We start from the raw sequence: 114,540 nt of genomic DNA, 5'->3' as shown, positions 1-114,540 counted from the left end.
CAGTGACCAAGCAACGATCGATGCGGCCATCATGAAGCAGGACAAACTGATGTGGGAGGCCGGCATCCAAGCCGTCGGCGACATCTGCAATAAGGCCGATACGGCGGCGACGAAAAGAGCGAGCCCGATTCGGTATTACAGCTTCGTAGAGATGTTTGATTTTTTGCAGCCAGCGGCGGCGGAAAGCAATTTTGAGACATACCTGAAGGCCTACGAGGAGCAAGCGGGGAGTAATGAGGAAAGAGTAAAGGGTAAGGATCGCAAGGCCGCCGTGCCGCACGCGCCTTACACCGTTAGCGACCCGCTTTATGCGTTGATTAACTCCGTTAATACCGGGCAGGAAACCGTCAGTATTCACAACCAAGAGACGCCAGCGGAAGACGAACTTTTTCAGACCGGCGGCGGAGCCTTCGTTGATTTTTTTAAGGGTTTTGGCGCTAGTCTGGATAATTTTGAAGCTCCCGGCATTACTTCTATCCGCCACGCGATGAAGCATATGGACCCTACTAAACGCACCATTTTCGTACACAATACCCTCACCAGTGACGACGACATCCACGCCGCGCACGCCTGGGGCCAAAGCGGTGTCTACTGGGCCACTTGCCCGAACGCAAACCTCTACATCGAGAACCGACTACCCAACTACGCGCGCTTCCTAAATACCGACGCCAAAGTCACGATTGGTACCGATAGCCTGACGTCCAACTGGCAGCTGTCCGTGCTGGAGGAGTTGAGGACGATCAGCAAGTACCAGAGCTACGTTTCTTTTGCGACGCTGCTCCGGTGGGCGACCATTAACGGGGCCGAGGCGCTGCAATTTGCGGACTTGGGTAGCTTGGAGGTGGGGAAAACGCCGGGATTATTGGAATTGAAAAATTTACGGGGGACTGATCCGGACACTTACGGGATTGGTGAGTTTACCGAAGTTGAACGGATTTCCTAGTAACCAATAGGTTGAGGGCCTCTGGCCCGAACGTGACGGCGGTAGCGCTACCGCATGGCCGTTCGGGCTAGAAGCCCTCAACCTAAAATGAAAGACTCTTCGATAATCTAACCTCCCTCTTTTCTACTCAACTTACTCCAGAGGCAGCCAGAAGCAAAGCTACCGCATGGCCGTTCGGGCTAGAAGCCCTCAACCTAAAAGAGACCCTTTGGTGGGTTATCCACCTTCTTTTCCTACTCCGCTTCCTCCGTTGACAACCAGACGTAAAGCTACCGCACGAACGTTCGGGCCGGAGGCCCTCGGCCTAAAAAAGACCCGTCCCGCAAACGCGAAACGGGTCGATACACCTTTAAAACTAAGTTCTTCGGTTAGGAATTTTTCACCACCTCGGCGTCGGTGACCGGGCCGTGTGACTTACCGTTCTTTTTGGCCGGAGCCACGGGTACTGGAGCGGTTTTCTCCCCCAAATTGTTCACTAATCCAGTGGGTAACTGCATCCCGCTCTGGTTGAGGAAATCATTGAGTTGCGGCACCATACCGTAGAGTCCCTGCACGAAGTTGCCGACGCCCTGACCATTACCGTTGTCGTAAACGACAACCTTGTCGATCTCGATGTCCTTGATGGCGTTCGTCTGAATCTGGGTCAGTGCTTCGAGCTTGTCGAGCATCAGGTAGTTGATGGCGGCTTGCGAGTCTCCACCGGCGGCGTCCACCAGGCGGCGGAAACCTTCGGCTTGCTTGCTGAGCACTTCTTCGACACCTTTAGCATCCGCCTGGTAACGAGCGAGGGCGGCATCGGCTTCACCGCGGGCGATTTCGCGGCGACTTTCGGCCTGCGCCTGGGCGGCGATGATGGCTTTTTGCTTATCGATGTCGGCCATGACGACTTGCTCGGCTTCCATGCGGGCTTTCTCGGTGCCGGCGCGGGCGAGTTCGGCGGCGGTTTGGGCTTTGTAGGACTCCTCTTCGGCTCTGGCTTTAGCTACTTTGCGGGCGGCTTCGGCCTGGCGATTGGCTTCGGCGAGGGCGACGTCGCGCCCGGCGTTGGAAGCGGCGATCTTGATGGCCGCTTCGTTCTTTCCTTCCTGGGCTTCGGCCTGGAACTTTGATTCTCCGATCTCGGCGCGAGAGTTAGCGTCGGCGACCTTGATCCGCTGGGCCTGCTGGGCTTCGGCCTCACCGACCATGGCACGGGAGTTGGCGTCGGCAATCTTGATGCGTTGTTCCTGCTGGGCTTCGGCTTCCCCGATCTCCGCCTGGGCGGTGAGGGCGGCTACTTTCGTGCGTTGCTCCTGGATTGCTTCGGCGCGGCCAATGCTACCGGTTCGCTTCTCCTGGGCGACTTTTACTTCGGCTTCGTTGATGGCGCGGGCGGCGGCTTCCTGACCGAGGGCGGCGATGTAGCCGGATTCGTCCTGGATGTCGGTTACGTTTACGTTAATCAGGCGCAGACCGATTTTGTGGAGTTCTTCACCGACGTTCTCGTAAACGCTGCTGACAAACTTGTCGCGATCGGTGTTCAGTTCTTCGATGTCCATAGTGGCGATCACGAGGCGCATCTGGCCCATGATGATTTCCTGGCTGAGGCGGGCGATCTCGTCGCGGTTCAGGGAAAGGAGCCGATTGGCCGCGGCGAGCATCAGTTTCTCGTCCTCGCCGATACCGATAGTGAACTGCGAGGGGACGTTAACGCGGATGTTTTGCTTCGAAAGGGCGTCCTTCAGGTTAACGTCGATGGAAAGCGGGGTGAGATCGAGGTATTTGTAGTCCTGAATCACGGGCCAGACGAAAGCAGCACCACCGGCGTAACACTGCGCGGACGTTCCACCGCTCGTTTTACCGTACACGACAAGGATCTTATCGGAAGGGCAGCGCTTGTACCGGCTGACGAGAAAGAACAGGAACATGAGGATGAGGACGACTACGCCTCCGATGAGTTCTAACATAATGGAAAGGGTTGAGTGTTAAAGATAAAGGTTCGTGTGATTTAGTGTTGTAACGTTTGATTATTGTCGTGATGATCGCTAAGCGAGTTGCCGGACAACGATACTACCGTCCGCAGCCAAGTTGACTACTTCGACCGGCGTGCCCGTTGGCAGTTCGAGACCATCTTCGGCGGTGGCTTTGAATTCGCGGTTGCGCCCCTTGACGCGGACGTTGACAAGCCCTTGTCCTTCGCCGGGTATTTTCAGGTAGACTTTGCCCTGCTGGAAGAGGGCGTCGTCCGCTTTGAAATTTACGTTCGATTCCTGCCGGAGCATCAGTTTCAGTAACTGGCTCATTACCCACACCCCCACGGCACCCGCGGCCGCGCCCACCGTGAAAGCAAGCGCTGGATTATCGTAAGAGACGAGCATCAGTTTCACCACCCAGGCCCCCATGGATACAAAGGTGAGCACGGATTTAAAGATGCCCAGACCGTCGGCGTCCGCATCTACATCCACGTCGAGATCTAATCCGCCGAGCAGGGAAAGCAACAGGAGCAAAAACAGAATTCCGCCGGAGACGAGAGAAATAGTGGTGAGTAGTTCGATCATGGTGTATGAAATTAACAACTCTATAACGGATTTGCCGGGTAGTAGAGTTGACCTAAGATAAGGCTGTTGGTCGAACTTTGGGGGACGTTGGTCTAGGAGAGGGAGGTAGGCGGTAGGCTGGTAGGCTGGTAGGCTAGTAGGCTAGTAGGCGGTAGGCTGGTAGCTACGGCTACTTGTATGGAGATTTTGCCGCGATCCTTTTTCTTTGCTCTTTATTCTTTATTCCTCCTCCCCACTTTCATCCAACTGATCGGCCTTCGGCGCGCGCGTTAGGTCTCGCCGTACCGCAATCGCCGCATTTAGCTCGAACCCTATTATGAGGATGAGCGCGTTGAGCTGCAGCCAGAGCATGATGATGATGATCGTGGCGATGGAGCCGTAGAACTTGGCGTAGGTGTCGTAACGATTGAAGCCATCGACGTAGAAAGAGAAGGCAACCGACGTGGCTAGAGAAAGCACCGTGGCCAGCGTCACGCCCGGGCTGAAGTAGCTAAAGCGCTTGATCGTCGACGCGCCGAACCGATACAGAGAGCCGATGGTGGCGTAGTAAAGCAACAGCATAACCAGCCAGCGCAGGACGTTGACCATAAAGGCGGTCACCGCCCCGATGCCGACCACATCGGTCATCCACTCGATGATGGAGTTGCCGAGGATAACGAAGACCGTGCTGGCCACGATGAACAGGCCAATCAGAAAGGTCAGGCCCGTAGCGACGATGCGTTTGCGGATGACGTTGCGCTGCTTAAACACCCGCACGTAACTCTTTTCGAACGCCTGCATGAGCGCGATCATCCCATTCGTGGAAAAATAGATGGCCAGCAAGAAACCGAAACTGAGCAGACCGAGCTTCGGCTGGTTGGTGATTTCCTGCACGAAGCCAAAAACGATGTCCCCCGCCTGGCCGGGCATGACGCGCTTAATCTCTTCGTACATCACGGTGTTGAAATCGTCGAGTTGGGGGAACCAGATAACCATGATGTCCAGCGCAAACGGTAGCAACGTGAACAGGGTGAGCATCGAAGGAAAGAGGGACAGAAAAAAACTGAAGGCGACGGAATTTGCCCGGGTGAACAGGTCGTCCCGCATCAATTCGTTATACGTAAAGACGACCACGTCGTGGATTGGCACGCCGTCGAAGCCGATAAAGGAGTTTTCTTTAGAATACTTGAGTAGCCCGATCCAGAAGGGATGCTCGAGGAAGTAACGCTTGATCGCGTCCAGGTCCGGGGCTTTAAACTTCAAAATACGGTTGCACTTGTTCGAGTAGATAAGGCGGCACGGGGCAGCTCCGTTTAGTCACGGCGTCAACAAAACACAGTTTTACGCTGCCGCCGTTCACCAATTTACCGCCGGGGTTGCGGATTTCCACGTAAAAAGTGATGGTTTTACCGGGCGGGTGGCGCAAGGTAGTGGTAATCTCCAGCACCTCATCGTAACGCGCCGGGCGCACGAAGCGTTGGTTGAGGCTCATGACGGGCATCATCACGCCGTGCTCGGTTTCCATGTTGGCGTAGGTGAAGCCGAGGCTGCGGAGCATTTCGGTGCGGCCAATTTCGTAGAGGACGGCGTAGCGGCCGTGGTAGAGGTAGCCCATTTGGTCGGTGTCGGCGTAGTTTACTCGGTAGGTGGTTTTGTGGGTCAAGGGTCTTTGGTCTTTGGTCTTTGGTCTTTGGTCTTTGGTCTTTGAAGATCGTTTTTATTCGTCTTTAAACGCAAATATTCGGGTAAATCTTTGTACTTGCTCGGTTATTGTAGTGATTTGGGACAAATGCGATATTATGAATTACGGATTTACGAAGTTGCAGGCTTACTTAGTGGCAGAAGATTTAGCGCACGATATTTTTGAGGTAACGAAGCATTTCCCTCGAAATGAGGATAGGAGTCTTACCGATCAGATTCGACGCTCCTCGCGTTCCGTTTGCAGCAACTTGGCGGAAGGATATGCGAAGCGTCGATACCCGAGGCATTTTATTTCTAAGCTTACTGACTCACTCGGCGAGAGTTACGAAACGGAAACTTGGTTGCGTTTTGCGCGAAAGTGCGAATACATCGACAACGATACGTACAACCGCCTCCACATCAAATCAGAGAGTGTAACAAAACTAGTCTTATTCATGATCAGAAACCCAACCAAGTTTGAAGACAAATACGTGGATAACAAACCCACACGAGCGAGGTAAAGCGTCCCTTAGATTACACCAATCGGTCAAGGACTACAGACCAGAGACTACAGACCCTAGACCTTAGACCAAAGACCAAAGACCCCAGACTAATTTTTTCCCTTTGCCATCAACCCAAACCTTCGTACTTTTGCGCCTCAATTAGCACCCCAAAGAACTAACAAGCATCGCTCTATGGCAAATATCGGTAAAGTAAAGCAGGTTATCGGCCCGGTCGTCGACGTAAGTTTCGCCGGCCAAGGCTCGGAACTACCGGCCATCCTCAACGCCCTCGAGATCACCCGCCCGAACGGTGAGATCATCGTTCTCGAAGTCCAGCAACACCTCGGTGAAGATTCCGTGCGAACCATCTCCATGGAAGCGACTGACGGACTGACGCGGGGCACCGAAGCGATCGACACCGGCCGCGCCATCGCCATGCCCATCGGCGTTGCGATCAAAGGCCGTTTGTTTAACGTAGTCGGTGAGCCCATCGACGGTATGCCCGCCGTGCCGAAAGGTGACAACGCCCGCCCGATCCACAATACGCCACCGGATTTCGATCAGCTGGCCACCGACCGGGAACCTCTTTTCACCGGCATCAAAGTGATCGACCTGATCGAGCCCTACACGAAGGGTGGCAAGATTGGGCTTTTCGGTGGTGCCGGAGTAGGTAAGACGGTGCTCATCCAGGAGCTGATCAACAATATTGCCGTCGGTTACGAAGGTATTTCCGTATTCGCCGGTGTTGGCGAGCGGACGCGTGAGGGCAATGACTTGCTCCGTGAGATGTTGGAATCTAACATCATCCGCTACGGCGAGAAGTTCATGCACAACATGGAAGAAGGTGGTTGGGACCTTTCTCTGGTGGACATGAAGGAACTCGAAGAATCCAAAGCCACCTTCGTCTTCGGACAAATGAACGAGCCCCCCGGAGCCCGTGCGCGCGTGGCACTTTCCGGTCTAACGATCGCGGAATACTACCGCGACGGCGACCTGAGCGACCCGACCGGTGGCCGTGACATCCTCTTCTTCGTCGACAACATCTTCCGCTTTACGCAGGCCGGTTCCGAAGTGTCCGCCCTCCTCGGCCGGATGCCTTCCGCCGTAGGTTACCAGCCGACGCTGGCCACCGAGATGGGGCTGATGCAGGAACGGATTACCTCCACGAAGCGTGGCTCGATCACGTCCGTACAGGCCGTTTACGTCCCCGCGGATGACCTGACCGACCCGGCCCCGGCCACGACGTTTGCTCACCTCGACGCCACGACGGTACTCAACCGGAAGATCGCCCAGAAGGGTATCTACCCCGCCGTTGACCCGCTTGACTCGACTTCAAGAATCCTCGACCCCGCCATCATTGGCGAAGAGCACTACAACACGGCCCAGCGCGTGATTAACATCCTGGCCCGTTACAAAGAACTCCAGGACATCATCGCCATCCTCGGCCTTGACGAACTCAGCGAAGAAGACAAACTCGTCGTGAGCCGCGCCCGCCGCGTGGAGCGTTTCCTGAGCCAGCCCTTCCACGTTGCCGAGCAGTTCACCGGCCTCAAGGGTGTCTTCGTCGACATCAAGGACACCATTAAGGGCTTCAACATGATCCTCGACGGTGAAGTAGATAAGTACTCCGAAAACTCTTTCAACCTGGTCGGCACCATTGAGGACGCCATCGCTAAGGGGGAGAAGGAAATGGCTACGTTAGCGTAAAGTATGGTATTGAAAGTAGAAGGATAGTAAGGTAATACAGCACCGACAAGCTTTCAATTCTTCTAGACGACTATAATACCATCATACTACCGCGGCGCAGCCGCTACACACTACCAACTATGAATATCTCCGTACTGACGCCCGACCGCACGATTTTCAGCGGTACCATTTCCAAAGTTTCCCTGCCCGGCATCGAAGGTTCTTTTCAGTTGTTGGAAAATCACGCACCGTTGGTGTCCGCGCTGTCCGGCGGTAAAGTTGTACTACAACCTTCACAAACTGGATTTCGCTTTTTCGACAATGAAAGCGAAAGCATGCAGGAAGGCACGGATACGAGCCGTGAACTCACCTTTACGATTGAGGGAGGCTTTGTAGAAGTACTTAACAATAAGGTTAACCTGTTGGTGCAGGGCGCCCGGAACCTGCGGTAATTACTAGATTTTAAACATATATGGAACCCCGATTAGCTTGCTGGCTGGTCGGGGTTCTTTGCTTTTACCGCAATTCCTTGGCACCCGCGCCCGCGCATTATTTATTTGGGCGCGGACGCGGGTGCAGAGCAAGTATCTGAATAAGCAGGGTTCTTCCGCACGTTCGGTAGGCTCGGTCGATGCACCGCCCCGGCGCGGGTAACCATAAGACCGACGGGGCCGAATGCACGCGCGCCAGGGGATGGCGTACCGTCCGGGGAAATATCGTATCGTGCCGAGGCACTGGGCCTTCCACCTAAGGTCTTGTAGGTCGAGAGCTGCTAGCCCGAACGTAACGCGTCTATGTTCTTGTAGGGCGAGGGCCTCTGGCCCGAACGTGCAGTGGTAGCTACCGCAAGCGCATTCGGGCTAGAAGCCCTCAACCTATTCGTTTCGCAACCATCGTTCGTAAAAATTCGGATCTAACGGGCAGTACTTGTTCGGTAGGGTACCCTTTACACTGTAAAGCATCACGTGATTATAGGTCGAGGGCCTCTGGCCCGAACGTAACACGTCCCGTCAACACGCAAACGCTTCATTCGGGCCGGAGGCCCTCGGCCGATTATTGGAGATGCCGCCGTAAGTGACAGCAGTGAATTTAATCAAGAGCATCAAACACTGCGCAGTAAATTAACCACGCGACGCCTTCACGGCAAATCGCCTCTCAAAAAATGCGGCTTACGCAGTTTGCTGCGTTCGCCCTACAGTCCAGTCTGATAAGCAGTTTGTTCCCCGCCCGCGCCCTATCTTGGCGGCCATGAAAGCCATCATCCCCGTGGCCGGTAAGGGCACCCGCCTGCGCCCCCTCACTTACACCCAGCCGAAGCCACTTATCCCCGTGGCCGGCAAGCCCATCATCAGCTTCATCGTCGATCAGTTGATCGAGCTGGGGGTGGAGGATTTTGTGTTCATCATTGGCTACCTGGGGGAGAAAATCCGGGAATACATCGAGCGGACGTATCCACAGCTCAATACGAAGTTCGTCACCCAGGACGACCGGATCGGTTCGGCGCACGCGATCTGGTTGGCCCGCGATCACTTCGCCGACGCGAATGAGATCATTATCTTTTTTGGTGACTCCATTATCGACGCGGACCTGCGAGCGTTCAAGGACAGCGAAATTTCCTGCATCGGGGTGAAGGTCGTCGCCGACCCCCGTCAGTTTGGCGTCGTGGAGCTGGATAACGAAGGAAACCTGCGGGGGCTGATCGAGAAGCCAAAGATCCCCAAATCTAATCTGGCGATGGTCGGCTGCTACAAGATCCGGGAGGTCGAGCAATTCATCGAAGCCTGTTCGTACAACCTGCAGAACGAGATTCGCAGCATTGGGGAATACCCGCTAACGGATGCCCTGGCCAGGATGCACGAATGGGGCACGCCGCTCAAACCCATCCCCGTCGACAACTGGTTCGACTGCGGCCGCCGCGAGGTACTGCTGGAAACGAACGCCAACTTTTTGAGCCGCGAGGGCTTCGCAACGGACGACCCGCCACCCTTCGATAATTCGATCATCATCCACCCCGTCCACATCGGCCCGGGCTGCGACCTGAGCCACAGCATCGTCGGCCCGTACGTGACCCTCGGGGCCAATACGAAACTGGAACACGCCATCGTGAGTGACTCGATTATCGGCGATTACGCGCGGATTCACGATATCGTGCTGCGCAATTCCGTAGTGGGTAATGACGCCAGCATCGGCGGCTTGCGGCAGAGTTTGAATATCGGGGACAACACGGAGATTGATTTTAGCTTGTGAAGGGAGCTACCGCTCGAATGCATCCAGTAAAAAGGCTGGCATTTTGACGGAACATGTGGGGAACTGGTCCGTGGCCCATTCCACTCTGGTCCGGAAAGAGTTCAGCATCGAACCTTGTTAACTCGCGTGAATGCAGGCATTGCGTTGAACTCTACGCAGAACCAGGTGCCTTATCCCCGGTCAACATCTCCACCACCGCCCGTTTCAGAATCATCCGGGCGCTAAAGATCCGGCTCTTCACCGTCCCTACCGGGATTTCGAGCTCGTCGGACACGTCCTGGTAGCTGTTACCATTCAAGTACAGCAGTAGCGCATCGGCGTGCGTCTTCGGCAGCTTACTCCAGTAACGGGAAACCTCCTGAGGCTCTACTTTTTTCATGATTACTTTTACCGTTTTACGGGCAATCCGTAGCTAAACATCCCAAATATGGGATTCTGAAAATGACGCCGGGAGATTGTTTTGTGCCCCTGCGGCGTGATGTACTGAGATTTAGAGCATGTTGGGACTTTAGCTTCCGGCCTTGTTTTGGCCACTTTTGCGGTAGTCTTCGTTAGCAAAATCCTCATTTAGCTACGGCTAAACTCCGGTTTTGCTGCCTTAACCATCACAAAACTGCCTCACCACGCAGTAGCAGCGTAGCTAAAACCGGCCAGGAACCCAAAGTCTCAACATGCTCTTATGCTGGACGAAGTTATGAAAATTTCTCATTTGCGCTGAGTTTGACCCGGACGCCGTAGTTAAGCTAAGCATAAAAAAGGTGCGCGGGGGGGCAAACTAACACTAATCATTAGGCATCACGGAACACGGTGAAATACGCGGGCTACGCAACGCCAATCCTCAATGCGGCCCGGCGTCATCCTGCACCAAGCGTGCAACCGGGTGCTTCGTAGTACATTCACCGTGCCGCATAGCCCATAACCTGCCGTTTCCTGCCTGACCGCCATCAGTATTAGTGACGATAAATTAGCTGCATGACCAACCATCGTAAGACCATCGTTTACCGGGCGGGAAGCCACGTCGTCCGGCTACTCCGCGATCACCTACCGCAGGACCGTCTGTTCCACAATGTTCACCACACGATCAACGTCGTGCAGGGCGTGCTCGACATCGGCCAGGCGGAAGACGCTACGCCGGAAGAACTAGAAATCCTGACCCTGGCCGCGTGGTTTCACGATACGGGCCACGTAAAAACGTACGCCGGTCACGAGCTGGTGAGCATAAGCCTCGCGGAAGAATGGCTCCGCACCCAGGCTTACCCAACGGAAAAGATAGCCGAGGTAACTCGCTGCATTAACGCGACCATCATGCCCCAGCGCCCTTCCGATCGTTTGGAGCGCATCATTTGCGATGCTGACCTCTACCACCTCTCCTTTACCACCTACGATCACTATCAGGAACTGCTACGCGAAGAGTGGCGGCGGGAACTGGGCGTGGAGTTATCCGACGAAAAGTGGCGCGCCAATAACGACCAGTTTTTGCTGACCCATAAATACTGGACGGCGTTCGGCCAGCAAAACTTGGAGCCCCGCAAAGCCTGTTATTGTTAGGGACCGCCCGATACAACGCAGCCAATAATTTTCCTGGACGCCCGGTTATGAACCGACGATCTGCTTTAGCTAACTCAACTAACCGCCATGTATTCCATCGATAACGTTCCCCACACCCTGCTCTTCCTGTTACTACTCTGCACCTGCGCCAGCGCCTGCGAATCTAACCCTTCCGCCGGCGTGGAAGTAGCCGAAACCGTGCGGGAAGTTAGTGACTTAGCCGTAGAGCCCAACTTGCCCGATTGGCACAAGACCGCGGCCATTTATGAAGTCAACCTGCGCCACTTCACACCCGAAGGCACGTTTGCCGCCTTCGAGCAGCACCTGCCCCGATTGGCGGAGATGGGCGTCGACGTACTCTGGTTCATGCCCGTCCACCCAGTGAGTGTCGAGAAACGCAAAGGAGAACTGGGTAGTCCCTACGCCGTAGCCGATTACAGAGACGTCAACCCCGACTTCGGCACGATGGACGACTTCAAGCACATGCTCGCCACCATTCACGAATCCGGCATGTACGCCATCATCGACTGGGTCCCGAACCACACGGGTTGGGACAACCCCTGGATCACCGACCACCCCGACTGGTACACCCAAAAGGACGGGCAAATCACCGACCCCATCAACCCCGAAACTGGGGAGAGCTGGGGCTGGACGGACGTAGCCGACCTTAATTTCGATAATAAAGAGATGCGGTTGGGGATGATCGACGCCATGTCGTTCTGGCTGCGCGACGTAGGCATCGACGGCTTCCGGGTGGACGTTGCCCACGGTGTCCCGGTCGACTTTTGGGAAGAAGCCACGACGGCCCTCTACGCCATCAAGCCTACTTTTCTCCTCGCCGAAGCCGAGGTGCCCGCCATCGTTAACGACGGCGCTTTTCTGGTAGATTATGGTTGGGAAATGCACCATCTCCTGAACGGAATCGCCAAAACGCAGGGTGCCAACCGCGCAGCCAAAACGGACGCAGCCAACATCGCCCGCCAGGAGGGGGAAGATTTGGAACGCGTCACGGCACTCGACATTGATAAGTTATTAGCCGAGAAACACGAAAAATACCAGCGCGGCTACCAGATGCAGTTCACGTCCAACCACGACGAAAATTCCTGGTCGGGTACGGAATTTCAGCGGTTCGGGGCGGGCCACCAGGCCTTCGCGGTCCTGACGGCCACCTTCGACGGCATGCCGTTAATCTATACCGGCCAGGAGTCGGCGGTAGACAAGCAGTACGAGTTTTTCAAGAAGGACGAAATCGACTGGGGCGATTATCAATACGCTGATTTTTACAAGACACTTTTCGACCTCAAAGAAAACAACGAAGCGCTCTGGAATGGTGAGTATGGTGGCGAGTTGGTGAAAATAGCGACGGGTAATGACGAAAATATCTACGCTTTTACGCGGGAGAAGAACGGTGATCGCGTGATCGTCATGATCAATCTATCGGCTCAGCCGCAGACCTTCGAGCTGGGAAGCGGAATGGTTGCGGGCACTTACAAGGATGTCTTCACCGAAAATCCGGTCGCACTCGGGGAAGCGGACGTACAGAAGTTGGGAGCTTGGGAATACTTAGCTCTGAGTAACTAAGAGCATGTTGGTAAGGTGAGTACGCAAATGCCAGGACGGGAGTGAGCGGTAAGCCCGCTGGTAAAAAGTGATGACTCACGGCGGTAAGTGTTGCCCAGATTAGCGCAAAATATCGGTTAAGGTGCTAAATAGCTTTCTACCGCGAATTCGGGTGGCCGGTTACGTGGGTCTTCACTGAACCAGAAGGTAGTTTCTACCATCTCGTTGGGGCCAATAAGGGGGATGACCAGCGTTTGCTCCTCGTCGCCATTGTTGCCCACCCGCGGCCGCGTCGCACGAATGGCTAGCGCGTGAACGGAAATGGTTCCTCTATTAGTAATTTCCACTGGCACCGCCCAGGACCCGCCTCTTTGTTCTACTTTATCCCGTTGCATGGTAAATTCGATCGTTGGCTCCACCACGGGTTGGGCGGCCATGTAGACGAAGTAACCGATCAGTGCTACCACCAGTAATCCACTCGCGGCCCTGATCGACCAGGACAACCACGTTGGTGCGGGGCTTTGCTGGCTACCGTCGTCTTCACTATCCTGCTGCGCGTTGTCGTCGTTCTTTTGTTTGTCGTCGGCCATAAAAATGAGTCGTGATTGTCCACCGAAAATACAGTGACCGTTGGGGTTTTTAGATAATTAGATAATCAAGCGGCCGGCGGAACCACCCAGGGTGGTGGCGTAACCCAGCACGACCACCCAGGGGATGGCCAAGTTGTGGGGCGTCGTCGGTGTGAGGTACCCAAACATGAATAGTAACGCGGCGCTGGCCAGTAGGGAAACGGAATAACAAATGAGGGTCTCCGCCCACTGAGGGCCCATAACGGCTCCTTCGTCTTCCTTTTCCTTTTCAAATGCGGTCATGAACACCATCAGGTAACTGACGAGTAGCGAAAAAACGACGATACCGATGAGTTGACCATAATTAATGGAAGTAGCGATGACGATCGGCTCCGCCGTGGCCCCGACGTTGAACGCGAACATCAGCCCACCGAGCAGGCAGGCGAGGATTTTTTTCTTGTCCGTGGCCCAGCCGTCCGTTAGGTCATCTTCTTTATTCCCGGCGGAAAGCTGACTTTTGGCCAGGCTCGCCCCGAAGCTCGTCGGGACGCTTTCCAGCGCAATGCAGGACATAATCACGTCGAAGCTCATGTGCGCGTTCACCTGATCAATTAGCAGCAAGGTAATCGTGCTGGCGACGATTCCAACGCCGAGACTCTCCAGCGCATCCAGCCATGGCACCTGGCGGGCGGGTCTTCCTTTAAAATTGCTGTAGTAGCAATAACCAACGTTGAGTAAGTAAGCCGCCACGAGAATTACTACCAGCATGAAACTCGGGATGGCGCGGGCGCGGGCCCACATCTCCATGGTGTAGTGCAGGGGTAATGCCAGAAAGAGCGCACCACAGAATGCCCTCGCCAAGTCACGAATTTCAATTTTGTACAGATCCGTCATTTCTCCCTCGCTCTTAACTTGGCGGTGGAGCGGGGAAACTTCCCAAATATTTTCCATTGTTGAATGGAACCAGTGGATTAAACGGATGTTCCGGTATATTAAAAACGAATACCACTCGGAATAAGACGGGGCTAAGTATATCGCTGTGCACCAAGAGGAGGCGTGGACGCGGGTGCTATGCGGGTTGGGGCGGCAAAGGTAACTGGTGACGCCCCTTAAACTGGTTCTAAAAACAGGCGGCGAATGTTCGATACACTGTTAGCGTATTCCGGCTTACCGGACATTTTCTTCCAGGCGGGGTGTGGCCCAAACGTACCCCAGGCGGCGGAGCGTGCTTCCATGTTTTTGAATTGCAACATATACACCAGCGCGGGGCGGTAGGGCCCAGCAATCATCTTACCAAAGAAGACTGGCGTTAAGCCCACCTCGTAAAATAGCGGTATTTCTTCCGTATTAAACATGGCCACTTTGCGGCGGACGGCATCTTCGCTGTAACCTTCGTAAGTACGAAGTTCAAACAAACCTGCGTCGTCGGCAACGTCCGCTACGGTGGGCAGACTGACAAAGGGCTGCAGGAGCTGGCTACTGAACCGATTGTAAAGTGGTTTATCGGGGCCGACTGCGTCGTAGCTCGCATCAGCTGGTTGGTCCTGCGCGGCTAAGTACGTTTCGGCGGATGGGTAGCTGATCAGCACCCAAAGCTTAGCGGGTTGGGAGTCGCCCCGTTCCTTCATGATTCGTGGGGGAGAGCAACCCAGGGCTACGAGGTGTGGGCCGAGGACTTCACGCAGGTAGGTCAGGAGCAGGGTCTGCCCGCCCCCACCAAACTTCATTTCGTAGGTACGTAGCTCAATTAAGTGGCGACCGTCCGCGGGGAGCGATGCTCGGGGCTGGGCACCGATGAGGGGGGCAGCAGCCAGGGTGGCGGCGGCGGGCAAGAAGTGGCGTCGTTTCATGCTGGCAAGCTAAGCAAATACCGCAGACCACACGAAAGCCACTTTAGAGATTCATCAGAAAGTTTATTGTAAGGTTTGCCTCACTCGCGCAATCGTACCCGGCACCCACGGCCGCGCACAATACACGACGACGAATAAAGGATGCGTAAGTCGCACGCCCGGAGAAATAAAGATGGTTACCCGCGACAATTATGCGTAGGCGTCACTGGCGCTTTGCCCGCTGTTCTTAGCAATGGTAGATGCCCACAGCTTCTTGCGGCTAGTACCCGTCAAACGCTTGCGGAGCGCACCTGATTTTGCGAGGCCTTCCTCTTCCTTACGAAAGGCACGCTGCTGACGCGAGCGGCCCCACCAGAAGAGACCAAAAAAGAGGTAGAAGCAACTTAAAAAAATTAGGAAATAAATCATACTGAGAGAGGTGTTAGCAACACGTCAAAGGATTGTAGAGGGGGGCCACGTTAGGTTTCGGTCCCGACGACAAGGTCGAGCGTAAGCAAAACTGCTATCGATTGCTTTAATTTCGTATGATCACATCATCCAAAAGTAGAAAGGTTCCGTACTTAAAACTAGCGATGGTGAGAGGCCATCGGCTAAATCAGAAAATACGAGAGGGTAAAATGGAACCTGGAAAGTGGTCGTGAAATTATCGAAAACCCGTTCGAGGCTAATGATTGTGGGAACGGGGCGGGTAGGTCTACAATTCTTTAACTGAAGTTTATTTAATTCATGATGACCCAAATGTAAGGGGTAACAAATTAAGATACAAGTACATCATAACTATTTTTTCATAATATTATCGCTGACCTCCGGCATCCGCGCTAATAACCGTGCTAGAAAACACTCCCTCCCACCCTGGTGGTGAACTCCTCTAAAAAAGCCATTCCAAACTCGGAATTCCCTTTCGGATTCAGGGGTGGGCTCCAGACGGTGATGGCGTAGTTACCCGGCAGCACGGCCACGATGCCGCCCCCTACCCCACTCTTCCCCGGCAGGCCGACGCGGTAGGAGAACTCCCCCGCCTCGTCGTAAAAACCCGTCAGTTGCATGATGGCGTTGATCCGTTTGGACATACCACCAGTGACAATTTGCTGCCCGCTAAGCGGGCTCCGACCATGATTAGCGAGAAAAAGAAAGGTAGCCGAAACCTGGGCGCAGTTCATTTCCAGCGAACAGAGATGGCAGTAGAAGTTGAGGATTCGGTCCGTATCGTTGTCGATGTTTCCAAAAGAGCGCATGAATTCGATGAGCGCGCGGTGCCGGTCACTATTCGCCCGTTCGGACGCCGCGACGGCTTCGTTGTAGTTGATCGTTCCGTCTTGTGAAATGGAGCGAACGAACGCTAAGAGCTCCCGTTGCGGCTCGGCGAGGTAATCCAGCAGGACGTCGCAGACCACCAGGGCGCCGGCGTTCATCATCGGGTTGCGGGGGATGCCCCGGTCGGCTTCCAGTTGAATGAGACTGTTGAAGGGTGTTCCGGATGGTTCTACCCCGACGCGCTTCCACAGATTCTGGTCCAGGCGCTGATAGGCCATCGTGAGGGACAGTACCTTGGCGATCGACTGGATACTGAAGCCCTCGGCCGCGTCGCCGTAACTGAATTGCCGCCCGTCGACGGTCGTGGCGTGGACGCCGAATTTGGTGGGGTCGATCTTGCTGAGCTCGGGAATGTAGTCGGCTACCCGGCCGGTGTTGACGTTGGGGAGGCTGGCGTGGATTTCGGCGAAGAGGGCGGGGATGTTCATGTTCAACACTAAGTTAATAACCAGGACAGATTCATCACGCGCAAAGAGGTAAGTTAACTTCTCATGTGGTTAGATCACAAGTGTGCGCTAGGAATTTCCGTTGAGTATCAGCAAAACCACCCGATCATCATAAAACTTATCTTATCTTGTGATACTATCAAATGATACTATCATGTCCTATAAACCACCTTACCAATTAAGCTCAAGAATGATTATTTTGGTTGGAGAGATCAACCAACTGATCGGTCAGATCCAAGGGTACCAGTTACTCACGGGCGATCTGAAACTACGCAAGGAGAACAAAATAAAGACAATTATATCTAGCCTGGCGATTGAAGGCAATACACTTTCAGAAGAACAGGTCTCTGACATCATCGATGGTAAGCCCATCATGGGGCACCCAAGGGAGATACTTGAAGTCAAGAATGCATTAGCTGTCTACGACACCATAAAGTCTCTGAACTACAAAAATGAAGACCACCTATTACAAAGCCATAAAATTTTGATGCGGGGATTGTTAGACTCGCCCGGCAATTACCGGCAACGAGGCGTAGCGGTTTATGAGGGGCCGAAACCTATTCACATTGGACCACCGCACGGCATTGTACCGAGACTTATGGGACAGTTATTTGAATATATCACTGATTACGACGAAGAAACTATCATAAAAAGCTGTGTCTTCCACTATGAGTTTGAGTTTGTTCATCCTTTTATGGACGGCAATGGTCGAATGGGAAGATTGTGGCAAACGGTCATTCTGATGAGTAAATTTCCCGTGCTACAGTTCGTTCCGTTCGAAACAATCATTCATCAACGACAACAAGGATATTACCAAGCACTCGCAGATAGTCAGTCCGCTGTTTCTTCAGATCCTTTCATCTATTTCATGCTCGACGCGCTCAAAACGGCACTCGTGGTCGAAGCTAACCGAACCAACAACGTTCAAGATTTCGAAAGCAGGCTGATTGCATTCCGGGAGTATTTTTCCGGTACGGCATTCAGCCGAAAAGACTACCAGATTTATCACAAATCCGTTTCGTCCCCAACTGCATCACGCGATTTACTGCGCGGGGTAGAACTTGGCGTGTTGACAAAAAAGGGGAAGCAGCGAAATACGTTGTATGAATTTAAATTTGTGTCATAGAGAGTGAATGCAAAGTAGTTCCTACTCTGTCTCCCCTTCCACCGCAAGCGCCAAACTCAACTCCCGCAACTGCCCCCCGTCAATGGTAGCCGGCGCATCGATCATCACGTCCCGCCCCTGGTTGTTCTTGGGGAAAGCGATGAAATCTCGGATCGAACTCTGCCCGTTCATGACCGAGCACAAACGGTCGAAACCGAAAGCGATGCCGGCGTGCGGCGGGGCACCGTATTCGAACGCGCCCATCAGGAAACCAAACTGCTCCTCCGCCTCCTGGGGCGTGAAGCCAAGCAGTTCGAAGTTCTTTTCCTGCAACGCCCGGTCGTAGATCCGCACCGAACCGCCGCCGATCTCGGCACCGTTGATGACCAAATCGTAGGCGTCGGCCTTGAGTGACTTCATGGTATCGTGGTCGCCGGTGAGCATCCGTTCGACTTCCTCCTTTTTGGGGCTGGTGAACGGGTGGTGCATGGCGTGAAAACGCTTGCTGTCTTCGTCCCATTCCAGCAGGGGAAAATCCATTACCCAGAGCGGTTTGAACGTACCGGCCGGGATCATGTCGTATTCTTTCGCAACGTGCAGGCGGAGGTTACCGAGTTGCGTACGGCTCTTTTCGTCTTCACCGGAGATAACAAGCAGCAAGTCACCGGCTTCGGCACCGGTCTTCTCGGCCCACTTAGCAAGCTTCTCCTGATCGAAAAATTTATCTACGCTTGATTTGTAGGTACCGTCGGCATTACACTTTACGTAAACAAGCCCTTTCGCGCCGATCTGTGGCCGTTTGACCCAGTTCGTCAACCCGTCGAGCTGCTTACGCGTGAGGTCGGCTTTGCCGGGGACACGGATGGCTACGACTAATTCTGCGCCGTCAAAAACACCGAAGCCCTGATTTTGGGCGACGTCGTTGAGCTCAACTAATTCCATCCCGACCCGCAAATCAGGTTTATCGGAGCCGTAGAGACGGATCGCGTCGTCGTACTGCATCCGGGGGAAGTCGCCAAGGGTAATACCTTTTAATTCGGCAAAAACGTGTTTGGTGAGTCCTTCGAAGGTATTGAGCACGTCTTCTTGTTCCACAAAGGCCATTTCGCAATCAATCTGCGTAAACTCCGGTTGGCGGTCGGCGCGGAGGTCTTCGTCGCGGAAGCACTTTACAATCTGGAAATAACGGTCGTAACCGGCCACCATCAAGAGTTGCTTAAAGGTCTGGGGGCTCTGCGGCAGGGCGTAAAACTGACCTTCGTTGAGGCGGCTGGGCACGACGAAATCGCGCGCGCCTTCGGGTGTGGATTTGATGAGGAAGGGCGTTTCTATCTCCAAAAATTCCTTACCGCCGAGATAAGCGCGCACGGACAGGGCAAGCTTCGAGCGGAAGATGATGTTTTCCTGCAGGGGGTTCCGACGCAGGTCGAGGTAGCGGTACTGCATTCGGAGTTCGTCGCCGCCGTCGGTATCGTCTTCGATAGTGAAGGGCGGCGTTTTGGCTTTGTTCAACACCTTCAGTTCGCTAGCGATAATCTCGATGTTGCCCGTGTCGCGGTTGGGATTCTTGTTCGTCCGTTCCCTTACGGTACCTTTTACCTGGATGACGAACTCCCGCCCCAGTTTGCGGGCGCGGTCGGCGAGTTCGGCGTTATCATCCTGGTCAAAAACGATCTGGGTGATGCCGTAGCGGTCGCGGAGATCGACGAAGGTGAGTCCACCAAAATCACGGCCAATTTGGACCCAGCCGCTGAGGGTTACGTCGTTGCCGGCGTCGGCGAGTCTCAATTCTCCACAGTTGTGCGTACGGAACATTTTTGGTTTTTTTTTATTCTTTGGGGCGGCGAAGATACAATGTTAGCTGGCTTCGCCTTGTGGTTCGTTGCGTGGGTTAACCGCTTCACTTTTAGAACCGCAAATTACTCCGGTAAGGAAACACGTCCATGATTTCCCCGGCCAGCAAGCGCGTTTTGACGTCGTTCCAGTAATCCGCGTCAAAAATGTCGCCGTGGCGCTGGCGGAGGTAAGTCAGATTGGGGCCGGAGCGCATCAGGAAGCCGGGGAATTCTTCCGGGAAGATATCTTTGGGTCCGACAAAATACCACGGCTGGCTCGCCATTTCCTGCTCGTAGGTCTTGGCTTCGGGGATGTGGCGGAAGGTACATTCGGTGACGAGTTCGATCTCGTCGTAATCATAGAAAACGACGCGGTTGACGCGGGTGACGCCGAAGTTTTTTAGTAGGAGATCACCGGGAAAAATGTTGGCGCTGGCGAGCTGTTTGATGGCGCGGCCGTAGTCGCGGAGGGCTTTTTGGGCCATTTTCTCGTCAGCCGTTTCGAGGAAGATGTTGAGCGGCGTCATCTTTTTCTCGACGTAGACGTGGCTGATGAGCACCTGATCGCCGTCGATTTTGACCTTGGCGGCGGCGGTGTTTTGTAGTTCCGTGAGGCACTCGGTGGCGAAGCGGTCGCGGGGTAAACTGAGTTTTTGAAAGAGGTAGCTGTCGGCCATCCGGCCCACGCGGTCGTGGGTGCTGACGAGTTCGTATTTTTCCTTGACGACCGCGGCAGTCACTTGTTTGGGTGGTGCGAATTTGTCGCGGATGATCTTGAAGACCATGTTCAGCCGTGGCATCGTGAAGACGTACATCACCATGCCGGGGATACCGGGGGCGGTGATGAATAGCTCGGGGCTTAATTCACTTTGCTCCTTTGGAGTATTTCCTTGCACCCGCGTCAGCGCCCCATTCTGCTCTTTTAGCTGTGCTGCTACCTTCTGCTTTTGCGCGGTCGCCGGTGCCGGGTTAATGATGGGAAGAGCCGTGCGGCGAAAGTGGCGACGGAGCTCCCGATAAAAGACCGTTTTGCCGTGTTTCTCGAAGCCGATGGCGTTGTACAACTCGCTGATCGCCTTGGTGGGCATAAAGGTCTGGAGGAAATCGACCATGTCGCTCGGCACCGTGATGTCAGCCAAAAAATAACTCCGATGGTAGCTAAAAATGGAGGTGACCTGATCGGTTTCCAGCAGCAGGGCATCGACAAATATGCCTCTTTCGGGTGTGTGCAGTAGTGGCAAAATATACGGATACACCCGCCCTTCCCGCAGGTAGCGCCCGACTACGTAAGCCGATTTATTACGGTAAAAAACGGACGTAAGCACCTCCAACGTGTCGCTCGACGTGATGCCACCCAGATCGGCGGTCAGCTCCAGCCACCGGCGGTTGATACGTTCGGCATCCCGCGCCTTGTTTTCCCAGCGCGCGTCAAAAACCACCGTGTTCAACACTTGCTGGGCTACTGAAAGGGGCGTTTGGCCCCGTAGTTTAAATTCGTGGCTGATGCTGGCCATGCCCTTGAACTCCCGGTAGTCGCCCGTCCGGGAAACAAACATCAGCTCGCTGTCCGCCCCGACCGCGTGAAAGTGGCGGTAGACGCTGTTGTAAAAGGTCTCGGCGATGTTACGCGTGTCGAAATGAGCAATATCCTCGGCGTAAGCTTGCTTGACATCCGCCCAGAAAGCCGGCGCCGCCCAGGTATCGCCGAGCGCCGCGACGATGTTTTTGGTCGTCTGATCCACAATGTCACGGTAAAGCGTGATTCGGGTACGCGCGTCCGCCTGCGTTCCGTGCCAGTCTCTACGTTCGAACCGGACTTTAGCGCGCTTCGTGATGATCTTGAAGCGGTAGTAGTAATCGAGGTAACCCATTAGAAATTGGTGGGAGACTTCGTAGTGCTGTAGTTCGGGGAATTTCATTAGGCGGTAGGCTGGTAGGCGGTAGGCGGTAGGCGGTAGGCGGTAGGCGGTAGGCGGTAGGTTAGTTCGATTTAATGACAATAAGTAGTTGGACAATATTATTATAACATTTTGACGAGCGTAGCGAGCTGCCTCGTCTCCCCTCTACCTTCGGAGAGGGGCCGGGGGAGAGGGTTACAAGATGTACGTTTAATATTGTCCGAGTACTTACTAATTTATATCAATATCATTTTATATCAACAAGGTACACCTACAATGCCTGTAGTACGGTCCTACCGCCTAATTCTTCCTACCGCCTACACGCCTACCGCCTACGGTCCTACCACCTAACTCTTAACGTGTACGTCCATCTGCGGATAAGGAATGCCAATATCGTGCTTATCAAACGCCTTTTTCACCTGCTCCGTAATGTGGAACGTGGCCGGCCAGTAGTTGTCGTTGATGGTCCAGACGCGGACGGTGAAGTCGACGCTGGAGTCATTGAGGGTTTTGACGAACACATCGACGGGGCGGGTTTGGTCGACCATCTCCGCGCCGGCGATCACTTCGCGGATCACGTCACGCGCCTGGTCAATGTCGTCGTCGTAGCCGATACCGAAGGTCATGTCGACGCGGCGGATGCCCTGGGCGGTCATGTTCTGAATGGCGTTGCCCATCACGTTGCCGTTCGGGATGATAATGAGTCGGTTGTCGAGCGTGGTGAGGATGGTATTAAAGACCTGGATTTCCTTTACCGTGCCGGAGTACCCATCCGCCGTGATGTAATCTCCCACCTTGAAGGGGCGAAAGGTGAGTACCAGGATACCGCTGGCGAAGTGACCGAGATTACCCTGTAGCGCCAGGCCGACGGCCAGGGAGAGGGCGGAAAGGATAGCGATGAAGGAAGTTGTCTCCACGCCAAACATTCCCGCTACGGAGAGGATTAGCAGGATCTTGAGTCCGATCCCGAAAAAACTGGTAATGAACCCGGTTACGCTGTAATCGAAGTTCTTGGTAACGAGGTAGTCCTTCAGTTTGGCAACTCCCCAGTTAATCAACTTGAACCCAACGATGAGCAACAACAGCCCCGCCAGGATCTTAAACCCTACTTCCAGGAAAACCGGCTCGTAGTTCTCCCACATCCTTCCAAAATCCATCTTCGTTAATTTTGGGCGTGAAGGTATGTAATCTTAGCGCGGACGCGAGAACCCCGAACAACTTCCTACGATTTGTTTTATCTTTACGTCCAACAAGTTCCTCACTTTAAACAATTCCCGTGTACTACCGGCCGAAACAGGAGAAAAAGGTCGTTTATACCCGCGATCAGGCCCTGGAGGCCCTGCAACATTTCTGCGCCTACCAGGACCGTTGTCACAAGGAGGCCCGCCAGAAACTCCGTGAACTACACTGCTTCGGTCACGAAGCTGAGGAAGTTATCTGTGACCTCATCGCCGAGAAGTACCTCGACGACGAACGCTTCGCCCGCAGTTTCGCGCGCGGTAAATTCAAGATCAAGCGTTGGGGGCGGATGAAGATTACCCGCGAACTCAGACAGCGGGACATTTCGGCCTACTGCATCAAAAAAGGCCTGAGTGAGATTGAACCGGAAGCTTATCAGGAGACGATGGAGAAGGAGCTACTGCGCCGGGAAAAGATTGCTACGCGGGGGTTGCATCCGTATCTAAAGCGGAAAAAGTTGGCGGATTATATGTTTCAGCGGGGGTATGAGAGTTACTTGACTTGGGAGGCTATTAATCGGTTGGAGTTGTAGGTAATTATAAAAGGCCGTAAGTATCCTAAATCGACGCGTACGCACTTCCTCACTTAGCATCATAAAAATCCACCACCCGCTCCCCACCAGCCTTCAAATATCCCCGGTACATCCCCGGCGTGTTGAACGGCATGGCAACGTTGCCATCCTTATCTAGCGCGATCAGGCCGCCAGTTCCGCCCTTGTTGGTCAGGGTTTTGTTGATCACCGCGTCGGCTGCCTCCAGCACGGTCGCGCCGCCGTAAGCCATCCGCGCGTGGACGTCGTAGGCCACGGCGTAACGGATAAAGTACTCTCCCCAACCGGTGCAGCTCACGCCGCAGGTGGCGTTGTCGGCGTAGGTGCCCGCGCCGATGATGGGGCTGTCGCCGAGGCGATTGTAGCGCTTGTTGGTCATGCCCCCGGTGGAGGTGCCGGCGGCTAGGTTGCCGGATTTATCGAGCGCCACGCAGCCGACGGTACCGTATTTACGGTCAATCTCTTCGATAATCCGGCCGCCTTCCATGTTTTCTCGCTCCACGCGTTCGCCTTCGAGGGCCCGTTGCAAACCCTGGAAGCGGCCTTCGGTGTAAAAGTATTTCGGGTCGACGGTTTCCAGCCCCTGCTCGGTGGCGAAGTCGTTCGCGCCCTTGCCGGATAGCAGTACGTGTTCGGATTTATCGAGCACGGCCCGGGCGGCGGAGATCGGGTGTTTGATGGTCGTCACGCCCCCGACGGCCCCGGCGTTCTGGTCGTGGCCGGTCATAAAACTGGCGTCCATTTCGTTGATGCCCGCGTTGGTAAATACCGCGCCCTTGCCGGCATTGAAGTACTCGCTGTCTTCCATTACCCAGATCGTCGCTTCCACGGCGTCGGCCGCGCTCCCGCCCCCACTCAGGATCTTTTCGCCAGCGTCCATCGCCGCATTCATAGCCGCGCGGATGCCTGTTTCCTTCTCGGGTGTCATATTTTCGGGCAGGATCGTGCCAGCCCCTCCGTGGATCACCATCGCGTATTCAAGCCGTTCGGTAGCAACGGGCTGCTCTTGCGCGTTGACTTCGGCGGTGGCTTGCGGCTTATCTTCACAAGTAAATAAGGTAGCGGCTAACATTAAGAGCAGAACGATTCTCATTGGTACGGATTTTGCACGTAAGATAGCGCAGTCGGGCGTCCCGATAGTTATCGGGACAGGTGCAAGGTCTGGGGACTTGAGCAGTAATTTCAGAACGGCTCTTCCTCCTCTCTTCTCCTTCTCCCTCCTCAACTTCCTCTGGAAACCGCCGGAGGCACCCTGCTTCCCCCAAATCCCCCCGCACCCGCGACCGCGCAAAAAGAATTCACCCCATGGCAACCTTCATAGACTACTACAAAACTCTCGGCATAACCAAAGAAGCCGACGAAAAGGCCATCAAAAAGGCCTTCCGAAAACTAGCCCGCAAGCACCACCCCGACCTAAACGAAGGCGACGCCGCGGCCGAGCAAAAATTCAAGGCCATCAACGAAGCCAATGCCGTGCTGTCCGATAAAGACAAGCGCAAAAAGTACGATAAATACGGCAAGGACTGGGAGCACGCCGATGCCTACGAAGCGGCCGGTGGGCGGGGGCGCGGCAATCCCTTCGGCGGCGGCCAGGGTTATACCTATTCCGGTGGCGGCGGCGATTATTCCGATTTCTTCAGCCAGATGTTCGACGGCCAGGGCGGCGGCAACCCCTTCGGTGGTGGTGGATTCGGTGGCGGCGGCAGACGACGGACCTTCAAGGGCCAGGACCTGGAAGCTAATCTGCGCGTCAACTTTACGGACATCCTGGAGGATACCAAGCAAGTCATTACCGTCGGCGGGAAGCAACTCCGCATCACCATCCCCGCCGGCGTGGAGGACGGGCAAAAACTACGCCTGCGCGGCCAGGGCGGTGCCGGACCGAACGGCGGCCAGGCGGGCGATCTGTACCTCACTTTCCAGGTGGCTACGCCCGCGGAATATCGCCGGGAAGGGGCTGATCTTTACAAAACGGTAGATGTTCCTTTAACGACGATGGTCCTCGGTGGTAAAGTCGAAGTAACGACGCCGAGTGGCACGGTCAACATCCCCATCGCGGAACTGAGCCAGCCCGGTAAGCGGATGCGGCTGAAGGGCAAAGGGCTTCCTATTTATAAGAAAGAAGAATCGGGTCATTTGTACCTGGACCTTCAGGCTCAGTTACCAACTACGTTGACCGATGAAGAACGTGCGGCTTTTGAGCAGCTGAAGGAACTGGAGCAAAGCTAAATTACTTCGCCAACGTTATGGTGATGGCCATACTACTGGACACTTTCCCCAGACGCTTGGAGGACCTCAATAATTACGCCTTCGGCTTCACGGCAGAGGACGCTCCAGGGTCCTCAAATAGGTTTTTGGAAACTTGGAGCGTCTCGAAACTAAAGCGTAGCGAAGGGTTTCGAGTCCTCCAAGCGTCCGATTTGAAAATGTCCAGTAGTGTGGTTTATGGCACAAAGAAAGGCCCCTTCCCATGAGGTGGAAAGGGGCCTAAGCATTTAGAATAGCGCAGTTGTAAACTGTTTGGCTTACTTAACTACTACTACGGTATCGGTATCGTTGTCACCTTCGCGAACCGTCCGGTTGCTGTCGTAATTGACCTTATCGGACTTAGAAATGGCCAGCGCGTAAATCACCAGACCGAAACCGATCTTGTTGATGGCGTCACCGATGTTGTAGAACAAATCGAGGCTCTCGGGGGCGAGAAGGCCATCGAGGAAACCACCGGGGATGGTCATGTAACCAATCGGGTAAATGGCCCAGCCGGCAAAGACGAACCAACCCAGGGCCTTAATGGCACCGAGTAGCTTAGGGTCATTACTGTTCTCAGCCAATTTACGGGCGGAACCGAACCATGCTTCGTACAGAATACCGACGTAACCAATGGTAGAGATCGTACCCCAAAGGATAGAATTATCACGATCAACGGCTTCACCGATGTAACCGGCGACGAGCATGAGTAATGAGTAGAAAATCAACTTCCACAATAGCGATTGCGTGGCACCCACCGCACGAAGAATGAGGAAAAATTCTACACACATCAGGGGGACGGTCAAGATCCAGTCGATATAGCGCAGTTCCGTAGGGGAGGTTCCCGTTTCGGCCCAGAAGTCGCGCATGTAGAAATAGTGAACGGCGGCAATGAAAGTAATGAGCCCCGCTACGAGCATACTATCCCGCCACTTCCCTTCTACCTGTGTCGTTTGGAAGAAGAAAAATACGGTAGCCGCCATCATGGCCATGGAGCCGATGAAGAAAGTGAACCCTACGTAATCGCCCGACTGGATCGAGGCGATGAAGAAAGAGGGTATGTGTGAAAGTAAACCCATAAGTATTTGGAATTAATGTGTGATACCCGCGCCCCCTTTATACGTAAGTGGGGGTAGCGGATGGAGATTGTGTGAATGATATTCGCTCCGCGCCGTCCTCCTTACGGGGGAGGTCGGGCGGATTATCGTTGGGTGACCAGCTCGTATAAAGCTGCTCAACTAGTAGCATGTGGGGCATCGTTAACAGCGAGATAAAGACGAAGACGCCGCCAATGATTGCGGGGCGTAGCGCGGCTTCCGGGCCGGGGCCGAACCAGACGATCAGGCAGAAGGCAAGCGCGCCCACGACGGTTGTGCCGATTCCGACGGATAGTTTTTGTCGAAGGTCCCGGGACATTCTTCGTTCGAAAAACTGCATTTGATCCTGAATCGAACTAAGGGAATGCCAGAAAACGAAGTAGATAGTGAAACCAAGTAGCAGACTATTCGTGAAAAATAGCAACGTTAACAGCGCGTAGGCGAGAAGTTCCAGTACCGTGCGGCGGGTATCCAGCACGCCGCGCATTTTCAGTGTCGTGATGGTGACGACGTTTGCTAAGCCCAGGACGGCGATAATCCAATATACGGAATCAAGCGCTGGTGTGGCGATAACCGTATCGGTCATCGTAGCTACGATGGCAGCGGCTTCCTCGGCGTGTAATAAGATGGGAGTCAGTAGCACGCCCATCCCCCACAGCAAATAATGCGCCCTGGCCGTAAAGGTGGGGCGCTGCTCCGTATCTACCCAGTTCGACTGCCCAAAATGGTAGACGGAAAGCAAGATAAAGATACCGAATGCTACCAGTGGCAGTAGGTACCAGACCAGTCCGTAAGCGGCAATGATGCCTAGGTAAGCTAAGTAAAACCGCCCTTTTCCTTCTCCTTGCCCCCCCTGGCGGAGGGCCAAGAATAGGCCGTGGTCAGTAGCCCCGTGCGGTAGCCCGAGCAACAGCATCATGCCCAAAACTAAGAATGGCTCGTACCCCGCCAGGAAGCCCGTTGCGAAGAAGCCAAGGCCGATAAAGGCGAGCGTTACGAGTACTACGGGAAGGGTGACCCCACCCGCACGACGTGGCGGTAAATTCATGACCCCGATGTTAGTGAACCATTAACGGCGTGGCCGATGACGAGCGGCCGTAGAGAAACAGAGCTATCTCATAAAATTGCGTGCGAACCGTGAGCGAAATTTTCGATTTGTAAAAATTTCGATCCCAAAATTAAGTTCGGCTTTGAAGCACCTAACTTGGTTTTTGCAATTAGGTTTTGATAATTGATGATTATCTGCGTAGTACCGGGGTGGCCAGCGGTAGGGTCATCCCGTTCACGCTATTTACCCTCCCCTTGAGTAAACAGTGGTCATTACCGAATTAACCTACGCCGTACGTGTTTCCCCTGCACCCGCGACCGCGCAAATTAATCAAATCAGAAACACTGAGCGCTGGACATAAGCTGTGAACCGAGTGGGTTCACGTGCTGACGAGGTCAGGCGACTACGGTAAAATAGCTGGTGTTCCAAGTAGCCCCCCGCTCCCTTAGCCACTGGTGGATCTCTTCTGTCCGCTCGCTATCCTCCCGCGTCACGTGGTGGGCGTGTCGCTCCAGTTCGCGATGGGAATACTGGACGTAGAACTCAATGAGCCGGGTGCGGTCTTCCGGGTAGGACAGCAGGCCCCATTTGAGGGCACCGGCGCGGTAACGTTTGTTGCGGAGCTTCCGAAGGCGTGCCACGGCCTCGTCGTAGTTGGCTTCGCCCAGTTCGTAGGTATGCACGATGCGGATGCACCCGGTCGGCTCGGAATCGAATTTCGGAACCGGATAGTCCTCGACGGCGCGTAGATCGGCATTTTCCGCCTGGTTGAGCGGAAAGCGCATGCCGAGTGGAATGAGCAGCGCCCCGACGCCGGCGGCGGCCAAATAAGCGGTTTGCAGGCTACTGGCGTCCGATAACGCACCCCAGAGGGCACTGCCGATGGCGAGGCTACCGGACATGGCCATGATGAAAAACGCCATCCCCCGGGCCCCGTACCAAATCGGCAGCGCGTACTGAGAAGAAGTGATCAGGCTGGTAAACCCGATCTGCCACGCGGCCCCGGCGATGAAGGTGGCCATGATGGCGACGACTTCGCTGTCGGTAATGCCGATGGCGAGTAATCCAGCGCTCATTAAAGCCGAAACGACGACGATCAGCGGTCCGCCGTTGATCACGCTGGTAATTTTATCCCCCAGGACTCCGGAAATTACCGCGCCTACGCCAGCCGCTCCCAAAAGATAACCGTAAAGATCCGCCCCACCACCGAGGCGTTCCCGTGCAACCAAGGGCATCAAAGCCCAGAGGGCGCCGGCACTGAAGAAAAACAAGACGGACCGCAAGATGGAGTTATAGAGAGAAGGTGTGTAGCGCAAAAACCGTAGGGAAGCGCCCATGGCCAGCCGTAAAGGTTCCGGCGGGAGGTTTCCTTCTTCCTCGCGCTTGTACTTCCAGGAGAATAGCACGACGATCACCGCTACGTAAGAAAGCGCGTCGATCCAAAAAGGTAGGTCGATAGTGTAGTTTGCGATGAGCAATCCGCCGAGGATCGGCCCGACGGCGCGGGCGAAGTTGAAAGCGATGCTACTGAACGACATGGCCGTGCGGAGCCGATCACGCTCTACTAGCTGGGGAATGATCGCGGACATGACCGGCCCGGCGAAGGCCGCCCCTACCCCGTTCATCAAGGTGAAGAATAACAACAGATTTACACTGGCGATGCCCACCATAACCAGGTAGGCGAATAGCAGCGTATTCAAGACGAGAAAAGCCTGGCTGGCGATGACGATCCGGCGGCGATCGTATAAATCGCCAACGGCACCTGCCGGCACGGCTAACAAGAGCATCGGCAACAGAGAGGCTGTTTGCACCAGCGATACCGACAGGGCGGAAGAGCCCAGGTCGGTCATTAGCCAACCGGCCCCCACGGCGAACAGCCAGGTACCTACGTTCGAGACAAAAGTCGCGAAGACGAAGAGGAGGAAAAACTTATTCTTGAACATAACAAGCTGGTCTAAATCGCCGCGGCCATTACCGACCCCGCGATCTCTACGGGGAAGTTGACCGACCGGGCGATGAAACAAAATTTGTGGGCCTCGGCGTGTAATTCTCCCGCCTTGGTCACCATGCTTTCTTCCGCTACGGTGACTTTGGGGCGTAGCTTTATCGACACGAACGCGCCGCCGCCATCCGGACTTTCTTCCATCACGCCTTCGGGCTGGTCTTCGTAGGCAGTCACTACAATTTTATTGGCGCTACAGATATTCAGGTACCAGAGCATGTGACAGGCGGCGAGGGATTGCAAAAGTAGGTCTTCCGGGCAGTAACGGGTGGCGTCGCCGAGGAATGCGGGGTCGGAGGAGCCAAGGATGGTGTGTTGTTTGCCGGGTGGGGTGAACTCGTGGTCGCGGGAGTAGGAGCGGGCGTTTTTGGTGCCCTTGTTTTTGTCGTTACCCACCCAGTTGAGTTGGGTTTGGTAGTGGTGTTGTTTGTTGCTCATGGGGGGAAAGTAATTCTTGAAAGTACGGGTGAATTGGTTTAGATAATTTGGTAGCTGGCTTGGTGCAAATGATACTAGCACGAGAATCTCCAAGTGTTTTTTTTACCACACAAAACACAAAAGGGACAAAAAACACAAAATGAAACTTGGACCACACGCACCGCTTTTGAGTGCTTTGCTTTTCCTTTTGTGAGTTTTGTGTTCTCTCGCTTAGCTAGCTTTTACGCTGAAGGCCTCTAGCACAAAACCAGTCGACCAATCAGTAACCGACGTTACGCAGATTTTATCGCCACATAAACACAAAAGCACGCAACAGTGGTGTTCGGCTGTGCCGAATCACCATTTACTTGTGCTTGTATGTTTATCTGGCCTAATCCGGCTGCGTACCGTCAGTCGGTAATACTGGGTTGTTCACTATTTCTTTTCAATGGTGAACCCAAGGTTTTCAACCGCCTTTCGAGCAACATCGTGATCACCCTGACCTCCACCGGCGCCCGACACGCCTAGACTTCCCACCAGGTTTCCATCTTTCCAAACGGGCACGCCACCGCCCAACAGCAGAAGCTCGGGCAAGGTATTTAAGTTGTGAGCGGTAGGGTCGGCGGCAGCTTTTTGCATCAACTCAAAACTGGGCGTTTTGGTGGAGAGCGCGGCGTAGGCTTTTCGCCGGGATGCTTCGGTGTTGTGCGGGCCTACGTTATCGCCTTTAAGTAACAAAATGGTTACTCCCGAACCGTTGAGTACCGCGACGGATACGTTTTTATCGAGCTTTTGGGCTTCGAGGCGTGCTTGCTCCGCTAGTTCCAATGCCCCCGTCTGAGTCAGGTCGTATGACGGTACTACGTTTTGTGCCGATACGGAACATACCATTAGCAGGAGTACTGCACTGAATATTGTTTTTATTAGCTTATTCATTTCTTTCCGTGTTGAGTTACACACTACTGGACATTTTCAAATCGGACGCTTGGAGGACTCGAAACCCTTCGCTACGCTTTAGTTTCGAGACGCTCCAAGGTTCTAAAATTCTACTTGAGGACCTTGGAGCGTCCTCTGCCGTGAAGCCGAAGGCGAAATTGTTGAGGTCCTCCAAGCGTCCGGGAAAAATGTCCAGTAGTATGGTTGAGTTGTTCAAAAATATCGTGTTGTAAAAGTATTGCCTCAGTCTACCTTGAGTAGTTTCATTAGCTCTTTACCGTCGCCGTCGTACAGCATGAGGTTTAACTCTTGCAGAGCGTAGGTCCGAACTTCCGACAGTGCCATCGTGTACCGGCTGGCCAAATCCTGATCGGGGCAAGCCATGCGGGTACTTCTTATTGGTCCGAAAACGATCTTCGCATCGCTGACCGAGCTTATCGGGGCGGAGAGTTCGTTGCATCCATCGCTACCGAGCATTTCCTCGCGCGTCAGGTTAATCTCTAGTGACGGTAGGTTACCGCTGGGTACCGAGATAGACTCTCCGGCCAGGGTTTTGAGTACCCAAATATCGTGAATCCGGTAATTGGCTTCGCCTTGGTTTTGATCACCGGGTTTAGGGGCGGAGGAGCAGGAGTTAATCATGATGGCAAGGAGTAGTAAAGGACAGAGCGAAAGTAATTTCTTCATGGTATGCGGTAGTGTTGGAGATAGATTTGAAAATCTCCCAATGCAGCTATATCGACTGACTTCACGGAAGAAATAACCAAAAAGGACACACGGAACACAAAGCGTGTCTCTACTTTGTGCGCTGTGTGTCCTTTATGATAGAAGAAGATGCTACCGTATGACCGGAGGTCAGTAGTCGCACCTGGAACCCCTCGGTTCGATCAGCTTCCCCGGTACGTAGAGTACCCGAAAGCAGAAAGGGTGATCGGCACGTGGTAGTGCTTACTTTCATCCAACCGGAACACCACTTCGATGAAAGGGTAGAACGTTTCCGTCTGCTTGCGCTCGAAGTAATCTTCTACCATAAAGGTGAAACGGTAGGTTCCGAGCTCCGCGGTCTCCTTAGGCAGGAAATCGTTGACGCGGCCACTTTCGTTGGTGGATTTTTCCGCTACGAGAGTCCACTCATTCGTCGTCTCATCGAGTTTTTCGAGTTTGATCGGCACGCCGCTGGCTGGCAGGCCCTCCGTTATGTCGAGGACGTGGCTGGATAATAGATATTCCGTCGTCTCCTGGGCGCAGGCGCTCGTGGCGAAAAGTAGAAATAGGAAGGGAAGGATTAATAGATTCTTCAAAGTTGGATTGTTTAAATCATTAAATAAATAGGACGGAGAGAACTATTCTCCCCGCCCAGTTGGGTTTGAGGTACTTGCCGGCAAGTCCTTTTCGAGCACCGGTTCTAAGCACGCTACATCAAAATCGGGAAATAAGAGCATGTTGGGACTTTAGCTTCCGGCCTTGTTTTGGTCACTTTTGCGGTGGTCTTCGTTAGCAAAATCCTCATTCCCCGATAGCTATCGGGGCGGCTAAACTCCGGTTTTGCTGCCTTAACCATCACAAAACTGTCTCACCACGCAGTAGCAGCGTAGCTAAAACCGGCCAGGAACCCAAAGTCCCAATATGCTCTAAGTGAATAAGGACACAAATCCACGTGAAATATCTCGTCTTCACCCCCCGATAGTGTTCTGTGCATTTTGCACCTTATGTGCTTTTTGTATTCAAAAAACTTATGCGGATAGTTTAGTTACGGACAAAAGCGCCAATAACCGTGTACAAAATTCACTACTTAGATTTCAAATAATCCGCCACGGCCTGGTAAGCGGGCAAAGAAGTAGCATCGTTAGCAGCATTAGCCGCCACCGGGTGCGAAGCCATCCGGACGATCACCATTTCCGCACCGGGGTCGACGTAAACCGTCTGGCCGTGAACACCACGCGCGGCGAAAGCACCGTCGGCATTCTCCGTCATCCACCACATATTACGGTAGGACCACCCTTTTAAATCAGGGTGACCGGATTTGGCAAAAGCTGCTTTGCTTCCCCCTTGCTGGATATCGGTCACGGCGGCACGAGGGATGATTTGTTCGCCATTAAAATTACCTTGATTACGGAGCAATTCCCCGAAGCGAGCCAAGTCGCGCACTCCGGCGCTGAGTCCGCCACCGGCGAAGGGTGTTCCGAGTGCATCCACCTGATAGTAGGCGTCCTGCTCCGCACCGATTTTGCTCCAAATCTTATCGGATAATAATTCATTAACGGACTTGCCGGAAACTTTGGAAATGATCCACCCCAGCGCATCGGCATTAACGGTCTTGTAACCAAAGGCTTCTCCGTGGGTACCTTCTTTCTTTATGGTTTCCAGGTATTCGTAGTAGCCAACGGGGCCTTCGTAATCCTTCGGCTTCGGAAGTGGGTTGCCGGCAGCGGAGAATTGCCATACGTCGGCGTTCGGGTCTGCATAATCTTCGCTGTAGGCCAGGGCGGTGGTCATGTCCATCACTTGGCGGACGGTGGCGTCGGCGTAAGCGGAATTCTTAAGTTCGGGCACGTATTTAGTAACTAATGCTTCGGGGTCGAGCTTTCCCTCGGCGACGAGCACGGAGGCCAGCGTCCCGGTAAAGGACTTGGTGAGTGACATCACCGCGTGTACGTTATCCGGCGTCAACTCGCTAAAATAACGCTCGTAAACTACTTTTCCTTTATGAAGGATAATCATACCATCGGTGTAATTCTCCCATAAAGAGGCTTCCCAGGTCATCGGCTCGTTACTTTCCCAGGGGGTAAAGGTGAGCGAGTCTATTTGCTGGTCCAGTTCATAAGGCAGGTCTTGCGGCGCGGCCAGGCCACGAGAAACGGGAACGGTAGGCAGCATTTCTCGCATATGAACGACGCTCCAGCGAATGGCGGGGAAATCGAAGAAAGATCCGTCAGCGACACTCAGTCGTCGCTCCTCCGAAGGTGGAAAGCCCTCCATCCAGTTGAAATTGCTGGGTTCGCTTTCCTTTGCGGAGAGATACGTAGTTTGATCCTGAGCCATGACCTGAAGCGAATTAGTGAGAAGGAAAACAAGCACCAATGCGCGCCATATGGTAGCATTGGGCGCGGCCGCAGGTGCCGGGTAAGGTGGGAAAGCAGTGGTCATAGCTCGACGGATATTTGGGTAATTAAATAATAGAATGTATCGGATAGTATGACCCCGCATCAAAAGAGAAGAACCTCCCACCAACCGGCGGGAGGTCTTCCATAATAGGGTTACTTCAAATACACATAGTTCTTAGAAACAAGTCTACTTACCTTTTTTCAGTACGGCCATTGGGGCCATCCGTGCTTTGTTCAGGCTCAACGTACCTTTGTTGATCGTGTAATTATCGGTGTTATTCAGGACGTCCTTGAAGTCACCTTCATAAGGCACGTCACCACAGAAAGCTAAGCCGGTAGCCATGTCGTTGAACTTGATGCGTAGCCCCTCTTCGAGCGTGTAGGTACCGGTAATGGGGTTGCAGCCCGTGTTGCCGGATACTTTACCGTCAGTCGTGAACTTTAGAAAAGCCTTCTGGCGGCCGTCCATGGCCTTAATATCTTTCCCATAGATCTTATCGATCGTCCAGGTGTGCTCGGCGAGCATCTTACGGTCGCCGTCCGTATCGAAGTCGGCCTGTTGGTTGCCGGTGGCGTCATCGGCCGTGTTGCTCAAAATCGCCATCGGAGCCATGCGCCCCTTATTAAGACTCAGGCTACCGTTATTGAGCGTGTAATTATCAGCGGTGTTGAGAATTTCGAGGAACTCAGCTTCGTAAGGCACGTCACCACAAAAAGCCATGCCGGAAGCCATGTCGCTGAACGTGATCCGCAGACCATTCTCGAGCGTATAATTTCCGTTGATGGGGTTGCAGCCCGTATGACCCTGTACCTTGCCGTCCGCGGTAAACGTTAAGTACGGTTTGGTGCGGCCGTCCGGCGCGGTAATGTCCTTACCGAAGATGCGGTCGATCGACCAAGTAGAGCCGACGAGTTCTTTGCGGTCGGCTTCGGGATCGAAAGGAGAGTCTTCCGCCATTTTCTTGGAGGTATTGCAGGAGGCTACGAGCACCATTAGAAAAAGGAGGGGGAGAAATAAGCGATTCATGTTTGTCAATTTGTGCACACTACTGGACATTTTCAAATTGGACGCTTGGAGGACTCGAAACCCTTCGCTACGCTTTAGTTTCGAGACGCTCCAAGGTTCTAAAATTCTACTTGAGGACCTTGGAGCGTCCTCTGCCGTGAAGCCGAAGGCGAAATTGTTGAGGTCCTCCAAGCGTCCGGGGACAATGTCCAGTAGTATGCAATTTGTGTATAGGTAAAACACCACAACATATCTTTAGTTCGGCATTAGAAGAACTAAATCGCAATTCCTCGTACTGCCGCCAGGTGCTAGTGCTGCTTTAGTACCGTCAATCCAATAACTGTCCTGATTTAACTGCACAACTGCTTCGCGATCCAGCTTGCCCTCCAGTACTTTTGCCTTATGAACGAATTTCTAGCCAACTATCGGTCCCACCTGATTTACGGAGCCATCGTCATCCTGGCGGTTATCATCCTGCGGTACCTAACGAGATGGCTGCACGGAATGCTCGTCAGGAAAATCCAGGCCAAGTTCCCGCACCAAAGCACCCGCTCCCTGGAGTTGATTCGTGTCATTTTTAGTGCGCTCTGGATTGTCCTGGGTGTAATCGCGCTAAGCTTTATTTTCATCGACGAAGAGAGCTACGCGCAGGTCTCCAAAGATTTCCGGCTCGTACTGTACGTCGGTGTGGTGGCGGTGCTCACGGTCGTCGCGGCGGCGCTTACGAACCTGTGGTTCCGGCGCAACATCGACCAGAAGCTACTACAAGGCAGCGACCCGACCAATCTCAAATTCCTGCGCTACGTCGCCATCATCGCCTGTTATTCCGTAGGTATTTTGTTCGCCACGCTCGCCTTTCCGGCCCTGCGCGGCATCGCCCAGACCGTCCTCGGTGGGGCCGGCGTGCTGGCCCTGATCGCCGGCGTCGCCTCCCAGGAAGCTTTGGCTAACTTAGTCGGGGGCGTATTCATCATCTCGTTCAAACCCTTTAAGATCGGCGACGTAATCGAGATCAGCAGCGCGATGGTCGGTACGGTAGTCGACATTAACCTGCGCCACACCGTCATCCGGAATTTCGACAATAAGATGATCGTCATCCCCAACTCCATCATCAACAAGGAGAAGCTGATCAACTACGACCTCAACGACGCGCGGTGCTGCGAACGCATCGAGATCGGCATCTCCTACGACAGCGACGTAAAGCTCGCCAAGGAGATTCTCCGCCAGGAGTGTGAACAGCACCCTAACTGTATCGACAAACGCACGGGCGTCGACTTACAGAACGATAAGCCTAAAGTCCGCACGGCCCTCATGCGGTACAACGACTCCTCCGTCACCATCCGCGCCTGGGCCTGGGCGAACAACTTCGACGACGCCTTCGACCTGCGCTGCGACGTACTGGAGTCCGTCAAAGCCCGTTATGAGCGCGAAGGCGTCGAACTCCCCTTCCCCTACCGGACGGTCGTGTTTAAACGGGATGAAACAGCGGAGGCGGACCCGACCGACCCGCAGAAATGAGCCAATACGCCCCGCTTTCACCCGACTAACCTGGCACCCGCGGCCGCGCCCCCAACTCGGCTAGAGGGCTACTTACTTCACTGAATCTAATGCACGGTAATGCGCGTTAATCTCGCCTGGTGTAGTAAACCAGACTTTATCCCCAGCTCGTTCACGCAGTTTCGTCAGTGCCTTCCGCAACTGGGTGAAACGGTGCGGCTGGCCCATCAGGTAGGGGTGCAGCGAGACGCCCATGACGCGGGAGTGTTGGCGAGAGTCCCGTTTCAACGTCTCGAAAGCATCGCCGATCATTGCTCCGAATTGCTCTCCCGTCTTATTACGACCGATGAGTTGCGGGATGTCGTTGACTTCCGCCGGATAAGGCACGGACAGTAGTTTGCCTTTTTCGGTATTTAGCCAAACGGGCTGGTCGTCCATGGCCCAGTCCAGTTGATACTCGTAATTCAAGTCCTTTAACAGTTTTGGCGTGGACTTTGAATTGGAAATATGCGGTGCGAGATAACCGGCGGGGGCTTTACCTTCCTCCTTTTTCATCCTATTCCGGACTTGTTCCAGCAACTCCCGTTCCTTGGCTTCGGATAGTTGGCCCGGCTTCTCGGCGTTCGTCCGGCCATGGGCGACGAATTCGTCACCGCGTTTGCGGAAGGCTTCGAGGACGCGCGGCGCGGCATCGTACATATCCATATTGACGAGGGCGGCGGCGGGTATTTCCAGGTCGTTGAATAGTTCGAGGAAGCGCCAGACGCCGACGCGGTTGCCGTATTCGCGCCAGCTGTAATTCATTACGTCGGGAGCGTGGTTACCGCCGTTGAGGGTGGGGCCGGTGTCGTTGCCGAAGGAAAAAGTTTCTAGGTTGACGGCCACGTAGAAGGCTAAGCGCTTACCGCCCGGCCAGTTGAAATCAGGGCGGTCGATGATGGCGGAATAGTCGTAGAGCTCGTGGTTGGCAGTTGGGTAGGCAGGCATATCAATATATAATTTTAAGGATACCTCAAAAATGAGGTCGTGGTATACTTTAGGTAAGGGCAATTAAGTCTAAAAGGTTATTTGTCTCCATAATTAAAGCGAAGTAACGTGGGTGCCCCTTTCTTTCCTTCGTTGGAGATGAACATATCGCCGTTATCCAAAAAAGTAATGCCCTCTGGTTGGGCGAATTGCTTTTTATTCAAAGCGTAGATACCCTCCACTTCATTGGTTCGGTTGAAAACGTACAGTAGATTATCCATGGAGGACAGAACGTACAATTGGTCCGTGACGGGATGGACCGCGATGGCGGATGGATTGATACTAAGGTCTTTGTCTTTCTTTTTGCCGGACTTTTTAATTCCGTGGGTCGGGAAGGCTTTCTCGATCGTCGTTTCGCTAAAGGAAAGCACCGGCGTGGACGATGCCGTCTTCGTCGCCAAATCAAAGCCGTAGACGACTTTTCTACCCTCGTATTCCGCTCCCTTCGGCTTAGTCTTGCCGGCAATAAACAAACGGTTATTGACGGCATCGAAGCCGAGGCCTTCGCTCTCCTTCACCGGCAGGTCCGTATCGTAGGCAGTCACGGTGAAATTCTCGGAGGTGTAATCGTCGATCTCGTAAATCTTACCGTCGCTACGCAGTACGTAGAGGCTGCTGCCGACACGGGTGATGCCTTCGTAGTCCCCCGGCCCGGCGAATTTGAATTGTCGGCTGATTTCGCCGGCGTTCAGGTCGTACACAAACACGATGCCGTCTTCGTCCTGGACGCAGGCAAGGGTATTATTATCGAGGTCGGTGAGTCCGGAAACTTCCAGTAGGATTTCGGGTAGTTCGAATTTTGAGGCCGGGGCGGAAAAGTCGTAGCCGGCGGGCGACTTACCGGAGGTTTCCGGTAGCAGTGGCGATTCGCAACTTGCGGTAAAAGCGGTGAAAGAGCCCATTAGCAGGAGGAGAGCGAGGGCTACGAACGATTTTAGAAGCATATTCATAATGTTGGTTTTGGTGGTTTGGGCAGCGCAAATATTTCGATGTCAAGGCCGTTTTTGGGCGCGGACGCGGGTGCAAGGAAGAGACGGAAGCAGGGAAAAGGCGGTTGAGTAGATACTGATTTTCTTGTAGGCACCCTCGACTACTATCCACAATATCCAATACAGATCAATAACTGAACATCGAAAATCATGATGGCAACGTGTTGAAAACGGCGAAAAGTACTTTTAGTTCTAATATCAAAGAACCATTTGGTTTTGCGAATGCGAGGAGACTTTACCAAAAGGTGTTGAGGACAAAATAAGCCGCCGAGCAAAACCACGATAGTTAAATTAAGTGGACTTAGTCTAAATAATTAGAACTTTGCTTGCAAGTGCAGCCCAAGCGAACATACATTTGCCCTATTCTTATTTAGACCAAAACCAAATAATAATGAAGCAACTGTTACTTCTTACGCTGTTCATCACCCATTTCGGTTGCCTGAGTGCACAATTCGCCCAAATAACTCAGGGCGAAGGTTACGGCCAAGCGGTGTTTTACGACCTGGCAACCCGAACGGGCAAATCCGTCGACCACACCAGCTGGGACATTGCCTTCAACGTAAGCGGCCGCTCCTCCGGCATCCTGATTAACGAAGCCGTCGCCTCCTCCCAAACGGAAGAGTTACGAGCAACAGCAGTTTACGCCAGCACCGCCACGGACTTCGCCACGGCGGACACCAGCCAAATCACCAACCGACTTTACAACGGCGAAGCGAGTTGGGACGATGGGGCTTTCAACGCCGCCGCCACGCCCGGCGATCCCCTAGACCAGGGTTGGGGTGCCTACTCCACCGAAACGCAGACGGTGGTCGGCAACCGGGTTTTCTTCGTCGTCACGCCCGACGAAGTGTACCATAAAGTATTCGTTAGCTCGTTGGCGGGCGGTAGTTACACCTTCGTGCACGGGCCGCTCGATGGAAGTACTACCGACACGGTTACCATCGCCAAGAACCAATTCACCGGTAAAACATTGGCTTATTTCTCTTTCACGGACGGCGTTCAGGACCTGGAGCCGGATGCGTGGGACTTACTGTTTACCCGCTACGTCACGCCGCTGGCCGCCGGGCCGGGCGTCATCCTTGATTATACTGTGACGGGCGTCCTACAAAACCAGGGCACCAGCGTCGCCAGACTATCCGGTGTGGATCCGGAAACGGTAGCCCCCCCGGCGGAAGCAACGTTTTCCGATACGCTGACCACCATCGGCCACGATTGGAAACGCTTCATCCTATCCACCAGAACGTACGTTTTCCCCGACGACCTGGTCTATTTCGTACAAACGCCGGACAGCCTCTACCGGATACAATTTATCGACTTCGAGGGTAATACGACCGGCGTGTCCGTCTTCAAACTAAGTGCGGAAGCCACGACGGCTACCACTAACCTACCCACCGGCATCGCCCAAAGCCGGCTCTACCCCAACCCGGCTTCCGAACGCCTCACCCTGGAGGTAACCGCTACCCAAGCCGCCGAAAACCTAAGTCTGGAGGTAATCGACCCCACCGGCCGCACCCTCCTTGCATCCCGCGTCCGCGCCCTGAATACCGGCCCGAACCAGGTAGAAGTCCCACTCGCGGGCCTGCCGCCCGGCCACTACTTCCTACGCCTCAGCGGTGCCACCGGCGTACTCACTCATCACTTCGTCAAGCAGTAAACCATGAAAATCATTGCCCCCATTCTGCTACTGATCGCCGGACTGACGGCCTGCGCCCCGACGGACCGGCCCGCAGCCCAAACCGAGCCCGAAAGCACCGAGATGCCCGCACGGATCGTGTCCCTGAGCGGCACGCTAACCGAAATCATCCACGATCTCGGCTTCGGCGACCAACTCGTCGGCGTCGACGTAACCAGTACCTATCCGCCGGAAATCAACGCCGTACCGAAGCTCGGCCACGTCAGTAAACTGAACGTGGAAGCACTACTGGAACTCCGCCCGACGCTCATATTCGTGGACGCCGACAACCGCGACAAACCAGCCCTAAACACCCTGGCCGATGCGGGCATCGAGATCGTATCCGTCCCTTCGCAACCCACGCTTGACAACGCCGCCCACGTCGCTACCCGCTTAGAAAAACACCTATCCGTCAACCCGAAAACCCTTGCGAATTACGTCGCCACCATTGAAAACGGCAGCCGCGATTTGACCAATTCACTAGCTACCAGATCCGGCCCCAAACCCCGCGTATTATTCATCTACGCCCGGGGCGCAAAACAACTGATGGTCGCGGGGGCGGACACCGAAGCCGCCGCCATGATCGCGCTGGCCGGCGGCGAAAATGCCATCACCAGTTTTACCGACTTCAAGCCCTTGACGCCCGAATCACTTGTGGAAGCCGCACCCGACGTGATCCTCATGTTCGACTCCGGGCTAGAGAGCCTGGACGGTAAAGCCGGGCTGGCAAACGTCCCCGGCATCAGCCAAACACCGGCTTACAAAAACGACCGGATCATCGCAATGGACGGCCACTATTTGCTCGGCTTCGGCCCGCGCGCACCGAATGCAGCCAATGACCTGGCCAATTACCTCTACCCCACCCAGACCAAATAATTCTCCGTGAAATCCAACGCTTCCGTACTGGCCTCGCTACTCATTTTGTTACTCGCCCTACTGATTGGTGGGGTGATGACGGGTGCGTACGAACTGTCCGCCACCGAGTTGTGGTGGGCGCTTACGGGCCGGGCGGAGGAGTTGGAACATTTTTTAGTCTGGCAGGTCCGTATGCCGCGCCTGGTTTTGGCCGTCGTGGTCGGGGCCGCGCTGGCGCTTACGGGGGCGGCTACCCAGGGCTTGTTTCGCAATCCGCTGGCGGAGCCGACGCTGATCGGCGTGACGAGCGGCGCGATGCTTTTTGCCGTCCTGATGCTGGTGCTGAGTGCTCGGTTACTGGCCGGTTTTCCGCTCTGGATGCAGCAAATCAGCGTTAGCCTGGCTGCTTTCGCCGGGGCGCTGCTCACCACGGGCATCGTTTACCGGCTGGCGGCGGGGCGGGGCCGTTTGAACGTTACGACCATGTTGCTGGCGGGCATCGCCATCGCCGCGCTGGCAGGGGCTTTTACCGGTCTGATGGTCTACCAATCGACCGAAAGCCAGTTGCGCGACATCACCTTCTGGTCGCTCGGTAGCCTGGGCGGCGCGAACTGGACGCAGGTGGCCATTGCCGCGCCGCTCATCGTCGTCGGTGGGTATTTTCTGCGGCGCGATGCCCTGGCGCTCAACGCATTTTTACTGGGGGAGCGGGAGGCGGCGCAGCTCGGTTTCCGAGTGGATCGGGTGAAACGGCGGGTCATCGTTTGGGTCGCGCTGCTGGTGGGCGTCTGCATTTCGCTGACGGGGCTGATCGGCTTCGTGGGGCTGGTCATTCCACACCTGCTGCGGCTGTGGCGGGGCACGGATTACCGGCAACTACTGCTATTCTCCGGCTTACTGGGGGCTAGCTTTTTGCTGGGCGCGGACACGCTGGCGCGCACGATCGTCGCCCCGGCCGAACTTCCCATCGGCATCCTGACCGCGCTGGTCGGTGCGCCTTTTTTTCTCTGGTTGCTACTCCGGGAGCGCCGCAAAACCGTTTTCCTATGATCCGGGGCACGAATTTGACGGTGCGCCTCGGCGGGCGCGTGATTCTGGACGGGGTGGACTGCACCGTGCGGCCCGGGCGCGTGACCGTCGTGATGGGTAAGAATGGCGCGGGCAAAAGCACGCTGCTGAACCGGCTGGCGAGTCGCAATTCGGAGGGCGCGGTCGCGGGTGCAGTGGAAGTGGATGGGCGGTGTTTATCCGTTTACGACCCGAAAGAGCTCGGACGGAAACGAGCGGTCCTGGCCCAATCCGTCCACCTGGGTTTCCCCCTCAGCGTAGCCGAAGTCGTGGAGATCGGTTGTTACGGCCGCTACGACGCACTGACCACCCGGCAACGACGGGAGCGGGTACGCCACTACCTCGACCTGCTGGAACTGACCGATCTGCGCGACCGCTCCTACCCTACGCTATCCGGCGGAGAGCAAAAGCGCGTACTGTTAGCCAAGTGCCTACTACAACTTGACCATGACGGCACCGACCAAAAAACCAATCATTATCTTCTCCTCGACGAGCCGACGGCCGCCCTCGACGTGGAGCAACAGTATCGTTTCGTCCACCTCGCTACGGGTTTGGCCCGGGAACGCGGGATGGGCGTCTTTGCCGTATTACACGATTTAAACCTCGCGGCCCGCTTCGCCGACGACCTGATCTTCCTGAAGGGAGGTAAGCTCGTAGCCGCCGGCCCGAAAGCCTCCGTCCTGACCAAAACCATCATCCGTACCACCTTCGACGTGGACTGTCTGATCCAGGCGCACCCCCGCGCCGACTGTCCGCTCATCACAACATTGCCTTATGAACAACCCAACCTCGCACCTGCGTGCGCGCCTCAAAGAACTTAAAGTTGAACACCCCAAGCTACGCGCCCGCGACCAGGCCGAACGCCTCGGCGTCAGTGAAGTAGAACTGCTTAGTCTCGGCCTTAGCAAAGATGTCATCCGGCTCGGCGGCGACTTTAAGGACCTCCTCAAAGACGTGAAGCAAATGGGCTACGTAATGGCCCTGACCCGTAACGACCACGTGGTCCACGAACGCAAAGGCGTGTACGACAACCTCACCTTTTACGAGGGGCCGCACAATATGGGCGTAGCCGTTAACCCGGACATCGACCTGCGGCTGTTCATGAACGAATGGCACTACGCGCTGGCGGTGATCATGCGGCGCGACAAGGGTGGCGACCTGCACGGTTTGCAATTCTTCGACGCTTACGGAGCCGCCGTCCACAAGATCTACGCCACCCCGAAAAGCACGCTGGCCGGCTGGGCGCTCATCGTGGAGAAATACCGGGTGGAGCAAGAGCCGATCGTGATCACCGATCGCCAGCGACCCACCGCCGAAGCGGAACGCCCCGATAGCGAAGTCAACGTCCGTACCTTTCAGGCGGAATGGCGGGGTCTCCAGGATACGCATCACTTTTTCGGGCTCCTGCGCAAGTATAAACTGACCCGCACCCAGGCGCTGCGGCTCGCCCCCGAAGGACTGGTCACGCCGGTAGACCGCCTTGCCGTAGAAACGGTACTGGCCACGGCGGCGGCGGAAGGCGTACCCATTATGTGCTTCGTACACAGTAAAGGCTGCATCCAAATCCACAGCGGGCCGGTGAAAAACCTGAAGCGGATGGGCGACTGGTTCAACGTGCTCGACCCTGCCTTCAACCTGCACCTGGCTACCGGCGCGATCGACCGGGCTTACGTAGTTCGCAAGCCGACTAGCGACGGAACCGTCACCAGTCTGGAGCTTTTCGACGAGCACGGCGAGATGATCACTTACTTCTTCGGCGCCCGTAAACCCGGCCAACCGGAACTACCCGAATGGACCGCGATCCTCGAAGAAACCGCGTGGACCGTAACTCAAACCGTTTAGTACCATGACCATGCCCTCCTCCGAAAATCATTCTCACGAAGCCAGCATCCTCCACTCCAGCGATAATGGTTTTCTCGTCTACTGCCCCGGTTGCGATCGCTTCAAGCTAGCCTTCGGTACTTTCTGGTTGAGCCAGGACATCACGGAGATCCGCTCCTTAGCCGCGCTGATCAATCGGTATAATCATCATTACTTCCGGAGAGCAAAACGTACCCGGCGGGACATTTTCGTGGACGGGCCTCATCCTGATTTTGGGCTGCTGATGTCGCCTAGAGACTTAGAACAACTGAACCACATTCTGCAAACGGGGCTCCTCGTGCTGGAGGCGGGCGGCCGGGTGCGTCTCCAGTAACGGCCTATAAGCTAGATATTCTAATCTGAATAATTAATGCGACTACTACCGATACTACTACTTATTACTGGCTGGTTGACGGCGCAGACACCGGATTCACTGGTGTTGTCCGTTACGCTGGACGACATCGTCGTTACCGGACAGTACGCCCCAACTGAAGCCCGGAATGCCGTACATAAGGTAACTGTGATCAACAACCGGGAGTGGAAGGAGCAGGGTTTAATGAATTTATCCGAATTACTCCAGCGGCAATTGACGATGAACGTCAGTACGGACCCTATTTTGGGAAACGGGCTAAGCATTCAGGGCTTGGGCGGGCAGAACGTACAGATTATGATCGACGGCGTGCCGGTGATCGGGCGGTTGGGAGGTGAGATCGACCTTACGCAGTTGGACCTTTCGCGGTTCGCGCGGGTAGAGATTATCACCGGAAGCCTTTCGGCTCGGTACGGCGCCGACGCGGCCGGCGGAGTCATTAACCTGATTACGGCTCAGGAACAGGGCGGCGACTGGAAATTAGAGGCGGGTGGCCAGTACGAGACGATCGATCTGGATCGTCAGTATTTCCGTTTGGGTCGCAAAGTCGGTGACTTTCAGGTGAGTGGCGGTTTGAATCGGTATCAGGCTCGGTTTGCCGAGGTGGATAGCCTGCGTGCGGGGGCGGTGCCCTGGAACCCGAAAGATCAATTTGGCTGGGATGTAGGATTACGTTATCGGCCGAACGATTCTCTGAGTATCCGGTACGAATATAGGCGCTTTGACGAGACGCTTTCTCTTTATGGAGCTGTCCGACGGCCGCAATTCAGGCCTTACGTTCAGGATCAGTTTTTCGATACGGGGCGGCGGGACCACGCGTTGTCCGCTAACTACCGGGTGTCACCCTACCTGACGGCCGACCTCGTCGCCGGCCTCAACGCTTTCGATCGCTTACGGACTACCGAGCGGCGGGATCTGGAACCGGATACTACCAGTCTGGTACCCGGCGAACAGGATACCACCCGCTACACCGGCCAGCTTCTTCGCCTCAGTCTGGCTTCCACGACGGGTAAGAAATTCGACGCTCAGTTGGGTTTGGAATACCGACGGGAAACCGGCTCCGGTGGGCGCATCCTCGACACGGCTACGCTAAGTAAAGAACCGATACTAACTAACGCCGCCGCCTGGCTGGGCTTAAGCTACCGCCCCCACGCCGACTTGACCGTGGAAGTCACTACCCGTTTCGGTTATAACAACCGGTACGCCCACCCTTTCGTACCCGCCCTCCACTTGCTCTGGAAACCGACACCGGCGTGGCGGTGGCGGGCTAGTTACGCGGCCGGGTTCCGGGCACCTTCCGTACAGGAGCTCTTTTTTAACTTCGTTGACATCAATCACTTCATCGTCGGCAATAAGGAACTGGCGGCGGAGAAGAGTACGAACTTGCGCCTTGGTGGGGAGTGGGGAGGAAGTGGCAAACTTCCAATTCAAGTAAGTGGGGAGGTATTTTATAATCACCTGACGGACCGGATCACGCTGGCGGACGTGAGTGACGGGCGCTTTTCCTACGTCAACCTTGCGGAATACGAAACCCACGGGGTGCTGCTTCAATTCGACTACCAAGCGGGAGAGAAGATTACTTATTCGGGTGGTGGAGCCTTGACCCGGCTTACCAATGCCGTGGCGGTGGAAGATTCCTCCCTCCCCGGATTTACCGGGCTGTTCGAGTGGCGGAACGAGCTCACCTACCGGATGCCGCGCGCGAAAATGACCTTGCGGGTAGACCACCGGTACGTCGGTCGGCGGGACCGTTACCAGCTTAGCCCGGAAGGCTCCGTAACCCAGGGTTTCATCGGTGATTATCACCTTCTGCACCTGACGGCCAATAAAGCTTTTTGGGGAGACCGTATTCGCCTATCCGCCGGGGTCAAGAACTTACTGAATCGAGACCGGGTACCGGTGACGGGTGCGGGGGAAGGTGGTGCTCATTCCGGTGGCACCGGTAGTCAGCTGATCGACTACGGGCGTAATTTTTTCGTTGGGATTGCGGTGGGGTGGTAGCTAATGACAGTAGATGTCAGTAAACTGGAGGTACTTTTCCTTGCTCCTCATCCAAACTTCTTTGCACTAGCGACCGCGCCAAATATCACACCCGCCCCCGCCGCGAAAGCAAGACCGCAATCGGCCGCGTGGAGGGGAACTGGGCCAGAAAAGTGATGATCGTGAACGTGATCGGCACGCAGAGCAGCATGCCCACCACACCCCAAAGGAGGCCCCAGAGAATAAGTGAAAAGATGATCACGAAGGGGCTGATGTTGAGCACGTCGCCGTAGAGCTTGGGCTCCAACAAACCACCAATGCAGAGCTGGATCAATCCTACGCCGATGGCAACGATGAGAAACGGCGTCAGGTAATCAAACTGCACGAGGGCCATCAAACTGGGTAGAATCGTCGCCGCGATGGAGCCAATCGTGGGGATGAAATTGAGCGCGAAAATAGAAAAAGCCCAAAAAATAGCAAAGTCTACCCCGGCGTACTCGATGACGAAGTAGCTTAAGAAACCAGTCGCCAAAGATGCCGCAAACTTGACCCCGACGTAAGCGCGAATGGCGCGGTTAAGCTTATCGATAATGGCCAGTACGCGGCTTCGGCGCTCGGGGCTGAGGTTCAGCATAACCAACTTGCGGGGAAAAGTGTGCTGCTCCACCAGCAAAAACAGGGTGTACAAGAGCACGAGCAAAAACTGCCGCGTCGCGCCGGTAAAGTAAGCGAGTAACCCGAACAGGTAGTCGTTGACGTTCACCCCGTTGGAAAGGGTTTGCAGCGTCAGCGTCTCATCATAACCAAACCCGACCATGATTTTTGCGAACTGGGTCTCCAGATTGAGCCAGTACTCAGGTGCCGTGACGACCATATCGTTAATCTGCCGCCCCACCAAATTACCCGCCAACACCAGTACGCCCAGCACGATTATGGCAGCCACCCCCAAGCTGAGACCACGCGGACTGCGGGAACCCACGGTGGGCACTTTGCGCAATAACTGATCCACGGCATTAATAAGGTACCAAAGCCCGAAGGCCAGTACAACGGGCACGAGCAGCGGCTTGCCGAAAACCATCAGGCAGACGAAGAGCCCCGCCAGGGCGAGGGAGTAGGTGAGTTTTTGGAGGGGTAGCATGGGGAAGTTAACCGAAGATTGGCGTAAAAGGTCGGTGAAAAGCCACCTTTAGCGCACGCTGAATACCCAATTTTTTGCGACTGCGTACACCCGGCGCTAAAATCTAGTAAGCTGGTGCCAACTTGCTAAATACTGCGCTTCGCCCCGGGTCCCGAAATTTTCCGATCTTTCCCCCATGAAACTACTCACCAAGGTCTCTGCCCTGATGTCGCGTAACCTCATTACCGTGACGGTGCACACCCCACTCGCCGAAGCCGGTGAACTGCTGGTCAAGCACGGCATTCATCACCTGCCGGTCGTGAACGCCACGGGCGGTTTGGAGGGCATCATCGGCAAATCGGATTTTCTCAAGGTATTTACGCTCGACCGGGATACGGCAAGTGTTAAAGACATCATGAGTACCCACCTGGCGAAGCTGGAGCCGGACGACACCATACGCACGGCCGCCAACCTTTTTGCCCTGAACAAGTTTCACGCGCTGCCCGTCATTGACGGCGGCCGCCTGGTCGGCATCATCACTACGCTGGACGTGATCCGCTTCGTAGACGGCGAACAGACGCAATTGGGCGACTACGCTAAATAATCGGCACCAACCCAGCCGCGGTTATCGTTATTCGATCCGAATACCGCGCGTCGTAAAGGAAATACCCTGCTGGCCGTAAGTGCTGATGAACACCCCCTCGAAAAAGGGGTCGTGCGTCCCGGGACGCTTGTGCCAGGTAAAAACGAAGTTATCGCCAGAGCCACCCTCTACGTCTTTCTCGCTGATGATGATCTCGACTGTTTCGAGAGGGGCTAAAAAGATGGGGTCATCAAAATACGTACGGATGCCATGCCCGTCGGTCCGGTAATAGCTCGTCTTGTCGATGTAGACGGTGTCGGCGGTGTTGATGTTGCGCAGGGAGATGGTACCCATAAGGCTAAGCTTACGACCTTCCGCTTGCGTGTATATTTGGGAGTAGCTGGAAAGGTAGGTTTGACCACCCTCCAGCGAATCAGCCGGGTTCATGGTTACCGTGCGGCGCGCCCAGTCTTCGGCAGGAATAGAAGTCATAGGATTGATGACGGGTGGCGTATCACAACTAAAGGCCACGCACGTGAGGACGAGAAGGAACACGATGTATTTCATAAGCTTAGAGTGCTGTCGTTTTTAGTGGCTACGGTAGAAATCATTCCAGCTCTTCCGCTTTGTCCTTTTTAGCCTCTTGAGCAAATATGGCCAGGATGGCAATTGCAATGAGAATAAGTAGGGCGAGCTCAATATAGGTGAACAAATCTATGGTAGCACTCGCGCGTTTGCTGGCGAACATTTCGTTGCGGCCCTCTTCCATCTGTATGTCCGATAACTTGTAAAGGCTTTTCCTAACGTTAGCAGCCTGAAGTCGAAGCTGCGTGACGGAACTTTCCGTATTTTCGAGCGTAACCAAACGACTCATATGCTCCTGTAAGCGTGTAAATACTTCTTTTTCCTCCCTGGTCAGACTGGTTTCGCCAAATTGACCGACGAGCGTGTCCATGCGCTGGTTAATACTTTCTAAGCCAATCGGCGCTTGTTCCACCGTGGCGGCTAGGTAGGCAATCTCTTTTTCCTGGACGAGTTGCGCCAGATTGAAGATGATTCCTTTTGCGATCAGACGATCGGCGTAAATGGTTTCGACGGAGTTACTTATCGTCCGGTAATTCTTACGGTCATTGAGATTAGTGGCCAGGAATAAGAGGAACAGGAGCACCAAGCCTACGATCCATTTCACTTTGGTTGCGGTAGCCATACTTTATGGGGTTTATACGAAGGACTGCCTCCTGGAAACGAATATAGCAGATTAAAGCATCCCGGCCGAACAAAATCCGATCTATCGTAGGTAAACCCATAATCTCAAATCACGACTCACCATCGGAAACGGCTTTAGGAATAGCCCACTGAGGGGGCCGGTGGTTAGGCTCATTGGATTAACTGGATAGCGTTTAACCACGTCCACTTTTGGCCGAACGATTTTTGTACCGCGGCCCCATGAGCCGTTTCTTCTTTTTGACGGGCACCACGGTGCCCGTGACCGACTTGAATTTTCGATTCTTGTAAGCGGGGCCGTGGAGGGCGGGGGTGGCGAAAGCGGTTGAGTCTAAGTCGGACTGTGCGCGATTACGTTCCAGGTTGCGGCCGGCGGCGTTTGGGTTCTTAAGGTGCAGATTATTGTACCTGGAGAAGTAAAACCGATTGTCGTACGTTGCGGAGGGTGTGGTGCTGTCTACCCGGGCGGTATTCACCGTGACGTTGGGCTCGGAAAGATTTCTGTTATCCTCCTGAGCGTTCAGACTAAAAAAGGGAGCGGAGAAAACTGCAAGGACAAGCAAGAGGGTTTTCATGAGCTAGGTTTTTTGCGGTTAAATCATTATTCCCGGGCGGCTCACCCAAGAATGATCACGCCAATAGAAACCCGCGACTATTTTCTTTGTTCTTTCGCGCAAGAACTTGACACTCCACTGAATATTGCACGGCGGTACGTACGTTTTCTACGGGCACAAGCCACCGCATCCTCTGCTGATTAACGGAGCAAGTCAACCGACTCTATAGTGGTGGTTATCTACTTAACTCCGCTGCTACCCAAAGTCCCTTCTCCAATCCAATTACCCCGCACCCGCGTCCGCGCCCGTTGCTACTTTGGCCGGCTTACTTCATTGATTACTGACCTTGCGTAGCACTAACGTAGTCCGACTACTTAGGTCCGTTAATAAATAAACGGTACGCTACCGACTCCGATAAAACTCCAGCAACCGCTTAGTATCCCGGTGCGCAAAAAAGCCCGGCTCCACGCCGTAGCTGTTCAGATTGATTGAAGGACTGGCCGAATCGTCTACGTAACGGTCCAGCAACGCGGCGTCAACTTCGGCGGGAAGGCGTGCGATGATGCGTGGTTTGGCCACGTGCCATTCTTCCCCGATCGACGGGCGAATCGCGCGGGTAAAGATCAAATCAATTGCTTGCTGGTCCTTCATGGTAATAGATTTATGCTCCGATGGATTGAATAATAAAGTCAGGGATGATCCCCGACGAACTGATCTCCGTCTCCGCACGCTCCGCCCGGGTGTTGCCACTCAGGACGAGTGCCGTAGAAACCCCGAACGTGTTGCCGCCGAGAATATCCGTGTGCAAAGTATCGCCAACCATAAGCACGTCGGCGTGGGTGAGGTCCGGAAAGTCGCGCAGTAAGGACTCAAAAGCAAACTGAAACATCTGGCTGGCCGGTTTGCCAAACTGGATAAAGCGGCGGCCCAGCACGTACTCCACCAGCCGCGCGACGCTGCCGGTCGCCAGGGCCACGTTGTCTTTTGAGACGGGGTAGAGCAAGTCGGTATTGGCCACCACGACGGGTACTTGGCAGTGGCGTAGCAAATTAATGACGTGATTAACGTCGACGTTCTTATCGTAGCCTTCGTCGTCGAGAAAAGCGACGGCTTTGATGTCCGTCAAATCATCGAGGTCGACCTCACTAATGTGAACGGCTTCCAGCCCCGCGCCGATGATGTACTCCGCCGACTGGGGCGTACCGAGGTAGACAACTTTTCCCGTACGGATTTTATACTGCAAAAAATGCCGGGTAGTTGCCCCGGAGGTAATGATCTCGGCCGCCGGAATTCCCCGCAGTCCGTATTTTTTCAGGTTCTTGGCCGCCGCCGCCGGGGAGCGCGCGGCGTTGTTCGTCAGCACCCTTAAGTGCTTGCCCTCGGCGCGCAGTCGGTTAACACATTCAACTACGCCGGGAATGAGCCCGTCGTGGTTGCGCAGGACGCCGTAACTATCGAGCAGGATCACCTTGAAGGGTTGGCTGATCTCGGAAAACTTTTCAATCGTCATTAAGCGGGTATTTTCATGTCGAGCGCGGTCAAGATACGTGCTACGTCAAATTTCTCTTCGATCGTCGGTAGGTGGGTGCGGATCACCTCGTCGGCCAGTTTCTCCGCAATGTCGGACCGGAAGAAATAGCGGCCGAGGCGCAGCACGTAGTTCAGCAGGAAGAACCGATAGGCTTCCTTAATGAACACGACCTCCGTGTAAGTAAGCGGGAAAACGTCGTGGTAAGCCCGCAAAAATTCCAGAAAGCGGGGTTCCATCAACCGGTCGATCTCGTAGCTGAAAACGGTCATGTCGCCCACGTCGGACACCACCCGGCTCAGGAAGTAGAAGTCCGTCACCCGGGTCGACATCCGGAACCAGTCGTAGTCCCAGCGGCTCGCGATACGGCCCGTGCTGTCCACCGAAAAATTGCCGATGTTCCAGTCGATGAACACGGGGATTTTCTGGAAGCCGTGGATATTAATCTGAAAGGTGTTCTGCAAAAACAAGTTACAGTGGTGCTCGATCGTCGTGAAGTGGTCCGGATAGTCACGCCGGGCCGAGCGCAGCAGCGCGTTCACGTCCGTCGTCATGTCGCGGCTACTCTGCGGCAGGGTGTTGGCGACCAGCGTGCAGTCGAAGTGAAAACTCGCCATTTCGCGCCCCAGTTGCCGGACTTGCTCCAGCGTAAAACGCTTCGGCGGGTTTTGCTCGATGTGGATCGGGCGGTAGAACACGACCCAGCAATCCTGGTCGTCGTGAATGTAGCGGTGAAAAAATAGGTTCTGCCCCTTCATCAGCGCCCGGCTGAGGAAGTCGCCGTAGCGCACCGGCAGATTGTTGGCCAGGATGTTGATGATCGTGTGGTCTTCGGCAAAATTCTCGAAAGAGCCGAAGAGCGTCACTTTGGCGATGATGACGTTGCCGTCGGCCAGGACGACCTTATAGACCGTGTTCGTGCTCACCTTGGCGCTGATGTCCTCCACCGTCGCGATGGCGCGCGTGTGGTCGTAAGCCCGCCAGGCGTAGCGGATAATGTCGTGGTATTCCTTCATGCTAGTTCGAAATAACGTTGTCTTTCCCAGTCGGTCACGGCGCGTTGGTAGCGCGACCATTCCCATTCGCGGGTTTTTAAGAAGTGGGCGCTGAACGCGGGTGCAAGGATGTTGTGTTGGGCTAAACCAGCCCGCATGGCACCCGCGCCCGCGCCCAAATCTTTCGGCAACTCCTCCCCCACCGACTGCTCGTAGGCGCTGCCGACGACGGCCGGGGTAGTCAGTTCCAACCCGTGCTCGATGCCGTACAGGCCGGAAGCCAGCGCCGCGGCGATGACCAGGTAAGGATTAGCGTCGGCTCCGGGGATCCTCGTTTCCAGCCGCGTGGATTTTGGACCGCCGGGGATGACGCGCAGCGCTACCGTCCGATTATCGACGCCCCAGTTCGCCCGCGTCGCCGCCCAGGAGCCGGCGACGTAGCGTTTGTAACTATTGACGTTCGGTGCGTAAAGCGGCATTAGTTTCGGCAACCAGAACAACTGCCCGGCCAGGTAATGCTCAAACGTTTTACTCATTCCGTGCGGCCGCGCCTCGTCGTAAAAAGCATTAACGTCCTCCCGCCACAGCGACTGGTGCAGGTGGCCGCCGCACCCGGGAAGATCCGCCTGCTGCTTGGCCATGAAACTGGCCACAAATCCGTGGCGGTAGCTGATTTGTTTCACGCCTTCTTTGAACAGTACCGCCCGGTCGGCCGCTTCGAGGGCGGTTTGGTGAACCAGCGCGGCTTCGAGGGCGCCGGGGCCGGTCTCGGTGTGCAGGCCTTCGAGGTCGACACCAAAAGCAGTGATTTGCCGGAAAAGCTCGTGGTGGAAGGTGGACAACGCACCCGTCCGCAGCCCGGAATAGCCGAACATGCCCGGGGTGATCGGCCGCAAGTTTTGGTGCTGTTTATCGGCCAGGCTATCCGGCGTCTCCCGGTAGGCGAACCATTCGTACTCGGGGCCGAAACGCGCGGTGAAGCCCATCCCTTCCGCCCGCTCGACGACGGAGCGTAACAGGCTGCGCGGGCAAGCCACGGCGGGGTCGCTTCCGCTGGCGGAGCTAAAATCGGCGAGCAAAAAAGGTACGTCGTTCTCCCAGGGGATAGTGCGCTGACTTCCCGCCACCACGGTGACCGGGGAATCTCCGAAAGCGGGGTCGGCCAGTCCGTTACCGTAGAGTTCGTCCTGCGCGTCCCACTGAAAAACCACGTTGCAAAAACTGAGCCCGTCGTCGAGGCCGCGCATAACTTTATCGCGACTGATATATTTCGTTCGCAAAATGCCGTCGATGTCGGTCACGCCGATCTTTACGAAGGGGGCGTTCGATTTTTCTAGCCAATCGCGGGTGCTTTGCATGGCTCAATGTAGTCTAAACGCGGTGATCGACCAAGTGAGATATTCATTCACCCATGATTACTTCCCAGATTGCTTCTTCCCCGTTCAGAGCGGCCTGAAGTCCGCTAATGTCTTTACAGCCGATAAAGTAATTGCTACCGGTCTTCGTCGTGATCATCAGGCCGTTGCGGCCACTCAGGGAGTAGAATTTCTCGTCGGTCAGGGTAGCTTTGGGCCGGTCCCACTTCGCAATGGCGGGCGTTTTGACGATGGTGCAGGAAGCGACGTCCTCCCAGGCAATTTTTTTCGTGGCTTCCAGTTGGCCCTTGATCTTAAACTTGATGGTGCGGTCCGTGATCGTCAATTTCGACCGTAAGCTAGTCAACCAGTAAATAGCGTAGCCCAGACCAAGCGCCAGGGTCAGACTGATGAGGCTGTAGGACAGGCTCGCCCTGATGCTCCAAAAGTAAGAAGCTGCTCCGTAGAGTAAACCGACGGTAGCCAACGCCAGCAACGCGATGACTAACCAATCGTGAAAGCGCTGCTTTTCCTGATATATTTTGTTCGCCATCGTGTTCCTGAATTTATTTCGGGGAAACACACTGGAAGCCCTCATGGTTCAGGTTTAAAAGAACCGATTTTGTGCGTGCTGAGCCCCGCCGATTTTACCCTGCTTGATTTACCCTAACCAGGAGGTTGCTCGCTTCCGCTCATTAGTAGAAAAAGCCGCCAGTTCTAGACCCGGCGTTAATAAATCACCCAGCTTAACCGTCGTTTTGAGCCACGACTGATCTCCGATCAGCGCAATCCGCTCGACGTTGCGGTAGTTCTTGATGCCGGATTTAATGTCCTCGATCAACTGCTGCCCGGAGAAACCCGCGTCCACGATCTCCAGCAGAATGCGTGCCTGCCCGTAGGTTCTGGCCTGTGCTTCGATGAGCAGGTTAATGCGGTCGTAGTCCTTGGGTGTTAGTTTCCCGATAATCGCCAGCCCGAGCACGCTGTTCTCGCCCATGTCGACTTCCTTCAGCCCCTCCGAAGGATCTGCAACGGGGTCGAGGCGCAGCCACTGGTGGGCGAGTTCTCCTTCCGCCAACGAAAACGTTTTTACTTCCATGCGGGGCGTCAGCCAGTCGACGCTGCCCGTGAGGGAGGAGAGCCAGCCGTGGTCGGTGAGGATGGCGTACTTCTCGATGTTATCCCAAAGGTCCGTCTTCGACTTCAGGGTTTTCCAAAAAGACTGCAGGCTCTGAAAGCCACCGATGGACTTCACGTTGCCCAGCAAACGGATTTTTCCGTGCGTCAATACCTTTGCTTCGATGGCTAGCAGAAACTTCTCCATCCCGGTCTCATCCACCTCGCCGTCGAGCGTGAAACCTAGCATGTTGGGTTGGGACAGGGGGAATACGGAAATCATAGGGGTAGTTGTCTTGTTGGGTACGTTGCTAAGAACGTTTCAGATAAGCTTTGGATGAATGACACGGAAAGGTTGAGGGCATCCTGCCCGAACGTAACAGTGGTAGCGCTACCGCTGTTACGTTCGGGCAGGATGCCCTCAACCTCTAAGAGGCGGCAACGACTTTATCGATCTTGGGATCGTCCGGCTCCGGAGCCGCCGGCGCGTAGGGCCGAATGATCAGCCGCAACGACTGGTTGTAATTAATGTAATTCGTCAGCCAATTCAGAAAAACGAAGATCTTGTTCCGTGTCCCCAGAATAGCGAAGAGGTGGACCACCAGCCACATCAACCAAGCAATGATGCCACCCAGGTGCAGCTCGGGTTTCGGAATATCCACCACCGCGCGGCCGCGACCGACCGTAGCCATACTTCCCTTGTCGTTATAACTAAAGGGCTGAATTCCCTTCCCGTCACGCAGCCGCAATTTGAAGTTCTTCGCCATGTTCGCTCCCATCTGAATAGCTACTTGCGCCACCTGCGGGTGTCCTTCCGGGAAATCGGGCTCTTCCATATAAGCTACGTCGCCGACGGCGTAGACATCCGTCAGACCAGCTACCCGATTAAAGCGATCGACCGCCAACCGGTTACCGTGGGTTATGGCCGCCTCGGGGACGCCGGGAATCGGCGCGCCCTTGATGCCCGCCGCCCAGATCACCTTCTGGGTGGGGATCGTCGTTCCGTCCTTCAGGTAAACCTTCCGCCCGTCGAAGTCAGTCACTCGGCTGTTGAGCATCACCCGCACGCCGAGTTCTTCGAGGTATTTAAGCGCACTGGCGCTGGATTTCTCACTGAAACCTTTTAAAATCACATCGCCGGACTGAATGAGGTAGATATCGACTTCCTCCTTGACGTTCAGTTCCGGATAATCACGGGGCAGCACGTGAGTTTTCATCTCCGCCAGGGAGCCAGCCAGTTCTACGCCGGTCGGTCCGCCGCCGACGATGACGATGTCTACGAGCTCCTGGCGGTTCTCGTAGCTGGGCGTGGTTAGCGCGTCCTCGTAGTCGTCGAGAATGTTGTTGCGGATGTAGAGCGCTTCCGAAACGGACTTCATCGGGATCGCGTGCCGTTCGATGTTTTTGTTGCCGAAGAAGTTGGTGTCCGCACCGGTCGCAATGATGAGGTGGTCGTAATTGCAGTGGCCGAGCGGGGTGGTGATCTGCTTGGTCGCGGCGTCCAGGCCGGTCACTTCCGTCACGCGGATGAAGATGTTCTTCTTCCCCTGAAAGAGTTTCCGGAAGGGAAAGATGATGCTGCTCGGTTCCAGCCCGGCCATGGCTACTTGGTAGAACAGTGGCTGAAACTGGTGGTAGTTATTCTTGTCGATCAGCACGACCTGGTAGTCGTCCCGGCCCAGTTTGCGCGCCAGTTGGAGTCCACCAAAACCACCGCCCACGATCACGATGCGTTCGCGGGTAGATTCGGGGATATTGATTTTAGTACTTGCGTCCATGCTTACTCAAAGGTCGGTTGAGCAGGGAAAGTTTGTGGCGTACACGTATTGCGCCCGCTACAATTTAACGATCCAGCCGAACTTGTCTTCTACCGTTCCCGTCCGCACCCCGTCGATGTATTTCTTCAGGGCGGGGCCGATCTTCCGGTCCTCCACCGCCGGGAGGGTCATCAGCTTGTCTTTGTACTGCAGTTCGGAGACGTGGCTAACCACCGCCGCCGTGCCCGAACCAAACATTTCTTCTAGCTTGCCGGCGTCGTGCGCCGCGACGATCTCGTCGATGGTGATCGTCCGCTCGGTAACGGTGTGCCCCTGGTCGCGGAGGATCGTGATGAAGTTCTTCCGGGTGATGCCCTTCAAAATTGCCCCGTCCGTCGCCGGCGTAATGATCTCTCCGTCGATGACGAAAAAGATGTTCATCGTACCGACTTCCTGGACCTGCGTCATGTTCGGTCCGCCCATCCAAACGACCTGGTCGAACCCTTTTTTCTGCGCCAACTGCGCGGGTAGCAGGGCGGCGGCGTAATTACCGGCCGCTTTGGCCTCGCCCGTTCCACCGGGGACGGCGCGGACAAACTCTTGCTCCACGACCAGCCGGACGGGCTTCGCGTAGTAAGGGCCGACCGGTGCCGTAAAGATGCAGAAGCGGTACGTCTCGCTCGGGCGCACGCCGATGAACTCGTCCGTCGCGAACATGTAGGGGCGCAGGTACAGCGCCGAACCTTCCGCCGGTGGAATCCAGTCCCGATCGAGCGAAACCAACTGGCTAACGGCCTCGACGAAGCGGTCTTCCGGGAACTCCGCCATCAGCAGCCGCCGGGCGCTGTTGTTGATGCGCTTGGCGTGGTCGCCGGGGCTGAGCAGGGCGGGCGTGCCATCGGCTAGTTTACTGGCCTTCATGCCTTCGAAGATGGCCTGGCCGTAGTGCAGTACCATACTGGCGGGATGCATGGTAAAGTGGCCAAAGGGGACAATACGATCGTTCGACCACTCACCGTCCTTGTAATCACTGACGAACATGTGGTCGGAAAAAATCTTACCGAAGGGCAGGTTATCCCAGTCGACCGTGTCGACGCGGCTCTGCTGAACTTTTTCTACGTGGATCTTCGGGGCGGTAATCGTCGTCATGTTTGGTTCTTTTAGTGATCGGGTAGCCGTAAAGGTAATTGGTAATTCAGTTTCGCACTGCCAGAGGGCTTACCTTTATTGCATGGAGCTCTTCCCCACTATGCAACTCATCCAGCAACCAGATAACGCAGCACTTGCTGAATACGTTTCCGAGCCATCGCCGGACAAAAAGTTACTTGTGGTTTACGATGCCGAGCTGCCTTTTCTGGAGCGTGTGCTGGCCGCCGCCGGGTACGATGATCCGCCACGGCAGTTGCATTTGGTGCGGGCAGAAAAAACGGATGAATTTGGTATCGATCTGTCGGTACTAGCCGGCAGATTGGAAGTAGACCAAATCATGCTTTTCGGGCAAGATCTTTCTGCGCTGGGCATCCATTTTTCTGTTGTTGCCAACCTCCCGGTAGAGATCGCGGGGCGAACTTACCTGATCGGTGAATCGTTGTCGCACATTGCCGGGGAGAAAGAGGCTGGCAACAATACGCCCGCCGCGGCACTTTGGCGTGGGGTAAAGGGTGCGTTCTTAAGAAAAACGGACGTGCCGAATTAATTAATTTTATTACTTGCGATACGGTTAACCACTATTTTACGGCTAATTATTAAAACAAAACACACATGCCAACCCTAACCAACAAAATCGCGCTGGTAACCGGCGCTTCCCGCGGCATCGGCGCTTCCATCGCCGAGCACCTCGCCGCCGCGGGGGCCACCGTAGCCATTACCTACAACAGCAGCACCGAACAAGCGGAAGCTATCGTAAAGAAAATAAATAACGCCGGTGGTAAGGCCAAAGCCTTCCAGTCCGATGCCGGGGACCCAGCGGCCAATACTGAATTAATTCAGCGCATCGTCGACGAATTCGGTGGGCTGGATATTCTCGTTAACAATGCGGGCGTGTACGCTACCGGGATGCTCGTAGGGACGGAATTAGATATTCTGACGCGTAATTACGAGGTTAACGTCCGGGGTGTTTACGAGACGACCAAAGCCGCCATTCCCCAACTGAACGAAGGTGGCCGCATCATCAACATCGGGTCCGTTTCCGGCCTGAAAGGATCGCCGGGTGCCAGCGCTTACGGAGCGTCCAAGGCAGCGGTGGCGTCGTTGACCCAGGCCTGGGCCAAAGAGGTAGGAGAACGAGGCATCACGGTAAATACCATCCACCCCGGCAGCGTGGATACGGAGATGAACCCAGCCAGTGGCCCTTACGCGGACATGCAGCGGGCGTCGAATATTTTCGGGCGGTTCGGGCGGCCGGAGGAGATTGCTTCGGTGGTTACTTTTATTGCCGGCCCGGGATCCAGTTTTATAACTGGTGCTAATATTCCGGTCGACGGGGGGTACACGGCTTAAGGTTTCTTGCCAATTTACCGTGCACCTCCGATAGCTATCGGGGGACCGCGCAAAATTAGGGTCAGGGCGCGGACGCAGGTGCAAGGAGGGTGCGGATAGAGCCACGTTGCGGTCAACCGTAGTGCAAAGCTAACTTACCGATGCGCCGATTTAGTTTACGTGCTAACAAAATTCCAGACTAGCTATTCGATGTTCTTGAGCATCAACGACAACGCGTGTTTCATGTCCGCTTCAGCGTAACGATCTACGCCGCGCATCGCTTCAGCTTCCAGTTGTCGGATAGGGCCGGATAATTTGTCCAGTTCCGCTCTCCCACCGTTCGTAAGCTCGCAGTGTTTGACGCGGGAATCTTTGGCATCCGTCGTCAGGGTAATCAGCCGCTGAGTAGCTAGTTTGTTGACCAATCGGGTGATTCCAACCCCGGGCTCCGTGAGCCGGCTAGCTACTTTCATTGTCGGCAACGCACGTTCCCCCTCCAGTTCGGCCGCGCGGAGTATGCGCAGAATATTGAACTGCTGCAGGGTCAGGTTTGAATGTGCACTAACTACCTCGGCTTGTTTCCGTCGGACGAAGTGCGCCGTGCGCAGGAGGAGGGGGAGAAGTCGATCATTTTGCATGCTGCCTTGAACCTTGATCTTACATTATAGTTTGCGCGTCAAGGAAATTACGCTGCTATCTCGGATGGGCTTGGCTATCTATTTCGTTCCCAGGGTAGTAAACCGCCTTACCTTCGCTGCAAATCGACCCACCATGGCGCTAGTCTTTGCTACTAACAACCCCAACAAGATCGCCGAGATACAAACCCAGCTGGGTGACGCTTACGATTTTAAGTCCCTCAAAAAAATAGGCTGCACGGAAGAAATCCCCGAGACCTCCCCCACCCTGGCCGGCAATGCCCGACAAAAAGCCCGGCACGTAAAAGATAATCACCGCCACGATTGCTTCAGCGAAGACACGGGCCTCGTCGTCGATGCCCTCGGCGGTGCGCCCGGCGTCGATACCGCCCACTACGCCGGGCCGGAGCGGAGCGCGGAGGCAAACAACAAAAAAATACTGGACGGATTGGGGACCCGTGACGACCGGGCGGCCCGGTTCAAAACTTTTATCTGTTTAATCCTCGACGAAGAAGAGCATCTTTTCGAAGGCGTGTGCGAAGGCCACATCGCAGTCGCTCCGTCCGGTACCGATGGATTCGGCTACGACCCGATCTTTATCCCGGCAGAAGGTGACGGCAGAACGTTCGCCGAGATGAGCCGGGAAGAAAAACAGGGTATTAGCCACCGGGGCCGGGCCGTAGCTAAGTTGATTAACTTTCTGAGCGCGCGGGCCTAAATCATTTCTTTGATCGGTGTATCTTTCCCACTATGCGTAGTCTGCTGTATCTATTACTCTTCGTTTTTCTCGCCTATGGTGCCTATTATTACTTCGACCGGCTGTCGGACGCTCCGCTAAAAACTGAATTGCTTTCTAAAGGAAGTGAGGCGATTAGCTACGTTGTTGTTACGCCCGAAAATGAAGGCCCCTTTGAGCTGAAGCGGGGTGAAGAAAATCAGTGGGTAGTTTCGCGGGATCATCGACTTATTTACGGACAGACCGAACGGATAAATACTTTCGTGAACGAACTACGGACGTTGCAATCAGATTCCGTCCAACTTAACCCACGACGCGACCGCAAGGGGCAATCAATTACCCTGAGCGTTGGGACAACCGCCCAGCAAGAGAATTTTACCCTTGAATTCCCCAACGACCTACACGAACCCGTGCTGGCCCACTTAGCTACGGACGACCAATCCGCCCTCGCCCTCCCGCCCCGTACCCGCACCTGGAGAACTAACTACCTGAACTTCGACGCCTACCGCGATCGGCAGCTACTCGACCTGGACCCGCGGCTCGTCGATAGCCTGATCGTGTACCGGGGCGACTCCGTGCTCTGGGGAATTACCACAGGTAACCTGGCGGCGTCAGCCACCCGCTTCATTGCACCGGCGGCCGCGCCCTACGCCGACCAATTCGACGAAATCGCGCACCGCGACCGACTGTACGGCCAAATCAAACTTTACGCGGATGGGCGGGCAAAAACCGTGACCGTCTACCGCGACTCGCTCTGGCCCCTACCCTTCGTGCTCGTCGGGGAAGATTATCCACGACGTTTCCTCGGTTACGAGCGACTGCGGTGAAACATTGGGCCGGCTGCGCGTTGCCTTGTTTCAGCTTTCCCCGCCCTACCGAATGAATTATCGAATACTCTTACTTTTCTTTGTCTTGGTTAGCCTGGACGTGTACGCCTACCAAGCTTTTCGCAGTTGGATCTCTCCCTACAAAAGCTCGACGCGCCGCTTAGTGACGACACTTTACTGGGCAATCACGGGCTTAGCGTACGTGCTGTTGGCCCTGAATGCCTTTAAGGTCACCGCCGACTGGGATAAGGTGACGAAGACCAGCATTAACGTTTTCCTGTTCCTGAGTTGGCTGGGTAAAGTTCCGATCGCGCTGTTGTTGTTAGGCGACGATTTGCGACGCGGCATAAACTGGGGGATCAACAAGGTGAGCCCCGTTACCGAGCGCGACGTGTCCCGTTCCCGTTTTCTGTCCAAGGCCGCGCTCGTGGCCGGCGGTGTTCCCGTGGCCGTGCTCTCCTACGGCATCGTCCGCAACGCTTACCGCTACCGCCGTTTTGCGGTCGATGTCCCCATCACCGGGCTACCAGCCGGGCTCGATGGCCTGAAAATTGTCCAGATCAGCGACATGCATTCCGGCTCCTGGACGCAGAGCGAACCGCTGAAGGAAGCCGTCCGGATGATCAATGCCGAAATTCCCGACGTAGTGTGTTTCACCGGCGACCTTGTTAATAGCGAAGCCGACGAGATTGTCCCGTTCATCGACATTTTTAAGGAAGTGAAGGGGAAATACGGGGTTTATTCCGTGCTGGGCAACCACGATTACGGCACCTACCACAACTGGGGCGTGCCGAAGGGTAGCGACGAGGAGAAAGTGATTATCGAAGAAAACATGCAGCGGCTTTACGGCTACCACGCCGACCTGGGTTGGGACTTACTGCGCGACGAGAACCGCATCCTCGACATCAACGGGCACAAGTTGGGCATTCTCGGGGTCGAAAACTGGGGCGCCGCCTTCCGCTTCCCCCGCAAGGCTAATTTGCCCAAAGCAACTACGGGCGTGGAAGATTGCGACTGTAAGGTGCTGTTGAGTCACGACCCGACGCACTGGGACGCCAAGATTCGCCCCGGTTACCCAGACATCGACTTAACGCTCAGTGGCCACACGCACGGCTTTCAGTTCGGCGTCGAAATTCCCGGCTTCCGCTGGAGCCCGGCACAGTACATCTACAAACACTGGGCGGGGCTTTACCGGGAGGGGGAGCAGTATTTGTACGTGAACCGGGGCTTGGGCTTCCTGGGCTACCCGGGGCGGGTGGGGATCTTGCCGGAGGTTACGGTGTTGACGCTACGCTCGGTTGGTTGAGTTACTTCGGACGACGCGCCGTCCCGGCACCAAAAAGCGAACGCCCTTGCTCCGCTCGATTGACGAGTAGAGCAAGGGCGTTTGTTTTGAGCGCGATGAATCACGGTCGACAACCAATCAAATGATATCGTCGTCATCTTCCTCGACGGGCCGGCGCGGCTTGCGACCGGGTTTTTTCCGCTTAGGCTTGCTTGGTTTACGGGGCGGCGGCGGCGGTTTTTTGATCTTCGAAACAATCTTGTTGGGCCCTTCCCGGCGCTCGGCGGCGCGGCGGGCCACGTCGGCGGCGGTGATGTCGAGCTCACCGCTGGCCTGCATGCGCATGCCTTCGAGGCTCTTCGTCGTGGTGGGTACGGCGGCCAGACGGTCGCGGGCGATGAGTTTGCCGGTGACGGCGCAGGTGCCGTAGACTTTATTCTGAATACGCAACATAGCGTTCTGTAGCGCCTGGATGCTATCCCGCTTGCGGAGCACTTGCTCGTTGAGCAGTTCCATCGAGGTAACGGAACCACTGTTTTCACCCATGTCCGCACCGAAGTTTTGGGACATGGTTTCACTAAGTTCTCTGACCTGCCCTTGCAGGATTTCCAGTTCGTTTTTTGCCTCCTTATAATCCGTCTTTATTCGGACGGAAAATTCCTGGAGGTCGTCATCACTATATCTTTCCATGGGCGGTGTAGTAGCTTGGGCGGGGCGCAATTATTTCGCTGCCGCCAATGATACTATTTTTTTCGAAGTAAGCAAATTTTAGGGACTATTTTTAAGCAATTAGCTAGCTATTAGTCCCAATCCCGGCAGTTGCGGACCTTGTAAAGTCATTAGCGTCTGGCAAAGTTGTCTTGTAACAACGAGCTTTGTCAGAATGGCGCGGTCGCCGGTGCAATGATTTAACGCGAATGAGCGGGGTATTGTGGGCGGGTCCACGACCAATTTCGTAATTTTGCGAAACTAAAGAGCACAACCAAAGCATCCACTTAGATTGTTCTTTAAACAAACCTACAAAAATGGTGGCCGATTTTCGGACCACTTGCCTTTACCCAGCATCAGAAAACTTCCCTCCCCATGGCCATCATGATCACCGACGACTGCATCAACTGCGGAGCCTGCGAACCAGAATGCCCCAATACGGCCATTTACGAAGGCGGCGTGGAGTGGTCCATGGCCGAAGGCACTACCATCAGTGAGCCCTACCCACTCGAAACGGGCGAAGTCGTGGCCCCCGAGGCTGAAAAAGCACCCGTGAGTGATGAGTTTTACTACATCGTCCCGGATAAGTGTACGGAGTGCGTCGGCTTTCACGAAGAGCCGCAGTGCGCCGCCGTCTGTCCGGTTGATTGCTGCGTCCCCGACCCGGAGCGGGAGGAAGAGCAGGAAGTTCTGGCGGCCCGACAGGTTCGATTACATGCGTAATTAGCCTGGGGCCTGTAGTCTGGGTCCTTGGTCTTTAAGCACTATAGACCACAGACCACATGTCCGTCAAAACCCTCGTCTAACCAGTACCCTCGTCCCCAACTGATAGTAATTCCGGTTAGTCTGGTCGAAGTTGGATTTTACGTTTCCCTGGAGGAAGAACTGGAAAAAGGGCTCGACCCGTAAGCTCCACCGGTCGTTAAATTTACGGTCGAAGCCAACCGCGGTGTTGATGCTGAACACTGGTGAACGGAAGGATTGGTCCGGATCGTTTGCTAATTGCTGCTCGTCAACTCGGTCACCGTCCTGAAAATTAGTTTGGTTAATACTCGTGCCGAGGTGTAAGTGGCCGGCAACGCCCAGCGTGAAAAACATTCGATCTTTCTCCGTGATGTCTTGGTAAAAATTAAGCTCGAAGGGCACGGATAGGTACCGGGCACGGACTTTCTGGCTGAACGTCCGACCACTACCCGGGCGCTGGTCACTTTGCAAGTCGACGTCGTACCCAGTTTCCAGATAGCGTAGACCCGTAGTAAACCCGATTTTGTTGACACGGCTCGTGTACACGATACCGATTCCGTACCCGGCCGTCCCGGTTTCCAGGCTATCCTGCCGTTCCAGTTCCGTGAAGGGAAAGCCACTTCCGGCACTGATGCGGCGACTACCGTAGTGGGGGGCTAATTCTATCCCGTAGCCCTGTTCGATAACGTCCTGAGCGAATAGGCCAGGCACGCAAACACAGAGAAGAATTGACAAAAGGAAGTAACGCATGCGGGGTATTTATGAAACAGGAACGCAGGGGCCTCGCCTTAACCGTATGCTATGGTGATTATTTCGCATTTCTTTCTGGCCGTGGGCTAGGTGTTGTGTCTCCGGGGTCGTCAAGTCTTACCTTCGTGCCATGTCCATTCGCTCGGTAGTCTTGTTGCTCCTCTCTTGTTTCCCACTCATCCTTCCCGCCCAGGGCAGCCCCCTGCCGGTGGGTGATGATAATTACGACTTCGTCCGGCGATTGTCCGTCCGCTACGGTTACAAAGGGTTTACGCGCCCGGCTACGGATTTAGGTTTGCAACCGCTCAATCGGGCTTCCCTGGTGCAGCTGGCCAAAACGTACGATAAACTGTACGGCACGGAAATGTCACGGGTCGACCGCTACCGCCTCCAGGCCTTCTACGACGACAACAACGAGTGGTTATCACTACCGGACCTGACCGCCACGCCGGACGTGGACCGGGCTGCTTACTACCAGGGGAACGATTTTGCCCTCTTTTCTAAAGATAGCCCGCTTTACCGCCGGCGGGATCCGATTTTGAAACTGTTCTACCCCACCCCCGCCAATTTGGTGGAAGTAAATACCAAAGATTTTTATCTACGCCTCAATCCCATTGTGGATTTCCGATACGGCAAGCAACAGGGTGACGCGGAAGATTACTTTTTCAACCGCCGTGGCCTCACGCTGCGCGCGGGTGTGGACGACCGGATCTTTCTTCACTTCGACCTCCTGGAAACGCAGGTGGGTTTGCCCAACTACGTTCGCCAGCTACGTGATCGATTCGGGGCGATCCCGGGAGCGGGGTTTTTAAAAAAATATACGCTCGACCTGGCTAACGTGACGGACGGCAACGATTATTTGAATGGTCAAGGATACGTCTCGGCGGACATAACCCGCCACGTCGGCGCGCGCCTTGGCTACGGGACTCATTTTATCGGAGACGGAGAACGCAGTGTTCTGTTGTCGGATTTCAGTAACAACTACCCGTTTCTGGAACTCAACTGGCGGATTTGGAAATTCCACTACCGCAATATTTTTGCCGAGCTAACGAACGGCCCCGCCCGGAATACGGCTCCCGGCGTTCCACTGCCGAAAAAATACCTCGCCGCGCATTATTTGTCCATCGATGTCGGCAAACGATTAACCTTTGGTCTTTTCGAAGCCGTTGTTCTGAACCGGGAAGATGGTTTCGACCTCGCCTACCTTAACCCCGTGATCCTGTACCGCACGATCGAGCAGAGCGTCGGTAGCCCGGATAATGCGATGATTGGTTTTACGGGCCGCTACCGTAGCCCGTGGAGCGTGGAATTTTACGGACAGTTTATGTTGGATGAGTTTAAGTTCGACGAGCTCTTCATCGAGCGGCGGGGCTGGTGGGCCAATAAGTGGGCTTACCAGGTCGGCGCGCGCTACGTCGATGCTTTCGGTTTGGACCAGCTCGACTTGGTGATTGAGCGTAACGTAGCGCGCCCTTACACCTATACGCACCGCGACAAAAGCCACTACACACACTTCGCTTTACCGCTCGCGCACCCCCTCGGGGCCAATTTTACTGAGAACCTGTTTGGTATCGACTACCGGCCACTGCCGAGGTTGAACCTGCGGGCCCGCTTGTATCTGATCGACCAGGGGGAAGGGATGGCCGATCGAGTCGTAGGAGAGGACCTAAACCAACCCCACGGACTCCGGGAGATGGATTTTCAGAACGAAATCGGACAGGGAATTAACTACACCAACACGCTGATTACCCTCCGGGCGGGTTATGAAGTGATGCCTAATTTCTGGGTGGAGGGCGAGTTTTTATCCCGTAACAAGGATTCGGAAGCGACGGCGCGTGACCTGGAGACGACGGTGGTTAACCTGGGCGTACGGTGGAACGTGGCGCGGCGGGTGGAAGCTTTTTGATTCTGCGACCGCTCAAAAGAGTACACCGTTTTCCGGCCACTCCCGTCAGAAATACGGAGTCCCCACTAGGTGCTACGCTACCGCGAGCTGGGGGGAAGGGACGAATTGAGGTGACGTAAGACTAACCACGCTGATTACCTACTGTACTCAGGGCCCACGAAACTTTGCTCTTTGAGGAGTTGGGTGACTTCTTCGGGGACGTCCCGTTTCCAGCGGCGGTGGGTCCAGAGCCAGGGGGTGGGGTTTCGTAAAATCTCTTGCTCCAGCGTCCGCGCAAAAGCTTCCGTGATGGCACCCGGGGACGTTTCCCGGGGGTGGAGCGTAATGGGCGTGAGCTCGGCGGCGTAGTGGCCGCGATTGATGATGCGCAAGTTCATGTAAAACACGGGGATGTTGTTGCGCACCGCGTAGCGCTCGGGGCCGGCGAGGAAGCCAGTCGTCTGATTGAGGAAGGTCGTCCAGTGAATCTTTTGCCAAACGTGGTTGCTGGGGGATTGGTCGGCGACGAAAAAATCGATGCTGGGGCGGACGGGGTCTTCCTCGTAGTACTCGTCCACCACCCGGCGGCTAACCAAATGAACTCCGGTGCGCTGGCGATTTTCCCGCACCAGGGTGTCCATCGCCTCATTTTTTAACGGGCTGTAAATGCCCATGACGGTCTGGCGTTCAAAAATAAGGGGGAAGGAAAGCGCGGCAATTTCCCAGTTGGCGTAGTGCGCACCGACGACCATGACGCTCCGGTTAGCTTCAGCGTAAGGGGCGATCAATTCCGGATTAACGACGCGGCAGCGCTCGATGCTTTCTTCCTCCGACATGCTGAAGAGCTTGATGGACTCGGCGACGGAATCGAAAAAGTAACGGTAGAATTTTTCGACCTGCCCGTCGACTTCCGCCTCCGACCAGTCCGGAAAAGAAGCGCGGATATTGGTGCGGACGACTTTTGTCCGGTAACCGAACACCCGGTAGGCCAACACGTAAAACACCCGGCTAATCCCGTAAATAATACGCAGTGGTAGCTTACTGACGGGCAGCAGAATACAGTAATAGAGCAATGTAGCCATGCGGCGAAGGTAGGGATGGCAAACCTGTAAAGGAGGGGGCCGGCGAGGGTTACAGCAAGCCTTCTAGTTTCCGCTTCACGGTGACGAGCCGGTCGATGATCTCCGATTTATCCGTAGACTTCCGTTTCCCACTGGCAATTTCTTTGCGTGCGCCCTCCAACGTAAAGCCACGTTGGTTGAGCAGGAAATCGATTTGCTGCAACTGCTTAACGTTGTCCTTGGTGAAGCGGCGGTCGCCCCGGCTGTTCTTGCTGGGTTTCAGGTGGCTAAATTCCTTGTCCCAGTAGCGGATCTTGGTGGCGCTGATGCCCAGTTTTTTGGCTACTTCCCCGATGGAGTAGTAGAGTTTGAGGTCGTCGTCGGAAATATCTTTAGCCATGGGGCGGGTGCGCTTTGGGGTGGCTTAAGGTAAGGTCTATTTTAGAGAGTGCCGGATTTCAATGCCGACGGGGGCGTCGATGAAGTCACGAAACCCCCTGTCAACGACCACGTGGGCACCAACCGAGATGCGCTCGTTGACCGCAAACTGAAACCCGGTCGTCAGCATAAGTTCAGGAGCGGGAATGAAGAAGGGTTCCTGGTAGAAACGGTCAACGGACCCACTCTGGCGAGTTTTTGCCTCGTAGAAATTACTGCGTATCGCCCGATCGTAGTACAGGATGCTCAGGACACTAAAGCCGAGGTAGGGTTGGAAGCGATGGCGGCGCATGAAGGTGTACTGGAAGCCGGCTTCGAACGTTCCCATGTCCTTACTCAACGTTTTTACCGTCCGAATTTGGTCTTCATCCAGGTTTGCGTACGGATCGCCGTTTAAGGACACCCGATTGCGGTACAGACCGGGCGCGGCGTAGAAATACCCTCCCCACCGCGTTTGCCGGGCGACGCCGACCCGGGGAAAGAGGCTTGAGTAGCTCGTTATGTCTTCACCGTAAGAACCCTCGTCGTAATCCGCGTAGATGACCTCCCCAAAGGAAGGGTAAAATCGTGTGTAGGAATTTTCTTTAGTTGTTCTTGTGTAAGTAGCACCCCCGTAATAGCCACTACGAGAGAATCCCATACTCAGGGAGCCACTCACGAGCCAGCGGCCCTCGTATTTATCCCGTTGCTGCCGCCGAAGGAGCCGGTCGTAGCGGCGTTTGGTAATGTTGAGCGGTTCGGTATCCGTTGCGTACTGCGTAGTGTCCTGATTCCAGCTCTCTACTATTCGGAGGGTATAGTCGCCTGGCGCTGGCGCATTACCCGTTTGCTGAGCACCGAGCCAGCTTACCGGTAGGGCGAAGAGGAGCCAGAGCAAACCGCCCCGGTGGCAGGTCCAAAGTCTGTTGGACGTAAAAGAGTTGAAATACTTCATAATATAATATTAATGCAAAAAAATAAGGGCATCTTTAGTATTACCTGGATAAAGCTCGTCGAAAGTTAGCACGTGCAATTTTCGAACGGACCCAGCCATTACCAAAGCTGCCATTGCTAACGAGATGAATTAAACCTATTGTACCGTTTTAAAATACCTAAGTAGTTGGACAATATTATTATAACATTTTGACGAGCGTAGCGAGCTGCCTCGTCTCCCCCTCTACCTTCGGAGAGGATTACAAGATGTACGTTTAATATTGTCCGAGTACCTACACCGTAACGTCAATGATTACCATCGCCAATTCTTTTGCCTGGCGGTAATTGGTAGCTTCACTGAAGTTGTAGTCATCAATAGAAAGCTATTTAAAAAGATAGCGGACTTCAAAGCCAATGGGGGCATTGATGTATAAGTTGACGCCATCACTTGCGTACGCATGTGCACCAACCGAAAGGTGTCGCGTAAGCTCAAATTGAAACCCGGCGGTCAGGCACAGATCAGGATAGAGGGGGAAGGAATCTTTAATTCGGAAACCACCGATAACTCCAGTTTGGCGGGTTCTCGCTTCGTAAAAATCCCGTCGAGTCTCGCCACTGTAGCGAATCAGGTTAACCGAACCGAACCCCAAGTAGGGGCGGAAGCGGCGTCGACGGAAAAAGGTATACTGAAACCCTAGCTCGAATATGCCAGCCATCACCTTCGAAGTTCTGACCACTTGAATTTCGTCCTCCTCCAGATGACCGTACGGATCACCCGTCAGGGCAACCCGCCTACGGTAGAGCCCGGGCGTCAGGTGAAAATACCCCCCCCAGCGAGTCTGCCGGGCGATACCAACGCGGAGCAAATAGCTCGAATAGCCCGTAATGTCTCCGTAGAAATTATCATTGCCGTTCGCAGGAATGATTTCGCCGGAAGGCATGATGAATGTGCGTAGTTGGTCGGCCGCGCTTGACCGACGGAAAGTACTGCCGGTATAGTCGTGAACACTACGACTTCCAACGTTCACCGAACCATTGATCGCCCAGAAACCCTCATAATCCTTACGCCGCTGCCGACGCAAAAGCCGGTCATAACGTCGTTTTGTAAAATTAAGGAGCGCGGCATCCGCATCGGGCAGCGTGGTATCGCGCCCCTGAGCTTTAAAAAGCTGGAGTTGGTAGGTATCAGATGGCAATTTCGGCACGCTCGTCTGCTGAGCGCTAAGCCAACCCAAGGGTAAGATGAGAAGTAGCCAGATCAGACTACCCCGCCAGTGGGCTTGGGCGGGGCAGCTCCGGGAAGACGAGGTAGAACTCATGGTATTTTACTAATTGGAAAACAATAAGGTGCCCTCAGCGGTAAACGAAAATTACAAGACACGCCCCCGATCTGGAGCCGCTTACCAGTATTCGTCAGAAATAAGATTTTCGGCAACCCCCAAGAAGACAGACAGATTAGCAATTCATCTATTGCTAAAATCAATTTGCTCGTCAGGACATACCGCCTAATGTCGAAGGACAGAAGAGTAGTTACTTGAGCGTATAGCGTGCTTCCACGCCAACGGGGGCGTCGATAAAAATATTAAAACCTTCGTTCGCAAAAATTTGCGCACCGAGCGAGAGGCGCTTTGTCACCTCAAACTGGAAGCCGGCGGTGAGTGCGAACTCCGGATAAAGAGGAAAAAATTCTTTACTCCGAAAACCACTAACGATGCCCCGTTGGCGCGTTTGAACGTCGTAAACGTGCTGCCGTTCCTCGCCGTGGTAATAGACGGTATTGAAAAAGCTAAACCCCAAATAGGGCCGAAAGCGATGACGACGCAAAAAGGTGTACTGAAACCCGATCTCCAGTGTACCCACATCCTCTTCAGACGTAACGACGGTCTGAATTCCGTTATCGGCCAAATCGTCGTAAGGATCCCCCCTGAGCTTTACCCGGCTGCGGTAGTAACCGGCGGTGGCGTGAAAATACCCGCCCCAACGGGATTGCCGGGCAAGGCCGATCCGCGGGTATATACCCGTAGACCTCGTTATGTCCTGATTATCATAATTGTAATAGCTACCGAAGTAACGTTCCGTGAAAATGATCTCACCGGAAGGAAGAATGAAGTTCCGTCCACCTTCCCCCGTCGTGGACCGGGTGTACGTGCGGTTGCGGTAATCGCCATAATTATCCAGCCCGATGCCCAGGGAGCCGTTCACCAGCCAGTGCCCTTCGTAGTGCTTACGCTGCTGCCGCCGCAGGAGTCTGTCGTAGCGTCGTTTGGTGACGGTGAGCGGTTCGGCGTCCGCGACGGGTAACGTCGTGTCGGCGTAAGTTACCTCAAACAGCCGGAGCTGATAAGTACCCGGCTTCGGCGGGATCGTATCGACCCGCTGAGCGTTGAGCCAGCCGAGGGGCAGGGCAAGTAATAACCAGATCAGTCCGCTTCGGCGAGCGTTCATAAAGAAATTTACGGGAATTAACATACTAATTGTCATGGGATCAAGGTGATACAAGGTGCTAAATATGCTGTCTGAAGAATTGAGTAATAAAAGCAGCAAAGCGGTGGGCCGGATCGACAGCATTACCGTAGCTAAAAGAATGCCGGTGAGGGCCCGGGGTTATTTGGCTGCAAATGCGGTTAGTTCCTCGCGTGCTGAGCTAGTCCGGGCCATTATCTATTTCAGCGCGTAACGTACTTCCGCACCAAACGGGGCATCGTAATACACGTTCGAACCTCCGTTACTGAACAATTGCGCACCGACGGAGACACGCTCAGTTACCGCAAACTGAAAACCTGCGGTAAGACCGAGCTCCGGATAAATTGGGAAAAATTCCTCACTGCGAAAACCACGAAAAACACCCTGCTGGCGGGTATTCGCATCGTAAAAGTCCCAGCGCTCCTCACCGCGATAGTACAGAGTACTAAACAGGCCCGCGCCCAGAAAAGGACGAAAACGACGGCTACGCATGAAGGTGTACTGGATGCCAAATTCCAACGAAACCGCGTCCTCCCGGGAAGTGACGACTAGCTGCACCTCATCGTCGTTCAATCCCACGTACGGATTATCACCCTTCAGTTGTAATCGATTGTAATAATAGCCGGTGCTGGCGTGAAAGTACCACCCCCTCCGGGTCTGCCGGGCAACGCCGAGGCGCGGGTAAAGAGTGGTGGCGCTCGTCAAATCCTGGTCGCGACCGTTCCTGAAACTAGCGGAGCGTTCCGTAAACACGATCTCACCGGAAGGTAGGATGAAGCTTCGGCCGTTGCCCGGCGTAGCGGTGCGCGTGTAAGTATAGTTTCGGTAGTCTTTGTCGCTAGTAGACCCCACGCCCAGGGAGGCAGTGACTTGCCAGTTGCCCTTAAAACTCCCCCGGCCCTGTTGCTGCCGGTAGAGTTTAAGGTAGCGTCGTTTGAGGGCGGGGCTGAGCAGCGAGGTGTCCAGTATTGGCATAGCCATTTCACCCGCGATGGTGGTCGGTGGGGCGGGCGCGGTGGTATCCGGTCGCGAGGCGGGCACCCCCGAACCCTGGGCACCGAGCCACCCCAGAGAAAGGACAAAGCACAGCAGGGTCAGGCCACTCCGTCGGTAGGCCCGGGGGCGGTGACTGAGGAGTATTTTAGTAAGCCTCATGGTTCTTAATTGGGTCTCCGCCGGCGGGAAGTTTAGTACTCCGTCACGCCCAGCTTGAGGTCGAACGAACCGTCCCGCAGTTCGGGGTTGCTGTCGTCCCGCTTGTCGGAGGAGAATTCCCCCTTCAGCGCGCCGGCGGCATCGATGTTATCGAAGCGGATGAAGCCCTGATAGGTCATCTCGTCGGTGCCTTCGTAGTGGGGGCAGTAGATGCTGCCGCTCATCTCCGTGCTGGTAATGGTGATGGTCGCCGGGGTTAGGCCACGGCCTACGTAGTTGATCTGACCGGCCGCCTTTTCCACGGGCAGGTCCTTCGCGCTGATGGTGATAACGGTGGTGCCGTCTTCACTGGCGCGCGCCATGTCCAGAAAGTTGCTGCCGGGGTTAGCGCCCTCGTAAGTAAAGACGCTACCCGGTCCGTAGGTATTGGGGAGGGTTTTGAAACTCTGCGCCTGACCGTCGACCTTGAAGGAAATCTCCTGGTCGGCGATGCTGGGGTAGATGTTTTCGTACTCGTTCTCGCAGGAGAAAAGACCGATGGCGAGAAAAGCGAGGAGGGAGAAAGTAAGCTTGTGCATGGGAAAGGTGTTGAAGGTATTTACGTTAGGTCCCCTAAGATAAGGGTTTGTAGTTAGTGGATGAAGATATTGCCGCCGTGCGTATCGCAGGCCCCAACTTTAACTATTGACGTTAAAGATGGGACGACCGTTAGGGATGTACGTGATTTATTCTGATTTTTAACTTTTTCGTATTTCTTCCGGCGGGCCCCGTAAACCCAGCCCCACTATATTTATACCCTGCATCAACGACCGCGCCCTTACTTTGCTAAGCAACCTAAGCGGTCATAAACGCTGCCGCTTGAAATAATAGCGCATTTCCAAACCCAATCGTGCCTCGATGAAAACCTCGAGCGCCCAGTTTGCGTGGCCGAATAAGCCAGCGGAAAAACGTTCGGAAAGTTGGTACTGAAAGCCGGCCGTAAGGGACAATTCGGGGTTGAGTGACAAGGACTTCTTGATGCGGAGCCCACTAAAAAGATTTGTCTGCCCGCTGCGACCGTCATATACGTTAGTTCGCGTTTCCCCTTCATAGTATAGGTAGTTCATCAATGCTACACCCAGAAAGGGTCGGAAGCGGTAGGTGCGTAGAAAGGTATACTGAAACCCTAATTCTAGGGTGATCAGGCGTTCTTCAGACGTATTGATCGTCCGCAACTTATTCTCCGCCAAATCAGCGAAAGGATCTCGATTTAGCTTTAACGTCGACTGATAGTAGCCGAGCGTACCGTGCAGCAGCCCACCCCAATTCAACTGCCGTGCTAACCCAAGGCGGGGATAAATTGCACTGTGCCGAGTGTAGGAGCCCCGAACGCCCTGGCGATCGTCACCAAATACGACCTCACCATCCGGCAAGAAAAACCTGACACCACCTTCGCTCAAGCGAGTGCTGTGGGTAAACGTTTCGTTGGCCCGGCCCCAAAATTTGTTCGTAGCCGTCACGCCCAGCGCCCCGGTGATCTTCCAGCTTCCGCGAAGCAGCCTCCTCAGCACGGGTAAGTCACTCTTAGCATTCGGTGGTGGAATATTCGTATAGTCCTGACCGACACTGATGATTTTTGCTGGCACCACCGTACCGGCTGGGATTGAATCAAGCATAGTCTGAGCACACAGGGGCGTGAAGAATGACACCAAGAGTGAGCACGTGAGTAACGGATAATGCATATCACAAAGTTAGGCCATACGTGATGTCGATGGGTGCCAGTCTTACGGGCCTTTTGTTCCGTACGCAATAATATTACCGGGTCCGAAATTTATTTGAAAGACTCAAAAAACCTTCCCACGGTTGGCCACCAAATTTCGCACTTCCTTCCCTATCTTGCCGTTGGACAAAAAATATAAGCGCTATCGGTCGCATGCAAGGACTTTGGAGGAGGCTAACGACCGCCGTGATTTTCGTAGTGATCATGGTCGCGGGCCATTACACCGGCGAGATCACGTTCACGCTCATGTTCCTGTTCATCGCAGCCGGCTGCCTGTGGGAGTTTTTTGGCCTTACGCTAGATTTACACACGCGGCGCGATAAGATCCGCAAGGTGCTCGGTGTGCTGTTGGGTTTGGTGCCCTTCGGCCTCGTTGCGGCGCTCTCCCTGGGTTGGATCACCGATCCGGAAGCTTTCGTGGCCATCGCCAGCTTACTGTTCGCACCCTTTGTGTTCTCGATTTTCATCTACGAGTTGTACAGCAACAGCAAGGAGCCGTTCGCCAACCTGGCGTTCATGATCCTGGGGCTATTCTACATCGGCGTCCCCTTTGCCCTAGTTGATTTTATCGCTTTTGACGGGACTGAGTTTCGGGCGCGAATCGTGCTCGGTCTGCTCGTCCTGACCTGGGTCAACGACACCGGTGCGTACGTGACCGGCAACTTAATCGGCAAAACACCCCTGTTCCCACGCATCAGCCCGAACAAGACCTGGGAAGGAAGCCTCGGCGGCGTCTTTTTCTGCCTCGTTTTCAGTTACCTGCTCAGCCTCGTTTTCGACGACATTCCCGTCGGCCAGTGGCTGATCCTCGGTCTGATCGTCTCCGTTTTCGGGGGCATCGGCGACCTCGTCGAAAGCATGCTCAAACGCAGCGTGAACGTTAAAGACAGCGGCGATCTCCTACCCGGTCACGGTGGCTTGCTCGACCGTTTCGACGCGTTTATTTTTGTTGTTCCCTTTGCTGCGGCGTATATTTTGTATCTGCGGTAGGTAATCATTTGTGGGTGTGAAAGAAGTCTGTGGTCTGTGGTCTAAAGTACAATTACAATAGACCACAGACTTAAGACTCTAGACCCTAGACCAAAGACCCCATATTTGTCCACCAAAATAACCTCCGCCGACGACCTCCTCCACCTAGCCGGTGACGCCAAAACGCTCGAAGCCGGCCGCCGCTTATTCTACAGCAAACGCTGGCGGCTCGTGGGTGGCGACGGCCAGTGGCTCTGGGGCGAATTTCCGTTCGGCAACTCCGATAAAGCTTCCGAGACGGCCGTCGAACTCACCACCGGCCGCTACTTTTGCAATTGCCGCGGTCGCCAGCGCCCCTGCGCGCACGGGCTGGCGATCGTGCTGATGCTCAAGAACGATCAGGAGCGCATCACCGTCGGCCAGCCCCCGTCCTGGGTCCGCTCCGTGCAGCACCGTGCCACTAAGCCCCCCGCGCCGGTCAAAGACGATCTCGCCGCCACAGACCGGCGTTCCGACCGCATCGACCTGATGACGAGCGGCGTACAGGAGTTAGAACTGCGTTTGCTCGACGTGGCCCGCCGCGGCATTGCCGACACCCTGGCCCAGGGGCCGGACCCGTTCCTCTCCGCCGCCGCCCGCCTCACCGACGCCAAACTTCCCGGCCCCGCCGGCGTCTTTCGCCGCCTCGCCGCCCTCGGCCCCGACGGTAACGAAACCGACATCGCCCGGGCCCTGGGTGACCTGTACCTGTTCGTCCGCGCCTGGAAGAACCGCGACGAGCTACCCAAAGATCGTTACGGTGAGCTCGCCCAGTTCGCCGGCCTCAAACCCAAAAAGGAAGAAATTTTATCGCGCCCCGGTCGCAACGATCACTGGTTGGTCCTCGGCGTGGTAGAGGGGGCGGAAGATCGTTTACGCTTTCGCCGCGTCTGGTTGCGCGGAGAAAAAAGTAAGCGGTTTGCGCTGGTACTCGACTATGCCTTTGGGGAGATGCCCTACGAGCGGTCGTGGCCGCTGGGCGCTTCCTTCCAGGGGGCCGTTCACTATTACCCGGGCAGCTATCCGCAGCGGGCGGTGTTCCCCGCACCGACCCCCGGCGGCAGGCCGTACGATGGCCTGGTCGGGTACGAAGAAATCAAGCATTTGAAGGATAACTACCAAAAGGCACTGGCGCTCAATCCCTGGCTCTACGCCTACCCGGTCTACCTGGCCAACGTCACCCCGGTGGTCGGGGGGCGGGAAACACTCCTGGTCACGCCCAACGGGGAGACCCTGTTGCTGGACCCCAATTACGAAGGAAAATACCGCCTACTTGCGCTCAGCGGCGGCGGGTCGATTGCGGTATTCGGTGAGTTCAACGGTTATCATTTCAACCCCCTTAGCCTGATCGGGGGTGGTGGGATTTTAGCGGCGTGATAGATAACGTAGACACTTTTGCGCGGTCGCGGGTGCCGGGTCATTACGAAAGAAGCAGGGGCTAGTTGGTTCGTTGCGAAGGTGCGCTTGCCCTCCGCATGGTTCAATTTCATTCCCGGCTGTATTCTCCCATTTCTAGGCATTATGGCTCGCAGATGTTCTACCCCGCCAGCCCTTCCAACCACGTAATCAACAGCCGCATTCCGAACCCGGTGGCCTGCCGGTCCTTCGCAAAAGGCCCTTGCTTGATCCCTACGCCCGCAATGTCTAAATGGGCGAAGGCCGGGTGCTCGTCCGTAAAGAATTCCAGAAACTTAAAGGCATCGATCGCCCCGTTGATGGGCTTGCCGGTGAAGTTCTTGATGTCGGCAACGTCGCTGTCGAGCCCGGACCGGTATTCGTCCCAACCGGGCAGCGGCCAGACGCGGTCGCCGGAAGCATCGCCCGCCGTACGGAGCGCCGTTACGAGTTCCTCGTTTTTACTGATCACGGCCGCGCATTCGTAGCCAAAGGTCCGCACGGCGCTGCCGGTTAGGGTAGCGATGTCGAGCAGGTAGTCGGGTGAGTAGTGTTGATTACCGTAGCTCAGTCCGTCGCTCATTACCAACCGGCCCTCGGCGTCGGTGTCGATGATCTCGATCGTTTTGCCGGAGTGGCCGGTGATCACGTCGCTGGGCTTGATGCTGAGCGCGTCGACGCTGTTGTCCGTACACGGCACGATGCCGATCAGGTGGACGGGGAGGTCCAACTTGGCCGCTACTTCCATCATTCCGAATACGGCCGCCGCGCCGCCCATGTCGGACTTCATCAGGTGAAGATTCGCACTGCCTTTGATGCTGATCCCACCGGTATCGAAGGTGATGCCCTTGCCGATGACGACCACTCTCTTCGCTCCTCCGCTTTTTGACTTGGCACCAGCGCCCGCGCCACCGCCTTTATGCTCCATGATGATGAAGCGCGCCGGGTCTTCGCTACCCCGGTTAACGGCGAGTAGCGCGCCGAACCCTTCTTTCTCACAAGCCTTTTCGTCCAGCACTTTTACCCCGTAACCAAACTGCTTACCGGACGCTTTCGCCCAATCGGCCAAATACTGCGGCCGCTTGACGTTAGCCGGCGCGTCCACGAGGACCATGATGCGGAGCTGGGTTTCGGCGAGTGCCATCTCGTGTTCCGAAGCTTTCTTTAGTCCCTTCTCATCCCGCTTGAAAGATACCTGCGTACCCTTTTCCGCCAACGGATGAGACTCGACCTCGGACTTGTAGATATTTGGTCGGTAAGTCCCCAAGTACAAACCCGCCGCAAAAGCCGCCGCGAGGTCATTAGGAATTTCCGAATTGTCTACCTCCACCCGGCCGGTAAATTGCTTGGCTTCCCGGTGACTAAGCAGACGGGCTTGATAACGGACCTGGTGCGTTTTGGCGTCCTCCGGCAGACGGTAAACGTAGCCCAGCGGATCGAGCGTACGGAGGTAAGCGCCCGGTTCGAGCACGCCCCGTAGTTCGGAGGCATCGTGAGTAATCAAACGAATCCGGGTTATTTTGTCGGACATATATTCTTTTATTTAATACCGCTGTGGATTTGAACGCACTAAATGTGCACCATTGATGAAGTAACTACGATCAATTCAAATAAACGCAGAGAGCTACCAAATGCGGTAGCTCACCGCCGTTGCCGGCAGCGCAGCTAAATCAAGTATCGCATCTTGAGATTCGCATATCGCATATCGAAAACGTGGCTTGCGCAGTTTGCTGTATTTGTCATAAAAATCCCTAGCGTAATCCCCGCCGTCTCAGATTGGCGACGTAGATGGTGATGTTACGACCGTGGCCCGCGAGCGTCTCGGCGAAGTTGTGCTGGCCGCTCGTGTCACCCCGTGCGCAAAAATAAATGTAGTCGTGGGATTCGGGGTTCAGCACGCCGTCGATGCTGCCGAGGCTCGGCATGGCGATCGGCCCGGGCGGGAGGCCGGCGTAGACGTACGTGTTATAAGGGTTGTCGAATTCGGTATGGCGATTGAGTACGCGTTTTACGCCAAAGTCACGCGTAGCAAAAACGGCCGTCGGGTCGGCCTGGAGCGGAATGCCCCGGTCGAGACGATTGAGGTACACCCCGGCGATGCGCGGCTGCTCGGAGGCTACGAGGCTTTCTTTTTCCACGATGCTGGCCAGCGTGTACACTTCGGCCGGGCTCAGGCCGAGCGCGGCGGCCTTTTCCCGGCGACCGTCCGCGTCCCAAAACTTGTCGTGCTCAATGACCATACGCTCCATGAACTCCCGCGGCGTGGAGTGCCAGTAGAGATTGTAGGTATTGGGGATAAAGAGTGTGTGGAGCGTTTCTTTCGTGTAGCCGAGGCTAGTTATGTATTCTTCATCCTGCATCAGACGCACGAAAGCGAGGCTATCCGGCTCCAGAAAACGGGCCACTTTGGCGGCTACGTGTTCCGGCTCCCGCTCGACGTTCAGGACGACGTTGGCCGTGCCCCGCTTTCCGCTACGGAGCGCACGGATGAGGCCGACGTAACTCAGCCCGGGCGCAAGATCGAAGCGGCCGGTCCGCATATCAGCCCTTTTGTAAGCCATGCGCTCGGCGAGCGGATCGAAAACGGTCCGGTTCGGTTCAACGCCTTCCAAGGCTAAAATATTCATCACGCCTTCATAATCGGTTCCCGCAGGAATGGTGACGGTCACCGGGGCGTCGAGACTTTTGGGGACGGCAGGGATAACCATTACCTGGTAGTAGGCGGAGCCGGCTAGGGCGATGACGGCCAAGAGTAGGACTAGGGCTATTTTTTTTATCATCCTGGTGTTTTAGGTTGTTGGGCGGTAGGCGGAATTTGTAGGCGGTAGGCGGTAGGCGGTAGGTAGGTAGGCGGTAGGTGGATTGGACTCAAAATGTTCACGCCTCCAAAGTGCGGATCCCTACCGCCTACCGCCTCTCTTCCTACCGCCTAGTTAGTACTGTTCTTTCTCGTTGGGGAAATCCTGGGCTTTGACGTCGTTTACGTAAGCTTCGGTGGCTTCCTTGATCACGTCGAACAATTCCGCGTAGCGGCGCAGAAAACGGGGGTGAAAGTCTTTGGTGATGCCGAGGAGATCGTGCGTGACGAGCACCTGCCCGTCGCAGTCGACGCCGCCCCCGATACCGATGGTGGGGATACTAACGGACTGGCTAACCTTTTTGGCAAGCGCGGCGGGAATTTTTTCCAGAACTAAGCCAAAACAACCCAATTCTTGGAGCAACTTAGCATCTTTCACCAGGCGGCGCGCCTCCGCCTCTTGCTTGGCCCGCACGGTGTAAGTACCGAACTTATAGATCGACTGCGGCGTCAGCCCGAGGTGGCCCATCACCGGAATGCCGGCGGAGAGAATGCGCTTGACGGACTGCGCTACCTCCGCGCCGCCTTCCAGCTTCACGGCGTGACCGCCCGACTCCTTCATGATGCGAATGGCGGACTTAAGTGCCATTTTACTGTCGCCCTGGTACGTTCCGAAGGGTAGATCGACGATCACCAACGCTCTTTTGACGGCCCGCACGACGCTACTGGCGTGGTAGATCATTTGGTCGAGGGTGATCGGCAGCGTGGTCTCGTGGCCAGCCATGACGTTACTGGCCGAGTCACCGACGAGCAGCACGTCCGCACCACCTTCGTCGAGGATACGGGCCATGGAGTAGTCGTAGGCGGTTAGCATGGCGATCTTTTCCCCGGCGGCCTTCATTTGGCGAAGGGTGGAGACGGTGACGCGTTTGGCTTCAATTTTTTTGTGAACGGACATTTTTGGTCTTTGGTCTGGAGTTGCTGGTCTTTGGTCTGGAGCCCGTAGTCTATGATCTGGAGTCTGTGGTCTGTGATCGCTAGTCTGTAGCAACGGTACCGTAGACTGTAGACCAATTACCATAACCGGGGGCAAAGTTATACTATTGGGCGGGGATGCGTTAGTTTCTCCTCCTGGGGCTTTTCACGCCGATTTCTTGCATCCAGCCCCGGAGACTTTGACGGAGGCGGCCGTTCCGGCGGGGTAGCGAGCATGAGGCTCTCGTCGGGGAAAGTAGCGAGGTTGTAGTAGGTGGTGGAGTCGTTTTCGTAGTCGAGGTAGAGTTTGAAATTACCGCTACGGACGGCGGCGGCGGGGGTGCCTCCCTGGGCGGAATAGTGGGGAAAATACCAGTAAAGATTCCGCGCGGGCAACGTGCCGCCGGTCAGGAGTGGAAGCAGGTTCACGCCGTCGGCACCGTTGTACGCGCGGGGGTTGCCAACCGCGGCGGCAACGGTGGGGAGAATGTCGTTGGTGATCACGGGGGTCGAGCTGGCATTCGTCCCCGCAACGCCCGCGGGGTAATGAAGGATAAACGGGACGCGAATGCCCCCCTCGTGGAGGTGCCCTTTACCACCGCGCAGAATGCCGTTATCCGTGGGTGGCGTGTAGCGACCTAAGTTACCGTCGGCGCGAACGTGCAGCCCACCGTTGTCGGAGACAAAAATAATCAGCGTGTTCTCGAGTTGGTCGGAAGCTTCCAGATGGGTGAGTAGACGACCGACGTTTTCGTCGAGCGTGGAGACCATCGCGGCGTACTCCAGGATGGGGAAGGCGCGCCGGTGGGTGCTGTCAATCAAGTCGCGGTAGTGGTTCACCCAGTCCTTCCGCCCTTCAATCGGGACGTGGGGGGCGTAGTAATTCAGGGAGATGAACCAAGGGTCCCCCGCCCAGTCGTCCATAAGGTCAATGGTCTTATCGGTCAGTGCGTCCGTGAGGTAGTCGCCGGGTTCGGTATCCGCTGCGAGCTCCGGGAAGGGTTCACCGGAAAAGAAGGGGTGGTAAAACGATTCAGGAAATGCTTGAGCCCCGCTGGCGTAGGTGACGTCGTAGGCTTGCTTTTCGGGCGAGAACTTACCGCCGCCGAGGCCCCACTTACCGACGTGCGCGGTGCGGTAGCCCGCGCCTTTGGCTACTTCGCCGAGGGTCGTGAAGCGCGCGGCCAAACCGCTGGCGGTGCGGGGCGGAATGAGTTTCTGGCGGGAGTTAGCGGCAGGCTTGGTGAGTTCACCCGTCAGACCGGTGCGGGCGGGATAGAGGCCCGTTTGGATACTGGCGCGAGAAGAAGAACCACCGGGGGCGGCGGCGTAGCCCTGCATGAATTGTAAGCCGTCGCGGGCCAGGCGGTCGATGTTGGATGATTCGATGAGGTAAGAGCCGTAGCAGTTCAAATCGGCCCAACCAAGGTCATCGGCTACGATCAGGAGGATATTTGGCCCTTCAATTTTATCGGCCAAGGGCGCCCCGATAGCTATCGGGGCGGGTGCCAGGTCGGGGGTACAAGCGCAGAGAAGGTGGGCTAGCACGATCAGGTAGCCCACGGAGGTTCTGGGGAATGACGACGCCCGGAAAGCGGAGAGTGGCATGTAAGGGTTGATCAGGAAGAAAGCGTTAATTGTGGGAAGCAAGGTAAACCAAACGTTCTGATTTTGGGTATTCCGCCCGCCTGGCTGACGAACTTCCCCTGCTTCCTCCCAATTTCCCCGGCACCCGCGACCGCGCACCATGAGTGAGTACAATTCGTTAAACCCCACCACTCGTCAAGTTACCTTTGTGGCTCAGAAAAGCCTCTGGCCTAATGGTGTCAATACCACAGACTAGAGCCCAAAGACCAAAAATGCGCGCCAACTTCCTAGCCCACGTAGCCCAGACCTCCCCCGCCCCGATGGCCCTCGAAATCGCCGGCGGCCACGGTTGTTACCTGACGGATACGGACGGCCGCGATTACCTCGACCTCATCGCCGGCATCGGCGTCAGCGTGCTGGGCCACAACAATCCCGTCGTAGTGGACGCGGTGAGGGAACAGGCCGGAAAATACATGCACACGCTCGTCTACGGCGAATTCATCCTGGCCCCCCAGGCCGAATACGCCCGCCTGCTGGCGGATCACCTGCCCGCCAACCTCAACAATGTTTACTTCGTCAATTCCGGCACGGAAGCCACCGAGGGTGCGATGAAGCTGGCCAAACGCGCCACCGGCCGCCGGGAGATCATCTCGGCCATCCGGAGTTACCACGGGAGCACCCAGGGGGCGGCGAGTTTACAGTACCCCCACGATTTTACGGAAGCTTTTCAACCCTTGCTGCCCGACATCGCGCACCTCGATTTTAACTGCGACTACTGCCTCCACCGCATCACCGAAAAGACGGCCGCCGTCATCCTCGAGACCGTGCAGGCGGAATGGGGCATTCGCAAGCCGCGTAGGGAATGGCTCCGGGCCGTCCGGGAGCGCTGTACGGAAGTCGGTGCGTTACTCATCTTCGACGAAATACAGGCCGGCATGGGCCGCACGGGCACCCTCTGGGCCTTTCAGCAGTACGACGTCACGCCCGACATTCTGTTGCTCGCCAAAGGTTTTGGCGGCGGCATGCCACTCGGTGCCTTCATCGCCCGGCGGGAGGTGATGCAACTGCTGACGGACGCGCCCGTGCTCGGGCACATTACTACTTTTGGCGGCCACCCGGTGAGTTGCGCGGCGGGCCTGGCTACGTTGAAGAAACTGGTGGGGGGTGAGGGACTAATTGAATCCGTCAAACACAAAGAGGCTCTTTTTCACGAGCTACTCGTCCACCCGAAGATCAAGCAAATTCGCTCCGCCGGTCTCTGGATGGCGGTCGAGTTATCCGATTTTGACGAAGTGCGCGCCACCATCAAAAAGTGCCTCGATCTTGGCCTCATCACCGACTGGTTCTTATGGAACGAGCGAAGTTTACGCATTGCGCCGCCGCTGATCATTACGGAGGAGGAGATTCGCCAAGCCTGCGCGATCATTCTTAAATCCCTGGAAGATTAATCGGTAGCCTGTCGTAGAGCCTTGATGATTCGCGGCTAAGGAACCAAGCACCACTTCCCGAAGCACCTAGCGACCACAATGGGCGGGGCACGGTGTGGGTGTAGTGACTGAAAATTGCGGCTTGCAGTGCCCGGATGAATGAGGTAGCGGTTTCGCTTTGACGATACTCGTTTAGTGCACCGGGGCACTTAGTTCTTTGTCCACGGGTCCACACTACCGGACATTTTCAATTCGAATCGGACGCTTGGAGGACTCGAAACCTCTCGCTACGCTTCAGTTTCGATACGCTCCAAGGTCCTCAAATCCTATTTGAGAACTCTGGAGCGTCCTCTGCCGTGAAGCCGCAGGCGAAAATGTTGAGGTCCTCCGGGCGTCCGGGGGAAAATGTCCAGTAGAATGCCGCGGGTCACTATTTTAACGTAACGTTCTAAACCTGAAACCGCCCTTTACTGTAAACACCTACAAACTGTCATCCTAAACTCATTCGAGGTGCAGCGGCTTCCCGTTCCCATTCTTGACCACACAAATTACCCTTAGGCTTCTTCTCGGCAGGTACATTTGGTTGAGCCTCCCAGAGCCCTCATCCCCTGACTTCATTATTTCGTACCTACTGCGTAATAGTATTATAGCCTCCCCTCAAATTGCGATAAGATACAGAAAGCGTACTGGACGTTAGCGTGGAAAAGCGCGTCGAATTGATGCGGCTACTTGATTTCAAAATTTTTGCCCGCCGTCATTTTTGGGAGTGGGTTACCCGTCTTACACTACAACAACTGAAACATTAAACACGATGAAACACCTCTTTACCCTTTTACTACTGCTCCCTTGCCTCCTTGTGGGCCAGACGCAGATTGGTATGGCCATCAGCGGCGCCACCGAAAGAATTGAATCCGGTCAGTCCGTATCATTATCGGCGGACGGTAGCCGAGTAGCCATCGGCGCGCCCGGCAACACGAATAACGGGAATGATACCGGAAGCCAAGGCCAACTGGAAATTTACCAACAAACTGCTTCCGGTAGTTGGACACGAATCTTTTTCATCAGCGGGCTTGCAACGGGTGATCAATTCGGTCGGTCAGTTTCGCTATCCGCAGACGGTACGCGGGTGGCCGTGGGATCACCCTTCAGCGATGTTAATGGTAATAACGCGGGGCGCGTTCAAATTTTCACGGAAATTGGCCCCGGTAGTTGGCGACCACTCGGACAGCCCATTCTCGGAGAATCCGCAATCGACCTTTCGGGCTTTTCCGTCTCCTTGTCCGCGGACGGCAACCGGGTAGCCATTGGTGCTTATCTGAACGATGCAGGCGGTAGTACCGGAGGTGATCGGGGCCACGTACGGGTGTACCAGGCACCCGCAACAATGTCGGGAACTTGGACCCAGTTTGGCGTCGACATTGATGGTACCGTCGACAACGGTTTCTTTGGCGTATCGGTCTCACTGTCCGATGACGGTAGCCGGGTAGCGGTCGGGGCAGAACGTGGCAATGGTACTGTTAACGGTGCGGGTAGCGTACGCGTCTTCGAGGAACCGGCTGCCGTGTCCGGCAACTGGGCTCAAGTCGGCCCGACCCTCGACGGGCAGGCTTTCAACGATCGGTTCGGCCGCTCCGTTTCGCTTTCCGGGGACGGTAGCCGGGTAGCGGTGGGCGCACCGAACGCAAGGGGTGCCGTACAGAGTGGCGTAGTGGAGGTTTATGATTACGCGAGTGGGGGATCGATCGGGACCTGGACGCAGGTTGGCGCGGACATCACGGGAGAAGCTTTTGGCGACCGGTTCGGTAATTCCGTTTCGCTATCCGGTGCGGACGGTAACCGCCTGGCGGTTGGCGCACCCACTAATGACGGCACCGGAACGGATGCCGGCCACGCACAGATTTACGATTTTCAGGGGGGTACCTGGATGCAGTTCGGTTCGGACATTGACGGGCAGACTGCTGACGACCGGTCGGGGACTTCCGTCGCGCTGGCTGCGGACGGTAGTACACTAGCTACCGGAGCGCCATTCAACGATAATAATGGCGAGAATGCCGGTGAGGTACGAATCTACGATTTAGGTGCGGTCGTCCTTCCCGTCGAGCTAATCTCCTTTACCGCCGCCGCCAACAAAAAGTCCGTCGTACTGGACTGGCTCACCGCCTCGGAAACCGATAATGCCTTCTTCGATCTTGAGCACTCTCCGGACGGTAGCGAGTGGGCCGAAGTAGGAACCGTCATGAGCGACGGAGACGGTGAGTCCGAACAAGCTTACCGGTTCGAGCACCGGCAACCCGTCACGGGGGTTAACTACTACCGCCTGAACCAGACTGACTTCGACGGTACGTCAACGCGTTCGGACGTTATTTCGGTTACTTTCGGAGTTGCCGAGGAGCGGGTGTCGGTGTACCCCAACCCTAGCCCGGGTGGTCTCATCAATATTTCCTTATCCGAAGGCGTGCAAGTTTCTTCCGTGCGTCTGTTATCGATGGAAGGAAAGTTGATACACATGCTTGCCGGAACCACGCGGAGCATTAACCTAACCGGACTCCCGGCAGCTATTTACCTACTGCAAGTTGTTACGCCGCAAGGGATACTTAGGGAACGTGTGGTCGTCAGGTAATCACGTACTACCCTTCTGATGGGCATAAGGGACACGGCGTAGTAACGTCGTGTCCCTTTATTTTCCGGTGTGTTTATCTCAGACGCTCAGGTTGCGGCTACGTCAGTCACCTCGATAGCTTGGATATTGCTAGGGAATCAGCCAAACCAACCCTTGTTCGGGGTGGCCTCTTGGCCGAGAGCGGATTATCTTGTCTCGCGGCTACTCCGTAATTTTATTTCAGTCAGGATCGGCAAATCATCTTCTGGGGGAAGTAACGCTTGCACCACTGTACGCAAAGGACACCGAAGAGAAGCGTACACTGGTCGGACAATAAATTTGCAACAGCCCGCAAATCCTGAACAGACGTCATACAGCTCAACAGGAGTTAAACAGGGCACGTAGTTATGGCTGTATGCGTAATCCGACACTGCATCCGAACCAGATACTACACTACCATTTAGCCCGTTGGTCGCACTAATAAAACCAACCCAGTTCCACTAAGGAGTGCTTCCCGACGGACCATCTCACCCTTTCATTTTCAAGGTAGTGATGTCGTGTTTCGTTGAAATCGTTATGTAGAACGCCCTTAAATACGTTTAAACACTATTTACGTAACATTACTTTAATTTTTTTCTTTCTCGCTTAATACTTGCGGTTGACCAAACATATCTACTTTTGAGCCGGTACTTAGATGAGCAACCGATATTCGGTTGCCATTCAGAAAAACAAACCTCTTATGAGACTAATTCTACTATTACTATTGCTCCCCTGTGCCTTGTTCGGTCAGGTTCAAGTCGGCATGCCTTTCGGCGGCGATGATGCGGGCCTACAGGCCGGCCGTTCCGTATCCATCTCCGCAGATGGTACTCGAGTAGCCGTTGGCAAACGGGGCGAGCTCCAAAGCACTGATGAGGAAGGTAACGTTACAAGTAACGGCGATATCGGACAGGTAGAGATATTTGATTACGACGTAGTAACTGGTTGGACACAAACCGTAGTTTTTTCAGGAACGCTCCAGGGCCAAGCTTTTGGTGAAAGCGTTTCTCTTTCCGCGGACGGTACCCGGGTAGCCATTGGAGCGCGTCTCAGCGATAGCAATGGCGATGATTCCGGTAGCGTACAAATTTTCGGACAAGATACCGATGGTAGCTGGGTTCGGTTGGGCGATCCCATTGATGGCCGCGTAGCCGGTGACCGCTCTGGCGCTTCCGTCTCACTATCCGCTACCGGTGGCCGGATAGCGATTGGCTCACCCCGCAACGGAACCGGAGCTTTCGTCCAGGCTGGCCTAGCGAAGGTTTATCAGTACGGTGAAGTAGCTCAATCATGGGTGCAGGTTGGTGGCGATATTCGCGGCGCTAGTTCGGATGATAGAGCCGGCACTTCCGTATCACTGTCCGCAGATGGCAGCCGGGTTGCGGTTGGAGCCCCCCGCTCTAACCTAGCCGGTGGATTTGGTAACGTACAGATATTCGAGTCGCAGGGTACGAATAACCCCTGGACGCAGGTCGGTCAGACCATCGATGGAACGGAAGAAACTGATTTGTTTGGTTTTTCCGTTTCGCTAGCCGCAGACGGTAGCCGGGTGGCAATCGGCGCGCCTTATCCTACCGTGAATACCACGGACAATGGCAAGGTAGAAGTGTATAACTTCGCGACCGGAACTCCAGATTCATGGACACAGTTTGGTTCGGACATCATTGGAGAAGGTCCGGGCGATCGCTTCGGTGCGTCCGTTTCGCTGTCTTCCCCAAGTGGCGACTTTCTGGCCGTCGGCGGACGTCGCAACGATGGTAACGGTACCGATGCTGGTCACGCACGAGTTTACGAAAGTGTCGAAGGTGCTGCCTTTGCCCAAATCGGTAATGACATCGACGGAGAAGCAGAAAACAATCAATTCGGTTGGTCCGTCTCCTTATCCGCGAACGGTGGATTTTTAGCGGTGGGCTCACCTTTTGATGCCTCCAACACCCCCGCCGGTGGCAACGTTAGGGTTTTTGAGATAAACGCTCAGGCTATGCCTATTGAGTTAGTTACATTTACCGCCACCCCCAGCAAGAAGTCGACTTCACTGAGCTGGTTGACAGCTAGTGAAGAAGGTAACGAGTACTTCGACCTGGAGCACTCAGCGAATGGTAGCGAATGGGCTGAGATCGGTCGCGTCATGAGTAAGGGTAGCAGTAATTTCGACCAATCTTACGAATTTGAGCACCGGCAGCCCGTTACCGGCATCAACTACTACCGCCTCAAGCAGACGGACTTTGATGGTACTTACACGCGCTCGGAAGTGATTACGGCAAACTTTGGTCAGCTATCTGATCAAGTATTGGTCTACCCTAACCCGAGTCCTAAAGGGCTCGTCAATGTGTCTCTCTCCTCAACACTGGAAGCTACTTCCATGCAGTTGATTTCTATGGAAGGTAGAGTTTTACGGACCCTCCCCGGAAACGCGCGGAACATCGATCTAGCCGGTTTCCAGGCAGGAACGTACATCCTACAGATCGATACGCCAGCGGGTAGCCTGCACGAGCGTTTGATCGTTCGGTAATTATTTGCACTTCGCGAAAAGATATCTTGGACACGGCGCTACGGCACCGTGTCCTTTTTTTGTGAGCTAATTTGCCGATAATATTTTCCTATTTCCACACTAGCTCCACCAGCGGTGAGTTCAGGCACGCAGTTTGTCTAAGTGCTCAAAGTCATGGTTTGTAGCACTACCGCCTACTAGCCTACCGCCTCCCCTGACCTACCTTCGCGCCATGGACTTCCCCTCCCTAAAAAAAGCCCTCAGGGCTAAAGATTTTCAACCCATCTATCTTTTCCACGGGGAAGAAACCTACTTCATCGATCAGTTAGAAGCGGACGTGCAACGCTACGCCCTGCAGGAACACGAAAAAGCTTTCAATGAGACAATTGCCTACGGTAAGGACACCGAATACCTCCAAATCGTCGACGCCGCCCGCCGCTTTCCGATGATGGCGGACCGGCAACTAGTTATCCTCCGGGAGGCGCAGGATATGCGTTCGCTCAAGCAACTCGAAGCGTACGCAGCTAAGCCATCGCCGACGACCGTGCTGGTGATCAGCCACAAGCACAAGAAGCTCAACGCGAGCACGAAACTATTTAAGAACATCAAGGCAAACGGGGTCGTCTTTGAAGCGAAGGCGCTTTACGACAACAAGATTCCCAACTGGATCAATAACTACCTCAAGGGTAAGAAATACAACATCGACCAGGCCGCTTCCCAGCTACTGGCGGAGTTCCTCGGCACCTCCCTCAGCAAGATCACCAACGAGATCGACAAGTTGATCATTAACCTCAAGCCGGGTACGACGATCACTACGGCCATCGTCGAGGAGCAGGTCGGCATTAGTAAAGATTACAACGCTTTCGAGCTCCAGCGCGCCATCGGGATGCGGGACCACGTCCGGGCCGCGCGGATCGTTAATTACTTCAAGGCCAACCCCAAGGCCGGGCCGCTGCCGATGATTACGGGTAGTTTGTACAACTACTTCAGCCGTGTATTCCAGGTAATCGAAGGCTTGGCCAAACGGACTTCGAAGCAGGAACTAGCCAAGCAGGTAAAGGTTAACCCGTACTTCTTCGACGAGTACGTTACCGTGGCGCGAAATTTCCCGCAGGCGAAGATGCCGGGGGTTTTTGCGCTGCTGCGGGAGTATGATTTGAAATCCAAGGGGGTGGATTCTAATCTGGCCGGTAAGGGGGAAAATGAGTTGTTGAAGGAACTGGTTTATCGCTTACTGGCGGTTTAAGGAACCTACTTTTTAGCTGCTTTTATAAACTCCACATTCTCGTATAGCTCGCTCAAGCGTATGGTTTCGTGCGTGCATTCGATGGGGATTACTGCATTTGGATCCACATAATTATCTATCCTCATCAGATCGTTCCGCCGGCGAAAGACGAATACTTCAAATTTCTCCTGACTAATTAAAACGTATTCTTGAACTGAAGGTACACTAAAGTAGTGCGTCATTTTTCCACCTCTATCGTAATCGCCGCTGTCCTCACTAGTGACTTCCACAATTACACAAGGATTGACTACCGCACCCGTCAGCCGCTCACTTTCGACGATTTTGGGGCAAGCAAGGCCCGCGTCAGGATAGACATATTGGCCATCTAATTTGACTTCTACCTTCATCTCCGAAGTGAATGGAACACAGGTGCCTCCCCTTTTGGCCGCACCCCTCAGTGCGCTATAGGCGTTACCGCAGATCAGTGTATGGTTAATCGTTCCACCCGCCATGGCGTACAGAACGCCATCATAATATTCATATCGGACATCATCTTGCTTTTCAATAGCTAGGTAGTCATCCAATTCCACGTGCGAGCGCTGCGGCTGTCCCATGAGTTATAAATTTGAAATCAAGGTACGGGTTTTAGGGCGCGGTCGCGGGTGCAAGGTTGTTTTCTTTTTTAGCCACAAAAGCACACAAACACAAAAAAGAACCGTCCTTACTTATCGTTCCCAGTTGTGTGCTTTTGTGCTTTTGTGGCCCAAAACCTTTGCTCCTACGTGGTTTTCCTTTGCACCAGCGACCGCGCCAAAAAGTCAGTCAAAAAGTGATGGCCTACCCTTTGCATTTACACCCACCTAACGAAAAACATGACAACTATGCAGAAAGGTAATATTTCGGTACAGACCGAGAACATCTTCCCGATTATCAAGAAATTTCTCTATTCCGACCAGGAAATTTTCCTGCGCGAATTAGTCTCTAATGCCGTAGACGCGACGAGCAAGCTGAAGACGCTGAACCGCAAGGGCGAATTTGCCGGCGAGATCGGTGAGGAGACGATCGACATCATGATCGACAAAGAAGCTAAAACGCTGACGATCCGCGACCGTGGAATTGGCATGACGAAAGAGGAAGTCGAGAAGTACCTTAACCAGGTTGCGCTTTCCTCCGCCCAGGACTTTGTGGACAAATACCAGGACGACGCTAGCATCATCGGCCACTTCGGACTTGGTTTCTACTCCGCCTTTATGGTGGCTGACAAAGTTGAAGTCCAGACGTTGAGCTGGCAGGAGAACGCCGAGCCCGTCCACTGGATTTGTAAGGGTGACCCTAGCTACGAGATTGGCGAAGGCAACCGCGATTTCCGTGGCACCGACATCATTCTCCACATGTCCGAAGACTGCGAGCAGTACCTCGAAGACGATGAGATCGAAGGCCTGCTGAACAAATACGCCAGCTTCCTGGCCGTCCCGATCCGCTTCGGCACCAAGACGGAGACGACCTATGAAGAATCCGACGTAGCCGTCATCGAAGGCGAAGAGAAGCCCGAACCCAAGAAGATCGAGACGGAAGTCGACAACATCGTCAATAATACCAACCCGCTCTGGAAAAAGAATCCGGCCGAGTTGACGGATGACGATTACAAAGACTTCTACCGCGAGCTCTACCCCATGAGCCAGCCGCCGATGTTCTGGATCCACCTCAACATCGACTACCCCTTCAACCTGACGGGCGTCCTCTACTTCCCCAAACTCGCCGGCGGCATGGAGTTGCAGCGGAATAAGATCCAGCTCTACTCCAACCAGGTCTACGTCACGGACGACGTGAAGGAGATCGTACCCGAATTCCTAACCCTCCTGCACGGCGTGATCGACTCTCCGGACATCCCGCTGAACGTCAGCCGCTCCTACCTCCAGGCGGATACGAGCGTGAAGAAGATTACTGGCTACATCACCAAGAAGGTAGCAGAAAAGCTGAACGATCTTTACAAATCAGACCGGGAAGATTACGAAAGCAAGTGGTCCGATCTCGGCGTGTTCGTCAAGTACGGCATGATTTCCGAAGACAAGTTTTACGACAAGGCAAAGAAATTCGTCCTGCTCGAAAACACGGACGGTAAGAAGTTTACGCTCAAAGAGTACCGTGAGCGCATCACCGAGAACCAGACCGATAAGCACGGCCGCATGGTCGGTATTTACACCGCCGACGTCGAGAAGCAGCACACGCTCGTCAAAGGCGCTACCGACCGGGGTTACGACGTGCTGACGTTGGAACACACCATCGATGCGCCGTTCATCCAAGCCTTGGAGCAGAAAGAAGACAAAGTGACTTTTGTCCGTGTCGACTCCGCTACGCCCGACCAACTCGTCCAGAAAGACGAGGCGAAGGAGAACCTGCTGAGTGAGGAAGAGACGACTACCGTAAACGAACTCTTTTCCGGCATCGTCGGCGACAAAGGTTCCGTGGAAGTCAAGCCGCTCGATACGACCGACGCGCCGGTGCAGATCGTCCGCCCCGAATTTATGCGCCGCATGAAGGAAATGCAGATGATGCAGGGCATGGACGCCAGCATGTTTCCGGATATGTACAACGTGATCGTCAACGCCAACAGCCCGGTGGTGAAGGAGAGCCTGCTCGCCAACGCCGACGAAGGCGCGCGGGCGGAGAACGCTACTTACCTCTACCAACTTGCTCTACTTAGCCAGCAGATGCTGACGGGTAAGGCGCTTACGGACTTCGTTGCGCGGAGCATGAAGATGATGGGTTCGTAGGTAACGGACTGACAATTAGCGCATTCAACATGGCCGCTTTCCGGAAAGGAAGGCGGCCATTTCTAATTTTGAGCCACCAGTGTCAAAAGTTCTAAATAAATACTACAAAATTTTTAGTCTCTACGTACAAATTAGCGACACATAATTCGGCACTACTCGGCTTTACCCAAAACTTACCTTTACCGTTAGCGAATTTTCGCTAATGCTTTGGTTCTACTCCAGAACGAGCTCGGCCACAAATTGTGACCGGGCTTTGCGTCGTCCGTCTAGATGGTAGCACTGACAAAAAAGACGCCTTAGCCCCACGAAGAAGAGCTCGGCAACCCAAATTAGTTACCCCGCCATCGGGACCTACTTATACCCCCGTGTTTCACGGGCGCGTCTCCATCTCTCATTTTAGTGTTGCCACTGGCCGTACCACCAGTGTGACGTGTGCGTAAGTGTGTTGTTTTCTTTAAGCCGCGGACAAATTGTCCGCGGCTTCTTTTGTTCCCGGTGTGCATCCATGCTTACTGTCTGCCGTAAGATTTCTGGCGCATTTATAATAGACGAGTGTGTTCGCTGCTGCAACGCGCCACATAAAACAAGCCCCCACCCCACCGGTTGTTACATCGACCACCATACCGAACCAGCTACCCCACCCGCCCCTAATGACACCCCTCCGTACCGCCCTGCTTTCCGCCCGCCCCTACCCTACCTACCGCCAATTCCTTACCACCTTGCTGAAGGACAAGGGCAGGACGACCGGAGATAATCAGTCCGAGCTTTACCTGAAAATCGCCGATCTGAACGAAGCGCGCATGGACCGGCTCGACAGAAAAAACCGACTTACGGAGGAATTTCGGTCAGGCCTCACCAGCCTCAAGAAAAGTTATACCCTCCTCGTCCTAACCGAAGGCTGGTGTGGCGACGCCGCTCAGATCGTCCCCGTACTGAATTGGGTCGCCGAAGCCAGCCCCCGCGTACAACTCGTTTGCGCACTCCGCGACGAAAATATCGGCCTGATCGATCAGTACCTGACCGACGGCGGCCGTTCCATCCCCAAAGTGCTGTTCCTCGAAACCGCCACGGAGAACGTTCTGGCCGCCTGGGGCCCACGGCCGCTCATCGCACAGACAATATCCACACAGTACCGACGCGAGCCGGAACCTAAAGAAGACTACGAAACGCACCAACTCGAATTACATAAATGGTACGCGCGGGATAAAACCATTTCTACCCAAAAAGAATTGATGGAGGTGTTCGATTGGCTGGAGAGTGATTAACACCCATTGCTTACTCCGGGTTAGACGAAATTAATGCCGCCAGTATTTTACACGAGCGATGATGATCAGCTAGCTACTGCAATGACCTCGAACCAGAGACCACAGACTTCAGACCAAAGACCACAAAACTTGCGCAAGAAAAAACTAGTCATCGCCATCGGCGGCAGCTCCGGCAGCCTCTACGCTAAGCTCCTCCTCGATCGATTGACCAAGCTCTCCGACCAGTGGGAAGCCATCGGCGTCGTCATGACCGACAACGGCCGCTACAACTGGAAACTGGAGCTGGGCGACTTCTCAGAAGATCTGTACCCCGATTTCACTTTCTACGGAAAGAAGGATTTCATGGCCCCGTTCGCCTCCGGCTCCGCCCGCTACGACACGATGATCGTTTGCCCCTGCAGCATGGGCCTGTTGGCACGCATCGCTACCGGCGTTAGCGCCGACCTAATCACCCGCGCCGCCGACGTGATATTTAAGGAACGCCGCCGGCTGATCGTCGTACCGCGCGAAACACCACTCAGTCTTATCCACCTCCGCAACATGGTGACCATCACCGAGGCCGGTGGGATCATTTGCCCCGCCATCCCCAGCTTTTACGGTGGCGCGGACTCCGTCGAAGAGATCGGCCTCACCGTGATTGACCGCGTGCTTGACCTTGCCGGCTTTGAGCTAGATACTTACCGGTGGGGAGAGTGAGGAAAAGAGATTAAGGAGTATAGAAAAAAGGATAATAGAACTAAGAATGGAAATTATGCGAAAGACTTACCAACTCAACACTTGTAATACTTGTCAAAGAATTCTCGGCGAATATGGCGAGCGGCCTAACCTAGAGGTAATCAACATTGGAGATCACCCGATTACCGAAGCCGAATTAGATCACATGAAAGACCTGGCGGGCAGTTATGAAGCGTTATTCAGCCGCCGCGCGATGAAGTACCGCAGTATGGGCCTGGCCGACAAAGTACTCGCCGAGGAAGATTACCGTCGGTTGATTCTTGAAGAGTACACTTTCCTTAAGCGCCCGGTGACTATTGTCGGTAAGAATATCTTTGTCGGTAATTCTAAGAAAGTGGTGGCGGCTACTATTGAGGCGTTGAACGGGCTGTGAGGGGCGCCTGTGGATATACTAGAAAAGAATAAAGAATATAGAGAAAGGAGAAAGAACATCGGAGTGGAGGTCTGGAGGTTCTTACAAAAGTGGATGATGATTTTTGATTGGGAAACAATTCACTGAATACTCTCCCCGAGTTCGCGCAGCGAGCGAGTGCAAAACTCTTTTCTCCTTCCTCTATATTCTTTCCTCCCCCCCCTCCCCCGCGATAAAAATTTTCCGAGCCAACAATATGAGCCCCAACAAAAAAGAAATCACCCAGTTCTTCAAGTCTCTCCAGGACGAAATCTGCCAATCTATCGCCGCCGCTGACGGTGGCACCTTCACGGAGGACGAGTGGAACCGGCCCGGCGGCGGCGGCGGCCGCGCCCGGGTGCTCAACGGTAACTACGTCGAAAAGGGCGGCGTCAACTTCTCGGCCGTCCACGGAAGCTTGCCACCCGCGGCCGCGCTGAGCCTTAAAATTGGGAGCGAGGAAACCAACTTCTACGCTACCGGCGTCAGCATCGTTTTACACCCAAAAAACGTGCACGTACCAATCATCCACATGAACGTGCGGTATTTCGAGCTCGACGGCGGTCGCTACTGGTTTGGTGGTGGGATCGACCTGACGCCTCACTACATCGTACCCGACCAGGCTGCCTGGTTTCACCAACAACTCAAAGACACCTGCGACCGCCACAACGACGCTTACTATCCCCGCTTCAAAACCTGGGCCGACGATTACTTCTACATCCCTCACCGCCAGGAAACCCGCGGCGTCGGCGGCATTTTCTTCGACCGCCTCGAACCCTCCACCGACGGTAAGACCAAGCAGGAACTGCTCGACTTCACCGCCGCCATCGGTCGGACCTTCGTACCCACCTACCTTCATTTGCTGGACCTCAACAAAGACAAGCCCGTAAGTGATGTGGAGACTCAGTGGCAGAAGATTCGGAGGGGTCGCTACGTAGAGTTTAACCTCGTTTGGGACCGTGGCACGAAGTTTGGCCTCACCACCAACGGCCGTACCGAGTCCATCCTGATGAGCCTGCCGCCCCTCGCCGGCTGGACTTACGACTACCAACCGGAGCCCGGTAGCCAGGAAGCCTTTACCCTGAATAACCTGAATAAAGGTATCGATTGGCTTGAGCGGTGATTCGTCAGTGCTCACCGGGTGCGTCTTTTGCGGATATTGTTTAGCAAAGACTCGCAGAAGTTAGCTGCGCTGCTGCCGAAGGCGGTCATCAGATCAGCAACTGGAAAAGCTTTCCCTACCTTAGCCCGACCATGCGCGAGCAGTTACAATCCGCCTACGAACATTTCCGTTATTTTTACCTGAGCGATCGGTTTTTCATCGGTATCGCTGGGGTCGTGCTGGTCTCCATTGCTGGTTTCTACGCACCGTTCGTCTTTTACTTGGCCATTGCAAGCTTAGTAATACTTGTCCTGACCACGCTTTACGATGTCATTCTGCTCTACCGGGCGGCGCGGGGTATTTCGGCGAGTCGGAAAACACCAAAAGTTCTGTCACTGAGTGACCCGATGACGATTCACGTAATGGTTCGCAACGACGGGAAAAAACCCGTAAGGGCGGTGCTCATTGACGAGCTGCCCGAGCAGTTGCAAATTCGCGACCACGAGATCGCCTTCGAGTTGGGTCCCGACCAGGAGAAGAAACTAACCTACCCTATCCGACCGGTGCAGCGGGGGGAGTACGAATTCGGCAACCTCAATATCTTCCTGACCACCCGGCTAGGTCTGGGCGAGCGGCGAGTCGAAATTCCCCAGCACCGGACCGTCCCCGTCTACCCGAGTATCGTCCAGATGCGCCATTTCGCGCTGCGCGCGAAAACGACCGTCCCGGCACCCGGGCTCAGGCGGATGCGGCGCTTCGCTAAGAGTTACGAGTTCGACCAGATCAAGAATTACGTGCTTGGTGATGATTTCCGCAGCATCAACTGGAAGGCGACCGGGCGGCACCAAAAGTTGATGGTCAACCAGTACGAAGACGAGCGGGCCCAGCGCGTTTTTTGCGTCATCGATAAGGGCCGCACGATGCTCATGCCCTTTAACGGATTGAGTTTGCTCGATTACGCGATCAACGCCACCCTCGCGCTGAGCAACGTTATTTTGAAACGCCAGGACCGCGCCGGGCTCGTCACTTTCTCGGACAAGATCGGTACCGTCCTGCCCGCCGACAGCAAGCCCGATCACCTACGCCGACTACTCGAAGCGCTTTACCGCCAGGAGGAGCGGCAAAAGGAGAGCAATTACGACTTACTTTACTACGCTAGTCGCAAGCTACTCGGTGGCCGTAGCCTGATTATTTTATTTACCAACTTCGAAAGCAACTACGCGCTGGATCGCGTTTTACCCGGCCTGCGCAAGGTCAGCAGGGCCCACCAGCTCGTCGTCGTGCTCTTTGAGAATACGGAGATCGCCGACGTCGTTCACGCCAAAACGGAATCCGTCGAGGACATCTACCGGCAGTCAACGGCCCGCAACTTCATCCAGCAACGGCAACTCATGGCCGCACGGCTCCGGCAGAACGGCATCAAGGTCGTGCTCACCCGGCCGCAGGATTTGACGGGGGAAGTGATTAACAAGTATCTGGAACTGAAGTCGCGGGGGGTGATTTAACGCATTCGGGGCGCGGTCGCCGGTGCCCGGGTCACGGAGTAAGAGCAAGGTAGATGAGGCGAGACGTGAGAGATATACTACCCAAGTCAATTAAATAGGAAAGAACGTACTTGGCGGACATGATCAATGTAGACCGGGAAAGAAGGCATCTTCCAGGTGCTCCAGATCGTAGTTACCGTCCTTATACAGCAGAATCGAGATCACGTCGAAGCGAAAGGCCCACTCGTGGTTCGTTTCGTACATGTAGTTAGCGGCGGCCCGGGCCAGCAGTTGTTCTTTGCGGTCAGTGACGGACAGGGTTGGGTGGCCGTGGCCGAAACCCCGGCGCGTCTTGACTTCGACGAAGTAGAGGCTCTCCTCCTTAGCGGCGATGATGTCGATCTCGGCCCGTTTATAGCGGTAGCCGGTAGTGACGATCCGGAAACCCTTTTCCAACAAATAGCCTTCCGCGATCGCCTCCCCGATCTGGCCGGTTTCCTGGGTGTCCTTCATGCGACCAAATTAACGGTTCGCGCCGGAGTACCCCGTGCGGTGAGGCAAAATTTATGATTTCGGTTAGTCGCCACCCCGCCGCCAACAAAACACCGCCCGGCTTACGTCGTTATTGTATTCATCCGGAGAGTCATTCCGAACTGACTTAATTTAGCCTTTCCCACAGTACTCACTCCAACCTCATCAGAAATCAGCACGATGCATAAATCTATTTTTTTCCTCCTTGCCCTACTTACTTTTTCCACTGCCGCCTTCGCCCAGACGACGGAGGAGGAAGCGACGGACGACCTCGATTACTACAACCAGAAGCGGAGCACCAGTTTTGACGACGGGGGTGGGGCTTTTTGGTACGGTACCGGCGCGCAACTCGGCTTCAGCGGGGGCAACGGGACGAGCTTCTTCAACATCGGCATCACCCCGATCCTTGGCTACAAAATCAACGACATCATCAGCGTCGGGCCAAGGGCGGGCCTGACCTTCAACCGGTACAAGGACGAACGTTTTAATCAAGACATAAAAGAAAGTTTCTTCCAGTGGAGCGTCGGAGCATTCGCCCGGGCAAAAATCTTTCGGGGAATTTTTGCCCATACGGAATATAGCCTCGTGAATGAAGTTGACGGATTTAGTCAAAATGGTGAGCCCGTTCGTAGTACCAGAGCAGTACCCTTCCTCGGCGCCGGCTTCAACCAGGGTGGTGGCCCCGGGCAAATGGGTTTCGAAATTCTCGTCCTGTTCCGGTTGACCCAGTCTGAGTTCATCAACGACAGCCCGTACGAATTCCGGACGGGAGTCAATTTCAACTTTTAGTGTAACCCATCAAGAATATCGATAATCAGCGAAGCACGGTCCAGCACCGAGCTTCGCTTTTTGTTGGTACAGACTTCGAAAAACTATACGCGCTCCTGACCGAGTGAAACGAGTCTCTCTGCTCCCAAACTAATTTGCCTCGCACCCGCGACCGCGCACTGAAAAAGGACGCCTCACTTACGTGGGACGTCCTTTTTAGTAGATTGCAACACGGCATCATTTAGTCTTCCGCTTCTGCTTCTTGGCCGCCGGAAAGAGAATATTGTTGAGGATCAAGCGATAGCCGGGGCTATTGGGGTGCAGGCTCAGGTCCGTTTCCGGGTCGTTGACGAAGTGCTGATAATCAGCGGGGTCGTGACCGGCGTAGAAGGTAAAAAAGCCCTCGCCGAAGTTGCCGTGGAGGTAGCGGACTTCGTCGGCCGGCTTGTTCTCACCGAGCACGAGAATGTCGGATTTAATCATCCGCTTGTTGAAAGCCGTCGTTTGTCCCATGAAGCCCTTGACCGTTTTGAAATGGTTCTGCGTGAGCATCGTCGGGACGGGGTCCCACTTGGCGCTGAAGTCGAATAGCGTGAAGTAGTCCTGGTCCTTTGACACCCGGCGGGGGTTGTGATCGATGTCGCTGAATTCGTATTCGAGCGGGTTGCGGCGGAGTTTGAAGTCCTGGAAAGCAAACGTCTTCGTGTAATCCAATTTACTCTGGGCGGTGGGGTCGACGGGGTCGCCGTCGTACATCTCGGCGCAAATATCGAGGCCGTCCGCCGCCAGGGCGATGTCGTAGCTGTCCGTAGCCGAACACATGGCGAACATGAAGCCGCCGCCACCGACGAACTCCCTCACCTTTTTCACCACGGCCAGCTTAGACTGGCTCACCTTGTTGAATCCGTTCTCCAGCGCCAGTTTCTCCTGGTAGGCGACCTGGCGGCGGTACCAGTCGGCCGTGTGGTAGGCCCGGTAGAACCGACCGTGCTGGCCGGTAAAGTCTTCGTGGTGGAGGTGAAGCCAGTCGTACTGCGCGAGCTCTTCACCGAGGACTTCCGTATCGTAAACCGTTTCGTAGGGGATTTCCGCGTAGGTGAGTACGAGCGTGACGGCGTCATCCCAGGGCTGTACGGAGGTGCCCTCCCGAAAGTTGAACGTCGGCGTGTAGACGGCGATCTTCGGTGCTTTTTCCAGCTTCATCGCGTCCATGTTCTTCTCCGGGTTCGCGATGTCGGCAATGATGGCGTCGAATTTAGCATCGGGGATCACTTCGTACTTCACGCCCCGCGTCAGGCACTCCCGTTCGAAGGCGCGGCTGTGCTGAAAGGCAAAACTCCCGCCCCGGTAATTGAGCAGCCACCAGGCGTCGATCTCGCTGTCCAGCACCCAGTAGGTGATGCCGTAGGCTTTGAGGTGGTCCGTCTGGGTGTCGTCCATCGGGATGAGAATGGTGGAAGCTCGCACGGTAAGGGTGGCAACGAGAAAAACGAGTAGCAGAGAGAATTTGCGGAGCATAAGCTTGGGAGAAGTAGGCGTAATTGGGAACAAGATAACGCTACGTTGGGGGCGATAGGTGTCTGCCCTACGTTATAATGGCCTTAAACGTGGCGGGTAAACGGTACGTAACCGGTAAACACTTTGCTACGATTTGTTTTTTACCTTTACAAAACCTACATTAACGACCGCTCACGGTGCCCCGGGCACCCGCACCCGCTACCCATGAAGAAGCAAAAAGTCAACCGCAAGTACAACTTCCCCGACGCCGACCTTTACCAGATGTGCATGGACGCCATCCGCCTGGCCAAGCGCGACCTCGATAAGTTCAAAGCCTACAGCTACGACGGCCGCCGCCTGAAGGGCTACCACGACCGCTGCGGCCGCTTCATCGAGGGGCCGGACGACGACGAGTTACTGGGCGACCAGATGATCGTCACCGATAAGAAATACGAGGCTTCCGAGAAAGTGCGCCACGCCATCCGCTCGGTGATGACGCGCGTGCGGATGAAGTTCAGCAACCGGACGGGCCGCTACCGCAAGTTCGGCACGGCCAAGATCGGCGACATGACCGACGCCCAGCTGTTGTTCTGCGGCCGCCGCGTGATCCGCGTCGCCCGCGCCCAGTGGCCCTTTTTGGAAGAGACCGGCCTCAGCGAAACCCACCTCGAAAAGCTGGCCAACGCCTGCAAACGCTTCGAACTAGCCATGAACATCCAGCAGGATAAAGTGGCCGACCGCGATATTGCCGTCGAAAGCCGCATCGACATCGGCAATGTGCTCTACGACGAGCTCATTAAAGTGTGCGACATCGGTAAGGACATCTGGGCCGAATCGGACCGGGCGAAGTACGACGCTTACTGCATTTACGACAGCAACAATGAGCAGAAGATCATTGCCAAAACTAAGGGGGCGTAACTTGGCGGGGTGATTTACGAAATCTTGGAATACGTTATTTTAGGAGCCCTCTGCTTCGCCTTCTACAAATGGACGGTCGGCAGACGGAGCCTCACGCCCAGGGCGGCGCTGACGGCGATTGGGATGGCGGTGATTATCTGCTTCCTACTCAGTCCTTTCTATTTGTTGCCCTTGTTGCTTTTCTTCGGTTCCAGCGTATTGATCGGAAAGTTACTACCCTCGCAAAATCAGGCTGCCGATCAAAAGCAGGGGAAGGCGCGCGATGCCGTGCAGGTATTGGCGAACGGTGGTTTGTACACGTTAGTGGCAATAGTAGCTTGGTACAGTCGAGAGTACCTCAATTCCGACGTGCTCATTTGTTTCCCACCCTGGATGCCAGATGATGAATACCTGTATTCTCTGTATGCGCTTGCCGCCATCGCCACGGCGGACACCTGGAGCAGCGAAATCGGGCAATACTTTAATCAACCTACATTCGACGTCGTGCGCTGGCGGCGCGTCCCGCCCGGACTGAGTGGCGGCGTAAGCGTGGCGGGGACGCTGGCCGGCGCGGCGGGGGCGGGTTTGATCTCCCTGATCGTCTTGATCGACCCATTTGTATTTAATAAAAATTGGTTGATCGTCGTGGTGATCGGCTTCGTCGGGATGTTGATCGACAGCTTACTCGGGTCCTTACTACAGGTAACTTATCGAAATCCTGAGGATGGTACAGTGCTCGATAGCCACGTACCCGGAAGCCACCAGCACGGTGGGTTTGCGTGGGTAAATAATGACGTGGTCAATGCCCTGTCCTTGCTCCTCGGTTTGTTATTATTCTACTACTGCCTCTTCCCGCTTTTCGGGCTTCCGACTTGCGGAGAGCTGCTCTAAGTAGTTGGCGCGGCCGCGGGATGCAGTGGTATTTGAAAACAGCGAGGTTCCTGCGGCCAGTGGATTTCAAATTCCCTTTAACTTACTTTGTACCTCCCCAAACTAGCCCACCATGCCCTCCCCCTCCCCCGCGCTCATCATCATGATCAAGAACCCCATCCCCGGCAAAACCAAGACCCGCCTAGCCGCCTCGGTCGGCAACGACGTCGCGTTAAAGATGTACGGCGTGCTCACCAACTGGACGCGCGAACAAACTACCGGGCTCGGTGACGACGTCACGCGCTACCTCTATTATTCTGATCACATCAGTTCCGACGACGCCTGGCCGGAAGTACACTTCGATAAACGTTTGCAGCGGGGCGACGACCTCGGCGCGCGGATGGAGAACGCTTTCGGGGAGGCGTTCGAGCGGGGTCACGACCGCATCATCATCATCGGGACGGATTGCCCCGGCATGACCACTCAGTACCTAGCAGACTCCTTCCGTGCACTCGCTACGTGCGATTTAGTCGTCGGCCCGGCACTGGATGGTGGCTACACTTTACTGGGTATGACGAAACCAAATCCTGAGCTTTTCCGCGAGATGACCTGGAGCACGGAGCGGGTATTACCGGAGACACTCAAAAGAGCCGCTGAATTAAGCTTACAAGTAAATGAACAAGCTCCCCTATCCGATGTTGACCATCTAGAAGACTGGCACAGCTACGGCTGGACGGTACCGAGCTAAATACTACACCGGCATTTGTAGCGTTTGAAATATTTCTAATTGGGTTACAGAAAGTTATTTACGTTTCGGTTAACTTTGCAGTTCCATTGAAGGAAAATTTATACTACGACAGTTCATTTTGCGCTTGTCCTTTATTCCAGCTAGCCGATAAATCAAATCGTTTTCTTCAAGAAACTCTTGCAAAGGTCGACCTACCCTAAGAATTCAAAGATTTTGACAGTGTGTTTTCCGCGTGTCCCGGAGCCTTGATGTTACATCGGCTCCGGGATTTTGCTTTTTACACCATCCGGTTTGTCGCAGTTTAGTACCCAGTGCGCATTCTGGACAACTATTCAGTGACCGTGCTTTGTGGTATCTACCTCTGCGCAATCACAGTAGATCCGGTGGGACGGTATTAATCTTTCCGTTACGACTCAGGAGGATCGCTACGTTACGCGTCGTGGGAAACTGGGCACAGATGATGATGATGGCCACCGTGATCGGCACGCTCAGCAGCATGCCGAGAATACCCCACAACATCGACCAGAGAATCAGCGACATTACCACCACGAGCGGACTGATATTCAACGTATCCCCCATCATACGCGGCTCCAGGATATTGCCCACCGCCACCTGAATGGCGGACACGCCGAGAATAATGATTAAAAATGGCGTCAGCGTATCGAACTGAACCAGGGCCAGAAACCCCGGCATAAAAGTTGCCACCACTGAGCCGACGGTCGGGATGAAGTTGAATATAAAAATCAGGAAACCCCAGAACAGCGCGTAATCAACCCCTACCATCATAAAGACGGCCCAGCTCAGCACGGCCGTAATCAGGCTCGTCAGGGTTTTTACCCCTAGATACGTACGCATGGCGGAGTTAATATGTCGCAGCGTGATGGATAGGCGGTTAGCCTGGGTGAGGTCTAAACCAAGTGCCCGCATCTTTTTACCGAATGCCCCCTGCTCGATCAGGAAAAAGATAACGTACAGTAACACTAGCAGCAATCCCCTGGCAAAACTCGTTAGCGTACTAAGCACTTCGGTGCTGTAGGACCAGAACATCCTGTCCAGTTCTAGCTCCGCGATCGTGGGGGCTACCGTCGTCGGGCGGATCATGGCGTAAACCCGGACAATTTGGGCGTCGATTTTGGGGATGTACTTACCGCTGTCCTCCACAAAGCCCTGCACGGTGGTCACGATGGCGTTACCGACGAAGTAGATCGCCAGGCTAATAAACAACAGGGACAAACCCAACGTGACCGCCTCCGGAATCTGGCGGCTGAAGAAGGGCAAGCGGTGAAACTGCTCGCTGAGGAAGTTAACCAGGTACCAGACAACCAAAGCCATAAAGATCGGCACCAGGTACGCCTTGCCCACCACGATGAGCGCGAGGATAAAACTAATCGTAATGAGCCAGGCGGCTACCTTAGTTACCTTGATGGGCGCTGGTTTTTCCAGCAAGGGCGGCAAATTCTGCTGGCCGGTGTTCACGTCTACGGCCGATTCGGAGATGTTGACCGTGGTGTCCCCACTTGAGTTGACGTCCAGCGTATTTCCGCCAGCTTGCTTGCCCCCATCCCCTGCACCTGCGTCCGCGCCCATCGTTTTATTCTTGTATGCTTAGTGAAGTAAGTAAGGATTGCTGCCGGCCGACTAGTTCTCGTAGATAATTTGTCCCTGAGAGAAATCTTCGATGAAACTAAGGCAGTTCTTACGCGGCCGGCAGATCAAATAACCGCGACAATCATACAGGTATTGCCCCTCGGCGGACTCCAGCAAATAGGCAAACCGCCCTTCGCGCCAGGGAAACCGCGTGATGTAAGTCGCACCGACGGACTGCGCCGCCTCGACGAGCCAGCGCGCCGGCTTGTCGTACCCCTCACAAACTACCGGGCGGGGCAGACCGGAACTGACCCGCAACAGACGCATGCACGTCACGCGAACCACGGCGTCTTCGTTTTGGCAAGCCGTTTTTTCGTAATCCTTCATGTACTCGAAGCCAATGCTGATTCGGGTGCCGGCCTCCAGCACGTCCCCCCGGGGTCGAATCCCGACCCGCAATAAGGCCCCGTCGTCCGTCTCCAGCAGCACGCCACAGCCATCCAGGCCGTCGTAATTACGTACTTCCACGGCCAGGGAACATTTGTTGCGCGCCCGCGGGAGCGCGGGTTTGGGGGTGACGGAGCGCTGCACGAACGGTGCGTAAAGTGTTTCGGCAATGTCGGGCGGGAGGTAGGGACCGTTGGGGGACACTGGCTCGGGCTGATCCGTTGCTGACTGCTCGTCCACGGGTTGCTCGCCACCGGGCGCAACGTTTCCGTTGCCAATTACTTCGGCTAGCTCGGTGTCATCATAGGGCTTACCGGCCGGTTCCTGAGTGACGGGCTGGAGGGATTTGCAGGCACTAAAGAGGAAAGCGAGGGCGAGGAGGTACCAAAAAGACTTCAAGTGGAGGGCGATTACGGATTACGGAAACGAGGCACGGCACGGAAAGAACGATTTCCGTCACAAATTTTGTTATTTTTGCCCGCCCTGACGTGGTCAGGGTAAGATAGTCGGCTATTTTGGTAAAGATCGTAAGATTTTATCCAGTTAGCGATCAATTTACCCGGAGCCCCCGCAACGTTAAGGTTTTACGTGGGTTCTATCTCCCGACCCATCCTATTTAAACCAAAATACCCCTCCTCAAACATGAGCGGAACTAAAATTACCCTCGCCGGCGGCAAGCTTAGCGTACCCAACGACCCCATCATTCCCTTCATTGAAGGTGACGGCATCGGCCCCGACATCTGGGCGTCGGCCAGTCGCGTGCTCGAAGCCGCGGTAAACAAAGCATACGATGGCAAGAAATCCATCGTCTGGAAAGAAGTTCTCGCCGGACAGAAGGCCATGGACCAGACCGGAGAGTGGCTACCCCAGGCAACCCTGGACGCCATCGACGAGCACCTCGTCTCCATCAAAGGCCCCCTCACCACGCCCATCGGCGGCGGCATTCGGTCGCTGAACGTAGCCCTGCGCCAGAAGCTAGATCTTTACGCCTGCGTGCGCCCGGTGCAATACTTCAAAGGCGTCCCCAGCCCGGTTAAGCACCCGGAAGACGTCGACATGATTATCTTCCGTGAGAACACGGAGGACATCTACGCCGGCATCGAATTCGCTGAAGGCACGGAGGACAACGCCAAATTTCTCAAGTGGCTCAAGGACAATTACCCCGAGCGCTACGCCAAAGTCCGCTTCCCCGAGACGACCGGCATCGGTATCAAGCCCGTCAGCCAGGAAGGTACCAACCGTCTCGTGAAGGCCGCGATCCAGTACGCGATCGACAATGATAAGGACAGCGTGACCCTAGTGCACAAGGGCAACATCATGAAGTTCACCGAAGGCGCTTTCCGCGACTGGGGGTACGAAACCGCTGCGCAAGATTTCGGTGGCGAAGAACTCGACGGTGGGCCGTGGCACGTCATCAAAACCGAAGACGGCAAGAAGATCACGATCAAGGACGTTATCGCCGACGCGATGCTCCAGCAGATCATCCTCCGCCCGAAAGAGTACAGCGTGATCGCCACGCTGAACCTCAACGGTGACTACATTTCCGACGCCCTCGCCGCCCAGGTTGGTGGCATTGGCATCGCCCCCGGCGCTAATATCAACTACAGCACCGGCGTCTCCATCTTTGAGGCTACCCACGGCACCGCACCGAAGTACGCCGGCCAGGACAAGGTGAACCCGAGTTCCGTCATTCTTTCCGGTGAGATGATGTTCCGTTACCTCGGCTGGACCGAAGCGGCTGACCTGATCATCAAGGGCATCGAAGGCGCCATCGCCAAAAAGCGCGTCACGTATGACTTCGAACGCCTCATGGACGGTGCTACGCTTCTGAAGTGTAGTGAGTTCGGTGACGAAATCATCGCGAACATGTAATTGAGATCCCGTCCGAATCTGAGCTGATTTAACGAGATAACTTCTGGGCCCCCGATCTTCGGATCGGGGGCTTTTTTTTGGAGCACGCACACAAAAATGCCGAACTAATTTGAGGCTGAACCACTCGTTTTGCGCAGCAAAAGACTTCGCCTGACGAATTTTGTGTTTCTGTGCTTTTGTGGCTAAATCAATTGCGGTGCTTTAACCGACGGTCTCAAATTCTACCACCTCGATCCCCTTCATCGTTTCCTCAAACCAGATGAGTGGTGCCGGATTTTTGTCTCCCGTTGCGGTGTCACACTTGAAGAAAAGGTAGAATAGTTGCCAGTAGGGGCCAATGCGTTCGCGGATCGCCTCGATGCGCGCCTCGCACTCGGCAAAGCGGTGATAGAGGTGCGCCATGCGCCAGGCGTAGTAGGCATCGTCGTGCAGTTCTACTAAATTGAGTAGGTATTCATCGTCGCAGTAGCGAGCGAGAAATTGGCGGGCGTAGACGGCGTGGTGTTTGGTCCAGTCGCGGGGGTTGCCCTTGTGCTCGATGTTTTTGAAAGTGTCGTGAACGAAAGTCACCACGCGGAGTTTGCGGCGTGTTTCGGCGTCGACGGGTAGTGCGTCAACGTTGGCGTTGACCTCGACGATGTGCGCCAGGATCGTTCCTTCCGGATGACCGTAGCGGGGGACGCCCCAGAGCAAACCACGGCAAAAACCATCGTCCTGAAGGAAGCTAGCCTCCAGGGGAGTCTCGGGTTTAAGAATGGCGGTAATCTCCGTACGGGTCAAAACTAAAGTAGATCGGTTTAGTGCAATACTACGGGAAACATTGGAAATTGCGGGTAAGTTGAGCGCAGAATGGTATTGATATTGCCTAAGGTGGTGGGGCGCGGACGTAGATGCGGGGTATAAACGGAGAGTAGCGATGAATGTAGCCCCTCCCGGACTCATCACGCTCTCGGGGCAACCAGGTGCGCTAAGCAGCCGTTACCATTCCCGATGCGACAGTTCTTACTACTCTTCACGGCTGCCCTGATCGGCGGTATTCTCGCGGCTACGCTGGTCCTCTTCTTCGCCCCGGTAAATAGCAGCCCCGCTCCCCAGCCCGTGCGCCCGGCACCCGCGACCGCGCAGCCCGTCCCCGCATACTTCACGAGCACGACCGATAACTTTTCCGGCGTGCCGGATAACCTACCCGACTTAAAAACCGCCGCCCGCCGGGCCACCCCCAGCGCCGTCCACATCACCGCCCGGCCAAAAAACCTGCCGATCGAACGCGTGAAGCGGCTGTTCAGCGAGCGAGAAAACGAGCCACCGGTCGCCGGCGGCGAAGGGTCCGGTGTGATCTACAACGCGGCCGGCTACATCGTTACCAATGCCCACGTCGTCAGCGGCGCGGGAGAAATTTTGGTCCGCACGGCCAACCGCCGTACCTACCAAGCGACCCTCGTGGGTCAGGACCCCAAATCTGACTTAGCAGTCCTAAAGATCGCCGGCGACAAATTTCCGTACCTGCCCATCGCCGATAGCGACCTCGCCGAACCGGGCCAGTGGGTACTCGCAGTGGGTAACCCGCTCGGCCTCACGAGCACCGTCACCGCGGGCATCGTCAGCGCCAAGAGCCGTAACATCAGCTTGCTGCGGGGTCTGGACGCCATCGAGTCTTTCATCCAAACCGACGCCGCCGTCAACCCGGGCAACAGCGGCGGCCCACTGGTCACCGCCGACGGCAAACTACTCGGCATTAACACCGCCATCGCCTCGCGCACGGGCCGGTTTCAGGGCTACAGTTTTGCCATCCCCAGCAACCTCGTCAAGCGCGTCGCGGACGATATTATTGAATTTGGAAGCTACCGCCGCGCCTTTCTCGGCATCGACATATCCACCCTTACCGACCGGGATATTCGACGCCTCCAGCTGCGCAACCGCACGGAAGGCGTCGTTGTGGACGGGCTCGTCGAGGGTGGGTCCGCCGAAACTGCGGGGCTGCTCATCGACGACGTAATCATCAACGTAAATAAACGGGTGATCCGCGATTTGCCCGAGCTCACCGAAATTATCGGCCGTGCGAAAGTTGGTGAAACGTTAAACATCGCGGTGATTCGCAACGGCAGCCCGGTAGAAGTAATCGTTCCTTTGCTGCGTCAGCCAGAGTAATCCGTAGCGGAGCTCAGCCGCCAGCCACTCATCATATTAATTTAACCCCCATGCTCCTTAGGTCAGATAACCTCGTTAAGAAATACGGCAGCCGCACCGTCGTCAAGGGCGTGAGCTTAGAAGTGGCGAGGGGAGAAATAGTGGGGTTGCTGGGCCCCAACGGGGCGGGCAAAACGACGACGTTCTACATGACGGTTGGCTTCATCAAACCCAACGAGGGCCGCGTTTACCTCGACCAAGAAGACATCACCAAACTACCCATGTACAAACGCGCGCAGCGCGGCATCGGCTACTTGCCGCAGGAGCCGTCCGTGTTCAGAAAGCTCAGCGTGGAAGACAATATCGCCGCGGTGCTAGAAATGGGCGATTTGAGTAAGGCAGAGCAGAAGGATAAGCTGGAATACCTGATTTCCGAGTTCCGCCTGGAGCAAGTCCGCAGCTCCAATGGCGACACACTGTCCGGCGGCGAGCGGCGGCGCACGGAGATCGCCCGGGCGTTGGCCACCGACCCCATGTTTATCCTCCTCGACGAGCCGTTTGCCGGTATCGACCCAATCGCGGTCGAGGACATTCAGTACATCGTCGCCAAGCTAAAGACCAAAAACATCGGCATCCTGATCACGGACCACAACGTGCAGGAGACGCTGAGCATCACCGACCGAGCCTACCTGATGTTCGAAGGCAACATCCTCAAGGCCGGCACGGCGGAGGAGCTCGCGGCGGATGAGATGGTGCGGAAGGTTTATTTGGGGAAGAACTTTGAGCTGCGGCGGAAGGTGATTAGAGTGGATTAGGCGGTAGGCGGTAGGCGGTAGGAAGGTAGGCGGTAGGCTAGTAGGCGGTAGGGCTGCCGCTATTGCTCTTCGCTCGCTGCGCGAGCTCACGCTAAGGATATGCGAGTGGGTGTGGCAAAATGCATTTATTTTCGAGGTTTTCGAAACCTACCGCCTATTGCCTACCAGCCTATCGCCTACTACCTCCCTACCCTACCGCCTAAAACACTAATGATTGTGCCCGTGATCTTCACCAGCACCGTGTACGTGGCCGGAATGATCACCGACAAGTTCCTTGGCCATGGCGACGGCGGTGCTGATGTTTGCCTCTACGCCGGCGATTTCTGATGATTCGTCGCGGATGTGGGCGGTGATCGCGTCATTGTCCATCGATTCGCGGAGTTCCGCGAGGGGCTTCATGTCCTGCATCCACTCCATCATGCCGTCGTTGGCATCTTCGAGCTGCTCGTAGGCAGCTTCGAGGAGGGTGACGCGGTCTTCGGGGAGGTTTTCGTCTTCAAGTTGTTCCTTGATGGCGCGCTGGGCGGCGGTGACTTCACCCATTTTCGGCATAATACGGTCGTGGGCGGCCACCATGTTTTCGTAGGCGGATTCTTGGGCTACGCGGGAGGCTTCCATGGCTTCGAGCTCAGCTTCGGAGCTAATGGATTTATCGCCACAGGCGGTGAACAGAACGAGTGCGAGGAGGAAAGAAAAGTATTTCATAGTTACGTAGTTAGTGGTTCGATAACACCGCGGGGGTGGGTGGGGTTTGCAACGCTTGTGCGGAGGTGATGATGGGGACGGGGCTCAGGTGAACCACCGCAACATCTACCGCCAAACAATCCGGTAGCTAAGCACGGGAATCAGGCCGAGTTGGTTGCGTTCGACGGACCGGCCCAGGTAAAAATCGTTGTAGACACTGCCTACATTTTCAACGCCAGCCACGTTTTGCACATCGAGGGCAAGCGTTGTGGTGGTTCTGGGGCGGGTTTTTGTTTTGTAGAGGCGCAGGTCGGGGCGAAAATAGGTATTCAGTTGACTGGAAAAGCCGGTGCGGTAATCAGGTTGTTGAAAGTAATTCAGTATTTCTACTGAATTTAGCCTGTTCAGAGAAAATTCTCCGTACCGCTCACCACCACGAGCAATGAGGGCGAGGTTGAGGCCTAATGTGCGGGGTCGTTCCCGTTTGTCCGCTTTGGTCCACTCGCGGCCGAGGGTGATTTTAGCAACGAAGTCGGCCGCGAACCGGTCCTCCGACCAGCCTTCTTTGCCATGTTGGGTTTCCGCATTGAATATTGTTACGCTCCCCCGGTAGTACAGACCCCGGTCCTTACGGCCGCCCCCGGCTTCGAGTTCCAACCCGTAGCGGCGCGTATCGGCTACCTCCGTAAAGGTCAGGAAGGGATCGACCTCCAGTAAATTGTTGGCGCTGTACAGAAAATTGTCGATGCGGGCGGCGGGTTCGTCGATCGTGCGCTGGACAAAGGCGGTTGCCTTGGTGAATACCCGACCGATTGTTCTGGCGTAGGAGAGATCGATATTGACGCCACTAATTGCGATACCGAAGTCTTCATTTGCGTCATCCCCCCGCAGCAGGAGCGCATTTAAGGGTGCCTGATTCGTACCCGTTGCGGAAAAAACGATTTCCCCTTTCCCCACCTCAACGGCCGCGTTTATTCGTGGGCTGAATATGCTTTGGTTGTCGCCGTCCCGGTTCAAGTAAAAGTCCTGGCGGATTCCGTACTGGACGGTCAAAAAATCACGGACCATATCGACACCGACGTACGGGCTGATGTTGGTTACCCGGACGTCGGCGTCACGGCTAAACCCCTGCCGGCTACTCCCCAGGTTGAAGGCTTCCGTGCGGTAACCGGCCGACTGACGGTTAGCTTCCACGCCGACGTGAAAGGAACCGAAGGACCCGGCTCCGCTTTCGTAACGAACGAATGCATTGAGCACCTCGCTGGCTAGGTTAGTGGCAATTATTCCACCTGCGGAATAACCCAAAACATCCCGCGTACGCTGCGCACGGTTCGGAGCGATGTCCGAAATGGCCGCGCCGGCTTTCAGCACCCCCCGGTTCAGGTTGTACTGGTAGTTGGCTCCGTAGAGGCGTAGCCGATCTGCGTAGAAGATGTCGAATAATTCCTTCTGGTCTTCCGGTTCCTCCTCGTCCCGGTCGACCCCGGTAAACTCATTACGGCTGTTGCCCACTACGGAGAACACACTCGCACTGGACCGCTCCCCGGCGTAGTGTAGGTGCACATTTCCGTCCCAAAACCGGATCTCTTCCCCACCAAAATCAACGCCGGCGTCGCCAAGTAAGCCCGTAAAGCTGTAGCGCCCGTTCACGAGGTAACTGAGTTTACCGCTCCGCCCGATCGGCCCTTCCGCCATCCCGTCGAAGCCAATGAAGCCCGCCTGCAATTGCTGCTTGTGCCGGGTTTTGCTACCCGGCCGGAGTTGCAGGTCGAAGGTGCCGCCCGTCGCGTTCCCGTACTCGACGGGTAAGCCACTACTGTAAAAGCCAGAATTATCCAGCATTTGCGCCGAGATGGCGTTGACGCCACCGCCGTTCAGCGCGGGGAAGTCGTAAAAAGTCCCGGCGTTAGCGGTGTGGTTAGGGTTAACGATCGCCAGGCCGTTGAGGCGCCACAAGTTCTTGTTCGGTGAGTTGCCGCGCACGCTCAGGTGATTGGCCTGGTCGTTAGTCTGGATGACGCCGGGCAGCAGGGCGACGAGGCGGGCGGGGTCGTAGAAAGTGCCCGGTAGCCGGTACACTTCTTCGATGGTGAAGCGCTGCGCCAGGGGGCTAACCGGTTGGTACTGCGCACGAACTTCCGCGCCGGGCAGGTCGTAGACGCCCCCGAAGCTCAGGCTATCCTGCCCCCACAGGCACGCGGACGTCATGCCCAACACAACAATAGTTTGCCAAATTTTCATAAGCCGACGCCTTTTATCACCTTTAACACCACTCCCGACCGATACCGGTGGTGGTGTTATCAGCAAAGGTAAGGGCCATAAGTTGTGGTTTGTCTGATCGCGCCAAACGCATCATTTCACGGTTTTCAACTTCTCCCCCGCTCCCCGACACGCCCCCGGCACCCGCGACTGCGCCCCATTATGCGCGGCCGCGGGTGCCGGGTTTTTCTGGCTGAGCGAGACCGTTCGTTAGTGATTCACCGAATTTTGAGGTGGCAACCAGTCGTTGCACAGACTACGCTACCCCAAAACGCAAAAGGTCGGCACCAAAAAAATACCTTCCGAAGCTTGCACAGGTTTGGTCCACCTGATTATCTTTGCGGTCCCTTACACGAAGGGCGGTTAGCTCAGTTGGTTTAGAGCATCTCGTTTACACCGAGAGGGTCGGGGGTTCGAGCCCCTCACTGCCCACATTTACAGCGCCAATTTTCGCACCTGCGGAAATTGGCGTTCGTGTTTCTGGTCACCACCCAACTCCCTACGCAATGAAGACTATCAACGTCGTCGCCGCCGTCATTCAGCACGCCGGGCAAATACTTTGCGTACAACGCGGCGTGGGAGAACACGCTTACGTCTCCGAAAAATGGGAGTTCCCGGGTGGAAAGGTGGAAGCGGGAGAAAGCAACGAAGAAGCGCTAGCCCGCGAGATCCGTGAGGAACTTCATCTGGACATTGTAGTAGCTGAGTTCCTGATGACGATCGATCACACCTATCCGAATTTTCGGATTCTATTGCATACCTACCTGTGTACTGCGCCTCACCGTCGGATCACGCTAACGGAACACCTTTCGTTCTGCTGGCTTCCCACAATTGAACTGGACACCCTGGATTGGGCGGCGGCTGACCTACCCATCGTAGCACGGCTAGTGAGTCCTGCCTTTTAAGTTAGCAAAGTCTTTTTTCACAGCGGCGTATCCGTTTTCCTCGACCACCGAGACAGGAAAAGCCGCCAACCCGATGTACAAGTTGGCGGCTTTTTAATGCAATGGGGAGAATTTACTACCGCACGATGATCCGGCGGGCGGCAAATCCAGCTCCGTTCAGGACCCGAATGCTGTAAGCGCCCGGAGTCAGGTCACCGAGGTCGAGGCGCGTACGGCCGTTACCGACCGACTGCCGTTGGTCCAGTACCATGCGACCACGGCCATCGAAGACCTGGAAGGTGGTTTCGTTCGTCCGCAGCCCTTCGATCTCGATCGTGACGATGTCCGCGACGGGGTTAGGAAATAACGTCATACGAACTCCCTGTGTCAGCAAGTTTGTTGAGGTCGTTCCGTTCGCCTCGCACAAATTAGGCGTGCCCAGTGCCCAACTCAGGCTGTCAGTAACCATCGTCTGGGTAGTCTGCGCGGCGGTCGGTGCGGGAACGGTCGCGCCGGCTACCCAAATCCCCGC

General features: G+C 55.2%; 107 protein-coding genes and 1 tRNA gene (2 of these 108 only partly in view). 47 read left to right on the top strand and 61 right to left on the bottom strand.

The window, feature by feature from the left end:
• A protein-coding gene (locus tag GGR27_RS11365) for an amidohydrolase family protein (protein ID WP_168037569.1) crosses the window boundary here: on the top strand, window positions 1-943 show its 3' portion. Its footprint begins 281 nt before the window's first position; only the last 943 of its 1,224 coding nucleotides appear in the window; its start codon lies beyond the left edge, outside the window; the stop codon is at window positions 941-943.
• Window positions 944-1,311: 368 nt separating this feature from the next.
• Here GGR27_RS11365 and GGR27_RS11360 read toward each other — a convergent pair whose 3' ends face one another.
• The 4 genes from GGR27_RS11360 to GGR27_RS11345 form a co-directional block, all read right to left on the bottom strand.
• Window positions 1,312-2,889, bottom strand: coding sequence for a flotillin family protein (locus GGR27_RS11360; protein WP_168037568.1), 1,578 nt, complete (start codon window positions 2,887-2,889; stop codon window positions 1,312-1,314).
• Between the two features lie 78 nt (window positions 2,890-2,967).
• Complete coding sequence (locus GGR27_RS11355; protein WP_168037567.1) at window positions 2,968-3,480, bottom strand: hypothetical protein; 513 nt, start codon at window positions 3,478-3,480, stop codon at window positions 2,968-2,970.
• 219 nt (window positions 3,481-3,699) lie between these two features.
• Window positions 3,700-4,722: a YihY/virulence factor BrkB family protein gene (locus tag GGR27_RS11350; protein ID WP_168037566.1), complete on the bottom strand. Its 1,023-nt coding sequence runs from the start codon at window positions 4,720-4,722 to the stop codon at window positions 3,700-3,702.
• Window positions 4,712-5,122, bottom strand: a complete 411-nt coding sequence (locus tag GGR27_RS11345) for an acyl-CoA thioesterase (protein WP_245184615.1) — start codon at window positions 5,120-5,122, stop codon at window positions 4,712-4,714. Before GGR27_RS11345 ends, GGR27_RS11350 begins: the two co-directional genes overlap by 11 nt.
• A 136-nt stretch (window positions 5,123-5,258) precedes the next feature.
• On the opposite strand from GGR27_RS11345, the gene GGR27_RS11340 reads away from it, so the two are divergent.
• The 4 genes from GGR27_RS11340 to GGR27_RS11325 all read left to right on the top strand — a co-directional run bounded on the left by GGR27_RS11340 (window position 5,259) and on the right by GGR27_RS11325 (window position 9,575).
• A complete protein-coding gene (locus GGR27_RS11340) occupies window positions 5,259-5,660 on the top strand; it encodes a four helix bundle protein (protein ID WP_168037565.1) in 402 nt (133 codons plus the stop codon).
• Window positions 5,661-5,834: 174 nt separating this feature from the next.
• A complete protein-coding gene (gene atpD, locus GGR27_RS11335; protein WP_168037564.1) occupies window positions 5,835-7,349 on the top strand; it encodes a F0F1 ATP synthase subunit beta in 1,515 nt (504 codons plus the stop codon).
• A gap of 119 nt (window positions 7,350-7,468) precedes the next feature.
• Window positions 7,469-7,780 carry a F0F1 ATP synthase subunit epsilon gene (locus GGR27_RS11330; protein WP_168037563.1) on the top strand — a complete coding sequence of 104 codons (312 nt, stop codon included), beginning with the start codon at window positions 7,469-7,471 and terminating at the stop codon, window positions 7,778-7,780.
• Window positions 7,781-8,576: 796 nt separating this feature from the next.
• Complete coding sequence (locus GGR27_RS11325) at window positions 8,577-9,575, top strand: sugar phosphate nucleotidyltransferase (RefSeq protein ID WP_168037562.1); 999 nt, start codon at window positions 8,577-8,579, stop codon at window positions 9,573-9,575.
• Between the two features lie 151 nt (window positions 9,576-9,726).
• Here the strand turns inward: GGR27_RS11325 and GGR27_RS11320 are convergent, their stop codons facing one another.
• Window positions 9,727-9,954, bottom strand: a complete 228-nt coding sequence (locus GGR27_RS11320; protein WP_168037561.1) for a sigma factor-like helix-turn-helix DNA-binding protein — start codon at window positions 9,952-9,954, stop codon at window positions 9,727-9,729.
• Window positions 9,955-10,547: 593 nt separating this feature from the next.
• On the opposite strand from GGR27_RS11320, the gene GGR27_RS11315 reads away from it, so the two are divergent.
• Together GGR27_RS11315 and GGR27_RS11310 are read left to right on the top strand one after the other, a co-directional pair.
• Window positions 10,548-11,123: an HD domain-containing protein gene (locus GGR27_RS11315; protein ID WP_168037560.1), complete on the top strand. Its 576-nt coding sequence runs from the start codon at window positions 10,548-10,550 to the stop codon at window positions 11,121-11,123.
• A gap of 87 nt (window positions 11,124-11,210) precedes the next feature.
• Window positions 11,211-12,704 (top strand): alpha-amylase family glycosyl hydrolase, encoded by a 1,494-nt coding sequence (locus GGR27_RS11310; RefSeq protein WP_168037559.1) that lies wholly within the window; start codon window positions 11,211-11,213, stop codon window positions 12,702-12,704.
• A gap of 116 nt (window positions 12,705-12,820) precedes the next feature.
• On the opposite strand, the gene GGR27_RS11305 is transcribed toward GGR27_RS11310, so the two are convergent.
• From GGR27_RS11305 to GGR27_RS11285, 5 genes are all read right to left on the bottom strand, one after another.
• Complete coding sequence (locus tag GGR27_RS11305) at window positions 12,821-13,273, bottom strand: hypothetical protein (protein WP_168037558.1); 453 nt, start codon at window positions 13,271-13,273, stop codon at window positions 12,821-12,823.
• Window positions 13,274-13,330: 57 nt separating this feature from the next.
• Window positions 13,331-14,203: a DUF2391 family protein gene (locus tag GGR27_RS11300; RefSeq protein ID WP_168037557.1), complete on the bottom strand. Its 873-nt coding sequence runs from the start codon at window positions 14,201-14,203 to the stop codon at window positions 13,331-13,333.
• Window positions 14,204-14,361: 158 nt separating this feature from the next.
• Window positions 14,362-15,102 carry an NIPSNAP family protein gene (locus GGR27_RS11295; protein WP_168037556.1) on the bottom strand — a complete coding sequence of 247 codons (741 nt, stop codon included), beginning with the start codon at window positions 15,100-15,102 and terminating at the stop codon, window positions 14,362-14,364.
• A gap of 189 nt (window positions 15,103-15,291) precedes the next feature.
• On the bottom strand, window positions 15,292-15,510 hold the full coding sequence (locus tag GGR27_RS11290; RefSeq protein ID WP_168037555.1) for a hypothetical protein: 219 nt from the start codon (window positions 15,508-15,510) through the stop codon (window positions 15,292-15,294).
• 422 nt (window positions 15,511-15,932) lie between these two features.
• Entirely contained in the window at window positions 15,933-16,844 is a 912-nt protein-coding gene (locus GGR27_RS11285) for a glutaminase (RefSeq protein WP_168037554.1), read from the bottom strand.
• Between the two features lie 172 nt (window positions 16,845-17,016).
• On the opposite strand from GGR27_RS11285, the gene GGR27_RS11280 reads away from it, so the two are divergent.
• Window positions 17,017-17,988: a Fic family protein gene (locus tag GGR27_RS11280; protein WP_168037553.1), complete on the top strand. Its 972-nt coding sequence runs from the start codon at window positions 17,017-17,019 to the stop codon at window positions 17,986-17,988.
• Between the two features lie 21 nt (window positions 17,989-18,009).
• On the opposite strand, the gene aspS is transcribed toward GGR27_RS11280, so the two are convergent.
• From aspS to GGR27_RS11265, 3 genes are all read right to left on the bottom strand, one after another.
• On the bottom strand, window positions 18,010-19,782 hold the full coding sequence (aspS, locus tag GGR27_RS11275; protein ID WP_168037552.1) for an aspartate--tRNA ligase: 1,773 nt from the start codon (window positions 19,780-19,782) through the stop codon (window positions 18,010-18,012).
• A gap of 91 nt (window positions 19,783-19,873) precedes the next feature.
• Window positions 19,874-21,721: a bifunctional isocitrate dehydrogenase kinase/phosphatase gene (locus GGR27_RS11270; protein ID WP_168037551.1), complete on the bottom strand. Its 1,848-nt coding sequence runs from the start codon at window positions 21,719-21,721 to the stop codon at window positions 19,874-19,876.
• 326 nt (window positions 21,722-22,047) lie between these two features.
• The gene (locus GGR27_RS11265; RefSeq protein ID WP_168037550.1) at window positions 22,048-22,857 is read right to left on the bottom strand and encodes a mechanosensitive ion channel family protein; all 810 of its coding nucleotides are present in this window, start codon (window positions 22,855-22,857) and stop codon (window positions 22,048-22,050) included.
• 119 nt (window positions 22,858-22,976) lie between these two features.
• Here GGR27_RS11265 and GGR27_RS11260 point away from each other — a divergent pair, with 119 nt between their 5' ends.
• The gene (locus GGR27_RS11260; RefSeq protein ID WP_168037549.1) at window positions 22,977-23,471 is read left to right on the top strand and encodes a regulatory protein RecX; all 495 of its coding nucleotides are present in this window, start codon (window positions 22,977-22,979) and stop codon (window positions 23,469-23,471) included.
• 49 nt (window positions 23,472-23,520) lie between these two features.
• Here the strand turns inward: GGR27_RS11260 and GGR27_RS11255 are convergent, their stop codons facing one another.
• A complete protein-coding gene (locus GGR27_RS11255) occupies window positions 23,521-24,582 on the bottom strand; it encodes an isoaspartyl peptidase/L-asparaginase family protein (protein ID WP_168037548.1) in 1,062 nt (353 codons plus the stop codon).
• Between the two features lie 212 nt (window positions 24,583-24,794).
• Between GGR27_RS11255 and GGR27_RS11250 the strand changes: the two genes are divergently transcribed.
• On the top strand, window positions 24,795-25,718 hold the full coding sequence (locus GGR27_RS11250; protein ID WP_168037547.1) for a DnaJ C-terminal domain-containing protein: 924 nt from the start codon (window positions 24,795-24,797) through the stop codon (window positions 25,716-25,718).
• A gap of 296 nt (window positions 25,719-26,014) precedes the next feature.
• Here the strand turns inward: GGR27_RS11250 and GGR27_RS11245 are convergent, their stop codons facing one another.
• The 9 genes from GGR27_RS11245 to GGR27_RS11205 form a co-directional block, all read right to left on the bottom strand.
• Window positions 26,015-26,815: a bacteriorhodopsin-like gene (locus tag GGR27_RS11245; protein WP_168037546.1), complete on the bottom strand. Its 801-nt coding sequence runs from the start codon at window positions 26,813-26,815 to the stop codon at window positions 26,015-26,017.
• Between the two features lie 37 nt (window positions 26,816-26,852).
• Window positions 26,853-27,881 carry a Brp/Blh family beta-carotene 15,15'-dioxygenase gene (locus GGR27_RS11240; RefSeq protein ID WP_168037545.1) on the bottom strand — a complete coding sequence of 343 codons (1,029 nt, stop codon included), beginning with the start codon at window positions 27,879-27,881 and terminating at the stop codon, window positions 26,853-26,855.
• Window positions 27,882-28,276: 395 nt separating this feature from the next.
• Window positions 28,277-29,824 carry an MFS transporter gene (locus GGR27_RS11235; RefSeq protein ID WP_168037544.1) on the bottom strand — a complete coding sequence of 516 codons (1,548 nt, stop codon included), beginning with the start codon at window positions 29,822-29,824 and terminating at the stop codon, window positions 28,277-28,279.
• An 11-nt stretch (window positions 29,825-29,835) separates the two neighbouring features.
• Entirely contained in the window at window positions 29,836-30,321 is a 486-nt protein-coding gene (locus tag GGR27_RS11230; protein ID WP_168037543.1) for an OsmC family protein, read from the bottom strand.
• A gap of 414 nt (window positions 30,322-30,735) precedes the next feature.
• Complete coding sequence (locus GGR27_RS11225; RefSeq protein WP_406603640.1) at window positions 30,736-31,191, bottom strand: GlcG/HbpS family heme-binding protein; 456 nt, start codon at window positions 31,189-31,191, stop codon at window positions 30,736-30,738.
• Between the two features lie 288 nt (window positions 31,192-31,479).
• Window positions 31,480-31,923, bottom strand: a complete 444-nt coding sequence (locus GGR27_RS11220) for an META domain-containing protein (RefSeq protein WP_168037541.1) — start codon at window positions 31,921-31,923, stop codon at window positions 31,480-31,482.
• Window positions 31,924-32,123: 200 nt separating this feature from the next.
• Window positions 32,124-32,537 carry a hydroxyisourate hydrolase gene (uraH, locus tag GGR27_RS11215; protein WP_209037921.1) on the bottom strand — a complete coding sequence of 138 codons (414 nt, stop codon included), beginning with the start codon at window positions 32,535-32,537 and terminating at the stop codon, window positions 32,124-32,126.
• Window positions 32,538-33,024: 487 nt separating this feature from the next.
• Window positions 33,025-34,278, bottom strand: a complete 1,254-nt coding sequence (locus GGR27_RS11210) for a serine hydrolase domain-containing protein (protein ID WP_168037540.1) — start codon at window positions 34,276-34,278, stop codon at window positions 33,025-33,027.
• A 249-nt stretch (window positions 34,279-34,527) separates the two neighbouring features.
• Window positions 34,528-35,367 carry an META domain-containing protein gene (locus GGR27_RS11205; RefSeq protein ID WP_168037539.1) on the bottom strand — a complete coding sequence of 280 codons (840 nt, stop codon included), beginning with the start codon at window positions 35,365-35,367 and terminating at the stop codon, window positions 34,528-34,530.
• 381 nt (window positions 35,368-35,748) lie between these two features.
• On the opposite strand from GGR27_RS11205, the gene GGR27_RS11200 reads away from it, so the two are divergent.
• Window positions 35,749-36,864 carry a mechanosensitive ion channel family protein gene (locus GGR27_RS11200; RefSeq protein WP_168037538.1) on the top strand — a complete coding sequence of 372 codons (1,116 nt, stop codon included), beginning with the start codon at window positions 35,749-35,751 and terminating at the stop codon, window positions 36,862-36,864.
• Between the two features lie 72 nt (window positions 36,865-36,936).
• On the opposite strand, the gene GGR27_RS11195 is transcribed toward GGR27_RS11200, so the two are convergent.
• Together GGR27_RS11195 and GGR27_RS11190 are read right to left on the bottom strand one after the other, a co-directional pair.
• Window positions 36,937-37,830 carry a polysaccharide deacetylase family protein gene (locus GGR27_RS11195; RefSeq protein WP_168037537.1) on the bottom strand — a complete coding sequence of 298 codons (894 nt, stop codon included), beginning with the start codon at window positions 37,828-37,830 and terminating at the stop codon, window positions 36,937-36,939.
• A 77-nt stretch (window positions 37,831-37,907) separates the two neighbouring features.
• Complete coding sequence (locus GGR27_RS11190) at window positions 37,908-38,819, bottom strand: SdiA-regulated domain-containing protein (protein WP_168037536.1); 912 nt, start codon at window positions 38,817-38,819, stop codon at window positions 37,908-37,910.
• Between the two features lie 430 nt (window positions 38,820-39,249).
• Here GGR27_RS11190 and GGR27_RS11185 point away from each other — a divergent pair, with 430 nt between their 5' ends.
• The 7 genes from GGR27_RS11185 to GGR27_RS11155 are packed head-to-tail and all read left to right on the top strand — an operon-like array spanning window position 39,250 to window position 46,684.
• Entirely contained in the window at window positions 39,250-40,512 is a 1,263-nt protein-coding gene (locus GGR27_RS11185; protein ID WP_168037535.1) for a T9SS type A sorting domain-containing protein, read from the top strand.
• A 3-nt stretch (window positions 40,513-40,515) separates the two neighbouring features.
• Entirely contained in the window at window positions 40,516-41,406 is an 891-nt protein-coding gene (locus GGR27_RS11180) for a heme/hemin ABC transporter substrate-binding protein (protein ID WP_168037534.1), read from the top strand.
• Window positions 41,407-41,412: 6 nt separating this feature from the next.
• Complete coding sequence (locus GGR27_RS11175; RefSeq protein WP_320060353.1) at window positions 41,413-42,435, top strand: FecCD family ABC transporter permease; 1,023 nt, start codon at window positions 41,413-41,415, stop codon at window positions 42,433-42,435.
• Window positions 42,432-43,274 carry a heme ABC transporter ATP-binding protein gene (locus GGR27_RS11170; protein WP_168037533.1) on the top strand — a complete coding sequence of 281 codons (843 nt, stop codon included), beginning with the start codon at window positions 42,432-42,434 and terminating at the stop codon, window positions 43,272-43,274. Before GGR27_RS11175 ends, GGR27_RS11170 begins: the two co-directional genes overlap by 4 nt.
• On the top strand, window positions 43,228-44,295 hold the full coding sequence (locus tag GGR27_RS11165) for a hemin-degrading factor (protein ID WP_168037532.1): 1,068 nt from the start codon (window positions 43,228-43,230) through the stop codon (window positions 44,293-44,295). Before GGR27_RS11170 ends, GGR27_RS11165 begins: the two co-directional genes overlap by 47 nt.
• Before the next feature lie 4 nt (window positions 44,296-44,299).
• A complete protein-coding gene (locus GGR27_RS11160; protein ID WP_168037531.1) occupies window positions 44,300-44,647 on the top strand; it encodes a DUF6686 family protein in 348 nt (115 codons plus the stop codon).
• 36 nt (window positions 44,648-44,683) lie between these two features.
• Window positions 44,684-46,684: a TonB-dependent receptor plug domain-containing protein gene (locus GGR27_RS11155; protein ID WP_168037530.1), complete on the top strand. Its 2,001-nt coding sequence runs from the start codon at window positions 44,684-44,686 to the stop codon at window positions 46,682-46,684.
• A gap of 85 nt (window positions 46,685-46,769) precedes the next feature.
• Here GGR27_RS11155 and GGR27_RS11150 read toward each other — a convergent pair whose 3' ends face one another.
• A complete protein-coding gene (locus GGR27_RS11150; protein ID WP_168037529.1) occupies window positions 46,770-47,801 on the bottom strand; it encodes an AI-2E family transporter in 1,032 nt (343 codons plus the stop codon).
• Window positions 47,802-47,976: 175 nt separating this feature from the next.
• Between GGR27_RS11150 and GGR27_RS11145 the strand changes: the two genes are divergently transcribed.
• Complete coding sequence (locus GGR27_RS11145; protein WP_168037528.1) at window positions 47,977-48,384, top strand: CBS domain-containing protein; 408 nt, start codon at window positions 47,977-47,979, stop codon at window positions 48,382-48,384.
• 27 nt (window positions 48,385-48,411) lie between these two features.
• On the opposite strand, the gene GGR27_RS11140 is transcribed toward GGR27_RS11145, so the two are convergent.
• The 11 genes from GGR27_RS11140 to GGR27_RS11090 all read right to left on the bottom strand — a co-directional run bounded on the left by GGR27_RS11140 (window position 48,412) and on the right by GGR27_RS11090 (window position 58,041).
• Window positions 48,412-48,930: a DUF3124 domain-containing protein gene (locus tag GGR27_RS11140; protein ID WP_168037527.1), complete on the bottom strand. Its 519-nt coding sequence runs from the start codon at window positions 48,928-48,930 to the stop codon at window positions 48,412-48,414.
• A gap of 40 nt (window positions 48,931-48,970) precedes the next feature.
• Window positions 48,971-49,570 (bottom strand): MCP four helix bundle domain-containing protein, encoded by a 600-nt coding sequence (locus GGR27_RS11135; RefSeq protein WP_168037526.1) that lies wholly within the window; start codon window positions 49,568-49,570, stop codon window positions 48,971-48,973.
• Window positions 49,571-49,763: 193 nt separating this feature from the next.
• Entirely contained in the window at window positions 49,764-50,162 is a 399-nt protein-coding gene (locus GGR27_RS11130; protein ID WP_168037525.1) for a hypothetical protein, read from the bottom strand.
• 381 nt (window positions 50,163-50,543) lie between these two features.
• Window positions 50,544-50,792, bottom strand: coding sequence for a hypothetical protein (locus GGR27_RS11125; protein ID WP_168037524.1), 249 nt, complete (start codon window positions 50,790-50,792; stop codon window positions 50,544-50,546).
• Between the two features lie 10 nt (window positions 50,793-50,802).
• Window positions 50,803-51,651, bottom strand: coding sequence for an HAD-IIA family hydrolase (locus GGR27_RS11120; RefSeq protein WP_168037523.1), 849 nt, complete (start codon window positions 51,649-51,651; stop codon window positions 50,803-50,805).
• Window positions 51,651-52,685: an aminoglycoside phosphotransferase/kinase family protein gene (locus GGR27_RS11115; protein WP_168037522.1), complete on the bottom strand. Its 1,035-nt coding sequence runs from the start codon at window positions 52,683-52,685 to the stop codon at window positions 51,651-51,653. The genes GGR27_RS11120 and GGR27_RS11115 overlap by 1 nt, the downstream gene beginning before the upstream one ends.
• Window positions 52,682-54,022, bottom strand: a complete 1,341-nt coding sequence (locus GGR27_RS11110) for a glutamine synthetase family protein (RefSeq protein ID WP_168037521.1) — start codon at window positions 54,020-54,022, stop codon at window positions 52,682-52,684. The genes GGR27_RS11115 and GGR27_RS11110 overlap by 4 nt, the downstream gene beginning before the upstream one ends.
• A 43-nt stretch (window positions 54,023-54,065) precedes the next feature.
• A complete protein-coding gene (locus GGR27_RS11105; RefSeq protein WP_168037520.1) occupies window positions 54,066-54,572 on the bottom strand; it encodes a hypothetical protein in 507 nt (168 codons plus the stop codon).
• Between the two features lie 108 nt (window positions 54,573-54,680).
• On the bottom strand, window positions 54,681-55,418 hold the full coding sequence (locus tag GGR27_RS11100) for a SpoIIAA family protein (RefSeq protein ID WP_168037519.1): 738 nt from the start codon (window positions 55,416-55,418) through the stop codon (window positions 54,681-54,683).
• A 145-nt stretch (window positions 55,419-55,563) separates the two neighbouring features.
• Window positions 55,564-56,913, bottom strand: coding sequence for an NAD(P)/FAD-dependent oxidoreductase (locus GGR27_RS11095; protein ID WP_168037518.1), 1,350 nt, complete (start codon window positions 56,911-56,913; stop codon window positions 55,564-55,566).
• 57 nt (window positions 56,914-56,970) lie between these two features.
• The gene (locus GGR27_RS11090) at window positions 56,971-58,041 is read right to left on the bottom strand and encodes a branched-chain amino acid aminotransferase (protein WP_168037517.1); all 1,071 of its coding nucleotides are present in this window, start codon (window positions 58,039-58,041) and stop codon (window positions 56,971-56,973) included.
• A gap of 100 nt (window positions 58,042-58,141) precedes the next feature.
• Between GGR27_RS11090 and GGR27_RS11085 the strand changes: the two genes are divergently transcribed.
• Together GGR27_RS11085 and GGR27_RS11080 are read left to right on the top strand one after the other, a co-directional pair.
• Window positions 58,142-58,588: a hypothetical protein gene (locus tag GGR27_RS11085; RefSeq protein WP_168037516.1), complete on the top strand. Its 447-nt coding sequence runs from the start codon at window positions 58,142-58,144 to the stop codon at window positions 58,586-58,588.
• A gap of 65 nt (window positions 58,589-58,653) precedes the next feature.
• Window positions 58,654-59,391 (top strand): SDR family NAD(P)-dependent oxidoreductase, encoded by a 738-nt coding sequence (locus GGR27_RS11080; protein WP_168037515.1) that lies wholly within the window; start codon window positions 58,654-58,656, stop codon window positions 59,389-59,391.
• Window positions 59,392-59,573: 182 nt separating this feature from the next.
• On the opposite strand, the gene GGR27_RS11075 is transcribed toward GGR27_RS11080, so the two are convergent.
• On the bottom strand, window positions 59,574-60,008 hold the full coding sequence (locus GGR27_RS11075; protein WP_168037514.1) for a MarR family winged helix-turn-helix transcriptional regulator: 435 nt from the start codon (window positions 60,006-60,008) through the stop codon (window positions 59,574-59,576).
• A 133-nt stretch (window positions 60,009-60,141) separates the two neighbouring features.
• Between GGR27_RS11075 and rdgB the strand changes: the two genes are divergently transcribed.
• Genes rdgB through GGR27_RS11060 form a run of 3 tightly spaced genes read left to right on the top strand, consistent with a single transcriptional unit; the run spans window position 60,142 to window position 62,874 of the window.
• Entirely contained in the window at window positions 60,142-60,723 is a 582-nt protein-coding gene (gene rdgB / locus GGR27_RS11070; protein WP_168037513.1) for an RdgB/HAM1 family non-canonical purine NTP pyrophosphatase, read from the top strand.
• 32 nt (window positions 60,724-60,755) lie between these two features.
• The gene (locus GGR27_RS11065; protein ID WP_168037512.1) at window positions 60,756-61,568 is read left to right on the top strand and encodes a hypothetical protein; all 813 of its coding nucleotides are present in this window, start codon (window positions 60,756-60,758) and stop codon (window positions 61,566-61,568) included.
• A gap of 52 nt (window positions 61,569-61,620) precedes the next feature.
• Complete coding sequence (locus GGR27_RS11060) at window positions 61,621-62,874, top strand: metallophosphoesterase (RefSeq protein ID WP_168037511.1); 1,254 nt, start codon at window positions 61,621-61,623, stop codon at window positions 62,872-62,874.
• A gap of 117 nt (window positions 62,875-62,991) precedes the next feature.
• Here the strand turns inward: GGR27_RS11060 and GGR27_RS11055 are convergent, their stop codons facing one another.
• On the bottom strand, window positions 62,992-63,543 hold the full coding sequence (locus tag GGR27_RS11055) for a TraR/DksA family transcriptional regulator (protein ID WP_168037510.1): 552 nt from the start codon (window positions 63,541-63,543) through the stop codon (window positions 62,992-62,994).
• A 393-nt stretch (window positions 63,544-63,936) separates the two neighbouring features.
• Between GGR27_RS11055 and GGR27_RS11050 the strand changes: the two genes are divergently transcribed.
• Window positions 63,937-64,284 carry a 4Fe-4S binding protein gene (locus tag GGR27_RS11050; protein WP_168037509.1) on the top strand — a complete coding sequence of 116 codons (348 nt, stop codon included), beginning with the start codon at window positions 63,937-63,939 and terminating at the stop codon, window positions 64,282-64,284.
• 66 nt (window positions 64,285-64,350) lie between these two features.
• Here GGR27_RS11050 and GGR27_RS11045 read toward each other — a convergent pair whose 3' ends face one another.
• Window positions 64,351-65,055 carry an outer membrane beta-barrel protein gene (locus GGR27_RS11045; RefSeq protein WP_168037508.1) on the bottom strand — a complete coding sequence of 235 codons (705 nt, stop codon included), beginning with the start codon at window positions 65,053-65,055 and terminating at the stop codon, window positions 64,351-64,353.
• A gap of 130 nt (window positions 65,056-65,185) precedes the next feature.
• Between GGR27_RS11045 and GGR27_RS11040 the strand changes: the two genes are divergently transcribed.
• Complete coding sequence (locus tag GGR27_RS11040; RefSeq protein WP_168037507.1) at window positions 65,186-66,961, top strand: capsule assembly Wzi family protein; 1,776 nt, start codon at window positions 65,186-65,188, stop codon at window positions 66,959-66,961.
• 134 nt (window positions 66,962-67,095) lie between these two features.
• Here the strand turns inward: GGR27_RS11040 and GGR27_RS11035 are convergent, their stop codons facing one another.
• The 8 genes from GGR27_RS11035 to GGR27_RS11000 all read right to left on the bottom strand — a co-directional run bounded on the left by GGR27_RS11035 (window position 67,096) and on the right by GGR27_RS11000 (window position 74,624).
• Window positions 67,096-68,022 carry a lysophospholipid acyltransferase family protein gene (locus tag GGR27_RS11035; RefSeq protein WP_168037506.1) on the bottom strand — a complete coding sequence of 309 codons (927 nt, stop codon included), beginning with the start codon at window positions 68,020-68,022 and terminating at the stop codon, window positions 67,096-67,098.
• Between the two features lie 49 nt (window positions 68,023-68,071).
• Window positions 68,072-68,401, bottom strand: a complete 330-nt coding sequence (locus tag GGR27_RS11030; protein ID WP_168037505.1) for a MerR family transcriptional regulator — start codon at window positions 68,399-68,401, stop codon at window positions 68,072-68,074.
• Between the two features lie 36 nt (window positions 68,402-68,437).
• Entirely contained in the window at window positions 68,438-69,373 is a 936-nt protein-coding gene (locus tag GGR27_RS11025; protein ID WP_168037504.1) for a hypothetical protein, read from the bottom strand.
• Between the two features lie 361 nt (window positions 69,374-69,734).
• The gene (locus tag GGR27_RS11020) at window positions 69,735-70,670 is read right to left on the bottom strand and encodes a hypothetical protein (protein ID WP_168037503.1); all 936 of its coding nucleotides are present in this window, start codon (window positions 70,668-70,670) and stop codon (window positions 69,735-69,737) included.
• Between the two features lie 211 nt (window positions 70,671-70,881).
• The gene (locus GGR27_RS11015) at window positions 70,882-71,796 is read right to left on the bottom strand and encodes a hypothetical protein (RefSeq protein WP_168037502.1); all 915 of its coding nucleotides are present in this window, start codon (window positions 71,794-71,796) and stop codon (window positions 70,882-70,884) included.
• Window positions 71,797-72,012: 216 nt separating this feature from the next.
• The gene (locus GGR27_RS11010; RefSeq protein ID WP_168037501.1) at window positions 72,013-72,969 is read right to left on the bottom strand and encodes a hypothetical protein; all 957 of its coding nucleotides are present in this window, start codon (window positions 72,967-72,969) and stop codon (window positions 72,013-72,015) included.
• Between the two features lie 32 nt (window positions 72,970-73,001).
• Window positions 73,002-73,547 (bottom strand): hypothetical protein, encoded by a 546-nt coding sequence (locus GGR27_RS11005; protein ID WP_168037500.1) that lies wholly within the window; start codon window positions 73,545-73,547, stop codon window positions 73,002-73,004.
• Between the two features lie 264 nt (window positions 73,548-73,811).
• Window positions 73,812-74,624 (bottom strand): hypothetical protein, encoded by an 813-nt coding sequence (locus GGR27_RS11000; RefSeq protein WP_168037499.1) that lies wholly within the window; start codon window positions 74,622-74,624, stop codon window positions 73,812-73,814.
• Between the two features lie 257 nt (window positions 74,625-74,881).
• Here GGR27_RS11000 and GGR27_RS10995 point away from each other — a divergent pair, with 257 nt between their 5' ends.
• Window positions 74,882-75,718, top strand: coding sequence for a phosphatidate cytidylyltransferase (locus GGR27_RS10995; RefSeq protein WP_168037498.1), 837 nt, complete (start codon window positions 74,882-74,884; stop codon window positions 75,716-75,718).
• Window positions 75,719-75,823: 105 nt separating this feature from the next.
• Complete coding sequence (locus GGR27_RS10990) at window positions 75,824-77,113, top strand: hypothetical protein (protein WP_168037497.1); 1,290 nt, start codon at window positions 75,824-75,826, stop codon at window positions 77,111-77,113.
• 160 nt (window positions 77,114-77,273) lie between these two features.
• Here GGR27_RS10990 and GGR27_RS10985 read toward each other — a convergent pair whose 3' ends face one another.
• The 4 genes from GGR27_RS10985 to GGR27_RS10970 all read right to left on the bottom strand — a co-directional run bounded on the left by GGR27_RS10985 (window position 77,274) and on the right by GGR27_RS10970 (window position 82,553).
• Entirely contained in the window at window positions 77,274-78,662 is a 1,389-nt protein-coding gene (locus GGR27_RS10985; protein WP_168037496.1) for a leucyl aminopeptidase family protein, read from the bottom strand.
• 220 nt (window positions 78,663-78,882) lie between these two features.
• Entirely contained in the window at window positions 78,883-79,911 is a 1,029-nt protein-coding gene (gene mltG / locus GGR27_RS10980) for an endolytic transglycosylase MltG (RefSeq protein ID WP_168037495.1), read from the bottom strand.
• Window positions 79,912-80,064: 153 nt separating this feature from the next.
• Entirely contained in the window at window positions 80,065-80,886 is an 822-nt protein-coding gene (gene panB, locus GGR27_RS10975) for a 3-methyl-2-oxobutanoate hydroxymethyltransferase (RefSeq protein WP_168037494.1), read from the bottom strand.
• A gap of 137 nt (window positions 80,887-81,023) precedes the next feature.
• Window positions 81,024-82,553, bottom strand: a complete 1,530-nt coding sequence (locus GGR27_RS10970) for a sulfatase (protein WP_168037493.1) — start codon at window positions 82,551-82,553, stop codon at window positions 81,024-81,026.
• A 209-nt stretch (window positions 82,554-82,762) separates the two neighbouring features.
• Between GGR27_RS10970 and GGR27_RS10965 the strand changes: the two genes are divergently transcribed.
• The 4 genes from GGR27_RS10965 to holA all read left to right on the top strand — a co-directional run bounded on the left by GGR27_RS10965 (window position 82,763) and on the right by holA (window position 90,292).
• Window positions 82,763-83,938, top strand: a complete 1,176-nt coding sequence (locus tag GGR27_RS10965; RefSeq protein WP_245184614.1) for an aspartate aminotransferase family protein — start codon at window positions 82,763-82,765, stop codon at window positions 83,936-83,938.
• 790 nt (window positions 83,939-84,728) lie between these two features.
• Window positions 84,729-86,537 carry a T9SS type A sorting domain-containing protein gene (locus GGR27_RS10960; RefSeq protein ID WP_168037492.1) on the top strand — a complete coding sequence of 603 codons (1,809 nt, stop codon included), beginning with the start codon at window positions 84,729-84,731 and terminating at the stop codon, window positions 86,535-86,537.
• A gap of 718 nt (window positions 86,538-87,255) precedes the next feature.
• Window positions 87,256-89,067, top strand: coding sequence for a T9SS type A sorting domain-containing protein (locus GGR27_RS10955; RefSeq protein ID WP_168037491.1), 1,812 nt, complete (start codon window positions 87,256-87,258; stop codon window positions 89,065-89,067).
• 211 nt (window positions 89,068-89,278) lie between these two features.
• Window positions 89,279-90,292, top strand: a complete 1,014-nt coding sequence (holA, locus tag GGR27_RS10950; RefSeq protein ID WP_168037490.1) for a DNA polymerase III subunit delta — start codon at window positions 89,279-89,281, stop codon at window positions 90,290-90,292.
• 5 nt (window positions 90,293-90,297) lie between these two features.
• On the opposite strand, the gene GGR27_RS10945 is transcribed toward holA, so the two are convergent.
• Window positions 90,298-90,885 carry a Uma2 family endonuclease gene (locus GGR27_RS10945; protein WP_168037489.1) on the bottom strand — a complete coding sequence of 196 codons (588 nt, stop codon included), beginning with the start codon at window positions 90,883-90,885 and terminating at the stop codon, window positions 90,298-90,300.
• Between the two features lie 267 nt (window positions 90,886-91,152).
• Between GGR27_RS10945 and htpG the strand changes: the two genes are divergently transcribed.
• The 6 genes from htpG (at window position 91,153) to GGR27_RS10915 (ending at window position 98,043) form a co-directional block, all read left to right on the top strand.
• Entirely contained in the window at window positions 91,153-93,045 is a 1,893-nt protein-coding gene (gene htpG / locus GGR27_RS10940) for a molecular chaperone HtpG (protein WP_168037488.1), read from the top strand.
• A 650-nt stretch (window positions 93,046-93,695) separates the two neighbouring features.
• The gene (locus GGR27_RS10935; RefSeq protein WP_168037487.1) at window positions 93,696-94,310 is read left to right on the top strand and encodes a thioredoxin family protein; all 615 of its coding nucleotides are present in this window, start codon (window positions 93,696-93,698) and stop codon (window positions 94,308-94,310) included.
• Between the two features lie 129 nt (window positions 94,311-94,439).
• On the top strand, window positions 94,440-95,006 hold the full coding sequence (locus GGR27_RS10930; RefSeq protein WP_168037486.1) for a UbiX family flavin prenyltransferase: 567 nt from the start codon (window positions 94,440-94,442) through the stop codon (window positions 95,004-95,006).
• A gap of 55 nt (window positions 95,007-95,061) precedes the next feature.
• Window positions 95,062-95,418, top strand: coding sequence for an arsenate reductase family protein (locus GGR27_RS10925; protein ID WP_168037485.1), 357 nt, complete (start codon window positions 95,062-95,064; stop codon window positions 95,416-95,418).
• A 235-nt stretch (window positions 95,419-95,653) separates the two neighbouring features.
• Window positions 95,654-96,559, top strand: a complete 906-nt coding sequence (hemF, locus tag GGR27_RS10920) for an oxygen-dependent coproporphyrinogen oxidase (protein WP_168037484.1) — start codon at window positions 95,654-95,656, stop codon at window positions 96,557-96,559.
• Window positions 96,560-96,690: 131 nt separating this feature from the next.
• Window positions 96,691-98,043 carry a DUF58 domain-containing protein gene (locus GGR27_RS10915; protein ID WP_168037483.1) on the top strand — a complete coding sequence of 451 codons (1,353 nt, stop codon included), beginning with the start codon at window positions 96,691-96,693 and terminating at the stop codon, window positions 98,041-98,043.
• Between the two features lie 123 nt (window positions 98,044-98,166).
• On the opposite strand, the gene GGR27_RS10910 is transcribed toward GGR27_RS10915, so the two are convergent.
• Window positions 98,167-98,535 carry a YraN family protein gene (locus GGR27_RS10910; RefSeq protein WP_168037482.1) on the bottom strand — a complete coding sequence of 123 codons (369 nt, stop codon included), beginning with the start codon at window positions 98,533-98,535 and terminating at the stop codon, window positions 98,167-98,169.
• Window positions 98,536-98,733: 198 nt separating this feature from the next.
• On the opposite strand from GGR27_RS10910, the gene GGR27_RS10905 reads away from it, so the two are divergent.
• Window positions 98,734-99,342: a hypothetical protein gene (locus tag GGR27_RS10905; protein ID WP_168037481.1), complete on the top strand. Its 609-nt coding sequence runs from the start codon at window positions 98,734-98,736 to the stop codon at window positions 99,340-99,342.
• Between the two features lie 216 nt (window positions 99,343-99,558).
• On the opposite strand, the gene GGR27_RS10900 is transcribed toward GGR27_RS10905, so the two are convergent.
• Window positions 99,559-100,839: an asparagine synthetase B gene (locus GGR27_RS10900; protein WP_168037480.1), complete on the bottom strand. Its 1,281-nt coding sequence runs from the start codon at window positions 100,837-100,839 to the stop codon at window positions 99,559-99,561.
• Between the two features lie 204 nt (window positions 100,840-101,043).
• Here GGR27_RS10900 and GGR27_RS10895 point away from each other — a divergent pair, with 204 nt between their 5' ends.
• The 3 genes from GGR27_RS10895 (at window position 101,044) to GGR27_RS10885 (ending at window position 103,333) form a co-directional block, all read left to right on the top strand.
• Window positions 101,044-101,736: a hypothetical protein gene (locus tag GGR27_RS10895; RefSeq protein ID WP_168037479.1), complete on the top strand. Its 693-nt coding sequence runs from the start codon at window positions 101,044-101,046 to the stop codon at window positions 101,734-101,736.
• 9 nt (window positions 101,737-101,745) lie between these two features.
• Window positions 101,746-102,606 (top strand): DUF92 domain-containing protein, encoded by an 861-nt coding sequence (locus GGR27_RS10890; RefSeq protein WP_168037478.1) that lies wholly within the window; start codon window positions 101,746-101,748, stop codon window positions 102,604-102,606.
• A 112-nt stretch (window positions 102,607-102,718) separates the two neighbouring features.
• A complete protein-coding gene (locus GGR27_RS10885; RefSeq protein WP_168037477.1) occupies window positions 102,719-103,333 on the top strand; it encodes a TIGR04282 family arsenosugar biosynthesis glycosyltransferase in 615 nt (204 codons plus the stop codon).
• A gap of 369 nt (window positions 103,334-103,702) precedes the next feature.
• Here GGR27_RS10885 and GGR27_RS10880 read toward each other — a convergent pair whose 3' ends face one another.
• Together GGR27_RS10880 and GGR27_RS10875 are read right to left on the bottom strand one after the other, a co-directional pair.
• Window positions 103,703-104,920 carry an AI-2E family transporter gene (locus tag GGR27_RS10880; RefSeq protein WP_168037476.1) on the bottom strand — a complete coding sequence of 406 codons (1,218 nt, stop codon included), beginning with the start codon at window positions 104,918-104,920 and terminating at the stop codon, window positions 103,703-103,705.
• Between the two features lie 51 nt (window positions 104,921-104,971).
• Complete coding sequence (locus tag GGR27_RS10875) at window positions 104,972-105,766, bottom strand: hypothetical protein (RefSeq protein ID WP_168037475.1); 795 nt, start codon at window positions 105,764-105,766, stop codon at window positions 104,972-104,974.
• Window positions 105,767-106,009: 243 nt separating this feature from the next.
• Between GGR27_RS10875 and icd the strand changes: the two genes are divergently transcribed.
• Window positions 106,010-107,239: an NADP-dependent isocitrate dehydrogenase gene (icd, locus tag GGR27_RS10870; protein ID WP_168037474.1), complete on the top strand. Its 1,230-nt coding sequence runs from the start codon at window positions 106,010-106,012 to the stop codon at window positions 107,237-107,239.
• A gap of 201 nt (window positions 107,240-107,440) precedes the next feature.
• Here the strand turns inward: icd and GGR27_RS10865 are convergent, their stop codons facing one another.
• Window positions 107,441-108,019: a hypothetical protein gene (locus GGR27_RS10865; protein ID WP_168037473.1), complete on the bottom strand. Its 579-nt coding sequence runs from the start codon at window positions 108,017-108,019 to the stop codon at window positions 107,441-107,443.
• Between the two features lie 210 nt (window positions 108,020-108,229).
• Between GGR27_RS10865 and GGR27_RS10860 the strand changes: the two genes are divergently transcribed.
• Window positions 108,230-109,387 (top strand): S1C family serine protease, encoded by a 1,158-nt coding sequence (locus GGR27_RS10860; RefSeq protein ID WP_168037472.1) that lies wholly within the window; start codon window positions 108,230-108,232, stop codon window positions 109,385-109,387.
• 50 nt (window positions 109,388-109,437) lie between these two features.
• Window positions 109,438-110,181: an LPS export ABC transporter ATP-binding protein gene (gene lptB / locus GGR27_RS10855; protein ID WP_168037471.1), complete on the top strand. Its 744-nt coding sequence runs from the start codon at window positions 109,438-109,440 to the stop codon at window positions 110,179-110,181.
• A gap of 207 nt (window positions 110,182-110,388) precedes the next feature.
• Here the strand turns inward: lptB and GGR27_RS10850 are convergent, their stop codons facing one another.
• Both GGR27_RS10850 and GGR27_RS10845 read right to left on the bottom strand, forming a co-directional pair.
• A complete protein-coding gene (locus tag GGR27_RS10850; RefSeq protein WP_168037470.1) occupies window positions 110,389-110,886 on the bottom strand; it encodes a hypothetical protein in 498 nt (165 codons plus the stop codon).
• Window positions 110,887-110,991: 105 nt separating this feature from the next.
• Window positions 110,992-113,106 carry a TonB-dependent receptor plug domain-containing protein gene (locus GGR27_RS10845; protein WP_168037469.1) on the bottom strand — a complete coding sequence of 705 codons (2,115 nt, stop codon included), beginning with the start codon at window positions 113,104-113,106 and terminating at the stop codon, window positions 110,992-110,994.
• Between the two features lie 375 nt (window positions 113,107-113,481).
• On the opposite strand from GGR27_RS10845, the gene GGR27_RS10840 reads away from it, so the two are divergent.
• Both GGR27_RS10840 and GGR27_RS10835 read left to right on the top strand, forming a co-directional pair.
• Window positions 113,482-113,556: transfer RNA gene (locus tag GGR27_RS10840), tRNA-Val, on the top strand.
• A 74-nt stretch (window positions 113,557-113,630) separates the two neighbouring features.
• Window positions 113,631-114,029 carry a (deoxy)nucleoside triphosphate pyrophosphohydrolase gene (locus GGR27_RS10835; RefSeq protein ID WP_168037468.1) on the top strand — a complete coding sequence of 133 codons (399 nt, stop codon included), beginning with the start codon at window positions 113,631-113,633 and terminating at the stop codon, window positions 114,027-114,029.
• A gap of 115 nt (window positions 114,030-114,144) precedes the next feature.
• Here the strand turns inward: GGR27_RS10835 and GGR27_RS10830 are convergent, their stop codons facing one another.
• Window positions 114,145-114,540 carry the 3' end of a T9SS type A sorting domain-containing protein gene (locus tag GGR27_RS10830; protein WP_168037467.1) on the bottom strand. It continues 1,773 nt past the right edge of the window, so only the last 396 of its 2,169 coding nucleotides appear in the window; its start codon lies off the right edge, out of view — the gene reads right to left on this strand; the stop codon is at window positions 114,145-114,147.

The sequence above is a fragment of the Neolewinella antarctica genome (genome assembly GCF_011927835.1).
GTDB lineage: Bacteria > Bacteroidota > Bacteroidia > Chitinophagales > Saprospiraceae > Neolewinella > Neolewinella antarctica.
Note: the sequence above shows the minus strand (reverse complement) of the source record. Positions and strands in the feature narration are given on the sequence as shown.

Excerpts from the sequence above, each read along its gene's own strand:
- GGR27_RS11360 (WP_168037568.1), bottom strand. The coding sequence starts at position 2,889 with ATGTTAGAACTCATCGGAGGCGTAGTCGTCCTCATCCTCATGTTCCTG.
- GGR27_RS11355 (WP_168037567.1), bottom strand. The coding sequence starts at position 3,480 with ATGATCGAACTACTCACCACTATTTCTCTCGTCTCCGGCGGAATTCTG.
- GGR27_RS11340 (WP_168037565.1), top strand. The coding sequence starts at position 5,259 with ATGAATTACGGATTTACGAAGTTGCAGGCTTACTTAGTGGCAGAAGAT.
- atpD (WP_168037564.1), top strand. The coding sequence starts at position 5,835 with ATGGCAAATATCGGTAAAGTAAAGCAGGTTATCGGCCCGGTCGTCGAC.
- GGR27_RS11330 (WP_168037563.1), top strand. The coding sequence starts at position 7,469 with ATGAATATCTCCGTACTGACGCCCGACCGCACGATTTTCAGCGGTACC.
- GGR27_RS11325 (WP_168037562.1), top strand. The coding sequence starts at position 8,577 with ATGAAAGCCATCATCCCCGTGGCCGGTAAGGGCACCCGCCTGCGCCCC.
- GGR27_RS11320 (WP_168037561.1), bottom strand. The coding sequence starts at position 9,954 with ATGAAAAAAGTAGAGCCTCAGGAGGTTTCCCGTTACTGGAGTAAGCTG.
- GGR27_RS11315 (WP_168037560.1), top strand. The coding sequence starts at position 10,548 with ATGACCAACCATCGTAAGACCATCGTTTACCGGGCGGGAAGCCACGTC.
- GGR27_RS11310 (WP_168037559.1), top strand. The coding sequence starts at position 11,211 with ATGTATTCCATCGATAACGTTCCCCACACCCTGCTCTTCCTGTTACTA.
- GGR27_RS11305 (WP_168037558.1), bottom strand. The coding sequence starts at position 13,273 with ATGGCCGACGACAAACAAAAGAACGACGACAACGCGCAGCAGGATAGT.
- GGR27_RS11300 (WP_168037557.1), bottom strand. The coding sequence starts at position 14,203 with ATGGAAAATATTTGGGAAGTTTCCCCGCTCCACCGCCAAGTTAAGAGC.
- GGR27_RS11295 (WP_168037556.1), bottom strand. The coding sequence starts at position 15,102 with ATGAAACGACGCCACTTCTTGCCCGCCGCCGCCACCCTGGCTGCTGCC.
- GGR27_RS11290 (WP_168037555.1), bottom strand. The coding sequence starts at position 15,510 with ATGATTTATTTCCTAATTTTTTTAAGTTGCTTCTACCTCTTTTTTGGT.
- GGR27_RS11285 (WP_168037554.1), bottom strand. The coding sequence starts at position 16,844 with ATGAACATCCCCGCCCTCTTCGCCGAAATCCACGCCAGCCTCCCCAAC.
- GGR27_RS11280 (WP_168037553.1), top strand. The coding sequence starts at position 17,017 with ATGTCCTATAAACCACCTTACCAATTAAGCTCAAGAATGATTATTTTG.
- aspS (WP_168037552.1), bottom strand. The coding sequence starts at position 19,782 with ATGTTCCGTACGCACAACTGTGGAGAATTGAGACTCGCCGACGCCGGC.
- GGR27_RS11270 (WP_168037551.1), bottom strand. The coding sequence starts at position 21,721 with ATGAAATTCCCCGAACTACAGCACTACGAAGTCTCCCACCAATTTCTA.
- GGR27_RS11265 (WP_168037550.1), bottom strand. The coding sequence starts at position 22,857 with ATGGATTTTGGAAGGATGTGGGAGAACTACGAGCCGGTTTTCCTGGAA.
- GGR27_RS11255 (WP_168037548.1), bottom strand. The coding sequence starts at position 24,582 with ATGAGAATCGTTCTGCTCTTAATGTTAGCCGCTACCTTATTTACTTGT.
- GGR27_RS11250 (WP_168037547.1), top strand. The coding sequence starts at position 24,795 with ATGGCAACCTTCATAGACTACTACAAAACTCTCGGCATAACCAAAGAA.
- GGR27_RS11245 (WP_168037546.1), bottom strand. The coding sequence starts at position 26,815 with ATGGGTTTACTTTCACACATACCCTCTTTCTTCATCGCCTCGATCCAG.
- GGR27_RS11240 (WP_168037545.1), bottom strand. The coding sequence starts at position 27,881 with ATGAATTTACCGCCACGTCGTGCGGGTGGGGTCACCCTTCCCGTAGTA.
- GGR27_RS11235 (WP_168037544.1), bottom strand. The coding sequence starts at position 29,824 with ATGTTCAAGAATAAGTTTTTCCTCCTCTTCGTCTTCGCGACTTTTGTC.
- GGR27_RS11230 (WP_168037543.1), bottom strand. The coding sequence starts at position 30,321 with ATGAGCAACAAACAACACCACTACCAAACCCAACTCAACTGGGTGGGT.
- GGR27_RS11225 (WP_406603640.1), bottom strand. The coding sequence starts at position 31,191 with ATGGTATGTTCCGTATCGGCACAAAACGTAGTACCGTCATACGACCTG.
- GGR27_RS11220 (WP_168037541.1), bottom strand. The coding sequence starts at position 31,923 with ATGAAGAAATTACTTTCGCTCTGTCCTTTACTACTCCTTGCCATCATG.
- GGR27_RS11210 (WP_168037540.1), bottom strand. The coding sequence starts at position 34,278 with ATGGCTCAGGATCAAACTACGTATCTCTCCGCAAAGGAAAGCGAACCC.
- GGR27_RS11205 (WP_168037539.1), bottom strand. The coding sequence starts at position 35,367 with ATGAATCGCTTATTTCTCCCCCTCCTTTTTCTAATGGTGCTCGTAGCC.
- GGR27_RS11200 (WP_168037538.1), top strand. The coding sequence starts at position 35,749 with ATGAACGAATTTCTAGCCAACTATCGGTCCCACCTGATTTACGGAGCC.
- GGR27_RS11195 (WP_168037537.1), bottom strand. The coding sequence starts at position 37,830 with ATGCCTGCCTACCCAACTGCCAACCACGAGCTCTACGACTATTCCGCC.
- GGR27_RS11190 (WP_168037536.1), bottom strand. The coding sequence starts at position 38,819 with ATGAATATGCTTCTAAAATCGTTCGTAGCCCTCGCTCTCCTCCTGCTA.
- GGR27_RS11185 (WP_168037535.1), top strand. The coding sequence starts at position 39,250 with ATGAAGCAACTGTTACTTCTTACGCTGTTCATCACCCATTTCGGTTGC.
- GGR27_RS11180 (WP_168037534.1), top strand. The coding sequence starts at position 40,516 with ATGAAAATCATTGCCCCCATTCTGCTACTGATCGCCGGACTGACGGCC.
- GGR27_RS11170 (WP_168037533.1), top strand. The coding sequence starts at position 42,432 with ATGATCCGGGGCACGAATTTGACGGTGCGCCTCGGCGGGCGCGTGATT.
- GGR27_RS11165 (WP_168037532.1), top strand. The coding sequence starts at position 43,228 with ATGAACAACCCAACCTCGCACCTGCGTGCGCGCCTCAAAGAACTTAAA.
- GGR27_RS11160 (WP_168037531.1), top strand. The coding sequence starts at position 44,300 with ATGACCATGCCCTCCTCCGAAAATCATTCTCACGAAGCCAGCATCCTC.
- GGR27_RS11155 (WP_168037530.1), top strand. The coding sequence starts at position 44,684 with ATGCGACTACTACCGATACTACTACTTATTACTGGCTGGTTGACGGCG.
- GGR27_RS11150 (WP_168037529.1), bottom strand. The coding sequence starts at position 47,801 with ATGCTACCCCTCCAAAAACTCACCTACTCCCTCGCCCTGGCGGGGCTC.
- GGR27_RS11145 (WP_168037528.1), top strand. The coding sequence starts at position 47,977 with ATGAAACTACTCACCAAGGTCTCTGCCCTGATGTCGCGTAACCTCATT.
- GGR27_RS11140 (WP_168037527.1), bottom strand. The coding sequence starts at position 48,930 with ATGAAATACATCGTGTTCCTTCTCGTCCTCACGTGCGTGGCCTTTAGT.
- GGR27_RS11135 (WP_168037526.1), bottom strand. The coding sequence starts at position 49,570 with ATGGCTACCGCAACCAAAGTGAAATGGATCGTAGGCTTGGTGCTCCTG.
- GGR27_RS11130 (WP_168037525.1), bottom strand. The coding sequence starts at position 50,162 with ATGAAAACCCTCTTGCTTGTCCTTGCAGTTTTCTCCGCTCCCTTTTTT.
- GGR27_RS11125 (WP_168037524.1), bottom strand. The coding sequence starts at position 50,792 with ATGAAGGACCAGCAAGCAATTGATTTGATCTTTACCCGCGCGATTCGC.
- GGR27_RS11120 (WP_168037523.1), bottom strand. The coding sequence starts at position 51,651 with ATGACGATTGAAAAGTTTTCCGAGATCAGCCAACCCTTCAAGGTGATC.
- GGR27_RS11115 (WP_168037522.1), bottom strand. The coding sequence starts at position 52,685 with ATGAAGGAATACCACGACATTATCCGCTACGCCTGGCGGGCTTACGAC.
- GGR27_RS11110 (WP_168037521.1), bottom strand. The coding sequence starts at position 54,022 with ATGCAAAGCACCCGCGATTGGCTAGAAAAATCGAACGCCCCCTTCGTA.
- GGR27_RS11105 (WP_168037520.1), bottom strand. The coding sequence starts at position 54,572 with ATGGCGAACAAAATATATCAGGAAAAGCAGCGCTTTCACGATTGGTTA.
- GGR27_RS11100 (WP_168037519.1), bottom strand. The coding sequence starts at position 55,418 with ATGATTTCCGTATTCCCCCTGTCCCAACCCAACATGCTAGGTTTCACG.
- GGR27_RS11095 (WP_168037518.1), bottom strand. The coding sequence starts at position 56,913 with ATGGACGCAAGTACTAAAATCAATATCCCCGAATCTACCCGCGAACGC.
- GGR27_RS11090 (WP_168037517.1), bottom strand. The coding sequence starts at position 58,041 with ATGACGACGATTACCGCCCCGAAGATCCACGTAGAAAAAGTTCAGCAG.
- GGR27_RS11085 (WP_168037516.1), top strand. The coding sequence starts at position 58,142 with ATGCAACTCATCCAGCAACCAGATAACGCAGCACTTGCTGAATACGTT.
- GGR27_RS11080 (WP_168037515.1), top strand. The coding sequence starts at position 58,654 with ATGCCAACCCTAACCAACAAAATCGCGCTGGTAACCGGCGCTTCCCGC.
- GGR27_RS11075 (WP_168037514.1), bottom strand. The coding sequence starts at position 60,008 with ATGCAAAATGATCGACTTCTCCCCCTCCTCCTGCGCACGGCGCACTTC.
- rdgB (WP_168037513.1), top strand. The coding sequence starts at position 60,142 with ATGGCGCTAGTCTTTGCTACTAACAACCCCAACAAGATCGCCGAGATA.
- GGR27_RS11065 (WP_168037512.1), top strand. The coding sequence starts at position 60,756 with ATGCGTAGTCTGCTGTATCTATTACTCTTCGTTTTTCTCGCCTATGGT.
- GGR27_RS11060 (WP_168037511.1), top strand. The coding sequence starts at position 61,621 with ATGAATTATCGAATACTCTTACTTTTCTTTGTCTTGGTTAGCCTGGAC.
- GGR27_RS11055 (WP_168037510.1), bottom strand. The coding sequence starts at position 63,543 with ATGGAAAGATATAGTGATGACGACCTCCAGGAATTTTCCGTCCGAATA.
- GGR27_RS11050 (WP_168037509.1), top strand. The coding sequence starts at position 63,937 with ATGGCCATCATGATCACCGACGACTGCATCAACTGCGGAGCCTGCGAA.
- GGR27_RS11045 (WP_168037508.1), bottom strand. The coding sequence starts at position 65,055 with ATGCGTTACTTCCTTTTGTCAATTCTTCTCTGTGTTTGCGTGCCTGGC.
- GGR27_RS11040 (WP_168037507.1), top strand. The coding sequence starts at position 65,186 with ATGTCCATTCGCTCGGTAGTCTTGTTGCTCCTCTCTTGTTTCCCACTC.
- GGR27_RS11035 (WP_168037506.1), bottom strand. The coding sequence starts at position 68,022 with ATGGCTACATTGCTCTATTACTGTATTCTGCTGCCCGTCAGTAAGCTA.
- GGR27_RS11030 (WP_168037505.1), bottom strand. The coding sequence starts at position 68,401 with ATGGCTAAAGATATTTCCGACGACGACCTCAAACTCTACTACTCCATC.
- GGR27_RS11025 (WP_168037504.1), bottom strand. The coding sequence starts at position 69,373 with ATGAAGTATTTCAACTCTTTTACGTCCAACAGACTTTGGACCTGCCAC.
- GGR27_RS11020 (WP_168037503.1), bottom strand. The coding sequence starts at position 70,670 with ATGAGTTCTACCTCGTCTTCCCGGAGCTGCCCCGCCCAAGCCCACTGG.
- GGR27_RS11015 (WP_168037502.1), bottom strand. The coding sequence starts at position 71,796 with ATGAACGCTCGCCGAAGCGGACTGATCTGGTTATTACTTGCCCTGCCC.
- GGR27_RS11010 (WP_168037501.1), bottom strand. The coding sequence starts at position 72,969 with ATGAGGCTTACTAAAATACTCCTCAGTCACCGCCCCCGGGCCTACCGA.
- GGR27_RS11005 (WP_168037500.1), bottom strand. The coding sequence starts at position 73,547 with ATGCACAAGCTTACTTTCTCCCTCCTCGCTTTTCTCGCCATCGGTCTT.
- GGR27_RS11000 (WP_168037499.1), bottom strand. The coding sequence starts at position 74,624 with ATGCTTGATTCAATCCCAGCCGGTACGGTGGTGCCAGCAAAAATCATC.
- GGR27_RS10995 (WP_168037498.1), top strand. The coding sequence starts at position 74,882 with ATGCAAGGACTTTGGAGGAGGCTAACGACCGCCGTGATTTTCGTAGTG.
- GGR27_RS10985 (WP_168037496.1), bottom strand. The coding sequence starts at position 78,662 with ATGTCCGACAAAATAACCCGGATTCGTTTGATTACTCACGATGCCTCC.
- mltG (WP_168037495.1), bottom strand. The coding sequence starts at position 79,911 with ATGATAAAAAAAATAGCCCTAGTCCTACTCTTGGCCGTCATCGCCCTA.
- panB (WP_168037494.1), bottom strand. The coding sequence starts at position 80,886 with ATGTCCGTTCACAAAAAAATTGAAGCCAAACGCGTCACCGTCTCCACC.
- GGR27_RS10965 (WP_245184614.1), top strand. The coding sequence starts at position 82,763 with ATGCGCGCCAACTTCCTAGCCCACGTAGCCCAGACCTCCCCCGCCCCG.
- GGR27_RS10960 (WP_168037492.1), top strand. The coding sequence starts at position 84,729 with ATGAAACACCTCTTTACCCTTTTACTACTGCTCCCTTGCCTCCTTGTG.
- GGR27_RS10955 (WP_168037491.1), top strand. The coding sequence starts at position 87,256 with ATGAGACTAATTCTACTATTACTATTGCTCCCCTGTGCCTTGTTCGGT.
- holA (WP_168037490.1), top strand. The coding sequence starts at position 89,279 with ATGGACTTCCCCTCCCTAAAAAAAGCCCTCAGGGCTAAAGATTTTCAA.
- GGR27_RS10945 (WP_168037489.1), bottom strand. The coding sequence starts at position 90,885 with ATGGGACAGCCGCAGCGCTCGCACGTGGAATTGGATGACTACCTAGCT.
- htpG (WP_168037488.1), top strand. The coding sequence starts at position 91,153 with ATGCAGAAAGGTAATATTTCGGTACAGACCGAGAACATCTTCCCGATT.
- GGR27_RS10935 (WP_168037487.1), top strand. The coding sequence starts at position 93,696 with ATGACACCCCTCCGTACCGCCCTGCTTTCCGCCCGCCCCTACCCTACC.
- GGR27_RS10925 (WP_168037485.1), top strand. The coding sequence starts at position 95,062 with ATGCGAAAGACTTACCAACTCAACACTTGTAATACTTGTCAAAGAATT.
- hemF (WP_168037484.1), top strand. The coding sequence starts at position 95,654 with ATGAGCCCCAACAAAAAAGAAATCACCCAGTTCTTCAAGTCTCTCCAG.
- GGR27_RS10915 (WP_168037483.1), top strand. The coding sequence starts at position 96,691 with ATGCGCGAGCAGTTACAATCCGCCTACGAACATTTCCGTTATTTTTAC.
- GGR27_RS10910 (WP_168037482.1), bottom strand. The coding sequence starts at position 98,535 with ATGAAGGACACCCAGGAAACCGGCCAGATCGGGGAGGCGATCGCGGAA.
- GGR27_RS10905 (WP_168037481.1), top strand. The coding sequence starts at position 98,734 with ATGCATAAATCTATTTTTTTCCTCCTTGCCCTACTTACTTTTTCCACT.
- GGR27_RS10900 (WP_168037480.1), bottom strand. The coding sequence starts at position 100,839 with ATGCTCCGCAAATTCTCTCTGCTACTCGTTTTTCTCGTTGCCACCCTT.
- GGR27_RS10895 (WP_168037479.1), top strand. The coding sequence starts at position 101,044 with ATGAAGAAGCAAAAAGTCAACCGCAAGTACAACTTCCCCGACGCCGAC.
- GGR27_RS10885 (WP_168037477.1), top strand. The coding sequence starts at position 102,719 with ATGCCCTCCCCCTCCCCCGCGCTCATCATCATGATCAAGAACCCCATC.
- GGR27_RS10880 (WP_168037476.1), bottom strand. The coding sequence starts at position 104,920 with ATGGGCGCGGACGCAGGTGCAGGGGATGGGGGCAAGCAAGCTGGCGGA.
- icd (WP_168037474.1), top strand. The coding sequence starts at position 106,010 with ATGAGCGGAACTAAAATTACCCTCGCCGGCGGCAAGCTTAGCGTACCC.
- GGR27_RS10860 (WP_168037472.1), top strand. The coding sequence starts at position 108,230 with ATGCGACAGTTCTTACTACTCTTCACGGCTGCCCTGATCGGCGGTATT.
- lptB (WP_168037471.1), top strand. The coding sequence starts at position 109,438 with ATGCTCCTTAGGTCAGATAACCTCGTTAAGAAATACGGCAGCCGCACC.
- GGR27_RS10850 (WP_168037470.1), bottom strand. The coding sequence starts at position 110,886 with ATGAAATACTTTTCTTTCCTCCTCGCACTCGTTCTGTTCACCGCCTGT.
- GGR27_RS10845 (WP_168037469.1), bottom strand. The coding sequence starts at position 113,106 with ATGAAAATTTGGCAAACTATTGTTGTGTTGGGCATGACGTCCGCGTGC.
- GGR27_RS10835 (WP_168037468.1), top strand. The coding sequence starts at position 113,631 with ATGAAGACTATCAACGTCGTCGCCGCCGTCATTCAGCACGCCGGGCAA.